The organism is Streptomyces sp. NPDC001513, from assembly GCF_042894695.1.
Classification (GTDB): Bacteria; Actinomycetota; Actinomycetes; order Streptomycetales; family Streptomycetaceae; genus Streptomyces.
In genome coordinates this window covers 306,610-390,111 of the sequence record NZ_JBIAVU010000010.1, presented here as the reverse complement: position 1 = coordinate 390,111, position 83,502 = coordinate 306,610, and the positions used below count along the sequence as shown (strand labels likewise).

65 protein-coding genes, 1 tRNA gene, 1 rRNA gene and 1 other RNA gene (1 of these 68 only partly in view) are annotated in these 83,502 nt (G+C 72.2%); 45 read left to right on the top strand and 23 right to left on the bottom strand.

The genetic code is table 11. The annotated features are described in order from the left end of the window. Positions 1-140 precede the first annotated feature (140 nt). Both rrf and ACFYZ4_RS24240 read left to right on the top strand, forming a co-directional pair. Positions 141-257 (top strand): 5S ribosomal RNA (gene rrf / locus ACFYZ4_RS24245). 140 nt (positions 258-397) lie between these two features. Continuing rightward, positions 398-523: a hypothetical protein gene (locus ACFYZ4_RS24240; RefSeq protein ID WP_390784796.1), complete on the top strand. Its 126-nt coding sequence runs from the start codon at positions 398-400 to the stop codon at positions 521-523. A gap of 276 nt (positions 524-799) precedes the next feature. Here ACFYZ4_RS24240 and ACFYZ4_RS24235 read toward each other — a convergent pair whose 3' ends face one another. The 6 genes from ACFYZ4_RS24235 to ACFYZ4_RS24210 all read right to left on the bottom strand — a co-directional run bounded on the left by ACFYZ4_RS24235 (position 800) and on the right by ACFYZ4_RS24210 (position 7,060). Next, positions 800-1,000, bottom strand: a complete 201-nt coding sequence (locus tag ACFYZ4_RS24235; RefSeq protein ID WP_390784795.1) for a hypothetical protein — start codon at positions 998-1,000, stop codon at positions 800-802. 298 nt (positions 1,001-1,298) lie between these two features. After that, complete coding sequence (locus ACFYZ4_RS24230; protein ID WP_390784794.1) at positions 1,299-2,609, bottom strand: DUF58 domain-containing protein; 1,311 nt, start codon at positions 2,607-2,609, stop codon at positions 1,299-1,301. Further along, positions 2,609-3,595: a MoxR family ATPase gene (locus tag ACFYZ4_RS24225; protein ID WP_351300640.1), complete on the bottom strand. Its 987-nt coding sequence runs from the start codon at positions 3,593-3,595 to the stop codon at positions 2,609-2,611. Before ACFYZ4_RS24225 ends, ACFYZ4_RS24230 begins: the two co-directional genes overlap by 1 nt. Then, positions 3,592-4,998: a DUF4350 domain-containing protein gene (locus tag ACFYZ4_RS24220; protein WP_390784793.1), complete on the bottom strand. Its 1,407-nt coding sequence runs from the start codon at positions 4,996-4,998 to the stop codon at positions 3,592-3,594. Before ACFYZ4_RS24220 ends, ACFYZ4_RS24225 begins: the two co-directional genes overlap by 4 nt. A 176-nt stretch (positions 4,999-5,174) precedes the next feature. Then, a complete protein-coding gene (locus tag ACFYZ4_RS24215; protein ID WP_390784792.1) occupies positions 5,175-5,810 on the bottom strand; it encodes a DUF4129 domain-containing protein in 636 nt (211 codons plus the stop codon). Further along, entirely contained in the window at positions 5,810-7,060 is a 1,251-nt protein-coding gene (locus tag ACFYZ4_RS24210; protein WP_351300649.1) for a glycerophosphoryl diester phosphodiesterase membrane domain-containing protein, read from the bottom strand. Before ACFYZ4_RS24210 ends, ACFYZ4_RS24215 begins: the two co-directional genes overlap by 1 nt. Before the next feature lie 256 nt (positions 7,061-7,316). Here ACFYZ4_RS24210 and mtrA point away from each other — a divergent pair, with 256 nt between their 5' ends. The 6 genes from mtrA to ACFYZ4_RS24180 all read left to right on the top strand — a co-directional run bounded on the left by mtrA (position 7,317) and on the right by ACFYZ4_RS24180 (position 14,658). Next, positions 7,317-8,006, top strand: coding sequence for a two-component system response regulator MtrA (gene mtrA, locus ACFYZ4_RS24205; RefSeq protein ID WP_327735705.1), 690 nt, complete (start codon positions 7,317-7,319; stop codon positions 8,004-8,006). A gap of 1 nt (position 8,007) precedes the next feature. Beyond that, on the top strand, positions 8,008-9,963 hold the full coding sequence (mtrB, locus tag ACFYZ4_RS24200) for an MtrAB system histidine kinase MtrB (protein ID WP_390784791.1): 1,956 nt from the start codon (positions 8,008-8,010) through the stop codon (positions 9,961-9,963). Then, positions 9,953-11,818 carry an LpqB family beta-propeller domain-containing protein gene (locus ACFYZ4_RS24195; protein WP_351300659.1) on the top strand — a complete coding sequence of 622 codons (1,866 nt, stop codon included), beginning with the start codon at positions 9,953-9,955 and terminating at the stop codon, positions 11,816-11,818. The genes mtrB and ACFYZ4_RS24195 overlap by 11 nt, the downstream gene beginning before the upstream one ends. Before the next feature lie 119 nt (positions 11,819-11,937). After that, the gene (locus tag ACFYZ4_RS24190; protein WP_351300662.1) at positions 11,938-12,723 is read left to right on the top strand and encodes a ComF family protein; all 786 of its coding nucleotides are present in this window, start codon (positions 11,938-11,940) and stop codon (positions 12,721-12,723) included. Between the two features lie 293 nt (positions 12,724-13,016). After that, entirely contained in the window at positions 13,017-13,712 is a 696-nt protein-coding gene (hpf, locus tag ACFYZ4_RS24185; RefSeq protein ID WP_351300677.1) for a ribosome hibernation-promoting factor, HPF/YfiA family, read from the top strand. 193 nt (positions 13,713-13,905) lie between these two features. Next, on the top strand, positions 13,906-14,658 hold the full coding sequence (locus ACFYZ4_RS24180) for a response regulator transcription factor (RefSeq protein WP_351300664.1): 753 nt from the start codon (positions 13,906-13,908) through the stop codon (positions 14,656-14,658). Between the two features lie 63 nt (positions 14,659-14,721). Here ACFYZ4_RS24180 and ACFYZ4_RS24175 read toward each other — a convergent pair whose 3' ends face one another. Both ACFYZ4_RS24175 and ACFYZ4_RS24170 read right to left on the bottom strand, forming a co-directional pair. Next, positions 14,722-15,882 (bottom strand): DNA glycosylase AlkZ-like family protein, encoded by a 1,161-nt coding sequence (locus ACFYZ4_RS24175; protein WP_351300668.1) that lies wholly within the window; start codon positions 15,880-15,882, stop codon positions 14,722-14,724. A 9-nt stretch (positions 15,883-15,891) separates the two neighbouring features. Then, complete coding sequence (locus ACFYZ4_RS24170; protein WP_351300671.1) at positions 15,892-16,473, bottom strand: GNAT family N-acetyltransferase; 582 nt, start codon at positions 16,471-16,473, stop codon at positions 15,892-15,894. 241 nt (positions 16,474-16,714) lie between these two features. Between ACFYZ4_RS24170 and secA the strand changes: the two genes are divergently transcribed. Continuing rightward, positions 16,715-19,522, top strand: coding sequence for a preprotein translocase subunit SecA (gene secA / locus ACFYZ4_RS24165; protein ID WP_351300674.1), 2,808 nt, complete (start codon positions 16,715-16,717; stop codon positions 19,520-19,522). Positions 19,523-19,660: 138 nt separating this feature from the next. Here secA and ACFYZ4_RS24160 read toward each other — a convergent pair whose 3' ends face one another. Continuing rightward, positions 19,661-20,107 carry an Rv3235 family protein gene (locus ACFYZ4_RS24160; protein ID WP_351598758.1) on the bottom strand — a complete coding sequence of 149 codons (447 nt, stop codon included), beginning with the start codon at positions 20,105-20,107 and terminating at the stop codon, positions 19,661-19,663. Positions 20,108-20,409: 302 nt separating this feature from the next. Here ACFYZ4_RS24160 and ACFYZ4_RS24155 point away from each other — a divergent pair, with 302 nt between their 5' ends. The 3 genes from ACFYZ4_RS24155 (at position 20,410) to ACFYZ4_RS24145 (ending at position 26,924) form a co-directional block, all read left to right on the top strand. Further along, a complete protein-coding gene (locus ACFYZ4_RS24155) occupies positions 20,410-20,910 on the top strand; it encodes a DUF6912 family protein (RefSeq protein ID WP_351304008.1) in 501 nt (166 codons plus the stop codon). Then, positions 20,907-21,572: an HAD family hydrolase gene (locus tag ACFYZ4_RS24150; RefSeq protein ID WP_351304010.1), complete on the top strand. Its 666-nt coding sequence runs from the start codon at positions 20,907-20,909 to the stop codon at positions 21,570-21,572. The genes ACFYZ4_RS24155 and ACFYZ4_RS24150 overlap by 4 nt, the downstream gene beginning before the upstream one ends. Before the next feature lie 372 nt (positions 21,573-21,944). Then, positions 21,945-26,924 (top strand): NAD-glutamate dehydrogenase, encoded by a 4,980-nt coding sequence (locus ACFYZ4_RS24145; protein WP_351304013.1) that lies wholly within the window; start codon positions 21,945-21,947, stop codon positions 26,922-26,924. A gap of 106 nt (positions 26,925-27,030) precedes the next feature. On the opposite strand, the gene ACFYZ4_RS24140 is transcribed toward ACFYZ4_RS24145, so the two are convergent. Both ACFYZ4_RS24140 and ACFYZ4_RS24135 read right to left on the bottom strand, forming a co-directional pair. Next, complete coding sequence (locus ACFYZ4_RS24140) at positions 27,031-27,807, bottom strand: ABC transporter ATP-binding protein (protein ID WP_351304886.1); 777 nt, start codon at positions 27,805-27,807, stop codon at positions 27,031-27,033. Next, entirely contained in the window at positions 27,800-28,708 is a 909-nt protein-coding gene (locus tag ACFYZ4_RS24135; RefSeq protein WP_351304883.1) for an ABC transporter permease, read from the bottom strand. Before ACFYZ4_RS24135 ends, ACFYZ4_RS24140 begins: the two co-directional genes overlap by 8 nt. 137 nt (positions 28,709-28,845) lie before the next feature. Here ACFYZ4_RS24135 and ACFYZ4_RS24130 point away from each other — a divergent pair, with 137 nt between their 5' ends. Continuing rightward, complete coding sequence (locus ACFYZ4_RS24130; protein ID WP_351304880.1) at positions 28,846-29,484, top strand: TetR/AcrR family transcriptional regulator; 639 nt, start codon at positions 28,846-28,848, stop codon at positions 29,482-29,484. 93 nt (positions 29,485-29,577) lie between these two features. Here ACFYZ4_RS24130 and ACFYZ4_RS24125 read toward each other — a convergent pair whose 3' ends face one another. The 5 genes from ACFYZ4_RS24125 to ACFYZ4_RS24105 form a co-directional block, all read right to left on the bottom strand. Next, entirely contained in the window at positions 29,578-31,842 is a 2,265-nt protein-coding gene (locus ACFYZ4_RS24125; RefSeq protein ID WP_351302825.1) for a bifunctional glycosyltransferase family 2 protein/CDP-glycerol:glycerophosphate glycerophosphotransferase, read from the bottom strand. 162 nt (positions 31,843-32,004) lie between these two features. After that, the gene (locus tag ACFYZ4_RS24120; RefSeq protein ID WP_384352606.1) at positions 32,005-32,898 is read right to left on the bottom strand and encodes a carbohydrate ABC transporter permease; all 894 of its coding nucleotides are present in this window, start codon (positions 32,896-32,898) and stop codon (positions 32,005-32,007) included. Continuing rightward, entirely contained in the window at positions 32,895-34,187 is a 1,293-nt protein-coding gene (locus ACFYZ4_RS24115) for a carbohydrate ABC transporter permease (RefSeq protein WP_390784802.1), read from the bottom strand. The genes ACFYZ4_RS24120 and ACFYZ4_RS24115 overlap by 4 nt, the downstream gene beginning before the upstream one ends. 34 nt (positions 34,188-34,221) lie before the next feature. Further along, positions 34,222-35,583, bottom strand: a complete 1,362-nt coding sequence (locus ACFYZ4_RS24110) for an ABC transporter substrate-binding protein (protein ID WP_351302817.1) — start codon at positions 35,581-35,583, stop codon at positions 34,222-34,224. 108 nt (positions 35,584-35,691) lie between these two features. Beyond that, complete coding sequence (locus ACFYZ4_RS24105; RefSeq protein ID WP_351302814.1) at positions 35,692-38,817, bottom strand: FHA domain-containing protein; 3,126 nt, start codon at positions 38,815-38,817, stop codon at positions 35,692-35,694. A gap of 470 nt (positions 38,818-39,287) precedes the next feature. Between ACFYZ4_RS24105 and ACFYZ4_RS24100 the strand changes: the two genes are divergently transcribed. Together ACFYZ4_RS24100 and ACFYZ4_RS24095 are read left to right on the top strand one after the other, a co-directional pair. Beyond that, positions 39,288-41,075, top strand: a complete 1,788-nt coding sequence (locus tag ACFYZ4_RS24100) for a protein kinase (protein WP_390784790.1) — start codon at positions 39,288-39,290, stop codon at positions 41,073-41,075. A gap of 172 nt (positions 41,076-41,247) precedes the next feature. Further along, positions 41,248-42,495, top strand: coding sequence for a serine/threonine-protein kinase (locus ACFYZ4_RS24095; protein ID WP_351302809.1), 1,248 nt, complete (start codon positions 41,248-41,250; stop codon positions 42,493-42,495). 140 nt (positions 42,496-42,635) lie between these two features. Here the strand turns inward: ACFYZ4_RS24095 and ACFYZ4_RS24090 are convergent, their stop codons facing one another. Further along, a complete protein-coding gene (locus tag ACFYZ4_RS24090) occupies positions 42,636-43,637 on the bottom strand; it encodes an isopenicillin N synthase family dioxygenase (RefSeq protein WP_384344780.1) in 1,002 nt (333 codons plus the stop codon). A gap of 315 nt (positions 43,638-43,952) precedes the next feature. Between ACFYZ4_RS24090 and prfB the strand changes: the two genes are divergently transcribed. After that, positions 43,953-45,062 carry a peptide chain release factor 2 gene (gene prfB, locus ACFYZ4_RS24085; RefSeq protein WP_384344777.1) on the top strand — a complete coding sequence of 370 codons (1,110 nt, stop codon included), beginning with the start codon at positions 43,953-43,955 and terminating at the stop codon, positions 45,060-45,062. Positions 45,063-45,202: 140 nt separating this feature from the next. On the opposite strand, the gene ACFYZ4_RS24080 is transcribed toward prfB, so the two are convergent. Beyond that, complete coding sequence (locus ACFYZ4_RS24080) at positions 45,203-45,394, bottom strand: hypothetical protein (protein ID WP_030662818.1); 192 nt, start codon at positions 45,392-45,394, stop codon at positions 45,203-45,205. A gap of 238 nt (positions 45,395-45,632) precedes the next feature. Between ACFYZ4_RS24080 and ftsE the strand changes: the two genes are divergently transcribed. From ftsE to ACFYZ4_RS24050, 6 genes are all read left to right on the top strand, one after another. After that, positions 45,633-46,322 carry a cell division ATP-binding protein FtsE gene (ftsE, locus tag ACFYZ4_RS24075; RefSeq protein ID WP_030011324.1) on the top strand — a complete coding sequence of 230 codons (690 nt, stop codon included), beginning with the start codon at positions 45,633-45,635 and terminating at the stop codon, positions 46,320-46,322. A 16-nt stretch (positions 46,323-46,338) separates the two neighbouring features. After that, positions 46,339-47,307, top strand: a complete 969-nt coding sequence (ftsX, locus tag ACFYZ4_RS24070) for a permease-like cell division protein FtsX (protein WP_351297535.1) — start codon at positions 46,339-46,341, stop codon at positions 47,305-47,307. A 67-nt stretch (positions 47,308-47,374) separates the two neighbouring features. Beyond that, positions 47,375-48,556, top strand: coding sequence for a S41 family peptidase (locus tag ACFYZ4_RS24065; RefSeq protein ID WP_390784789.1), 1,182 nt, complete (start codon positions 47,375-47,377; stop codon positions 48,554-48,556). 18 nt (positions 48,557-48,574) lie between these two features. Beyond that, the gene (gene smpB / locus ACFYZ4_RS24060; RefSeq protein WP_351297541.1) at positions 48,575-49,060 is read left to right on the top strand and encodes an SsrA-binding protein SmpB; all 486 of its coding nucleotides are present in this window, start codon (positions 48,575-48,577) and stop codon (positions 49,058-49,060) included. A gap of 84 nt (positions 49,061-49,144) precedes the next feature. Further along, positions 49,145-49,533: a transfer-messenger RNA gene (ssrA, locus tag ACFYZ4_RS24055) on the top strand. Between the two features lie 201 nt (positions 49,534-49,734). After that, positions 49,735-50,316, top strand: a complete 582-nt coding sequence (locus ACFYZ4_RS24050) for a Uma2 family endonuclease (RefSeq protein ID WP_351297544.1) — start codon at positions 49,735-49,737, stop codon at positions 50,314-50,316. A gap of 144 nt (positions 50,317-50,460) precedes the next feature. Here the strand turns inward: ACFYZ4_RS24050 and ACFYZ4_RS24045 are convergent, their stop codons facing one another. Both ACFYZ4_RS24045 and ACFYZ4_RS24040 read right to left on the bottom strand, forming a co-directional pair. Then, entirely contained in the window at positions 50,461-51,681 is a 1,221-nt protein-coding gene (locus tag ACFYZ4_RS24045; protein WP_390784788.1) for an SH3 domain-containing protein, read from the bottom strand. 48 nt (positions 51,682-51,729) lie between these two features. Further along, positions 51,730-53,031: an MFS transporter gene (locus ACFYZ4_RS24040; protein WP_351297580.1), complete on the bottom strand. Its 1,302-nt coding sequence runs from the start codon at positions 53,029-53,031 to the stop codon at positions 51,730-51,732. Between the two features lie 243 nt (positions 53,032-53,274). Between ACFYZ4_RS24040 and ACFYZ4_RS24035 the strand changes: the two genes are divergently transcribed. The 8 genes from ACFYZ4_RS24035 to ACFYZ4_RS24000 all read left to right on the top strand — a co-directional run bounded on the left by ACFYZ4_RS24035 (position 53,275) and on the right by ACFYZ4_RS24000 (position 63,450). Next, a complete protein-coding gene (locus ACFYZ4_RS24035; protein ID WP_390784787.1) occupies positions 53,275-54,240 on the top strand; it encodes a LysR family transcriptional regulator in 966 nt (321 codons plus the stop codon). Positions 54,241-54,337: 97 nt separating this feature from the next. Further along, the gene (locus ACFYZ4_RS24030; RefSeq protein ID WP_351297553.1) at positions 54,338-55,708 is read left to right on the top strand and encodes a nitrate/nitrite transporter; all 1,371 of its coding nucleotides are present in this window, start codon (positions 54,338-54,340) and stop codon (positions 55,706-55,708) included. 98 nt (positions 55,709-55,806) lie between these two features. Beyond that, positions 55,807-56,994: a uroporphyrinogen-III synthase gene (locus tag ACFYZ4_RS24025; RefSeq protein ID WP_351297556.1), complete on the top strand. Its 1,188-nt coding sequence runs from the start codon at positions 55,807-55,809 to the stop codon at positions 56,992-56,994. A gap of 9 nt (positions 56,995-57,003) precedes the next feature. Further along, positions 57,004-57,552, top strand: coding sequence for a GNAT family N-acetyltransferase (locus ACFYZ4_RS24020; protein ID WP_390784786.1), 549 nt, complete (start codon positions 57,004-57,006; stop codon positions 57,550-57,552). Positions 57,553-57,936: 384 nt separating this feature from the next. Continuing rightward, positions 57,937-58,497, top strand: a complete 561-nt coding sequence (locus ACFYZ4_RS24015) for an ABATE domain-containing protein (protein WP_351297562.1) — start codon at positions 57,937-57,939, stop codon at positions 58,495-58,497. A gap of 103 nt (positions 58,498-58,600) precedes the next feature. Then, positions 58,601-60,907 carry a HelD family protein gene (locus ACFYZ4_RS24010; RefSeq protein WP_390784785.1) on the top strand — a complete coding sequence of 769 codons (2,307 nt, stop codon included), beginning with the start codon at positions 58,601-58,603 and terminating at the stop codon, positions 60,905-60,907. A 495-nt stretch (positions 60,908-61,402) separates the two neighbouring features. After that, positions 61,403-62,806: an NAD-dependent malic enzyme gene (locus tag ACFYZ4_RS24005; protein ID WP_351297568.1), complete on the top strand. Its 1,404-nt coding sequence runs from the start codon at positions 61,403-61,405 to the stop codon at positions 62,804-62,806. A 362-nt stretch (positions 62,807-63,168) separates the two neighbouring features. Next, complete coding sequence (locus tag ACFYZ4_RS24000) at positions 63,169-63,450, top strand: HU family DNA-binding protein (RefSeq protein ID WP_007264399.1); 282 nt, start codon at positions 63,169-63,171, stop codon at positions 63,448-63,450. Positions 63,451-63,799: 349 nt separating this feature from the next. Here the strand turns inward: ACFYZ4_RS24000 and murA are convergent, their stop codons facing one another. Then, positions 63,800-65,140: a UDP-N-acetylglucosamine 1-carboxyvinyltransferase gene (murA, locus tag ACFYZ4_RS23995; protein WP_351297571.1), complete on the bottom strand. Its 1,341-nt coding sequence runs from the start codon at positions 65,138-65,140 to the stop codon at positions 63,800-63,802. Between the two features lie 265 nt (positions 65,141-65,405). Here murA and ACFYZ4_RS23990 point away from each other — a divergent pair, with 265 nt between their 5' ends. The 14 genes from ACFYZ4_RS23990 to ACFYZ4_RS23925 all read left to right on the top strand — a co-directional run bounded on the left by ACFYZ4_RS23990 (position 65,406) and on the right by ACFYZ4_RS23925 (position 81,694). Further along, positions 65,406-65,966 carry a YqgE/AlgH family protein gene (locus tag ACFYZ4_RS23990; RefSeq protein WP_351297574.1) on the top strand — a complete coding sequence of 187 codons (561 nt, stop codon included), beginning with the start codon at positions 65,406-65,408 and terminating at the stop codon, positions 65,964-65,966. Positions 65,967-65,995: 29 nt separating this feature from the next. Further along, positions 65,996-66,280 (top strand): DUF3039 domain-containing protein, encoded by a 285-nt coding sequence (locus ACFYZ4_RS23985; RefSeq protein ID WP_215018346.1) that lies wholly within the window; start codon positions 65,996-65,998, stop codon positions 66,278-66,280. Positions 66,281-66,446: 166 nt separating this feature from the next. After that, the gene (locus ACFYZ4_RS23980) at positions 66,447-68,135 is read left to right on the top strand and encodes a beta-N-acetylhexosaminidase (protein ID WP_390784784.1); all 1,689 of its coding nucleotides are present in this window, start codon (positions 66,447-66,449) and stop codon (positions 68,133-68,135) included. A gap of 360 nt (positions 68,136-68,495) precedes the next feature. Then, positions 68,496-69,413, top strand: a complete 918-nt coding sequence (locus ACFYZ4_RS23975) for an FAD binding domain-containing protein (protein ID WP_384344743.1) — start codon at positions 68,496-68,498, stop codon at positions 69,411-69,413. Continuing rightward, entirely contained in the window at positions 69,410-71,614 is a 2,205-nt protein-coding gene (locus tag ACFYZ4_RS23970) for a 2Fe-2S iron-sulfur cluster-binding protein (protein ID WP_390784783.1), read from the top strand. The genes ACFYZ4_RS23975 and ACFYZ4_RS23970 overlap by 4 nt, the downstream gene beginning before the upstream one ends. 44 nt (positions 71,615-71,658) lie before the next feature. Beyond that, a complete protein-coding gene (locus ACFYZ4_RS23965) occupies positions 71,659-73,956 on the top strand; it encodes a xanthine dehydrogenase family protein molybdopterin-binding subunit (RefSeq protein WP_390784801.1) in 2,298 nt (765 codons plus the stop codon). A gap of 158 nt (positions 73,957-74,114) precedes the next feature. After that, positions 74,115-74,636, top strand: coding sequence for a hypothetical protein (locus tag ACFYZ4_RS23960; RefSeq protein ID WP_390784782.1), 522 nt, complete (start codon positions 74,115-74,117; stop codon positions 74,634-74,636). Then, complete coding sequence (locus tag ACFYZ4_RS23955; protein WP_390784781.1) at positions 74,633-76,087, top strand: hypothetical protein; 1,455 nt, start codon at positions 74,633-74,635, stop codon at positions 76,085-76,087. Before ACFYZ4_RS23960 ends, ACFYZ4_RS23955 begins: the two co-directional genes overlap by 4 nt. A 21-nt stretch (positions 76,088-76,108) precedes the next feature. After that, positions 76,109-77,275 carry a type VII secretion-associated serine protease mycosin gene (gene mycP, locus ACFYZ4_RS23950; RefSeq protein ID WP_390784780.1) on the top strand — a complete coding sequence of 389 codons (1,167 nt, stop codon included), beginning with the start codon at positions 76,109-76,111 and terminating at the stop codon, positions 77,273-77,275. Between the two features lie 68 nt (positions 77,276-77,343). Beyond that, positions 77,344-77,766 carry a hypothetical protein gene (locus ACFYZ4_RS23945; protein WP_390784779.1) on the top strand — a complete coding sequence of 141 codons (423 nt, stop codon included), beginning with the start codon at positions 77,344-77,346 and terminating at the stop codon, positions 77,764-77,766. 37 nt (positions 77,767-77,803) lie between these two features. Then, positions 77,804-80,086 carry a hypothetical protein gene (locus ACFYZ4_RS23940; protein ID WP_390784778.1) on the top strand — a complete coding sequence of 761 codons (2,283 nt, stop codon included), beginning with the start codon at positions 77,804-77,806 and terminating at the stop codon, positions 80,084-80,086. Continuing rightward, complete coding sequence (locus tag ACFYZ4_RS23935) at positions 80,086-80,625, top strand: hypothetical protein (protein WP_390784777.1); 540 nt, start codon at positions 80,086-80,088, stop codon at positions 80,623-80,625. Before ACFYZ4_RS23940 ends, ACFYZ4_RS23935 begins: the two co-directional genes overlap by 1 nt. A 323-nt stretch (positions 80,626-80,948) precedes the next feature. Next, the gene (locus ACFYZ4_RS23930) at positions 80,949-81,140 is read left to right on the top strand and encodes a hypothetical protein (protein ID WP_390784776.1); all 192 of its coding nucleotides are present in this window, start codon (positions 80,949-80,951) and stop codon (positions 81,138-81,140) included. Further along, positions 81,137-81,694: a hypothetical protein gene (locus ACFYZ4_RS23925; protein ID WP_390784775.1), complete on the top strand. Its 558-nt coding sequence runs from the start codon at positions 81,137-81,139 to the stop codon at positions 81,692-81,694. The genes ACFYZ4_RS23930 and ACFYZ4_RS23925 overlap by 4 nt, the downstream gene beginning before the upstream one ends. A 37-nt stretch (positions 81,695-81,731) precedes the next feature. Here the strand turns inward: ACFYZ4_RS23925 and ACFYZ4_RS23920 are convergent, their stop codons facing one another. After that, positions 81,732-82,757: a hypothetical protein gene (locus tag ACFYZ4_RS23920; protein ID WP_351297343.1), complete on the bottom strand. Its 1,026-nt coding sequence runs from the start codon at positions 82,755-82,757 to the stop codon at positions 81,732-81,734. 340 nt (positions 82,758-83,097) lie between these two features. Further along, positions 83,098-83,169: transfer RNA gene (locus tag ACFYZ4_RS23915), tRNA-Cys, on the bottom strand. A gap of 181 nt (positions 83,170-83,350) precedes the next feature. Between ACFYZ4_RS23915 and ACFYZ4_RS23910 the strand changes: the two genes are divergently transcribed. Next, positions 83,351-83,502 carry the start of an MFS transporter gene (locus ACFYZ4_RS23910; RefSeq protein WP_390784774.1) on the top strand. 1,300 nt of this gene lie beyond the right edge of the window, so 152 of the gene's 1,452 nt are visible here — the first part of the coding sequence; its start codon is at positions 83,351-83,353; its stop codon lies beyond the right edge, outside the window.

Sequence of the window (83,502 nt, the reverse complement as noted above, 5' to 3'; positions counted from 1 at the left end):
CCAGATGTGGAAGCCCGGTAACGGGTGAAGCTGACTGGTACTAATAGGCCGAGGGCTTGTCCTCAGTTGCTCGCGTCCACTGTGTTAGTTCTGAAATAACGAACAGCTGTGTCCATGCCAGCGTTCAAATTTCATAGTGTTTCGGTGGTCATAGCGTTAGGGAAACGCCCGGTTACATTCCGAACCCGGAAGCTAAGCCTTTCAGCGCCGATGGTACTGCAGGGGGGACCCTGTGGGAGAGTAGGACGCCGCCGAACAATCATTGTGGGGAAGCCCCGCACCAAGCCTTCGGGCCCGGTGCGGGGCTTTTCTGCGTTCCGGAGACGGATCGTCCGTGGACGATCATGTTCGACTCCGGCATCCTGGCCGTCGTGGAATACGACGTGTGGGGCGATCTATGGGGCTCACCGACCTGTTGGACGCAGCCGAGGCCGAGTGGATCCCCGAGCACCTGCGGATCAGGCCCGATGACCGTGCCGCCTTCCGGGCCTGGGCGATGGAGATCGCGAACAGGGCCGCCTAGCGCCGATTCGGGCGAAAGCCTTCCGGGGCGGACATCTGTTCATATGATGTGCCTCCTTCGAACGCTTTGGGTGGGGGTACGGGTGCGCAGAGTCAGCGTCAGTGACGAGCGGGGCGGAAGACGCAGGAGAAGGCTCGTCCAGCGGGTGCTGGTCGGGTTGCTGGTGGCGGGTGTTTCCGTCGCGTGTGGTCCTGCGGAGGGTGACGGGCCGGCTGTGTCCCTGCCGCCGGTGGCCTCCTCGGCGGCGGCCGTTCCGTCGCCGTCGCCGACGTCCGCTCAGCCTTCCGAGTCGCTGCCGCCGTCACCGACACCCACGCCCTCCGCCTCCCCTTCGGCCCTGCCGAGCCGGTCGGTTCCGGTGGCGACCCGCTCGGCCGACCCGAAGCCGGCCGCGACGCAGGCGACGAAGCCGGTGGCTCCGCCCACGACGAAGGCGCCGAGCCGGCAGGCGACGGGCGAGTGCGAGATCGTCTCCAACGCCGGGAACTGCTACAACGCGGGCCAGTTCTGCCGGAAGACCGACCTGGGGCGGTCCACGCACGCGGGTAACGGGCGCCTGATCCATTGCCGGCTGGACGGCAGCCAGCCGCGCTGGCAGTACTAGGTCGTCTCTTTTGGATCTTGCCGGTTAAGCCCGCGTCGTCTGGTGCCGTGCATCGCAAGGCGGAGGGGCGCCCGAGTACTGGACGTACTTGGGTGCCCCGACAACGCGGCGAGGTGCGGTGCCAGGCGGCGCGGGTCAGGCAAGATCCGAAAGAGACGACCTAGGGCACGCCTACAGGCGGCCGGCGGCCTTGAGGGAGAGGTAGGCGTCGGCCAGGGCTGGGGCCAGGGTGTCCGGGGTGGCGTCGACGACGTGGACGCCGTGGCGGGAGAGCTGGTCGGCGGTGCGGTGGCGCTGGGACCGGGCCTGGGTGCCGGCCGCGGCTTCGTAGACCGCGTCCACGCTGCCGCGGGACTTCGTCATCTCCTCGACGTGCGGGTCGGCGACCGAGGCCAGCAGAACCGTGTGGCGCTGTGTGAGTTGGGGGAGCAGCGGGAGCAGGCCCTCTTCGATCGGGGCCGCGTCCAGGCTCGTCAGGAGGACCACCAGGGACCGGCGCGGGGCGCTGCGGAGGATGGTGGAGACCAGGGTGCGGGCGTCCGTCTCGACCAGTTCCGGTTCGAGGGAGGCCATCGCGTTGACGAAGGACGGGAGGATGTCGGCCGCCGCGCGTCCCTGGATCTGGGCGCGGGGGCGGCGGTCGTGGGCCAGCAGGTCGACGCGGTCGCCGGCGCGGGTGGCCAGGGCGGCGAGGAGCAGGGCCGCGTCCATCGCGGAGTCCAGGCGGGGGGCGTCGCCGACGCGGCCCGCCGAGGTACGGCCGGTGTCGAGGCAGATCAGGATGTGCCGGTCGCGTTCGGGGCGCCAGGTGCGGACGGCCACCTTCTGCTGGCGGGCGGTGGCGCGCCAGTCGATGGAGCGGGTGTCGTCGCCCGGGACGTAGTCGCGGAGGCTGTCGAACTCGGTGCCCTCACCGCGCGTCAGAACGCTGGTACGGCCGTCCAGTTCGCGCAGCCGGGCCAGCCGGGAGGGCAGGTGCTTGCGGCTGGTGAAGGGCGGCAGGACCCGGACCGTCCAGGGGGCGGGGTGGGAGCCCTGGCGGGCCCACAGGCCCAGGGGGCCGTACGAGCGGATCGTGACGCGGTCCGCCCGGCGGTCGCCGCGGCGGGTGGGGAGCAGACGGGTGGTCAGCCGGCGGCGCTCGCCCGCGGGGATGGTCACGGAGTGGCGGGAGGCCGCCTGCTCCGTGCCCGGGAGCCAGCTGCTCGGGGGCCAGGCGTCGCGGACGCGGGCCCGTAGGGTGCGGCCGCTGGGGTTGGTGACGGTGAGGTGCACGTCCGCCGGTTCGCCGAGGCGGACCGAAGTGTCGCCCGAGCGGGCCAGCTTGAGGCCGCGGACCGGCGCTGCCAGGGCGTAGTCGACCGCGCAGGCCAGGGCGATCGGACCGTTGACCGCGAGCATCCCCGTCCAGCTCGGTTCCAGGACGCCGACCGGAATGCTGCCGAGGGCCGCCAGCAGGGCGGCGCGTCCGGTGAGGGCCATCAGCGGGGGACGGGGACGTGGGAGAGGATCGCCGTGATGACGGCGTCGGCGGTGACTCCCTCCATCTCCGCTTCCGGGCGCAGCTGGACGCGGTGGCGCAGGGTCGGCAGGGAGAGGGCCTTGACGTCGTCGGGGGTGACGTAGTCGCGGCCGGTGAGCCAGGCCCAGGCGCGGGCGGTGGCCAGCAGGGCGGTCGCGCCGCGGGGGGAGACGCCGAGGGTGAGCGAGGGCGATTCGCGGGTGGCGCGGCAGATGTCGACGACGTAGCCGGCGATCTCGGGCGATACGGAGACCTTGGCGACGGCCTCGCGGGCCGCTTCGAGCTGGGCCGGGCCGGCGACCGGGCGGACGCCGGCGGCGTGCAGGTCACGGGGGTTGAAGCCGGCGGCGTGGCGGGTCAGGACGCCGATCTCGTCCTCGCGGGAGGGGAGGGGGACGGTGAGCTTGAGGAGGAAGCGGTCGAGCTGGGCTTCCGGGAGGGGGTACGTGCCCTCGTACTCGACCGGGTTCATGGTGGCGGCGACGAGGAAGGGCTCGGGGAGCTTGCGCGGGGTGCCGTCGACCGTGACCTGGCGTTCCTCCATTGCTTCGAGGAGGGAGGACTGGGTCTTGGGCGGGGTGCGGTTGATCTCGTCCGCGAGGAGGAGGTTGGTGAAGACCGGGCCGTTCTGGAAGGAGAACTCGGCGGTGCGGGCGTCGTAGACGAGGGAGCCGGTGACATCGCTCGGCATCAGGTCGGGGGTGAACTGGACGCGCTTGGTGTCGAGTTCGAGGGATGCGGCGAGGGCCCGTACGAGGAGGGTCTTCGCGACGCCGGGGACGCCTTCGAGGAGGACGTGGCCGCGGCACAGGAGCGCGACGACGAGACCGGTGACGGCCGAGTCCTGGCCGACCACGGCCTTGCCGATCTCGGTGCGGAGCGCTTCGAGGGAAGCGCGGGCGCTGTCCGCGGTCACAGCCGCGGACTCGGTGGCCGGGTACGTCATGACGTACGGACCTCTCTTTCGAGGGCGTCGAGGTGGTCGGCGAGCGCGACGAGTGCCGCGTCGTCGGGGGGAGTGGGGCCGAAGAGGAGGGTGGTGACGTCGCGGGTGCCGTGCTGTGTGGCGTTCCCCGTGCCGTTCTGCGTGCCGGACGTGCTGCCGTACGTGCCGTTCGTCAGCCGGGCGGAGACCGCCGGGACCAGGGCGGCGGGCTCGTGGGCGCGGGTGTGCGGTACGCCGGTGAGGGCGGCGAGGCGTTCGCGGGTGGCGGCGCGCAGCACGGTGGCGGCGCGGTCGCGGGCGCCGGCCTTGCGGTACAGGCGGGCGCGGCCCTCGGTGGCCTCGGAGGCGCGGATGGCGACGGGCAGCTTCTCGGTGACGAGGGGGCCGAGCCGGCGGGCGCGCCACAGGGCGGCGAGGACGGCGGCGAGGAAGAGCTGGAGCAGGGCCCAGGACCAGCCGGCCGGGACCAGTTCGAAGAGGGTCTTGTCCTCGCCGGCGCCGGGGTCCGGGTCGGAGTCCGCGAGGGACGGCATGTACCAGACGAGGTCCGGGCGGGAGCCGAGGAGTTGGAGCGCGAGGGAGGCGTTGCCCTCCTCGGCGAGGCTCTCGTTGAGGAGGATCGTCTCGGATCCGAGGAGGACGGTGTCGCCGCCGGTCCCTGCCGGGAGGGTGAGCAGGGTGGGGTGGCCGCCGCTGGGGTAGCAGGCGGTGGCTCCCGGGAGGCTGGTGGTGTAGCGCAGGCCGCCACCGGTTGCCGCGCGGCCGGCGGAGGTCGCGGCGGGCAGGGTGCAGTCGGGGCCGGGGGCCGGGGCGTCCGTGGCGGCGTCGCCCTGGGCGCGGACGCCGGGGGAGAGGTCGGGGAGGCTGTGGCTGCCGGGGGCGAGCAGGACGGTGCGGCCGCCGGAGAGGTCGATGGCCGAGCGGATCGTGCGGCGCTGGGTGGTGCCGAGGCGGTCCGGGTCGGCGACGAGGAGGGTGGTGTGGGGGCCGGTGGCCTCGGCGGCCTCGGCGGCGGTGGTGACGACGCGGGTCGTCACGCCGCGGGCCTTGAGGAGCTCGGCGACGGCGCGGCTGCCGAGGGGGTCGGCGGAGCGGGGGTCCAGGTAGCCGTGGCGGGTGCCGGAGTTGAGGGCGGCCAGGATGACCACGCCGGCCGTCAGGACGGCCAGTGCGGCGAGGATGCGGCGGGCTTGGCGGGTGCGGGTCGCTTTGGCGGGGGCGCCGCTGGGGCTGCCCGTGCCGGGGTTGCCTGAGCCGGCGCCCGTGCCGGGGCTGGGTGGGGGGGGGGGGGTTTCGGCGGGGCCGGGCGCGCGCCGGGGCGTCTCCTCGGACGCCGAACGTGACGAGGGGTCGGAGAGCGGAGCCTTGTTGTGTTCGGCGCCCTGCGGGGATCGCCCCGACACACTCCCGGCCCCGCCGAAACCGCCCGGGGGAGCCGAGGGCCCGGGCTCGTTGGGGTCGGGGGTCTGCGGGGATCGGCCTGGCGTGCTCTCGGCCTCGCCGTAGCCGTCCTGGGGGGTGGAGCCCTGGGGGGATTGCCACGGGGTGCCTCCCGTGGGCATGGGCCCGTTCGGGGGCGTCATGGGGTGGGTCCCGTCAGGAGGGGCTTGGTGGTGGTGAGGGTGAGGTCGAGGGTGCGGAGGCGGGCGTAGGTGTCGGCGTCGGCGGTGCGGCCGCCGTAGGTGACGTCGTCGAAGGTGCGGGCGGCGGCGCGGAGGTCCTCGGCGTGGGCGGGGAGGGAGACGGCGGCTTCGGCGGCCGCCTCGTCGGCGGTGCGGCCCGGGCGGGGGTCCAGGAGGGTGCGTTCCTCCAGGGAGCGGACGACGGCGCGCATGCGTTCCTGGACGGCTTCGGTCCACCGGCCGGCGGCGGCGTGGGCGTCGGCGGCCTTGCGGTGGTCGGCGGCGCTGCGGATGCCGTCGTCGAAGAGGGTGCCCGGGGTGGTGGTGGCGCGGCTCGGGGAGCCCAGGCGCCACCACAGGGCGGCTGCGGCCAGGATGACCAGGAGGAGGACGGCGAGCAGGCCGACGCCGCCTCCGGGGGTTGCCCCGGAGGCGGCGCCGAACAGGTCGTCGAGCCAGTCGAAGAACGCGCGGAGCGCGCGGTCCGGCATGCTCGGGTCGTTCTCGTGGTACATCGGCTTGGCCAGCTCGCGCTCGGCCGCCTCACGGGCGGCTTCGCGCGGTGTCGTCACCGGCGGGACCTCCGCGAGCATCACCCGTAGTTCTCGACGCCGGCCGCCCGGGCGAGCTCCAGGTCGAGGCCCTCGCGGCGGATGCGCTGGTCGACGTAGAGGAGGACGGTGACGCCGGACTGGAACGGCATGACGATCGTCTGCGCGATGATCAGGCCGATGGCGGAGAGGATCAGCGTGCCCCAGGCGGTCTGGGCGGAACCGTCCGCCAGGGCGTCCATTCCGCCGCCGAAGGCGATGAGGCCGGCCCACTGGAACGGCATGACGATCATCGCCGCGAGCAGGGTCGCGATGAGGCCGGTGAGGGCCGTGATGCCGAAGACGCGCCACCAGGCGCCCTTGACCAGCTTCGAGGAGCGGGCGAAGGCCTTGAGGACGGTGCTCTTCTCCAGCATCAGGGCGGGCGAGGCCAGGCTGAACTTGATCCCCAGCCAGAGCAGGAGGGGGAGCCAGACGACGAAGCCGAGGACGATCAGGCCGATGTTGTCGGCGAGGATGCCGGGCAGGACCAGTACGGCGCCCATCAGGAGGGCGCCGAGTGCCATCAGCAGGGTGAGCCCGATCAGGCGCAGCAGCTGGGGGCGGGCGTCGCGCCAGGCGGCGGAGACCGAGGAGTGCTGGCCGAGTACCGCCCGGCTGAAGATCATGGTGAGCATCGCGGTGACCACGATGGTGCCGAGGACCTGGATGAACTGGTTCACCGCCGACGCCCCGAGGGTGCTGCCGAGGCTGTCGAACATCTGCTCGGCCGTGACGTCGTCGCTCGGCGTGAGGATGAGGTCCTTCAGCATGAACCGCTGCACGAAGACGCCGATCACCTGGACGACCGTGGCCACGACCAGGGTGATGGGCAGCACCGAGCGCCAGTGCGTGCGCATGGTGGCGACCGCGCCGTCGAGGATCTCGCCCAGGCCCAGGGGGCGCAGGGGGATCACACCGGGCTTGGCGGCCGGGGGGCTGCCCCACTGGCCGGATCCGCCCGGGTGGCCGTACTGGGGGCCGTTCTGGGCTCCGTACGGGGTGTTCTGGGGCTGACCCCAGCCTCCCGTGGCCGGCTGCGGCGGGGGCGGCGGTGTCGGCGGGGTTTCGGGCGTGCCCGGGCTCGACCACTGGCCGGGCGGAGGCTGCTCGGCGGACCACTTGGGGTCGCCGGCGGGCCGGTCGGGCTGCTGCGCGCCGCCGTCGGTGTCCGGCTGGTCGGCGGGGGTTCCCGGCCGATCGCCGTCGGACGGAGAGGATCCGGGCGTAGCCCAGCCCGGAGAGTCGTTCATCGTCGCTCCTTCACGTGCACTGCGGCGGGGGCGCTGGTCGCTGCCATCGTGCCACGTGGGGGTCCCGAACGGAGTAGGGGTTTGCGGGCCCCGCTCCACCTGGCCGTCCCCCCGGATCTCCGGCAGCCCTTACCTTCAATTGTCGCCCGGATCCGGGGCAGACTGGTCGACCTGATCTCCACGCAGGTCGGAAGGGCGATTTCCAGCCCTTTTGGCTGTGGGACAGCTCACCGCCGGGTAACGATTAGCTAATGGGATGATGTCAACCATGAAGGGACGCGTCCTTGTCGTCGACGACGACACCGCGCTGGCCGAGATGCTCGGCATTGTGCTGCGTGGAGAAGGTTTTGAGCCGTCGTTCGTAGCGGACGGTGACAAGGCACTTGCTGCCTTCCGGGAGGCGAAGCCGGACCTGGTACTGCTCGACCTCATGCTGCCCGGACGGGACGGCATAGAGGTGTGCAGGCTGATCAGGGCCGAGTCCGGTGTGCCGATCGTCATGCTCACCGCCAAGAGCGACACGGTGGACGTCGTCGTGGGTCTGGAGTCCGGGGCCGACGACTACATGGTCAAGCCGTTCAAGCCGAAGGAGCTGGTGGCCCGCATCCGGGCCCGTCTGCGCCGGTCGGAGGAGCCCGCGCCCGAGCAGCTGGCCATCGGTGACCTGGTCATCGACGTGGCCGGACACTCGGTCAAGCGCGACGGTGCCTCCATCGCCCTGACCCCGCTCGAGTTCGACCTGCTGGTCGCCCTCGCGCGCAAGCCCTGGCAGGTGTTCACCCGAGAGGTGCTGCTGGAGCAGGTCTGGGGCTACCGGCACGCGGCGGACACCCGACTGGTGAACGTGCACGTGCAGCGCCTGCGCTCCAAGGTGGAGAAGGACCCGGAGCGCCCCGAGATCGTCGTGACGGTGCGCGGTGTCGGCTACAAGGCCGGACCCAGCTGAGGTGCAGTCCGGTACGTCCGCCGCGTCCGGCAGCGGCCGCGGCGGCTCCCGCTGGCGCGGCCTCTGGGCCGGCCGGCCGTTCCAGGACGGCGCGCCCGGCAGCCCTGTGCTGCGGCTGTGCGTACGCCTCGTACGCCGGCCGCTGGTTCCGGCCGTCCGGCTGTGGCGCCGCAACATCCAGCTCCGGGTGGTCGCCGCCACCCTGCTGATCTCGCTGGCGGTGGTCCTCGCCCTGGGCGTCGTCGTGATCGCCCAGGTCAGCAGGGGGCTGCTCGAGGCCAAGGAGCAGGCGGCGCAGAGCCAGGCGGCGGGCGGATTCGCGGTCGCGCAGGAGAAGGCCAACGCCCCCGCGACCGTGGACGGGCCCGACGCCACCGACAACAAGGTCGGCCGGGACGCCAGTACCTGGATGAACTCCCTGGTCAAGCAGCTGGCCAGTGGCGGCCAGACCGCCTTCGAGGTCGTCGCGCTCGGCGCCGGCACCGGGGAGCAGACCCTGCCCGGGACACAGGGCGTCAAGGGCGCCCGTGCCTCGGGCAACGTCGATCCGACCGCCAGCGTGCCCGTCAAGCTGCGCCAGGCCGTCAACCACGCCACCGGTGCCTTCAAGACCTTCTCCGAGATCCGCTACACCGCGGGGTCCGGGGACAAGGCCCCCGAGCCGGCGCTGGTCGTGGGCAAGCGGCTCACCGACATCAACGGGGACCCGTACGACCTGTACTACCTCTTCCCGCTCACGCAGGAGGAGGAGTCCCTCAACCTGATCAAGGTCACCATCGTGACCGCGGGCCTGTTCGTCGTCGTCCTGCTCTGCGGGATCGCCTGGCTCGTCGTACGCCAGGTGGTGACCCCTGTGCGGATGGCCGCCGGGATCGCCGAGCGGCTCTCGGCCGGCCGGCTCCAGGAACGGATGAAGGTCACCGGCGAGGACGACATCGCGCGGCTGGGCGAGGCCTTCAACAAGATGGCGCAGAACCTCCAGCTGAAGATCCAGCAGCTGGAGGAGCTGTCGCGGATGCAGCGCCGGTTCGTCTCGGACGTCTCGCACGAGCTGCGCACGCCGCTGACGACGGTACGGATGGCGGCCGACGTCATCCACGACGCCCGGGTCGACTTCGACCCGATCACCGCGCGCTCCGCCGAGCTGCTCGCCGGTCAGCTGGACCGCTTCGAGTCGCTCCTCGCCGACCTGCTGGAGATCAGCCGCTTCGACGCCGGGGCCGCGGCCCTGGAGGCCGAGCCGATCGACCTGCGGGACGTCGTACGCCGGGTCATCGACGGGGCCGAGCCGCTCGCCGAGCACAAGGGCACGCGGATCCGGGTCCTCGGCGACACCCAGCCCGTCATCGCCGAGGCCGACTCGCGGCGCGTGGAGCGGGTGCTGCGCAACCTCGTCGTCAACGCCGTGGAGCACGGCGAGGGCCGCGACGTGGTGGTCCGGCTGGCGTCCGCGGGCGGGGCCGTCGCCGTCGCCGTACGGGACTACGGCGTCGGGCTGAAGCCCGGCGAGGCCACCCGCGTCTTCAACCGCTTCTGGCGGGCCGACCCGGCGCGGGCGCGCACCACCGGCGGGACCGGCCTCGGCCTGTCCATCGCCGTCGAGGACGCCCGGCTGCACGGCGGCTGGCTCCAGGCCTGGGGCGAGCCGGGCGGCGGCTCGCAGTTCCGGCTGACCCTGCCGCGCACGGCCGACGAGCCGCTGCGGGGCTCCCCCATCCCGCTGGAGCCCGAGGATTCCCGGGCCAACCGGGCCAGGGCCGTCGCCGAGGCCGCGGGCCGCACGGCGGACCGCCCGGCCGCGGACCCCGGCGACCGCTCGCCGATACCGCCGCGGTCGCCGGTCACCGGAGCGCTGCCGGTGCCCGCCGACCCGACGGCCCTGCCGGGCAACGGGGCCCGGGTGGTGGCCCGCCCGGCCGAGCAGCCACAACAGGAGGATCGAGCCGATGGACGCTGAGCCCGAGAACGCGCGGCCCGGGGGCGGCGCGCGGGTACGGGGCCGGCGGCTGCGCACCCTGCGGGCGTACGCCTTCGGCGCGGCCGGGCTGCTGCTCGCCGGCTGCGCCTCCATGCCCGATCACGGCGAGATCCGCGAGGTGCAGGCCTCGCAGGGCGTCGATTCGCAGGTCCGCGTGTTCGGCGTACCGCCCGCCGACAAGGCGAGCGCGGCCGACATCGTCGACGGCTTCCTGGAGGCGATGACCAGCGACGACCCGCAGCTGGAGACCGCCCGGAAGTACCTCACGGAGGAGGCCGCGAAGAGCTGGAAGCCCGGCTCCGCCGTCACCGTGCTCTCGTCCGGCCTGGACCGGGTCTCGATCCGCGGCGAGAAGGACCCGGACGGGCCCCGCTGGAAGGTGACCGGCACGAAGCTCGCGACCGTGGACGAGCGCAACGCCTACCAGCCGCAGACCGGCGGCGAGAAGTACGAGGAGTACCTCCAGCTCGTCCAGGACGAGGACAAGCAGTGGCGGATCTCCTCGCCGCCCAACGGTCTCGTGCTCAGCGAGTCGGACTTCCAGCGCATCTACATGCCGGTCAACAAGTACTACTTCGCGGGCGGCACGCTCGTCGCGGACCCCGTCTACGTGCGCCAGCGCACCGATCCGGACTCGCGGATGGACCCCGCCACGCAGACGGTGCAGTCGCTGCTCGCCGGGCCGTCGAGGTGGCTCGGCCCCGTCGTCGAGTCCAGCTTCCCCACCGGCACGCAACTGCGCGAGGGCACCAAGTCCCTTTCGTACGACCGGCAGAACACGCTGCGGGTGCCGCTCAACGACAAGGCCGACAACGTTGCCCAGCCGCAGTGCAAGAAGATGGCCACCCAACTCCTGTACACGGTCAAGGACCTGACGGGCTCCCGGCTCGACCAGGTCGAGATCCTGCGCTCCGACGACAAGTCGTCCTCGCTGTGCTCGGTGACCGAGCTGAACGCGGCCGCGATCGCCAACCGGCCCCGGATTCCCGACTACCAGTACTTCGTCGACGACCAGAAGCGCCTGGTCCGGATGAAGCTGGACGTGACCAGCGAGGAACAGCAGCGGGCCGAGGCCGTGCCGGGGCCGCTGACCACCACGCCCGTCTTCAAGGTCGGCTCGGCGGCCGTGACGTACGACGAGCGGCGCGCGGCCGTGGTCTCCGAGGACGGGCACGGGCTGTACGTGGTGCCCCTGGTGGGCGGCGGGCCGATGCCGCAGCCGCTGCCCGTCGGCAAGGACAGCACGCTGACGGCGCCCAGCTGGGACGCGGCCGGCGACCTGTGGGTCGCGGACGCCGATCCGCAGCACCCGGGGCTGTGGCGGGTGCCCGGCGGGGCCGGGACCCCGGAGAAGGTGCAGGTGGCCGGGTTGGACGGCGGGCGGATCGCCTCGCTGAAGGCCTCTTCCGACGGGGTGCGGATCGCGCTCCTCGTGGAGAAGAGCGGCCGCAAGAACCTGTTCGTCGGGCGGATCGAACGGCCCGATGGCAAGGGTGACGCCTCGGCGGTGTCGGTGCGCGAGCTGCGCCCGGCCGCCCCGCAGATGGCGGAGGTGACGACGATGAGCTGGGCGCCGCACGGGCGGCTGCTCGTGGTGGGCCGGGAGAGCCGCGGGGTGCAGCAGGCCCGCTACATGCTGGCGGACGGTTCGATGGTCGCGGCGAGCCTGCCGGGGGCGGCCGGGCTGTCGGCGGTCGCGGCCGCGGCCTCGGAGGACGAGTCGAAGCCGAAGCCGGTGGTGGCGTACTCGGAGGACGGGATCGTGTACCTGCCTCCGGGCGCGCAGTGGCGCACGGTGGCGGTGGGCGGCCGGGCTCCGGTGTACCCGGGCTGACCTGGCGCTGACCTGCGGCTGACCTGTGGCTGAGGCGCGGCCGAGGCGCGGGTGCGGGCTCGCCCGCGGCTCCGTCCACAGGGGTGGCGGGCTCCGTCGGGGTCCGTCAGTGTGGAGGGGTGCGCGGGTGGTGGCAGGAGCTGGCCGGGCTGGTCCTGCCGGTCGACTGCGCCGGCTGCGGGGCGGTCCGGGTGCTGGTGTGCGCGGGCTGTCGGGAGACGCTGAGCGGGGCCGGCGCGGGGCCGGTGCGGCCTTCTCCGCGTCCTGCGGGCCTTCCGGTGGTGCGGGCCGCCGCCGTCTACGAGGGGGGCGTACGGGCCCTCCTGCTGGCCCACAAGGAGCGCGGGGCGCTGCCGTTGGCCGGGGTGCTCGGCGAGGCCCTGGCGGGGGCCGTCCTGGCGGGCGGTCCGGTGGGCGGTCCGGTCCGTGCGGGCCCGCCTGCCGCGGAAGTGGCCCTGGTGCCGGTGCCGTCGGCGCGGCGGCAGGTCCGGGCGCGCGGGCACGATCCGGCGCGCAGGATCGCCCTGGCGGCCGCGGGGCGGCTGCGGCGGGCCGGTGTTCCCGCGCGCGTGGCGCCCGTACTGCGGCTGCGGCGGGCGGTGGCGGACCAGGCGGGGCTCGGGGCCCGGCAGCGCCGGGAGAACCTCGCGGGGGCGCTGACGGTGTGCCGGGACGGGGCGCGGCTGACGGACGGGGCGGCGATCGTGCTCGTGGACGACCTCATCACCACCGGGGCGACGCTGGCGGAGGCGGCCCGGGCGGTGCGTGCGGCCGGGCTGGCCGCGGGCCCGGGGGACGCACTGCGGGCAGCGGTGGTCGCCGCGCCCGCGGACTCGTTCGGGCGGCTCCCCGGGGCGGTGCCCCGCCGGGCTGCCACGCGGACCGGTCGAAAATCTCGTGAATAGATTTGGAACTGGCGGGGAAGGCCCATCGTTGCAGGTAGTAAGAGGGAACAGCCACTTGACTGGAAGTACATTCCGGTAGCGGGTGCCGACAACCGTCATAGAGGGATATGTTCGGTTGTAAGGAACTCAGGAGGCTGTCTCTCGACTCCGAAGTCGGTGGGGTGTCGATCTTGCCGATGGGGGAGGAGGAGGTGAAAGTCGCCAAGTCCGAGGCTCCGGCCTTCACCGGAGTCTGGTGCGAAAGGGAGACGCTTCGCCCCGTCGGGCGGAGCTATCCGGGAACGGAGTTCTGCGTGGACATCGTCGTCAAGGGCCGCAAGACCGAAGTGCCCGAGCGGTTCCGCAAGCACGTGGCCGAGAAGCTGAATCCGGAGCGGATCCAGAAGCTCGACGCCAAGGTGATCAGCTTGGACGTCGAGGTGTCCAAGGAGCACAACCCGCGGCAGGCCGACCGTTCCGACCGCGTGGAGATCACCCTGCGTTCGCGGGGCCCGGTGATCCGGGCCGAGGCCGCCGCCGCCGACCCGTACGCGGCGCTCGACCTCGCTCAGGACAAGCTGGAGGCCCGGCTGCGCAAGCAGCACGACAAGCGTTACACCCGCCGTGGCAACGGCCGGCTCTCGGCGGCGGAGGTCGCCGACGTGGTGCCGGGCGTCGCGTCGCTCAACGGCAGTGGCCAGGTGGTCACCGAGGAGAAGGCGGACGGGGTTCCGATCACCCGGATCGGATCCATCGAAGTGCAGGGCGAAGGCCCGCTCGTCGTCCGCGAGAAGACCCACTCGGCCGCACCCATGTCGCTCGACCAGGCTCTGTACGAGATGGAGCTGGTCGGCCACGACTTCTATCTGTTCGTCGACTCCGAGACGAAGCTGCCCAGCGTGGTCTACCGACGTCACGCATACGACTACGGCGTCATCCACGTGAACCCCGACGGGGCCTCCAGCTCGGAGGAGCCGCGAGGCGGCGCCGGCGGCGCGCTCGGCGGCTGAACCGACCGTTCTTTGCCCCCGCGGGGACGCTCCGGCGTCTCCGCGGGGGCACCTGCATGACGGGTATTGCGCCAGGCGTCTCCTCGGCGGCCCCCCGCGCCGCGGCGCGGGCATGGAATCATGGCGGGCAGTCAACCGGCTGCGGTGTGTGTCCGGTTGGCCCAGCAGCTCAGCACATGCAGGGGGAGGAACGATGGCGGACAGCTTCGGGCCGGTGCGCGGGGACGACGGCGCGGGCTGCCGTGGCGCGGACCGGCCGACGGAGTCCGGCGCCGCGCCGGCCGGGGAACCGATCCGGGTGCTCGTGGTCGACGACCACGCGCTCTTCCGGCGGGGGCTGGAGATCGTCCTCGCACAGGAGGAGGACATCCAGGTCGTCGGCGAGGCCGGGGACGGCGCGGAGGCGGTGGACAAGGCGGCCGACCTGCTGCCGGACATCGTGCTGATGGACGTGCGGATGCCCCGGCGCGGCGGGATCGAGGCGTGCACCTCGATCAAGGAGGTGGCCCCCTCCGCGAAGATCATCATGCTGACGATCAGCGACGAGGAGGCGGACCTCTACGACGCGATCAAGGCGGGCGCCACCGGGTACCTCCTGAAGGAGATCTCGACGGACGAGGTGGCCACGGCGATCCGCGCGGTCGCCGACGGCCAGTCCCAGATCAGTCCGTCGATGGCGTCGAAGCTGCTCACCGAGTTCAAGTCGATGATCCAGCGCACCGACGAGCGCCGGCTGGTGCCGGCGCCCCGGCTGACGGACCGGGAGCTGGAGGTCCTCAAGCTGGTGGCCACCGGCATGAACAACCGCGACATCGCGAAGGAGTTGTTCATCTCCGAGAACACCGTGAAGAACCACGTCCGCAACATCCTGGAGAAGCTGCAGCTGCACTCCCGGATGGAGGCCGTGGTCTACGCGATGCGCGAGAAGATCCTCGAAATCCGCTGACCCGGACCGACCAGGCCCTGACCGACCCGGACCAGACCCGGGCCGACCAGGCCCGGACGGCGTCTAGAGCGCGGCGAGCTCCGCCGTGACGGCCGCCGCCTCCGCGGGCGAGCCCGCGCGCTCGATCCGTACGTCCTCGCAGCCGACCCACTCCGCCGCTTCCCGCAGGGCCAGCGCCATCGGGCCGGCCGCCTTCGGGGAGGTCAGCGAGAGCTGCCGGGCGACGAGCGTGCGGCCCTCGCGGGCCGGGTCCACGCGGCCCTGGAGCCGGCCGCCCGCCAGCAGCGGCATCGCGAAGTACCCGTGAATCCGCTTGGGCTTGGGGACGTACGCCTCCAGGCGGTGGGTGAAGCCGAAGATCCGCTCCGTGCGCGGGCGGTCCCAGACCAGGGAGTCGAAGGGCGACAGCAGCGTCGTGCGGTGGCGGCCCCGGGGAGCCGTCGCGAGGGCGGCGGGATCCGCCCAGGCGGGCTTGGACCAGCCCTCGACCTCGACCGGGACCAGCCCGGAGTCGGCGATCACCGCGTCGACCTGCGCCCCCTTGAGGCGGTGGTAGTCCGCGATGTCGGCGCGGGTGCCGACGCCCAGGGAGCAGCCGGCCAGGGCGACCAGGCGGCGCATGCACTCGCGGTCGTCCAGGTCGTCGTGGAGCAGCGCGTCCGGAACGGCCCGCTCGGGCAGGTCGTAGACCCGCTTCCAGCCGCGGCGTTCGCCGCACACGACCGCACCGGTGTCGAGGAGCCACTCCACCGCGATCTTGGTCTCGGACCACTCGAACCACTCGCCGCCGTTCTTCGCGCCGCCCAGTTCGGTGGCGGTCAGCGGGCCGTCGGCTTTCAGCCGGTCCAGGACCGCCTGCGTCGAGCGCTCCTTGTCCTGGAGGACGTGCCAGCGGTGGCCGCGCGCCCGGTTGGCCCGGCGCCGGAAGGCGAAATGCGGCCATTCCTCGATCGGCAGGATGCAGGCCGCGTGCGACCAGTACTCGAAGGCGTGACGGTCGGACCAGTACGCCCGCTCCACGGTGTCGCGGCCGACCGCGCCGAGGCGTGCGTACGGGATCAGCTCGTGCGAGCGGGCCAGCACCGAGATGGTGTCCAGCTGGACGGCGCCCAGGTGGCGCAGGACCCCGCGCACACCTCCGCGGCGGTCGGGCGCACCGAGGAAGCCCTGTGCGCGCAGGGCGATCCGGCGGGCGTCGTCGGCGGAGAGGGAGAGCGCAGTCATGCCCGCACCCTAGGCGGAGCCACTGACAGCGGGCAGGTACGGCAGTCGCGAGGGCAGGCCGAGGTCGGAGGGGAGCAGGGCGCCGACCCAGCAGTCGCGGGAGGTGCCCCGCTGTTCGATGCCGGCCCGCAGGATCCCCTCGACCCGGAAGCCGGCCTTCTCGGCCACGGCCTTCGAGGCCGCGTTGCCCACCTGGGCGCGCCATTCCAGCCGGGTGACGCCGAGCGCGGTGAAGGCCCAGCGGGCGACGGCCGTCACGGCCTCGGCCACGTAGCCCCGGCCGCGGTGTTCCTTCACCGCCCAGAAGCCGATCTCGTACGACTCGGCGCCGTGCACGTGCACGCCGACGGCCGCGACCAGCGGGCCGCCGGCGCCAAGGCGGACGGCGAAGGGGTAGCCCGTGTCCTCGCGCCAGCCGTTCGGCACGAGCTCGTTCACGAAGGCGTGCGCGTGCGCGCGCTCGTACGGGGAGGGGACCAGGGTCCAGCGCTGGATGTCCGGGTCCTGGGCCGCCGCGTGGACCTCGTCCTCGTCGGCGGGGACGAAAGGTCGCAGTTCCAGCCGGTCCGTGGTGAGGGTGATGGGCTCCATGCACGGATTCTGCTGCCGCCGGGGCGCCCGGAGCGAACACTTTTCGGGAATCCCTCCGGGGGATGCGGCACCTTCCGTGTGCCCCGTACGTTCTCAATCCGGGCACCCGTGCCCCCACGGGAACGGCGGACCTCCCGACGTGGCCACGTCCTCGCTTACGATGGCCGTTGCGGTGGGGCCCACCTGCCGTGCCCGCGGTACGTACAGTGCCCAGGCCCGACCGGCAAGGAGACAAACCTCGGTGTCCGTCTTCAACAAGCTCATGCGTGCAGGCGAAGGCAAGATCCTGCGCAAACTGCACCGCATCGCGGACCAGGTCAACTCCATCGAAGAGGACTTCGTCAACCTCTCCGACGCCGAGTTGCGAGCGCTCACGGACGAGTACAAGCAGCGCTTCCAGGACGGCGAGAGCCTGGACGACCTGCTGCCCGAGGCCTTCGCGACCGTACGCGAGGCGGCCAAGCGCGTCCTCGGCCAGCGGCACTACGACGTCCAGATCATGGGTGGCGCGGCGCTGCACCTCGGCTACGTGGCCGAGATGAAGACCGGTGAGGGCAAGACCCTCGTCGGCACGCTGCCCGCGTACCTGAACGCGCTGTCCGGCAAGGGCGTCCACCTGATCACGGTGAACGACTACCTCGCGGAGCGCGACTCGGAGCTGATGGGCCGGGTGCACAAGTTCCTCGGCCTGGAGGTCGGCTGCATCCTGGCGAACATGTCGCCGGCGCAGCGCCGCGAGCAGTACGGCTCCGACATCACCTACGGCACGAACAACGAGTTCGGCTTCGACTACCTGCGCGACAACATGGCGTGGTCCCAGGACGAGCTCGTCCAGCGCGGCCACAACTTCGCCGTGGTCGACGAGGTCGACTCGATCCTCGTCGACGAGGCCCGTACCCCGCTGATCATCTCCGGCCCGGCCGACCAGGCCACGAAGTGGTACGGCGACTTCGCGAAGCTGGTGACCCGCCTGACCAAGGGCGAGGCCGGCCAGCCGCTGAAGGGCATCGAGGAGACCGGCGACTACGAGGTCGACGAGAAGAAGCGCACCGTCGCCATCCACGAGACCGGCGTCGCCAAGGTCGAGGACTGGCTCGGCATCGAGAACCTCTACGAGTCGGTGAACACCCCGCTCGTCGGTTACCTGAACAACGCGATCAAGGCCAAGGAGCTCTTCAAGGTCGACAAGGACTACGTCGTCATCGACGGCGAAGTCATGATCGTCGACGAGCACACCGGCCGTATCCTCGCCGGCCGCCGCTACAACGAGGGCATGCACCAGGCGATCGAGGCGAAGGAAGGGGTGGACATCAAGGACGAGAACCAGACCCTCGCCACGATCACCCTGCAGAACTTCTTCCGCCTCTACTCGAAGCTGTCGGGCATGACCGGTACGGCCATGACCGAGGCCGCCGAGTTCCACCAGATCTACAAGCTCGGTGTCGTCCCGATCCCGACCAACCGCGACATGGTCCGCAAGGACCAGCCGGACCTGATCTACCGGACCGAGGTCGCGAAGTTCGCCGCCGTCGTCGACGACATCGCGGAGAAGCACGAGAAGGGCCAGCCGATCCTCGTCGGTACGACGTCGGTCGAGAAGTCCGAGTACCTCTCCCAGCAGCTCTCCAAGCGCGGCATCCCGCACGAGGTGCTCAACGCCAAGCAGCACGACCGTGAGGCGACGATCGTCGCCCAGGCCGGCCGCCGCGGCGCGGTCACCGTCGCCACGAACATGGCCGGCCGCGGTACGGACATCAAGCTCGGCGGCAACCCGGACGACCTCGCCGAGGCCGAGCTGCGCCAGCAGGGCCTGGACCCGGAGGAGCACATCGAGGAGTGGGCGCACGCCCTCCCCGCGGCGCTCACCCGGGCCGAGGCGGCCGTGAAGGCCGAGTTCGAGGAGGTCAAGGACCTCGGCGGGCTGTACGTGCTGGGCACCGAGCGCCACGAGTCGCGCCGCATCGACAACCAGCTGCGCGGCCGCTCCGGCCGACAGGGCGACCCCGGCGAGTCCCGCTTCTACCTGTCGCTGGGCGACGACCTGATGCGCCTGTTCAAGGCGCAGATGGTCGAGCGCGTCATGGCCATGGCCAACGTGCCGGACGACGTGCCGATCGAGAACAAGATGGTGACGCGCGCGATCGCGTCGGCCCAGTCGCAGGTCGAGACCCAGAACTTCGAGACGCGCAAGAACGTCCTGAAGTACGACGAGGTCCTCAACAGCCAGCGCGAGGTCATCTACGGCGAGCGCCGCCGCGTCCTGGAGGGCGAGGACCTCCAGGAGCAGGTCCGCTTCATGATGGACGACACCATCGACGCGTACATCGCGGCCGAGACGGTCGAGGGCTTCGCCGAGGAGTGGGACCTGGAGCGGCTGTGGAGCGCCTTCCGGCAGCTCTACCCGGTGAAGGTCACCATCGAGGAGCTGGAGGAGGCCGCGGGCGACCGTGCGGGCATCACCGCCGAGTTCATCGCGGAGTCCGTCAAGGACGACATCCACGAGCAGTACGAGACGCGCGAGAAGACGCTCGGCTCCGAGATCATGCGTGAGCTGGAGCGGCGCGTGGTCCTGTCGGTGCTCGACCGCAAGTGGCGTGAGCACCTGTACGAGATGGACTACCTGCAGGAGGGCATCGGCCTGCGGGCGATGGCCCAGAAGGACCCGCTGGTCGAGTACCAGCGCGAGGGCTTCGACATGTTCAACGCCATGCAGGAGGGCATCAAGGAGGAGTCCGTCGGCTACCTGTTCAACCTGGAGGTCCAGGTCGAGCAGCAGGTCGAGGAGCTTCCGGTGCAGGACGCGGCGCCGTCCCTGACGAAGGAGCCGGCGGCGGCCGGGGCCGGGCGTCCGGAGATCCGGGCGAAGGGGCTGGACGCTCCGCAGCGGCCGGACCGGCTGCACTTCTCGGCGCCGACTGTTGACGGCGAGGGCGGTGTCGTGGAGGGCGATTTTGACTCCGAGGGCGCGGGTGGCGACGGCGACGGTATGACGCGGGCGGAGCGGCGCAAGGCGGCGAAGGCCGCCGGTGGGCGTCGCCGCAAGAAGTGACCCCTGCGGGGTCGAACCGTCGGCCGGGGCCGGGCACCTACGGGTGTCCGGCCCCGGCCGCGTTTGTGGGCGGGTGCGGCTCTGCTGCCGGGGCTCCGCCCCAGACCCCGCGCCTCAAACGCCGGCGGGGCTGAAGTGTCAAGGGAGGGGGCCCTGGATTTCTACCGCGGCGCAGCGCCAGCGGAGGTCCGGGCCCTGTTCCAGGCGGAAGGCCATGGCGGTGAGGCGGTCGCCCGTGGCGATGCGGGCGAAGGCTTCGATGACGCCCGGGCCGGGGGTGAAGCGGCCGCACTGGCGGATGACCGGGCGGAGGCGGTCGCGGAGGGGGCCTGCGGGGGCCAGGGTGACCAGCTGCTGGTACGCGGGGCCGATGGTGTGGCCCAGGAGCGAGTGGACCGGGCGGAGGCCGCTGACGACCGCCAGGAGGTGTTCGGCGAACCAGTGGTGCGGGCCGAGCCGCAGCGTGCGCGGGGGGCCCGCCGGGCGCCGCGGGTCGCGGCGTCCGGCGGGCCGGGTGCGGGTGCGGCCGCCGCCCGGCCGGCGGCTCCCGTCGTTGCCGATCGTGCCGCGCGTCGTCGTGTCCATCGCGATCTGCCCCCGAACAGGCCGGGCCCGGAGCGGTACCGGGCGGTAACTTGATGGGGATCTTCTACGGTCGCCGAACACGCTCCGCAACCGCGCGCACCGCCGGGCGGGCAGTCGCCCCGGTTCACCTATCCGAGTGCGCGCCGGCCCCTCCGCGGGCCCTGAGGGCGCGCGTCCGGGGAGCGGGGTGGACGGCCGCGGGTCCGGGTCCGGCACCTCGAAGGGGTACCGACTCCGTCACCCTGGCGGACCCTCCGAGTCGTATCCTGGGGGAGTTTTCCGACTACCGAAAGCAGCCGGCCATGCGCGTGTACGTCCCCCTGACCCTCCCCGGGCTCGCCGAGGTGCACAAGGCGGGTGAGCTGGGCCCCGCCCCGCTGCGGGCGTACGCCGTCACCCCCGGGCTCCGCGAGTGGTACGTGTCGGACGACATCGAGGAGCTGGAGTACGCGGCCCTGAACCGGGCCGCGGCCGCCTCCCTGCGGCTGCTCGCCGCGGACGCGGGCGCCCCGCGCCGCCGCGTCGTCGTCGCCCTCGACGTCGACGACAAGGCCGCCACCGCCACTCCCGGGGTCGACGAGGCCACCCTCGGCCAGGTGACCCTGGCCGCCGCCGTACGGCTCTCCGTGGCCGCCGCCGTGCACGTGGACGCCGATGACGCCGACGAGGACGTGGCCGCCGCCGCGCAGGCCCTCCCCGCCGCAGACGGAGGGGACGGGGACGCGCAGTTCGTCGTCGACGGAGCCGAGGACCACGAGCTGCTGTGGTTCGGCGTACAGGAGATTCCGGGGTTGCTGAAGTGACCGAAAAGCACATCGTCTGGGACTGGAACGGCACCCTCCTCCACGACATCGACGCCGTCATGGCCGCGACCAACGCCTCCTTCGCCGAGCTCGGCTTCGCGCCGATCACCTTGGAGACCTACCGCGAGCTGTACGTCGTACCGGTGCCGAAGTTCTACGAGCGCCTCATGGGACGGCTGCCCACCGACGAGGAGTGGGTGGTCATGGACGAGGCCTTCCACCGGCACTATTGGGCCGCGGCCGAGGACGCCGGGCTCGCCGAGGGCGCCCGCGAGCTGCTCCGGGAATGGCAGCGGGACGGGCTCACCCAGTCCCTGCTGTCCCTCGCGCCCCACGAGAAGCTCGTACCACTGGTCCGGACCCACGGCATCGACCACCACTTCCTGCGCGTCGACGGGCGGATCGGCCCCTCGCACACGTCGAAGGCAGGACACCTCGTACGCCACCTGGCCGCCCTGGACGGGACGGGGGTGACGGCCGACCGTACGGTCCTCATCGGAGACGCCGTGGACGATGCGCTGGCCGCCGCCCACGTCGGCGCCCGGGCGGTGCTCTACACGGGTGGTTCGCACAGTCGCGGCAGTCTGGAATCAGCCGGTGTGCCGGTGGTGGACACCCTGGCCGAGGCCGTACTGACAGCTCGCGAGCTGGCCGAATACTGACTGGACAAGCCCGCTGCACGGACAGCCGTGCCGCGTCGCTGGCCAGACTGTCAAAGTTTCACCCCAAGATTTATACAGATGCAGCGAATGACGACCTGGGGGTAGGTCGGGATAGCCTTGTACCCGTGATCAGCGCGATAGTCATCGGGGGCACTGGAGCCTCCGGCCTGCGCCCGGCGCACGACCGTGCCCGGGCCTTCGCTGATCCCCGCCACCGGGACCTCCAGCCGATCTTGGCTCATTCCCTCCCGGTCGGCTCTCTCGACGGCATAGCGTCGATCCCGGACGGACACCCCGCCTCGCGGCGCTATGTCATTCCTACTTCCTTCTTCACCTACGTCACGCAATGGCGCGCGACAGGAGCCAGAGGACATGCAGACCAAGCTGGACGAAGCAAAGGCCGAGCTGCTCGCACGGGCGGCCCGGGTAGCTGAGCACAGCCCGGCCGGGGGGCTACTTCCGACTGGGTCCGAGCAGGGAGAGCGTCCAGACCAGGACGCGGTGCTCTCCTACCTCCAGCGCTACTACCTGCACACGGCACCCGAGGACCTCACGGACCGGGACCCGGTCGACGTGTTCGGAGCCGCGCTCTCCCACTACCGGCTCGCCGAGAACCGGCCGCAGGGCACCGCGAACGTACGCGTGCACACCCCCACGGTCGAGGAGAACGGCTGGACCTCCAGCCACTCCGTCGTCGAGGTGGTCACCGACGACATGCCGTTCCTCGTGGACTCCGTGACGAACGAGCTGTCCCGCCAGGGCCGCGGCATCCACGTCGTGATCCACCCGCAGGTCGTCGTCCGCCGTGACGTCACCGGCAAGCTGATCGAGATCCTCGGCCCCGACTGCGACGCGCACGGTCCCCGCACCTCGCGCCCCCACGACTCCCTCGTCGAGTCCTGGATCCACGTCGAGATCGACCGCGAGACCGACCGCGCCGACCTCAAGCAGATCAACGCCGACCTGCTGCGCGTCCTGTCCGACGTACGCGAGTCCGTCGAGGACTGGGAGAAGATGCGCGACGCCGCGCTGCGCATCGCCGACGGCCTGCCCGAGGAGCCCACCGCCCCGGACCTGCGCGAGTACGAGCTCGAAGAGGCCCGTGAGCTGCTGCGCTGGCTCGCCGACGACCACTTCACCTTCCTCGGCTACCGCGAGTACAACCTCGTCGACGGCGACTCCCTGGCCGCCGTGCCCGGCACCGGCCTCGGCATCCTGCGCTCCGACCCGCACCACAGTGGCAAGGACGACGGCCACCCGGTCTCGCCGTCCTTCAACCGGCTGCCGGCCGACGCCCGCGCCAAGGCCCGCGAGCACCGCCTGCTGGTGCTGACCAAGGCCAACAGCCGCTCCACCGTGCACCGCCCCTCGTACCTCGACTACGTGGGCGTCAAGAAGTTCGACGCCGACGGCAACGTCGTCGGCGAGCGCCGCTTCCTCGGCCTGTTCTCCTCCGCCGCGTACACCGAGTCCGTGCGCCGCGTCCCGGTCGTCCGCCGCAAGGTCGCCGAGGTCCTGGACCGGGCCGGCTTCTCGCCGTCCAGCCACGACGGCCGCGACCTGACGCAGATCCTGGAGACCTACCCGCGCGACGAGCTGTTCCAGACCCCGGTCGACCAGCTCCAGTCCATCGTCACCTCCGTCCTGTACCTCCAGGAGCGCCGCCGGCTGCGGCTGTACCTGCGCCAGGACGAGTACGGCCGCTACTACTCGGCCCTCGTCTACCTGCCGCGCGACCGGTTCACCACCGGCGTCCGGCTGCGCCTGATGGACATCCTGAAGGAGGAGCTCGGCGGCATCAGCGTCGACTTCACCGCCTGGAACACCGAGTCGATCCTCTCCCGCATCCACTTCGTCATCCGCGTCCCGCAGGGCACCGAGCTGCCCGCGCTGACCGACGGCGACGTCGAGCGCATCGAGGGCCGCCTCGTCGAGGCCGCCCGCTCCTGGGCCGACGGCTTCCAGGAGGCGCTGATCGCCGAGTGCGGCGAGGAGCGCGCCGCGGAGCTGCTGCGCCGCTACGGCACCTCCTTCGCCGAGGGCTACAAGGCCGACCACTCGCCGCGCGCCGCCGTCGCCGACCTGGTCCACCTGGAGCGGCTCGCCGCCAGCGACCGCAAGTTCGCGCTCTCGCTGTACGAGCCGGTGGGCGCCGCCCCCGGCGAGCGCCGGTTCAAGATCTTCCGCACCGGCGAGCAGGTCTCGCTCTCCGCGGTCCTGCCGGTCCTGCAGCGCCTCGGCGTCGAGGTCACCGACGAGCGCCCGTACGAGCTGCGCCGCTCGGACCGGGTCAGCGCGTGGATCTACGACTTCGGCCTGCGGATGCCCCTGCCCACCGGCAACGGTGACGCCGCGGCGGCCAACTACCTCGGCGACGACGCCCGCGAGCGCTTCCAGGACGCCTTCGCCGCGGTCTGGCAGGGCGACGCGGAGAACGACAACTTCAACAGCCTCGTGCTGAGCGCCGGGCTCACCTGGCGGCAGGCCGTCGTCCTGCGCGCGTACGCCAAGTACCTGCGCCAGGCCGGCTCCACCTTCAGCCAGGACTACATGGAGGACACCCTCCGCAACAACGTCCACACCACCCGGCTGCTGGTCTCGCTCTTCGAGGCCCGGATGTCGCCCGTCCGCCAGGCCGCCGGCAGCGAGCTCGTCGACGCCATGCTGGAGGAGCTGGACGGGGCCCTGGACCAGGTCGCCTCGCTCGACGAGGACCGCATCCTGCGCGCCTTCCTCACCCTGATCAAGGCGACGCTGCGGACCAACTTCTTCCAGACCACCGGCGAGGGCGAGCAGCACTCCTACGTGTCGATGAAGTTCGACCCGCAGGCCATCCCCGACCTCCCGGCGCCCCGCCCGGCCTTCGAGATCTGGGTGTACTCCCCGCGCGTCGAGGGCGTCCACCTGCGCTTCGGCAAGGTCGCCCGAGGCGGCCTGCGCTGGTCCGACCGCCGCGAGGACTTCCGTACGGAGATCCTCGGCCTGGTCAAGGCGCAGATGGTCAAGAACACCGTCATCGTGCCGGTCGGCGCCAAGGGCGGCTTCGTCGCCAAGAACCTCCCCGACCCGTCGGTGGACCGCGACGCCTGGCTCGCCGAGGGCATCGCCTCGTACAAGATCTTCATCTCGGCGCTGCTCGACATCACCGACAACATGGTCGCCGGCGAGGTCGTGCCCCCGAAGGGCGTGGTCCGCCACGACGAGGACGACACCTACCTCGTCGTCGCCGCCGACAAGGGCACCGCGACCTTCTCCGACATCGCCAACGGCGTGGCGGAGTCCTACGGCTTCTGGCTCGGCGACGCCTTCGCCTCCGGCGGCTCGGCCGGCTACGACCACAAGGGCATGGGCATCACCGCCCGCGGCGCGTGGGAGTCCGTCAAGCGGCACTTCCGCGAGCTCGGCCACGACACCCAGACCGAGGACTTCACCGTCGTCGGCGTCGGCGACATGTCCGGTGACGTCTTCGGCAACGGCATGCTGCTCTCCGAGCACATCCGCCTCGTCGCCGCCTTCGACCACCGGCACATCTTCATCGACCCGACCCCGGACGCGGCCACCTCGTACGCGGAGCGCCGGCGCCTGTTCGAGCTGCCGCGCTCCTCGTGGGCCGACTACGACAGCTCGCTGCTCTCCGCGGGCGGCGGCATCCACCCGCGCAGCGCGAAGTCCATCCCGGTCAACGCGCACGTCCGCGAGGCCCTCGGCATCGAGGCGGGCGTCACCAAGATGACCCCCGCCGACCTGATGCAGGCCATCCTGCAGTCCCCCGTGGACCTGCTGTGGAACGGCGGCATCGGTACGTACGTCAAGGCGACGGCCGAGACGCACGCCGACGTCGGCGACAAGGCCAACGACTCCATCCGCGTCAACGGCTCCCACGTCCGGGCCAAGGTCATCGGCGAGGGCGGCAACCTGGGTCTGACCCAGCTCGGCCGCATCGAGTTCGCCCGGACCGGCGCCGGCGGCGAGGGCGGCAAGATCAACACCGACGCCATCGACAACAGCGCGGGCGTGGACACCTCCGACCACGAGGTGAACATCAAGATCCTGCTCAACGCGGTCGTCGCGGACGGGGACATGACCGTCAAGCAGCGCAACAAGCTGCTCGCCCAGATGACCGACGAGGTGGGCCACCTCGTCCTGCGCAACAACTACGCGCAGAACACGGCGCTCTCCAACGGCGCCGCCCAGGCCCCGAGCCTGCTCCACGCCCAGCAGCGCTACATGCGCCGCCTGGAGAACGCCGGACGGCTGGACCGCGGGCTGGAATTCCTGCCCACGGAACGCCAGATCCGCGAGCTGCTCAGCAGCGGCAAGGGCCTGACCCAGCCGGAACTGGCCGTGCTGTTCGCCTACACCAAGATCACGGTGGCGGACGAGCTCATCGCCACCGGGCTGCCGGACGACCCGTACCTGCGCCGCCTGCTCTTCGCGTACTTCCCGGCCGCCCTGGGCGAGAAGTTCACCGAGCAGATCGACGCGCACGCGCTGCGCCGCGAGATCATCACCACCATCCTGGTCAACGACACCGTCAACACCGGCGGTTCGACCTTCCTGCACCGCCTGCGCGAGGAGACCGGGGCCTCCACGGAGGAGATCGTCCGGGCGCAGCTCGCGGCCCGCGAGATCTTCGGCCTGGCCGATGTGTGGGACGAGGTGGAGGCGCTCGACAACAAGGTCGCCGCCGACGTCCAGACCCGGGTGCGGCTGCACTCGCGGCGCCTGGTCGAGCGCGGTACCCGCTGGCTGCTGAACAACCGGCCGCAGCCGCTCCAGATCTCCGAGACCATCGCCTTCTTCGCGGAGCGGGTCGGGCAGGTCTGGGCGGAGCTGCCGAAGCTGGTGCGCGGCGCCGACCTGGAGTGGTACCAGTCGATCGTGGGCGAGCTGACGGGCGAGGGCGTCCCGGAGGAACTGGCCGCCAAGGTCGCCGGGTTCTCCTCCGCCTTCCCGACGCTCGACATCGTCGCGATCGGGGACCGCACGGGTGTCAGCTGCCTGGACGTCGCCGAGGTCTACTACGACCTCGCCGACCGCCTGGACATCACCCAGCTGATGGACCGGATCATCGAGCTGCCGCGGGCCGACCGCTGGCAGTCCATGGCCCGTGCGTCGATCCGCGAGGACCTGTTCGCGGCGCACGCGGCGCTGACGGCCGATGTGCTGTCGGTGGGCAACGGCAGTTCGACTCCCGAGGAGCGCTTCAAGGCGTGGGAGGAGAAGAACGCGGCGATCATCGGGCGGGCCCGGACGACGCTGGACGAGATCCGGGGGTCGGACGACTTCGACCTGGCGAACCTGTCGGTGGCGATGCGGACGATGAGGTCGCTGCTGCGCACGCACAGCTGATCGGGCTGGTTTGAGCCGAACGGGCCGGGCCCGGGACCTAGTGGTCCCGGGCCCGGCCCGTTCGTGGTTCGCGTTTCGGGTGCGGAGCCCAGGAAGGCCGGGGTGGTCAGCGGCCCGCGGTGAAGGCCTCGTAGGCGTCGCAGACTTCCTTCGAGGGGCCGTCCATGCGGAGCACTCCGGCCTCCAGCCAGATCGCGCGGTCGCAGGTCTCGCGGACCGTGTTGATGCCGTGGCTGACGAGGAAGACCGTGCCGGCCTGTTCGCGGAGCTGCTCGATGCGGGCCTGGCTGCGCCGCTGGAAGGCCGCGTCGCCGGTGGCCAGGGCCTCGTCGATCATGAGTACGTCGTGGTCCTTGGCGGCGGCGATGGAGAACCGCAGGCGGGCGCCCATGCCGGAGGAGTACGTCCGCATCGGCAGGGAGATGAAGTCGCCCTTCTCGTTGATGCCGGAGAAGTCGACGATGCCCTGGTAGCGCTCGTGGATCTGCTGCTTGGACATGCCCATCGCGAGGCCGCCGAGCACGACGTTGCGCTCGCCCGTCAGGTCGTTCATCAGGGCGGCGTTCACGCCCAGCAGGGACGGCTGGCCGTGCGAGAAGATCCGGCCGCGGGCCACCGGCTGGAGGCCGGCGATGGCGGCCAGCAGGGTGGACTTGCCCGAGCCGTTGGAGCCGATGAGGCCGATGGCCTCGCCCTTGTACGCGGTGAAGGTGACGCCCTTGACGGCGTGCACCTCGCGGACGCCGGGGGCCGGCTTGCGGGAGAAGATCCGGTTGAGGGCCGCGGTGGCGCCGCCCTTGCGGCTGCCGCTGCCGTGGACCTTGTAGATGACGTGGACCCCGTCGGCGATCACGGTGGGGATCCGTCCTCGAGTGTCAGCCACGGCCGTATTCCTCCTCTGCCTTCCAGAAGTAGACGAAGCCGCCGACGCCGGCGAGCAGGGCCCAGCCGATCGCGATCGGCCACACGTGGTGCGGGAGCGAGTGCGCCTCGAAGCTGTCGATCAGAGCGAAGCGCATCAGGTCGATGTAGACGGCCGCGGGGTTGAGCTTGAGCATCGTCAGCACCCAGTGCGGCAGGTCGCCCGCCTTGTGGATCTGGTCGATGGACCACATGACGCCCGAGGAGTACATCCAGGTGCGCAGGACGAAGGGCATCAGCTGGCTGACGTCCGGGCTCTTGCTGCCGATGCGGGCCATGATCATGGCGCAGCCGGCGGCGAAGACGGCCATCAGCAGGAGCGCCGGGACGGCCAGGAGCCAGGCCGGGCCGGGCGTCTGGCCGAAGGCGAGCAGCAGGATGACGAGGGCGCCCATGGTGACGAGCAGCTGCTGGAAGAGCTGGACGACGGTGGAGATGGGCAGGCTCGCGCGGGGGAAGTGCAGGGCGCGGACCAGGCCGAGGTTGCTGTGGACGGCGCGGGTGCCGGCGTTGATGGAGCTGCCGATGAAGTCCCAGACGAAGACGCCGGTGATCAGGAAGGGGAGGTAGTCCGGCACTCCGCTGCTGGCCTTCATCGCGAGGCCGAAGACGAAGTAGTAGACGGCCGCGTTGAGCAGCGGGGTCACCAGGTGCCAGACCTGGCCGAGCTTGGCCGTGCTGTACGTGGCCTGCATGCGGGCGGTGGCGTACGCGGCCACGAAGTGGCGGCGGTCCCAGAGCTCCGCGACGTAGCGCAGGAGGGAGGGGCGGGCGCCGCTGAGGGTGAGGCCGTGGGCGGCGGCCAGGTCGGCGAGTTCCGCGGAGTGCGCGGGCGCGGTCTTGGATGCGGTCGCGGTGGTCACAGGGTTCGCTTTCGACGGGGTCAGTACGTCGCTGTCGAGGTCGGGACGGGTCCGTATCGTCGCTACGGCGAGATTAGGGCGTGACGCGTCGGAACGCAACCGTATCGTCGTGACGTGGGCGCGGCTATGCTCTGTGCATGACCACGGACCCCTCCGCCGCCCCCGGGCCTGCCCCTGCCCCCGCGCCCGCCCGTAGAGCCCCTGCCGGTGCCGCCGTCCTGCGTGAGGACGTGACCGAGGCGATCCGCGACGCGGTGCTGGAGGAACTGGCCGCGGTCGGGTTCTCGCGGATGTCCATCGAGGGCATCGCGCGGCGGGCGGGCGTCGGCAAGACCGCGGTGTACCGGCGCTGGAAGTCCAAGCTGCACCTGGTGCTGGACCTGATCGGGGCCTTCGCGGCGGACGGCCTGCCGGTGCCGGCGACGGGGTCGCTGTACGGGGACGTACGGGCGCTGCTGGAGGTCATGTCCCACGTGCTGAGGCACCCGGTGGCGTCGGCGGTCATCCCCGACCTGCTGGTGGAGGCGGCGCGGAACCCGGAGATCGCGGATGCGGTGCGGGGGGCGTTGCTGGAGGGGCAGCGACGGGTTGCCGCGGGCATCGTCGGCGAGGCCGTGTCTCGGGGCGAGCTGGCGGAGGGGGTTGATCCGGATCGGGCGCTCGATCTGGCGATCGGGCCGCTGTACTGGCGGCAGGTGGTCGTGGGGGACTCCGTCCCCGGGGGGTACCTCGACGAGCTCGCGCGGTCGGTGGTGGCCGGGCTGCGCACCGCCTGACCCTGCGGCCCGCCTCCTGGGGCTCCGCCCCAGACCCCGCGCCTCAAACGCCGGCGAGGCTGAAATAACGGGGTTCGGGGGCGGAGGCCCCGGTTACGGCCAGAGGTGGTGGGCCAGGGTCGGGTCCTGGGTCGGGGTGGCGGCCGGGGCCGGCGGGGTGGGGTGGCGGTCCGGCAGGGGGGTGATCGCGGGGATCGGGGCGGTCTGGCCCAGGAAGACGCGCCGGACCACGCGTTCCGCCGCGTGGCCGTCGTCGTACGAGCAGAACCGCCCGCGGAACGCCGCCCGCAGCTGCGCGGAGCGCGAGCCCTGCCAGTGGCCCGTGGTGAAGATGTCCACCAGCTCGTCCTGGGTCCGGGCGATCGCACCCGGGGGGCACGACCGCAGGTCGAAGTAGGTGCCGCGGGCCGCCTCGTACGCCTCCCAGTCGTCCGCGTGGATCACGATCGGCCGGTCCAGCGCCGCGTAGTCGAACATCAGGGACGAGTAGTCCGTGACGAGCGCGTCCGAGGCGAGGCAGAGCTCCTCCACCGAGGGGTGGGCGGAGACGTCCAGCAGCCGCGGGTGCGGCTCCCACGCGCGGTCGGCGTCCGCGTACGTGAGGTGGGTGCGGGCGAGGATCGTGAACTGCGGGCCCAGATCGCGCAGGACCCGCTCGAAGTCCAGGTGTTCCGGCCGGCTGCGCCGGTAGTCGCGGTGGGTGGGCGCGTACAGGATCGCCGTCGAGCCCGCCGGGATGCCGAGCCGTTCGCGCAGGTCCAGTACGTCCGTACGGGTCGCCCGGTGGAAGACGTCGTTGCGCGGGTAGCCGTATTCGAGGGTCGTGTAGGAGGAGGGGACCGCCTTCTCCCAGACCAGGGTGGAGTGCCGGTTCGCGGACAGCAGGTAGTCCCACTGGTCGGCGCCGCGCAGCAGGCCCGCGAAGTCGGTCGTCGGGGTGGCCGCCGGGCGGTCCTGGAGGTCGAGGCCGACGCGCTTGAGCGGGGTGCCGTGCTGGGTCTGGACCAGGATCTGGCCGGGGCGCTTGACCAGGGCGCGGTCGAAGTTGACGTTCGTGACGAGGTACGTGGCCCGCGCCAGGGCGGTCCAGTACGCCGCCGAGCCCGGGCGCAGCGCCGTCGTCTCCCGGGGCAGGGTCGAGGCGTGCGCCGGGTCGCAGATCCACGCCGTCCGCATCCGGGGCGCGAGCTCCCGCAGCTTGGCCTCGATCGCCGCCGGGTTGCAGGCGTAGCCGCCGTGCCAGTACGCGGAGAAGACCGCGAGCTCCGGGCGCAGGGGGAGCAGGCGCTGGATCCGGTAGTGCAGGCGCCGGGCCGTCTCGCTCAGGCCCTGCCACAGGGCCGAGGCCGCGCGGCCCAGTGCCAGCCCGGCCGAGCGCAGCGCGGACAGCAGCCGGTAGGTGCGCCGGGTGCCCAGCCGCATCAGGGTGTGCCGGACCCGGTCGGTCCGCGACAGGGACAGCGGCAGCGCGGACCTGCCGCCCGGGGTCCGGTAGCGGCGCAGCAGGGCGGAGGCACGGCTGAAGAACTCGGCCCGGCCGGCGCGCGGGAGACGGCGCGGGTCGGCGTACAGGGCGCAGAAGTGCTCGGCCATGCGGCGGTGCACGGTGGGGCGCCAGCGCTCCAGCTCGGGGCGGCCGGCGAGGTAGCCGAAGACCCGGTCGTACTGGTCGAAGATGTCGAGGTGGCGGCGGCTGGTGGTGGTCAGGATCGAGCCGGTGCGGCGCTGGCGGTAGTGGACGCAGACCCGGTCCAGGACGGCGACGGACTCCGCGGCCAGCAGCGCCGGGTAGGTCCAGGGAGTGTCCTCGTAGAGGCCGGGCGGGAAGGCGAGGCCCTCGCGCTCCACGTACTCGCGGCGGTAGGCCTTGTTCCACACCACCATCAGCATGGCCAGCAGCGCCGGGCGGTCGGCGAGCCGGAAGCTGGCCGGGCCCTCCTCGGACAGCCGGTGCGCGAGGCGGTTGCGCACCAGCTCGCCCGACCAGAAGGTGCGCGCGTAGTCGTAGACGAGGACGTCGGGGGAGCCGGTGGCCTTCAGCCGGTCGGTGATGGCCTGCAGGGCGCCGGGGGCGAGGGTGTCGTCGCCGTCGAGGAAGATCAGGTAGTCGCCGGTGGCCCGGGCCAGGCCCGCGTTGCGGGCCGGGCCCAGACCCAGGTTGTGCGCCAGGTGCACGGCGGTGACCCGGGCGTCGCGGGCCGCGTACTCGTCGATGATCGAACCGCAGGCGTCGGGGGAGGCGTCGTCGACCGCGATCAGTTCCAGATCCGGGTACGACTGCGTCAGGACCGAGTCCAGACTCTCCTGGAGGTAGGCCTGGACCTTGTACGCGGGCACGATGACGCTGAACCGGGGCACGGCACATCCAGGGGTCGGCGCGGGCATGGCTCCCCCGGCTGCCGCCGGGTGGGGGTCCCCCCGGCCGGAGGCTGGGGGAGTGCCCCCAGGAACCCCCGGCGTGGCGTTCGGGTTACGCAGCGTGTGGCAATCGGGTTACGCAGCGTCAACACCGCACGTCAATCACTTGATCGCGCCGGCCATCACCCCCGTGACGAACTGCCGCTGGAAGGCGAAGAAGACGACGAGCGGGACCACCATCGACAGGAACGCGCCCGGCGCCAGCACGTCGATGTTGTTGCCGAACTGCCGTACCTGCTGCTGGAGCGCGACCGTCACCGGCGGGTGCGCCGAGTCCGCGAAGACCAGCGCCACGAGCATGTCGTTCCACACCCACAGGAACTGGAAGATGCCGAGCGAGGCGATCGCCGGCCCGCCGAGCGGCAGCACCACCCGGGCGAACAGCCGCAGTTCACCCGCCCCGTCGAGGCGGGCCGCCTCCAGCAGCTCGCGCGGGATCTGCGCGAAGAAGTTGCGCAGCAGGAACACGGCGAAGGGCAGTCCGAAGGCGGTGTGGAACAGGACCACTCCCGCCGTGGTCTCGAACAGCCCGATGGAGCCGAAGAGTTCGGAGACCGGGATCAGCGCCACCTGTACGGGGACCACGAGCAGCCCGACGACGACCAGGAAGAGCCAGTCCCGGCCGGGGAACTCCAGCCAGGCGAAGGCGTATCCGGCGAACGAGCCCAGGACCAGGACGAGGAGGGTGGTCGGCACGGCGATCGCGACGGTGTTCAGGAGCGAGCCGGTGATGGTGTCGTTGGCCAGCAGCCGCTCGTAGTTGCCGGCGGTCAGCCGCGAGGGCGCCGTCAGCACCTGCCACCAGCCGCCCTTGTTGAGGTCGGAGGGGGAGACGAACGAGGAGATGAGCAGCCCGAGGGTGGGCACCAGCCAGAACAGCGCGGCCAGGACCAGGAACACCCGCAGCGCCCCGCCCGCGGCCCGAGCGGCCAGCCGGCCCCCGGTCCGCTCGGCCCCTGTGGTGCTCCCGCTCCGTTCGGGCTTGGACGCACTCATCGGGATCTCTCCTTCCGGAGCCTGCGTATGTTCACGAGCATCACCGGGATCACCAGCACCAGCAGCAGCACGGCGATGGCACTGCCCAGGCCCGGATCGGCGTCGGTGCCGAAGGAGGTCCGGTACAGCTGCAGCGCGAGCACGTTCGCGTCGTCCTGGACCGCGCCCGGCGCGATCACGAAGACCAGGTCGAAGATCTTCATGACGTTGATGACGAGGGTGACGAGCACGACCGCCAGGACCGGCCCCAGCAGCGGCACGGTGATCCGGCGGAACACCTGCCACTCGTTGGCCCCGTCCACCCGCGCCGCCTCCAGCAGCTCGCGCGGTACGGCCGCCAGCCCGGCCCCGATCAGCACCATCGCGAAACCGGCCCACATCCATACGTACGCCCCGATGACCGCCGGGGTGACCAGCGCCGGGCCGAGCCACTGCACCCCGGCGTACGCCTCCCGGAAGTTGGCGGCGGGCAGCCGCAACTGCGCCCCGTCGGCCTTCGCGGACAGGGTGAAGGTGCCGTCGGCGCGGGCCGTGGCCGAATCGACCACCCGGCCGTCCTTGACCGCCTCGATCCGCATCCCGGCGAAGGCCGACTCGGTCGGGTCGACCGCGTTCGTACGGCCGCCCCCGCCGCGGGTGAAGTCCTGCCACGCCGTTCCGGTGACCTTGCCGGGCTCGGCCGCCGCCGCCTTCGCCGTACGGGTCCCCTCGGGCAGGGACTCCGGCGCCACGCCGACCAGCGGCAGCAGCACCGGGGTGCCCGCGCGGACCGGGTCGCGCGTCACGAAGGCGCCCCCGCCGGCGTCGGCGAGCGGCGAGTCCCGGCCCGGGCGGGCCTTGGGGAAGGCCGAGGACTCCGCGAAGGTGTCGTGGACCCCGACCCACACCGCGTTGGCGACGCCCCGGTCGGGATCGTGGTCGTAGACGAGCCGGAAGATGATGCCCGCAGCCAGCATCGAGATCGCCATCGGCATGAACACCAGCAGCTTGAACGCCGTTCCCCAGCGCACCCGTTCGGTGAGCACCGCGAAGATCAGACCGAGGGCGGTGGCCGTGGTCGGGGCGAGCACCACCCACACCGCCGTGTTCTTCAGGGCGGTGCGGATGGTGTCGTCGCTCAGGATCTCCCGGTAGTTGTCGCCGCCGACGAACGTGCCGCCCGAACGGTCGAAGAAGCTCCGGTAGAGGGAGTAGCCGATCGGGTGCACGACGAGTGCGCCCAGCAGGACGAGGGCCGGCAGGAGGAACGCCGCCGCGACCAGACGGCGGCGCCGGGCCTCCGCGGACAGCCCGCGGCCGGCCTTGACCGAGGCCTTCACGGGGCTAGTTCCCGTAGGCCTTGGCCGCGTCCGCCTCCAGTTTCGCCTGCGTGCCCGCCACGTCCGACGGGTTCGCCAGGAAGTCCTGGAGCGCCTTCCACTCGCCCGCGCCCGGGGTCCCGCCGAAGGCCGCCGGGGCCTGGTCCGACATGTCGAAGCGGAAGTCGTCGCCCGCCGCGATCAGAGCCTTCGCGATGTTCCGCTGGATGTCGTTCGGATAGGCGGCCGGGTCCACCGCCTTGTTCGGGGAGACGAAACCGCCCTCGCGGGCCTGGATCTGCGCCGCGTCCGCCGAGGCCAGGAAGGTCAGCAGGGCCTGCGCGCCCTTCGACGGCTTCAGCGCGACCGCCACGTCACCGCCCGAGACCACCGGGGCCTTCGCACCGACCGCCGGGAAGGGGAAGACCAGGGCGTCCTCGCCCACCTTCGCCTCGGTCTGCGCGATGTTCACCGCCACGAAGTCACCCTCGAAGACCATCGCGGCCGCCGGCCGGTCGCCGCCGGTGAACGTCTGCGTCACCGACTTCGGGAACTCCGTGGACAGCGCCCCGCTCGGCCCGCCCGCCAGGAAGTCCTTGCGCCCGAACAGCTCACCGAGCGTGGTCAGCGCCTGCTTGACGCTGTCGTCCGTCCACTTGATCTGGTGCTTGGCCAGCTGGTCGTACTTCTCCGGGCCCGCCTGCGACAGGTAGACGTTCTCGAACCAGTCGGTCAGGGTCCAGCCGTCCGCGCCCGCCACCGAGACGGCCGGCGTACCGGAGGCGGACAGCGTGTCGGCCGCCGTGATCAGCTCCTTCCAGGTCGTCGGGGGTTTGACCCCGGCCGCCTCGAAGGCCTTCGCGTTGTACCAGATCAGCGACTTGTTGGCGGCCTTGTAGTACACGCCGTACTGGGTGCCGCCGACCGCGCCGAGCGTCTTCCAGCCCGCCGAATAGTTCTTGTCCAGCTGCGCCTGGGCCTCCGGGCCCACCGGCTGCGCCCACTTGTTCTGCACGGCCGAGACCAGCGCGCCGACCTGCGGGAGCAGCGCGACGTCCGGCGGGGCGCCGCCCGCGATCTTCGTACCGAGGAAGGTGACGATGGGGTCCTGGGCCGGGACGAAGGTCACGGTGGCCCCCGTCCGCTTCTCGAACTCCTTCAGGACCTTGGTGAAGTTCGCCTGCTCGGGGCCCGTCCAGACCGCGGCGACCTCCAGCTTCTCCCCGTCCAGCTTCGGTAACTCCACCTGGGGCCCGGTCGGCCCCGCGGCATTCGGCGGGTCCGTCTTCTCGTCCGTGCCGCCGCCGCACGCGCTGAGCGCGAGCGCGCCCGCCGCGGCGAGCGCCGTCCAGGTGAGTGTCGTACGGCTCGTTCCGTGCCTGCGCATGGTTCTGCCCCCGATGCCCGTGGTGTGTCCCGGACCACAAGGTCTACGCCGACCCGCGCGCCCCCGCAATACCGCGTCGCGGGGGCGGTCTTGGGCCTCGGGCGCCCGTCAGGGAGCGGGCGGGAACAGCACGGGTATCGCCGAGACCAGGTGCGAGGCCCGGTCCAGGGCGCTGGCCAGCAGTGCGAGGTCGGTCGGTCCGTTGCCCAGTTCGCGCACCGGGCGGCGGGCCGGCGGATCACCCATTCGCTCCCACTCCACCGGGACCACGGTCGGCCTCAAGGTCGCCGTCCGCGGGATCCGGCCGGTGACCCGGCCGGCCTGGAACGGGACGGTGCGGCCGTCCGCGTGCCGGAGCAGGCCGCGGCCGGGGCCCGGCTGGTCGGGGGCGTCGAGCTCCACGCGCAGGGCGGTCAGCCGGGCCAGCCCGGTCTCGGCCGTGCGGTCCGGGCGGGCGGTGGTGGCCACCAGGTGTACGCCGAGGGGAGCGCCCTCGCGGGCCACCGCCTCCAGCGCCCGCACCACCGAGCCGGCGGCGGGCCGGCCCGTACTGCCGAGGCCCGGCGCGACCAGCGCGTCGAGGTCGTCCACCAGCACCACCAGGCGCGGCAGCGGGCTCGGCCCGGCCGGCGGATCCGTACGGATGGCCGAGGCGCGGAGCCGGAGCGTGCCCGTGCGCTGCGGATCGAGGTCGCCGCGCAGCTCGCCTGTGGTGGGCCGGCGGGGCGAGACCATCCGGTCGGAGACCTCGCGCCGGGCGTGCCACTCGGCGAACGGCAGCCCCTCCAGCAGCTCGGCGCGGCGCTTCAGCTCCGCGCCCAGCGCCTGCGCGAACTCCCGCATGCGCAGCGGGTCGGAGGCGACCAGGTGGGCGGAGGCGTGCGGGAGCTCGGTGCAGGGCAGCAACCCGTCGCCGCGCTCGCCGCCGGCCCCGTCGAGGAGGACCAGCCCGAGGCGGTCGGGCCGGGCGGCCGCGGACAGCGAGGCGGCCACCGCCCGCAGCAGTTCCGTCCGCCCGCTTCCGGCGGGCCCCTCGATGAGCAGGTGCGGCCCGTCGTGGACCAGCTCGGTGCCGACGGGGCCGCGCCGCCCGCTGCCCAGCACGATCTCGGCGAGGCCGCCCGTGCCCTGCCCCTGGTCGGTGGCGGCGGCCCAGCGGGCCATCAGGGAGGCCGGAGTGGCCCGGGCCAGCCCCAGCTCGTCCAGCAGCCGGGCGGTCGCGGGCAGGGTGGCGGCCGACGGCCGGTACGGCGCCGCGGAGCAGCCGTCGGAGGTGCGCAGGGGCGCCAGCGCCCGGGCGAAGCGCTCGGCCCAGGCGGCGGAGACGGCGTCGGCGGTGGCGGTGCCCCCGGACGGGACCGGCCGGCCGCCGCTGACCGCGAAGGTCCGTACGGCCGTGGCCACGTCCCCGCTGAGCAGGGCGACCGCGCCGCAGTCGCGGAAGGCCGGATTGACCGCGCAGGCGGCCTCGTACGTCTCGGCGACCGGCGAGGCGGCGGTGGCGGCCGGGGCCTCGGCGAGCGCGAGCACGTGGATCCCGGCGGCCGGGCCGTGCGAGGCGAGCCGCCCGGCGATGTCGCGCAGCGGGCCCGCGCCGGGATCGCCGTCGATCACGACGAGCGTGTACGGGCCGTCGTACACGGCGGCGGCCCGCCGGATCTGCCCGGCGTCGGCGGCGGCCCAGTGCACGCCGAGGGGACCGTCGTCCAGGCGCCGGGTCAGCTCACCGGTGCGGGCGACGGCCTGGTCGCGGTCGTACGCGAGGAGGAGCCGGCAGTCCTGGCCGTGCGCGGGCCGGACGTGGGGCAGCCAGCCGAGCCAGCCCCAGTCGCGCCGCCGCTCGGCGAGGCCGCGCGCCCGGTCGGTGGCGACGAGCACGATCTCCAGCTGCCCCGGCGCGTGCAGTCCCGCCAGCTGGGCGACCGCCCAGCGGGCGACCCCGGCCAGCCGGGCCCGCGGGCCCGCGATGCCGAGGGCGCCGACCTCCGGCAGCGACACCCGGCTGCCGGCGCCGAGCCCCACCTCCAGCGCCCGGGCGTGACCGGGCTGTCCGGGCGTACGGGACCACAGGCGCTCGGTGGGCCCCATCGCGGCCAGCAGCAGCGCGGCCGGGTCGTCGGGGTCCGGGGCGGCGGCCGCGGGCCCCGACTCCGGCACGGCCTCGGCGAGGTCCTCCCCGCGCACCCACTTGCGGGCCCAGGCCCCGAGTCCCTTGCGGCGGCCGGCGGACCCGGCGGCCGCGCCACCGGACGTGTGGCCGCCCTCCGGCCCGCCGGAGGCGTCCGGCGGTCCGGCGGGGGTTCCGGGGCGCGGCTGCGGGAGCGCGGCGGAGCCGGCCGCGCCGGCGCTGCGCCACCCGGCTCCGCCCGAGGGGTCCGGCCAGCCGACTCCGGCCCGCCCGGCCGCTGCTTCGGCCGGTCCGTGCGGCCCGGTGACGCGTCCGGCTCCGCCGGAGCCGTCCGGCGCCGGCCCGTCGGTGCCCGTCGGTCCCGGGCCGGGGGGTGCGGGGTGCGAGCCCGAGGGTGCGCCGGCGGCCGCGCCGGCCGGCGTACCGGCGGCGCCCGACCAGCCGGCGGCGCCCGCCGGGGGCGGCACGGAGAGGTGCCCCTCCTGGTCCGGGGTCACGGTCAGCGGGGGCGTCGCGCCCGCGGGCGCGAGCCGCAGGGTGGACTCGCCGACCCGCAGCAGCGCCCCCGGCGGCAGGGCGACCGGCTGGGGTCCCACGGGGACGCCGTCCAGCGTGGTGCCGTTCGTCGAGTCCAGGTCGGCCACCGCGACCCGCCCGTCGCGGATCACCGTGACCGCGCAGTGCAGCCGGGACACGTCGGGGTCGTCCAGCGGGACGTCGGCGTCAGCGGAGCGGCCCACCCGGATCTGGCCGCTGTGCAGAAGGTGCACCCCGCCCGCGTCGGGTCCCGCGACGACGTGCAGCTGGGGCGCGCCGAGGCCGTCCTCGGGCAGTACGTCCGGCACGGGCCCGTGCAGGGCCAGTACCGCGCCGTCCACGAGCGGCGGCTCGCCCAGCACCCGCCGCTGGAGGTCGAGGCGCTCGGAACCGGCGTAGAGCACGACCGTGCCCCCGGTGTCGGGTCCGCCGACGGTCGCCGCGAGCCCGGAGGCGACCGCGGCCAGCGCGGTGCCGGCCGGTGCCGTGACGAGCACGTCACAGCTCGCGGGGGCGGTCGCGGTCTGGTGGCCGCTGCGCGACCCAAGGACGGTCAGCCGGATCTGCATCGCCGTCAGCGGTCCCTTCTGCGCGGTGCGCGGTGAGTGCGCCCGGCAGGGGAATTTCGGGACATGGCTGCCCGATCGCCCCCCACCCGGCACGGACGCGTCGTCCGGTACAGGTCTGCCGGAAGGCGGGGCTCCCGTCCCGTGCCGTTCCGTACGGGTGCATCCTCGCACCTGTCACGGACAACACGCCCGGCACCCACCAAGAAATGATCTTGATCGGTCGCGGCCCGGTCCGGACCCCGACCGGATACGGACGACGAGCGGGGGAAAGACACGGAAAAACGCCACGGGCATACCCCGCAAACATCACCCTCCGTACATATGTGCGGCAACCAACCTCCGGCGACCGGCGTCTTCCCGGGGGACACCCCCTAGAGTGGGCCGGAAAACCAGTCGGCGGATCGACCACCACACGACCGCCGCTCGACCACGAACAGACGACAGCAGACGACAGCAGGGGAGCGCGAGACGTGCGGCCAGTCGGCAGCAAATACCTGCTCGAGGAGCCGCTCGGGCGCGGCGCCACGGGCACTGTCTGGCGTGCCCGCCAGAGGGAGGCCGCCGGCGCGGAGGCGGCCGTCGCCGGACAGCCCGGCGAGACCGTGGCCATCAAGGTCCTCAAGGAGGAGCTGGCCCAGGACCCCGACATCGTCATGCGCTTCCTGCGCGAGCGCTCGGTCCTGCTGCGCCTGACCCACCCCAACATCGTGCGCACCCGCGACCTCGTCGTCGAGGGCGATCTGCTCGCCCTGGTCATGGACCTGATCGACGGTCCGGACCTGCACAAGTACCTCCGCGAGAACGGCCCCTTCACGCCCGTCGCCGCGAGCCTGCTGACCGCCCAGATCGCGGACGCGCTCGCCGCCAGCCACGCCGACGGCGTGGTCCACCGCGACCTGAAGCCCGCCAACGTCCTGCTCGACGAGCGCGGCGGCCAGATGAAGCCGATGCTCACCGACTTCGGCATCGCCCGCCTCGCGGACTCCCCGGGCCTGACCCGCACCCACGAGTTCGTCGGCACCCCCGCCTACGTCGCGCCCGAGTCCGCCGAGGGCCGCCCGCAGACCTCCGCCGTCGACATCTACGGCGCCGGCATCCTCCTGTACGAGCTGCTCACCGGCCGCCCGCCGTTCGGCGGCGGCTCCGCCCTCGAAGTGCTCCACCGGCACCTCAGCGAGGAGCCGCAGCGCCCCTCGACCGTGCCCGAGCCGCTGTGGACGGTCGTCGAGCGCTGCCTGCGCAAGGAGCCGAGCGAGCGCCCCAGCGCGCTGAGCCTGGCCCGCGCCCTGCGCGTGGTCGCCGCCGGCATCGGCGTGCACTCCTCGGCCGTCGAGGTGGAAGCCGCGCTCGGCGTGGGCGCGCTGCTCGCGCCCGACCCCTCTCCGGCGCCGGTCCCCGAGAACCCGGGCGCCGCCGACCCGACCCAGGTGCTGCCCTCCGGCGCCGGCTCGCCCCTCGGGGCCTACGACCCGAACGCCATGACCAGCGTCATGCCGCCGGTCGGCGCGGCCGACGCCACCTCGGTGCTGCCGAGCACCGGGGCCCCCGGGGCCGACCCGACCTCGGTCATGCCCCCCGTACAGCAGCCGGACCAGCCGCACCCGTGGCAGTCGCAGATGCGGGCCGCCCGCGACCGCAACGAGCAGACGCAGGTCCAGTACCTCGACCCGAACGACGACCCCCTGCGGCGCCGCCCGCAGCGGCAGGCGCCTCCGCCGCCGCAGCACCGGCCCCAGCCGCCGCAGCAGCAGCAGCCGTACCGGCAGGGACCGCCGCCCCAGCAGCAGTACCAGCAGCAGCCTCAGCAGCAGTACCGCCAGCCGCAGCAGCCGCCCCAGCAGCAGTACGCGCCCCAGCCGCCGCCGCAGCACTACCAGCCGCAGCAGCACCAGCCCCAGCCGTACCAGCAGCAGCCTCAGCCTCAGCAGCCCCAGTACCGCCAGCCCCAGCCGCAGCAGCAGCCCCCGCAGGCTCCGCCGCAGCAGCGGCCGGCCCGGGAGCCGCGCGAGCCGCGCCGCCGCAGCGCCAACCCGGTGCGGATCCCCGGCCTCGGCTGCCTCAAGGGCTGCCTGGTCGTCATCCTGCTGTTCTTCGTGGCCGGCTGGCTGGTCTGGGAGCTCACCCCGCTCCAGGAGTGGGTCGGCACCGGCCGGGGCTGGTGGGACCAGCTGTGGACCTGGGGCAGCGACATCGTCGACTGGGTGAGCACCGTCGGCGATTCCGCGGGCTCCACGTCCTCGGGCACCACGAAGTCCTGAGACGGGGCCCCGAGACGGGGCCCGTAGAGCCGACTTCATGGATTTGTCGACTTCTGAGGGGTGATTTCGCCCGCAGAAGTGAAGGTCGCCGCGAATCCGGGCCCCTGCTGGCCTCCAACGCCCACCCGGCCGCGTAGCTTTGGTGCGTACGCCAGCCGCTGAGGGAGCAGTCGTGGCACGGAAGATCGGCAGCCGGTACACCGCGCACCAGATCCTGGGGCGCGGCAGCGCGGGCACGGTGTGGCTGGGCGAGGGGCCTGACGGGCCCGTCGCCGTTAAACTGCTGCGCGAGGACCTCGCTTCCGACCAGGAACTGGTCGGACGCTTCGTCCAGGAGCGCAGCGCGCTGCTCGGCCTGGACCATCCGCACGTGGTCTCCGTCCGTGACCTCGTCGTGGACGGCAACGACCTCGCCCTCGTCATGGACCTCGTCCGCGGTACGGACCTGCGCACGCGGCTCGACCGCGAGCGCAGGCTCGCCCCCGAGGCGGCCGTCGCGATCGTCGCGGACGTGGCCGACGCGCTGGCCGCGGCGCACGCGGCGGGGGTCGTCCACCGGGACGTCAAGCCCGAGAACGTGCTGCTGGACATGCAGGGCCCGCTCGGCCCGGGCGGCTCGCACCCGGCGCTGCTGACCGACTTCGGCGTGGCCAAGCTGATCGACACCCCGCGGCGGGCCTCCGCGGGCCGGGCCTCGGCCCCCACCACCCGGATCATCGGCACGCCGGACTACCTGGCGCCGGAGATCGTGGAGGGCCTGCCCCCGCGGGCGGCCGTGGACATCTACGCCCTGGCCACCGTCCTGTACGAGCTCCTGGCCGGCTTCACCCCCTTCGGCGGGGGCCACCCGGGCGCGGTGCTGCGGCGGCACGTGACGGAGACGGTCGTCCCGCTGCCGGGCATCCCCGACGAGCTGTGGCAGCTGATCGTGCAGTGCCTGGCGAAGGCCCCGGCCTCGCGGCTGCGGGCGTCGGAGCTCTCCGTACGGCTGCGGGACCTGCTCCCGATGCTGGCCGGGATGCCGCCGCTCGACGTGGACGAGCCGGACGACGCGGATCCGGACCCCGAGCCCTCGGAGGAACCGGCGGCCGACCCGGTCCGGCGGCGGGGCGTGGTCCCTCTGGTGCCGGGCTCGGCGACCGACTCCAACCGGGACACCCACACCTCGATGCGCGTGCCGGGGCCGGACGAGCTGGCGGGCGGGGCGCTGGGCACCGCCCGCGTGCCGCGTCCGGCCGGCGGCCACCGGCCGGGCTCCGCCCGGCACCGGGCGGAGGCGGCCCGCAAGCGGCGGCTGGTGCTGTCCGTGTCGGCCGTGGCGCTGGCCGCGGCGGTAGGTCTGGGCAGCTGGCTGGCCTTCTCGGGCGACGAGGCCCCGCCTCCCCAGGACAGCAAGCAGTCCGTCCCCCACAAGCCGTAGCTCGACATTTCAGCGCGCCTCAAACGCCGGCGAGGCTGGATTTTCAGCCCCTCCGGCGTTTGAGGAGCGGGGTCTGGGGCGGAGCCCCAGGAGCGGCGCGGAGCGCCGTGGGGCCCAGGCGGAGCCCGGTGGAGCTTCGGCTACGCCGGGACCAGTTCCGGGTGCCAGCGCCGCGCCACGGCCGGGTGGGCCCGGACCCACCCCTTCAGCTCGTTGCGCCCGTACTCGGCGTGCAGCGGGTTCGACGCGTCGTGGGCGACCCCGGGCGCCGACGCCAGGTAGTCGCCCGGGACGGTCTCCACGACCGCGTCCAGCCGCGGGTTGTAGAAGAACGGCACCGAGTACCGCTCCACCGCCCCCGGAGGACTCACCACCCGGTGGTCCGTCGCCGTCAGATAGCCCTCCGTCGCGATCTCCAGCAGCTCGCCCAGGTTGACCACGAAGGCCCCCGGGAGCGGCGGGACGTCGAGGTAGCCGCCGTCGCGCACGACCTGGAGGCCGCCCACGGAGTCCTGGAGGAGCAGGGTCAGGAAGCCGTAGTCCTTGTGCGCGCCGACCCCCTGGTCGGCGCCGGACGGGGCGGATCCGGGGTAGCGGATCAGCTTCGTGTGCAGGTGCGGCCGGTCCGCGAAGGCCGCGTCGAAGAAGTCGGCCGGGGCGCCGATCGACGTGAGGAGCTCCTGGAGCAGCCGGTGGGCCACCGCCGCGAGGCGGGACTGCCAGTCCAGGACCACCGTACGGAGCTCCGGGAGCGCGGCGGGCCACTGGTTCGGGCCCTCCAGCCACAGGAACGCCGGGTCGTCCGGCCCCACCACCGGAGCCGGGCGCTCCGCGCCCACGTCCAGCTGGTCCCGCCAGTCGGAGGCCCCGCCGGTCAGCTCGTGGCCGATCCGGGTGTAGCCGCGGAAGTGCGGGGAGTTCAGATTGCTCACGGCGAGCCGGTCGGCCTCCGGGAGGGCGAAGAAGGCCTTGGTCAGCTCCAGGATGCGGGCGCTCTCGGCGGCGGTGACGCCGTGCCCGGTCAGGTGCAGGAAACCGGTGTCCCTGGCCGCTGCGTGCAGCTGCTTCAGGAAGCCGGCCCGCTGGGCCGGGTCGTCGGCCTGGGAGAGGTCCAGGACGGGGAGAGTGTGCGCGGACGGCATGACGGCTCCGTTTCGGATGTCACGGGGTCCTGTTCCCCAGAGGTGGCGGGGGCCGCGGGTGGAGGGGGGCCGCCGGCAGGGATGGTGCCGGGACCGCGTGAGCCGCGTACAGGACCAAGTCGGATCGGGGTGGATCAGGCTTGGGTACGGTCCGGCGGCAGACAGCTCGTCGTCGTGACACGCATGTGGTCGACATGGCGGCGCTTGACGAGGAGAACGGTCATACCGTGAGCGTACGCCCGTGCGAGCCGTCACCAGAACGGGCGATCCGGCCTGCCCGGACGGCGTCGTCCGGGGACCGGCTACGCTGGACCCGTGGCAGTCGTCGATGTTTCCGAAGAGCTGAAGTCCCTCTCCTCGACCATGGGGTCGATCGAGGCCGTCCTGGACCTCGACAAGCTGAGGGCAGATATTGCCGTGCTCGAGGAGCAGGCCGCCGCGCCGTCCCTGTGGGACGACCCGGAGGCCGCTCAGAAGATCACGAGCAAGCTTTCGCACCTCCAGGCGGAGGTCCGCAAGACCGAGACCCTGCGCGGGCGCATCGACGACCTCGGGGTGCTCTTCGACCTCGCCCAGGAGATGGACGACGCGGACACCCTCGCCGAGGCCGAGGCCGAGCTGATCTCCGTGCGCAAGGCGCTGGACGAGATGGAGGTCCGGACCCTGCTCTCCGGCGAGTACGCCGAGCGCGAGGCCCTGGTCAACATCCGTGCCGAGGCCGGCGGCGTCGACGCCTCCGACTTCGCCGAGCGCCTCCAGCGCATGTACCTGCGCTGGGCCGAGCGGCACGGCTACTCCACCGAGATCTACGAGACCTCGTACGCGGAAGAGGCCGGCATCAAGTCGACCACCTTCGTCGTCAAGGCCCCGTACGCCTACGGCACCCTCTCCGTCGAGCAGGGCACCCACCGCCTCGTCCGGATCTCGCCCTTCGACAACCAGGGCCGCCGCCAGACCTCCTTCGCGGGCGTCGAGGTGCTGCCGGTCGTCGAGACCAGCGACCACGTGGAGATCGACGAGACCGAGCTGCGCGTCGACGTGTACCGCGCCTCCGGCCCCGGCGGCCAGGGCGTCAACACCACCGACTCGGCGGTGCGCATCACGCACATCCCGACCGGCATCGTGGTGTCCTGCCAGAACGAGCGCTCGCAGATCCAGAACAAGGCCAGCGCGATGAACGTCCTCCAGGCCAAGCTGCTCGAGCGGCGCCGCCAGGAGGAGAAGGACAAGATGGACGCCCTCAAGGACGGCGGAAGCTCCTGGGGCAACCAGATGCGCTCCTACGTCCTGCACCCGTACCAGATGGTCAAGGACCTGCGGACGGAGTTCGAGGTCGGCAACCCGCAGGCGGTGCTCGACGGCGAGATCGACGGCTTCCTGGAGGCCGGGATCCGCTGGCGCAAGCAGCAGGAGCAGACCGCGTAACGAGTGCCGCGACGCACCAGACGCACACAGGCGAGGGCCCGGACATCGATGATGTCCGGGCCCTCGTTCCATGTGGTGATCGGTACGCGGCGCGGAGGCCGCGGGCACCGCGGCCAGGCCGTCCGCAGACGGTCGGGCGTTCAGGCGGTCTGCTGGGCCACCAGCACCAGAGCTGCCACGAGGACCACCATGAGCACGATGAGAGCCACGGGATTGAGGCCGGAGAAGGGGCCCTCCTGCTGGAGGCGCTCCCGGTTCGCCCGGCACACCGGGCAGCGGCCCTGGCTGACGGGTGCGGCACAGTTCGCGCACACGAGCCGGTCATATGTCATGCGCTCCTCCTCTCGTCCCCTCGGTGTCGTCTGTTGCCTATAACGGCGTGGGGAACCAGACCGTTCCCCCTACCACTGTGCCAGCTTCGCCGACATTCGGCGCGGCCCGTCCGGGCAATCACGGTTTGGAGCGGCCCGCACCCCGGGATAAAACGGGCAAGTCCGGATGCCGGGTCCACACCTCGCGCCCGTTCGCGTATGGTCACGCACACCTACTCCCGGCGACCGTGGTGCACCCGTGATCCGATTCGACAGTGTCTCCAAGTCCTACCCGAAGCAGAGCCGTCCTGCACTCAGAGAAGTCTCCCTCGACATCGCGAAGGGCGAGTTCGTCTTCCTGGTCGGCTCCTCCGGCTCCGGCAAGTCCACCTTCCTGCGGCTGATCCTGCGCGAGGAGCGGGCGAGCCACGGCCAGGTGCACGTCCTCGGCAAGGACCTCGCCAAGCTCTCCAACTGGAAGGTCCCGCAGATGCGGCGCCAGTTGGGGACCGTCTTCCAGGACTTCCGCCTGCTGCCCAACAAGACGGTGGCCGAGAACGTGGCCTTCGCGCAGGAGGTCATCGGCAAGCCCAGGGGCGAGATCCGCAAGGCCGTCCCGCAGGTCCTCGAACTGGTCGGCCTGGGCGGCAAGGAGGAGCGGATGCCCGGCGAGCTCTCCGGCGGTGAGCAGCAGCGCGTGGCCATCGCCCGCGCCTTCGTCAACCGCCCCGCCCTGCTGATCGCGGACGAGCCCACCGGCAACCTCGACCCCCAGACCTCCGTCGGGATCATGAAGCTGCTGGACCGGATCAACCGGACCGGCACCACCGTGATCATGGCCACGCACGACCAGCAGATCGTGGACCAGATGCGCAAGCGCGTCATCGAACTCGAACAGGGCCGACTCGTACGCGACCAGTCGCGCGGCGTCTACGGCTACCAGCACTGAAAGGCCCTTGAGAGTCATGCGCGCCCAGTTCGTCATGTCCGAGATCGGCGTCGGTCTCCGCCGCAATCTCACCATGACCTTCGCGGTCATCATCTCCGTGGCCCTGTCACTGGCCCTGTTCGGCGGCTCCCTGCTCATGAGCGAGCAGGTCAGCAGGATGAAGGGCTTCTGGTACGACAAGGCCAACGTCTCGATCTACCTCTGCAACAAGCAGGACGCCCAGGAGGCCGGCGAGGCCGCCGCCAAGCCGGACGGCTCGGGAGGCGGCGCCGGCGGCGTCGCCACCTGCCGCAAGGGCGCCGTGACCGACGAGCAGAAGAAGCAGATCGAGTCCGAGCTCAAGCAGATGTCCCTGGTCAAGTCCGTGGCCTACGAGTCCGCGGACGAGGCGTACAAGCACTACCAGGAGCAGTACGGCCACACCGCGCTGGCCTCCTCCATCACGCCCGACCAGATGCAGGAGTCCTTCCGGGTCAAGCTCAAGAACCCGGAGAAGTACAAGGTGGTCACCTCCGCCTTCGCGGGCCGCGACGGCATCCACACCGTCGACGACCAGCGGCAGGCGATCGACGACCTCTTCCGCATCCTCAACTACCTCAACTACGCCGCCCTCGGCATCATGCTGATCATGCTGATCGTGGCGCTGCTGCTGATCGTCAACACCGTGCGCGTCTCGGCGTTCAGCCGCAGGCGGGAGACGGGCATCATGCGGCTCGTGGGCGCCTCCAGCTTCTACATCCAGGTGCCCTTCATCATGGAGGCCGCCTTCGCCGGGCTCATCGGCGCGCTCTTCGCCTGCGCCATGCTCGTCTCCGGGCAGTACTTCGTCATCGACCACGGTGTCGGACTGCGCGACAAGATCCAGCTGATCGACTTCATGGGCTGGGGATCGGTGCTGGCCAAGCTCCCGTACGTACTCTTCATCGGCCTCCTGATGCCCTCCATGGCCGCCTTCATCGCCCTGCGCAAGTACCTGAAGGTGTGACAAGCGCCCCGCGAGCGGTCCGGCCAACCATCCGTACCGGAGCGGGGCTTGTCCTAGACTCGGCGCCATGCCGGGACTGCCCGCCTTCTGTCTCCGGCCCCGCGACCTGCGTCGCGGGGCCGTTTTGACGTTGGCCTTCCTCGCCGCCGTCGCCACCGGTGCCTTAACCGGATGCTGGGACCAGGAGAACGGGGCCGCGGCCGCCGAGATCCGTACGGACCTCCCCGCCCCCGGTGCACCCCGCACGGCGGGCACCGCCGACCGCGACGCGGTGGCGCGCGCCGCCGCCGAGGCCGTCGCCGAGGGGAAGTCCGGCAAGAAGGCCGCCCAGGACGTGGTCAGCCGCAGCGGCGACCGCTGGGGCACCGTCTACGACCAGGGCGAGTACGCCGCCTTCGCCGAGGACCTCGACGGCCGCTGGACCGGCGTCGGGGTCTGGGCCGAACGCGCCCACGACGGCGTGATCAAGGTCGACAAGATCCAGCCTGGCAGCCCCGCCGCCCGGGCCGGACTGCGCGCCGGAGACCGGCTGCTGAGCGTCGACGGGCACGCCGTGACCGGCCTGGCCGTCGCCGACGTGGTCTCCCTGCTGCGCGGCACGGCCGGCACCCCCGTCGTGCTGAACCTCAGCCGGGACGGCGCCGACCTCACCGAGACCGTCCGCCGCGAGCAGCTGCGCACCGAACCCGTGACCGTACGGCAGCGCCCGGACGGCGTCACCGTCATCAAGGTCACCTCCTTCACCCGCGGTTCCGGCGACCGCGTCAAGGCCGCCGTCCGCGCGGCCCCGGCCGGCGCCGGGGTCATGCTCGACCTGCGCGGCAACCCGGGCGGGCTGGTCACCGAGGCGGTCACGGCCGCCTCCGCGTTCCTGGACGGCGGGCTCGTGGCGACGTACGACGTACGGGGGGACCAGCGGGTCCTGTACGCGGCCCCGGGCGGCGACACCACCCGCCCGTTGGTGGCCCTCGTGGACGGCGGCACGATGAGCGCGGCCGAGCTGGTGACGGGCGCCCTCCAGGACCGGGGCCGCGCGGTGGCGGTGGGCAGCCGGACCTTCGGCAAGGGCTCGGTGCAGATGCCGACCGAGCTCCCGGACGGCTCGGTGGCCGAGCTGACGGTGGGCACGTACCGCACTCCGGGGGGCCGCAGCCTGGACGGCGACGGCATCACCCCGGACGTGCCGGCGGGCGAGCGGGCCGAGGAACGGGCCGTCACGGTATTGGGTGGCCTCGGGGTGGGTCCGTAGTGCGAAAATGACCGCACTATGGCTAAGGAAAAAGGGCGCAAGCTGATCGCCCAGAACAAGAAGGCGCGGCACGACTACACGATCCTCGACACCTACGAGTGCGGACTCGTGCTGACGGGGACCGAGGTCAAGTCCATGCGCCAGGGCCGGGCCTCGCTGGTGGACGGCTTCGTGTCGGTGGAGAGCGGCGAGGCGTGGCTCTACAACGTGCACGTGCCGGAGTACAGCCAGGGCACCTGGACCAACCACAGCGCCCGGCGCAAGCGCAAGCTCCTCATGCACCGGGAGGAGATCGACAAGCTGGAGCGCAAGTCGGAGGAGACGGGTCACACGATCGTGCCCCTCTCGCTGTACTTCAAGGACGGCCGCGCGAAGGTCGAGATCGCGCTGGCGAAGGGCAAGAAGGAGTACGACAAGCGGCAGACCATGCGGGAGAAGCAGGACACCCGCGAGACGAACCGGACGATCTCGGCCATCCGCCGCAAGCAGCGGGGCACGGTTTAACCTCCTGGCACGCAGTGGTCCACTTCGCGTACGATGGCGTCAGCACCCGCCGCCAGCGGTGGGAGCACCTTGTTAAAAAAACATGGGGATGATCGGTTTCGACAGCGGATGTCGATGCAGGGGAAGCGAGCCGAGGAAGCGGCAATGATCTCGCTAACCATATGTCGCAAACAATAATCGCCAACTCCAAGAGCGATAACTCCCGCTTCACCCTCGCTGCCTAATAACAGTGAGCTGAAGCCTCTGTGAGGAGCGTCAGCCCGGAAGTGGTCCCGGTCCGGATCCTGGCGTCAATTAGGGATCTAAACCTCTAGCCCCGGTCACGGGGGTTGGAGGGAAACCAAACAGTGACTGAGCCCGTCGGAGACTTGTCCGTGTGATCTCCGGGGCTGAGAAAAGCGCAGCGGACTGCGCTCGGAGAAGCCCTGCTTCTGCACCGTTGGACGCGGGTTCGATTCCCGCCATCTCCACTCATCCCATGTGGGCAAAGGCCCCCTGACCTGTGAACTTCGACAGGGCAGGGGGTTTTTCTCATTTCGCGGCCATCGGCACCCGCGGCGGCGAACGTAACAACGTCGATGACCTCGTAGGAGCCAGGCGTTTCCGCAGGGTTCCCCCTGTCGCACCCGCCGGCCGGTAGCGTGGTCACACCACCCGCCACCGAGGAGACCGCCATGGCCACACCCGCGCTCCCCGACTGGATGTTCCCTCCGCGCCCGAGCGGCTGGGAGGCGGACGACCTCGACCACCTCACCGAGGCGCCCCGGCACACGGAATTGATCGACGGAGCGCTGATCTTCATGATGTCGCCGCAACGGTCGTGGCACTCCCGCGTCGTGGAGAACCTGACCTTCGCCCTGCGACACGCCGCCCCCGAGGGGTTCGAGGTCGAGCGGGAAATGAGCGTCCGCCTCGACAAGCGGTCCCGGCCCGAGCCGGACATCCTCGCGGTCACGGCGGCCTACGACCCGGACCGCACCTGGTACGCGCCCGATGACGTGGCCCTGGTGGTCGAGGTTGTCTCGGAGGAGTCGGCCGACCGCGACCGGAGCATCAAGCCGTTCAAGTACGCCCAGGCAGGCATCCGGCACTTCTGGCGGGTTGAGGACGAGAACGGCACCCCGGTCATCCACACCTATGAGCTCGACACCCTTACCCGCTCGTACGTGGCGACAGGCATCCACCGCAACCGGCTGAGCGTGCCCGTGCCGTTCCCTGGGGACATCGACCTCACCGCCCTCGCCCCCCGCCGGTAACGCACGCCCGCGGCTCGCTGCACGGCAACCGTTGCTTCTGGCTCGTGGTGGCCGTCCGCTCCCGGGAGGTGTCCCTGTCGTGGACAGCCCGAAGGCCCCGCAACCGAGGGCTGCGGGGCCTTTGTCATGCCGGGTGGGGTGTCGTCAGCAGAACGGGACCTTGTTGAGGTTCAGGGCGTAGCGGGCGGTGATCCAGCCGGAGCCGTCGGCGAGTTTGTACCAGATCGAATTGCCGTCGACGTTCTGGCCGTTGACCTTGCACTGGAGGGGGACCACCGTGCCGGTGTAGACCTTGCCCGTCTTCGCGTGGTGCGTGGCGGGGCCGGAGTGGACGCGGAGGCCCTTGCCGGGGGAGACGATCTTGGCCTTCGGGGTCTCGTGGTGGCCGCCGCACTTCTTGCAGGTGCCGGGCTTGCCGGGCTTGCCGGTGTCGCCCTTCGGGCCCTGAGGTCCCCGGGGGCCCTGGGGGCCGGTCTTGCCGGTGTCGCCCTTGGGTCCCTTGTGCCCCTTCGGGCCCTGCGGCCCCTGAGGGCCCGGCTTGCCCGGCTTGCCGGTGTCACCCTTGTGGCCCTTCGGGCCCTGCGGTCCCGGCTTGCCGTGGTCGCCCTTGTGACCCTTCGGGCCCTGCCGTCCGGGCTTGCCGTCGTCGCCCTTGTGGCCCTGCGGGCCGCGCGGGCCTGCCGGGCCGGTCTCGCCCTTGGGGCCGTTGGCGGGACCCTGCTCGCCCCGTTCGCCCCGTTCGCCTTGCGGGCCCTGCGGGCCGGTGTCGCCCTTGTCGCCCTTCTCGCCCTTCGGGCCGGGGCGGCCCGGCTTGCCGTGGTGGCCGGGCTTTCCGTCGTGGCCGTGGTGGCCGTCGTCGCCCTTGTCGCCCTTGGGGCCGGACACCGCGGTGGCGACGGCGAACAGCGCGGAGGCGGAGGTGTCCGTGGCCCATTCGCCGCCGGTCAGCGTCGTGCCTTGCGGGGCGTCCGCGTCGACCCGTACGGACACGCCGAGTTGGATCTGCGCGTTCGCCGGGAAGCGGAAGCCGGCGCGGGTCCCCGCGTCGCAGGTCAGCAGGCGGGCGTCCGCCGACCGCGTGCAGGCGCTGGCCGCGCGCCGGCCGTTCCAGTAGAAGCGGGCCTCCGGGAAGGTGGTGCGGTCCGGGGCGGCGATCCGGAAGGTGCCGCTCACGGCCGGGTCCGAGCCGTTGACGGCCGCGATGACCACCCGGCCGGTCCGGCCGGGGGCGATCGAGGGGACGTACGGCTGGGAGAACCGGATGTTCGACGAGTCGGCGAGGGCCGGTACGGCCGGAACCAGACAGGTGGCGGTCACGGCGGCGACGATGAGGGCTGCGGGCACGGAGCGGGAAGCAGACAGCAAGGGGTGTTCCTCCGCAAAGGAGAAGGGCGCTGGGGAAGGCACCCCCAGTTATTGCGGATCATGAGCGGTGGCCGTGCGTACCACGCGGGAACGATCACTCGCCCGCCGCATGAATCGCCCCGGTGTGATGGTCGCCAGCGCGATCAGGGCGGCCGCGGCCGGCACCGCGTAGGCGGCGGTCGGGCCCACGTGCTCCACCGCGAGACCGGCCCCGGCCGAGCCGGCCGCGATGCCCGCGAAGATCGCGGTGACCGCGAGCGTCATGCCCTCGTTGAGGCGCCCCTCGGGGGTCAGGGCGTGGACCCGGGACATCGCCGTGACCATCGTCGGCGCCGTGGCCATGCCGGCCAGGAGGAGGGCGCAGCCGAGCGCGGGCAGGGAGCCGGTGGCCGCCGCGGCCCAGGGGAGGGCCATGAGGACGGCCAGGGCGCCCACGCAGGCCCGCAGGGAGCGGGGGCGCAGGGTTCCGTAGAGCAGGCCCGCCGCGCAGGATCCCGCGGCCTGCAGGGCCAGGATCAGGCCGGAGGAGGCGCCGAGTCCCCGGGCGTCGAGGTGGGCGATCGAGGTGATCTCCATCGAGCCGAAGACCACGCCGGTGACGACGAAGAGCGGCAGCAGCGGACCGAGGGCGCGCAGCGGCGAGCCCTGCCGGGGCGCCGCCGACACCGGGGGCTGGGTGGCGCGGCAGGAGGTGAAGACGAGCATGCCGGTGAGCAGCAGGGCCGCGCCGGTCAGGGTGCCCGCCTCGGGGAAGACGGCGCCGCACAGGAAGGCGGCCAGGACGGGGCCGAGCATGAAGCACAGCTCGTCGGCGGCCTGTTCGAAGGACATCGCCGTGTGGTGCGCGGCGGGGGAGTCGCGCAGCAGGTGCGTCCAGCGGGCGCGGGACATGCCGCCGATGTTGGGGGTGGTGGCGGTCGCGGCGTACGAGGCGAAGAGGGTCCAGGCGGGGGCCCCGGTACGGACGCACACGATGAGGGAGAGCGAGCCGAGGACCGCGATCAGGGTGGCCGGTACGGCGATCCGGGCCTGCCCGTGGCGGTCGATCAGCCGGGCGGTCCAGGGCGCGACCAGCGCGGTGGCGGCCAGGCCGGTCGCCGTGACCGCGCCGGCGAGGGCGTACGAGCCGCGCTGCCCGGCGATCATCATGACCGCGCTGACCCCGAACATGCCCATGGGGAGCCGGGCGAGGAGGTTCCCGGCGGTGAACCCCCGGGTGCCGGGCCGGGCGAACAGGCGGCGGTAGGGGCCCTGGCGCGTGCGGGCCGGCCGGGCGGCGCCGGCGGGCGGACCGGCGGGCGATCCGGCGGGCAGTGCGGCGATCACGAGGGTGCTGCCGGTGACGGTCATGAGCGGGGCGCGCGCGGCCGTCGTGGCGGTGCCGGAGGAGCTCCTGCGGGAAGGGGCCGTGCGCGAAGGGGCCGTGCGGGAAGAGCTCGTGCGGGCGGCGGTCGTGCGGGCGGCGGCTGTGGTCGTCGCGGTCGTCGCGCTCGTGGTCGTGGCGGGCATGGGAAGAGCCTCGGGCCCGGCCCCCGTCCCGGTCCAACACCTGTTCGGAGCCCATTCACCGCCATCTGTTGTTAGTCTCCGGGGGTGATTCCCCGCGATGTCGACCCCCGGTTGCTGCGCGGGTTCGTCGCGGCCGCCGAGGAGCTGCACTTCACCCGCGCCGCCGCCCGCCTCTATGTCGCCCAGCAGGCACTCAGCCGCGATGTCCGGCGGCTCGAACAGACCCTGGGCGCCGCGCTGTTCCTGCGGACCACCCGACAGGTCGAGCTGACCGCCGACGGGCAGCGCCTGCTGCCGCTGGCCCGGCGCGTGCTCGCCGCGCACGAGGAACTCGCCGCCGCCTTCACCGCGCCCCGCCCGCTCCTCGTCGACCTCAACACCGACGGGCCGAGCACCCCGCGGACCGTGCTGGAACGCGCCCGCGAACTCGCCCCCGACTGCGAGCTGATGGCCCGCTTCGAGAGCGGCCTCACCCACGCCGCCGCCGAGATCGCCGCCGGCCGGCTCGACGTCTCCTTCGGGTACGCCGACGGGCTGGACCCGGCGCTGCGGGCGCCGCTCGCGCAGACGCCCGTACGGTACGAGCCGCTCGCCGTGCTGCTGCCCGAGGGGCACCCGCTGGCCGCGCGGGAGACCGTACCGCTGGACGCGCTCGCCGGGGAGACCGTGTACGCGGGCGCCGGGAACCCGCGGACGCTGGAGTGGACCGGGCTGGCGCGCGAGCTGTTCGCCGGGCGGGGGATCCTGATGGCGCCGCCCGCGCCGGTGGCGATGGGCAAGGAGGAGTTCCGCCGGGTGATGGTCAAGACCGGCAACCCGGTCCTCGCCACCGTGGACTTCCTCGACATGCCCGGCTGCGTGAAACGGCCGCTCACCGACCCGGTGCCGCTGTCCCCGCTGTCCATGGTGTGGCGCAAGGGCTTCGCGCACCCCGGCCTGGACGCCCTGCGCTCTGCGGCCGCCGGGCTGGCCGCCGAGCGGGGGTGGCTGCGGGAGCCGCCCGGGAGCCGCCTCCCGGCCCGGCTCACACACGCACCCGGCGGCGGGTGAGAGCAAGGTTTCCCGGCGGTCATCCGGCGGGGACCGGGGCCGAAACGCGCCCTTCCTACGGTCGTCACCACGGACGCGACAGCTGTGGAGGCGTGTGATGACCGGTACGACCGCACCGCGCAGGGGAGGCCGCTGGATCGAGCAGTGGGATCCCGAGGACGAGACCTTCTGGAAGGAGACGGGGGAGCGGACCGCCCGCCGCAACCTCCTCTACTCCGTGCTCTCCGAGCACATCGGGTTCTCCATCTGGTCGCTCTGGTCCGTGATGGTCCTCTTCATGGGCCCCGCCTACGGGATCGACCCGGCCGGGAAGTTCTTCCTCATCGCGACCGCGACCTGCGTGGGCGCGTTCGTCCGCGTGCCGTACACCTTCGCCGTCGCCCGCTTCGGCGGCCGGAACTGGACGGTCTTCAGCGCGCTGATGCTGCTCGCGCCGACGGTGGCCGCCCTGGTCGTGATGGAGCCCGGGACCTCGTACGGGACCTTCCTGCTCGTCGCGGCCCTCACCGGGGTGGGCGGCGGCAACTTCGCCTCCTCCATGACCAACATCAACGCCTTCTTCCCGCTGCGCAAGAAGGGCTGGGCGCTCGGCCTGAACGCCGGCGGCGGCAACATCGGCGTGCCCGTGGTGCAGCTGGCCGGACTGCTGGTCATCGCCACCGCCGGGGCCACCCACCCGCGGCTGCTGCTCGGCGCCTACATCCCGCTGATCGTCCTCGCCGCGGTCCTGGCGGCCGTACGGATGGACAACCTGGCGCCCGTGCGCAACGACACCGGCGCCGTCCGCGAGGCCCTGAAGGACGCGCACACCTGGATCATGTCCTTCCTCTACGTCGGGACGTTCGGGTCCTTCATCGGCTACAGCTTCGCCTTCGGCCTGGTGCTCCAGACCCAGTTCGGCCGCACCCCGCTGCAGGCCGCCTCGCTGACCTTCGTCGGACCGCTGCTCGGATCGCTGATCCGGCCGGTGGGCGGCGCACTGGCGGACCGGTTCGGCGGGGCACGGATCACCCTGGGGACGTTCGTGGCGATGGCGGCGGCGACCGGCGTGGTCGTGTTCGCCTCGAGCCGGTCCTCGCTGCCGGTCTTCCTCGTCGGCTTCGTGGCGCTGTTCGTCCTGAGCGGGCTCGGCAACGGGTCGACGTACAAGATGATCCCGGGCATCTTCCAGGCGAAGGCACTGGCCCGCGGGATGAGCGGCGAGGCCGCCGCGGCCTACGGGCGACGGCTCTCCGGGGCCTCCATGGGCCTCATCGGGGCGGTCGGCGCACTCGGCGGACTCGGCATCAACCTCGTCTTCCGGGAGGCCTTCCTCAGCTCCGGCTCCGGCACGGCGGCCTTCGTCACCTTCCTCGGCTTCTACGCCCTGTGCTGCGCGGTCACCTGGGCGGTATACCTTCGCCGGCCGGCGGCCCCGGCCGTCCCGGCCCTCGGCGTCGAAGCGAAACCGCAGCTCACGTCGGTGTAACCGGGGCGAAATACGGGTGAACCGAGTCCGACATGCCGGGTTGGCAGGCTCGGTCCACCCGTTCCGCCCCGCCCCCATGCGTCAGTAGGCAGGTCACGATGGACCACACGAACACCGACACGAACACCGGCCCGCTCGCGGGCTTCACGGTCGGGGTCACCGCTGCCCGGCGGGCGGACGAACTCATCGCGCTGCTGCGGCGGCGCGGAGCGGCGGTGCTGCACGCGCCGGCGCTGCGGATCGTTCCCCTCGCCGACGACAGCGAACTGCTCGCCGCCACCAAGGAACTCATCGGCTGCGCACCGGACGTGGTCGTGGCCACCACCGCCATCGGCTTCCGGGGGTGGATCGAGGCCGCCGACGGGTGGGGCATCGGCGAGGAACTGCTGGAGCGGCTGCGGGCCACCGAACTGCTGGCGCGCGGACCGAAGGTGAAGGGCGCCATCCGGGCCGCCGGGCTCGTCGAGACCTGGTCCCCGGAGTCGGAATCGCTCGCCGAGGTACTGGAACGGCTCCTCGACGCCGGGGTGGCGGGCCGCCGGATCGCCCTCCAGCTGCACGGGGAGCCGCTGCCCGGATTCGTCGAGGCGCTGCGGGCCGGCGGCGCCGACGTGGTCGTGGTGCCCGTGTACCGGTGGATGGCGCCGGAGGACCTCGGGCCGCTGGACCGGCTGCTCGACGCGATCGTCGGCGGCGGGGTGGACGCCGTCAGCTTCACCTCGGCCCCGGCGGCGGCCTCCCTGCTGTCCCGGGCCGAGGAGCGGGGCGTACGGGAGGCCGTGCTGGACGCGCTGCGCGGCCCGCTGCTGTCCGCGTGCGTCGGGCCGGTGACGGCGCTGCCGCTGCAGGCGCACGGGGTGGCCACGGTGCAGCCCGAACGCTTCCGGCTGGGCCCGCTCGTGCAGCTGCTCTGCCAGGAACTGCCGGGCCGGGCCCGGGTGCTTCCGGTGGCCGGGCACCGCATGGAGATCCGCGGGCACGCCGTCCTGCTGGACGCGGAGCTGCGGCCGGTGCCGCCGGCCGGGATGGCCCTGCTCCGGGCCCTGGCCCGGCGGCCCGGCTGGGTGGTGGCCCGCGCGGAACTGCTGCGGGTGCTGCCGGGCGCGGGCCGCGACGAGCACGCCGTGGAGACGGCCATGGCCCGGCTGCGGGCGGCGCTCGGGGCGCCGCACCTGATCCAGACCGTGGTCAAACGGGGGTACCGGCTGTCGCTGGACGCGGGCGGCGAGGCCAAGTACGGGGAGGTTCCGCTCGACGCGGTGACGGCCAGGGGGGTCCTCGGCTAGCGTGCCGGGATGATCATTGACGGCGTGGAGATGAGGGGCGTCGAGCTCGGCGACGCCGCGGGGCTGGCGGAGACGTTCGCGCGGAACCGGGCGTTCATGGCGCACGTGGAGCCGGTCCGCACGGACGCGTACTACACGGAGCAGGGGCAGCGGGAGCGCATCGAGGGGATGCTCGCCGAGCGGGCCGCCGGGCGGATCGTGCCGTACGTGTTCGTGGAGACGGCCACGGGGGCGCCCGTCGGCGCGATCAACCTCGGCTCCATCGCCCACGGGCCGCTGTGCAGCGGCGGCGTGGGCTACTGGGTCGACCCCGCCTGGCACGGCAAGGGGCTGGCGACGGCGGGGCTGGAGGAGGTCTGCCGGGTCGCCCGCGACGAGCTCGGCCTGCACCGGGTGGAAGCCGGCACCCTGGTCGACAACCTCGCCTCGCAGCGCGTCCTGGCGAAGGCGGGCTTCGACTTCTACGGCCTCGCCCCGCGCTACCTCCACATCAACGGCGCCTGGCGCGACCACCGCCTCTTCCAGCGCCTCCTCCACAACAACCCGCCGGCCCCTTAGGCGGGGCGCGCCGCCGTCTGAGGCTCAGCGACTCAGGCCTCGCCGCCGCATCCAGCCCACCTGCACGATCCAGCCCCTTCGGCAGCCCGGCCAACTCAGCCCCTCCGGCGCCTGGCCAATTCAGCCCCTCCGGCGTTTGAGGAGCGGGGGTCTGGGGGCAGAGCCCCCGGCAACGGCGCCGCACCCGGAACGAAGCGATTCGGCGCCCGCGCCGCTGCTGGGGCTCCGCCCCAGACCCCGCGCCTCAAACGCCGGCGGGGCTGGGTTGTGCCGGCGGGGCTGATTTGCGCGGCCCCGGCCACCGGAGGTACCGGTTCGGGGGGTTCCCCCGCAGGCGGCGGGCGGGCAATCTGGTACGGCACCCCACGACGGGAGGCTGACGGCATGCGGTTCGATTCCGGGCGCGTCTGTCTGGACCTGGTGGCCACCTTCACCCCGCACGAGGGGATCCCCGACGGTGACGAGCTGCGGATGTGGCTCGCCGGGGCCGGGCTGGTGCCCGACCGGACACCGCTGGCCCGCGTGGGCCCCGACTGGGCGGCCGCCTTCCGGGCCCTGCGCGGCGACGTGGAAACCCTCGTACGGGCGGAGCTCGCCGGCGCCGACCCGGACGAGCACGCCCTCGCCCGGGTCAACGCGCTGGCCGCCGGACCACCCCCGGGCCTGTGTGCCGTTCGGGACCAAGAGGGGCACCTCGTGCGGGAGTTGTGCGGCGGCGTGGAATGCGGCGCGCTGCTCGCGGCCGTCGCCCGGGACGCCGTCGAGCTGCTGACCGACCCCGGTGACCTGGCACTGCTGCGGGCCTGCGAGGGCGACGGCTGCACCCGCGTCTACCTGGACACCTCCCGCGGCCACCGGCGCCGCTGGTGTTCCAGCGAGCTGTGCGGCAACCGCGAGCGCGTCGCCCGGCACCGCCGCCGGGCCCTGGCGTCCGGTTCCCGGTGACGGGCGTATCACTCAGCGAGACCGGTTCCGGAACGGGCGTGCGGACAGGGGGCCGGTTCGCGTACGGTTGACGGTCGCCCATGCACGTCAGAAGGGGGCCTTGGTGGCCGCGCAGAATGCCGCTGTCGACAGCACGGCGGATTCCGTCCGCGATCGGGAGATCGCGGTCGAGCAGACGCATCTCGACCACGTGTACCGACGCCTCGAGGAGAAGATCCACGAGGCGGAGTTCCTCATGAACGACGCCGCCCAGCGCGGCCAAGTGGGGACGCCCGGCGCACTCGCCGAGCGCGACGCACAGGTCTTCCGGGCGGGCATCCACCTGAACCGGCTCAACAACGAGTTCGAGGACTTCCTCTTCGGCCGCATCGACCTGGTGCTCGGCAAGGACGGGGAGCGCGGCCCGGACGGCGCGTACACCTCCGTCGTGCCCGCCGACGACGCGATCCGCGGGGACCTCACGGCCGACGTCGCCGAGACCCTGCACATCGGCCGCATCGGAGTCCTGGACTCCGACTACTTGCCGCTGGTCATCGACTGGCGCGCACCGGCCGCCGCGCCGTTCTACCGCTCCACGCCCAAGGACCCCGGCCGCGTCGTGCGCCGCCGGGTCATCCGCTCCAAGGGCCGCAAGGTGCTGGGCGTCGAGGACGACCTGATGCGCCCCGAGGTCACCGCCTTCCTCGACGGCCGGGAGCTCCCGGCCATCGGCGACGGCGCGCTGATGGCCGCCCTCGGGCGGGCCCGTACGCACTCGATGCGGGACATCGTCTCCTCCATCCAGGCCGAGCAGGACCTGGTCATCCGGGCCCCCGCCGCCTCCGTCGCCGAGGTCGCCGGCGGACCGGGCACCGGCAAGACCGCCGTCGCCCTGCACCGCGCCGCCTACCTGCTCTACCAGGACCGGCGCCGCTACTCCGGCGGCATCCTGATCGTCTCGCCGACCCCGCTGCTCGTCGCGTACACCGAGGGCGTGCTGCCCTCCCTCGGCGAGGAGGGCCAGGTCGCCATCCGCGCGCTCGGCTCCCTCGTCGACGGCGCGGAGGCCACCACCTACGACACCCCGGCCGTGGCCCGCATCAAGGGCTCCTCCCGGATGCTGAAGGTGCTCCGCAAGGCCGTACGGGGCGCACTCGAACTCGGCGGCGCCCCCGACCGGCTGCGCGTGGTGGCCTTCAACCGCCGCCAGGAACTGGAGGCCGACGAGCTGAACCGGATCCGGCAGAACGTGCTCAGCGGCACCGCCCCGGTCAACCTGCTGCGCCCGCGCGCCCGCAAGCTGCTCCTCGACGCCCTCTACGCGAAGTCCGGCGGCGCCGGCCGGCACAGCGACCCGGAGCTGGCCGCCGAGCTGCGCTCCGCCTTCGACGAGGACATCTCCACCGAGGACGCCTTCATCGGCTTCCTGAACGCCTGGTGGCCCGAGCTGACCCCGCGCACGGTGCTCGCCGCGCTGGCCGACGAGCGCCACCTGGGCCGCTGGTCGCGACGGGACCTGAACCCGCGCGAGACCCGCCAGCTGGCCCGTTCGCTGCGCCGGGTGGGCCCGGACGGCAAGGGCCCCCTGTCGGTGCACGACGTGGCGCTCCTCGACGAGCTCCACCAGCTGCTCGGCGCGCCCGCGCGGCCCAAGCGGAGGCGGGAGATGGACCCCCTCGACCAGCTCAGCGGGCTGGAGGAGCTGATGCCGGTCCGCGAGGAGACCCAGTGGGAGCGGGCCGAGCGGCTCGCGGCGGAGCGCACCGAGTACGCGCACGTCATCGTGGACGAGGCCCAGGACCTGACGCCGATGCAGTGGCGGATGGTGGGCCGCCGGGGCCGGATGGGCACCTGGACGGTGGTCGGCGACCCGGCGCAGTCCTCCTGGACCGATCCGGAGGAGGCGGCCGCGGCGCGTGACGAGGCGCTGGGCAGCCGGCCGCGCCGCCGGTTCACGCTGACGGTCAACTACCGCAACCCGGCGGAGGTCGCCGAGGTGGCCTCCCGCGTGCTGCGGCTGGCGATGCCCGGCATGGAGCCGCCGTCGGCGGTGCGCTCCACGGGCCTCCAGCCCCGGTTCACGGCCGCGGAGGGCGATCTGGGGGCCACGGTCCGCGAGGAGACCCGGCGGCTGCTGGAGCAGGTGGACGGCACCGTCGGCGTGGTCGTGGCCATGGACCGGCGCGCGGAGGCCGCGGGCTGGCTGGCCGACCTGGGCGCGCGGGCGGTGGCGCTGGGCAGCCTGGAGGCCAAGGGCCTGGAGTACGACGCCACGGTGGTCGTCTCCCCGGCGGAGATCGCGGACGAGTCCCCGGCGGGCCTGCGCGTGCTGTACGTGGCGCTGACGCGTGCGACGCAGCAGCTGACGGTGGTCTCGGCCGACCGGGACAAGCCGGACGCGGACGGCGTGCCGGAGCTGCTGCTGCCCTAGCGGACCGCCCCGCGGGGGCGGTTCACGGTGTGGCTCCGGCCCTGCTCAGGGCCTCGTACATCCGTATGGTCCGCGGCCAGGAGCGTGGTGGCGCGAACCGACTTCGAGCAGGGGGATCGCATTCGGCGATCCTTTGTTAGCCTGGGTACGGCACCGACTCGATCCAAGCCCCCGGGCCCAACCTTCGTCGCTTAGAGCGACCACTTGCCGCGAGGCGAGCATGGCGGGTCGGTGTCATAGACGTACGAATCACCAGGTCCGCGCCCTCCACCAGTGGAGGGCGCGGACCTGTTTTGTATGGACCCACCATTCCGAACACCCCTGCTATCTCGTATGGTGGAAGAGTCTTTCCGAAGTTTGTAGCTGGTTACCTTGTACTGGCTGGTAGGTGGGACGATCGGACAACAGGTCCCCAGCCGCACCTGCCATGTTCTCGGCCGGTGCACCGCGGGGCCCTGTGTCAAGCGAACCAGGGACAGAAGAGGAAACACGGTCATGGCAACGGCGCCCAGCGTCTCGTATTCGATGACGGTCCGCCTGGAAGTGCCCGCGAGCGGAACCGCGGTCTCCCAGCTCACCACCGCCGTGGAGTCCTCCGGCGGTTCGGTCACCGGCCTCGACGTGACCGCCTCCGGCCACGAGAAGCTCCGGATCGACGTCACCATCGCCGCGACCTCCACCGCGCACGCGGACGAGATCGTCGAGAAGCTGCGCGGGATCGAGGGCGTCAGCCTCGGCAAGGTCTCCGACCGAACCTTCCTGATGCACCTCGGCGGCAAGATCGAGATGGCGTCCAAGCACCCCATCCGCAACCGCGACGACCTCTCCATGATCTACACCCCGGGCGTGGCCCGCGTGTGCATGGCGATCGCCGAGAACCCCGAGGACGCGCGCCGCCTCACCATCAAGCGCAACACCGTCGCAGTCGTGACGGACGGCTCCGCCGTGCTGGGCCTGGGCAACATCGGCCCGATGGCCGCCATGCCGGTCATGGAGGGCAAGGCGGCCCTCTTCAAGCGCTTCGCCGACATCGACGCCTGGCCGATCTGCCTCGACACCCAGGACCCCGACGAGATCGTGGCCGTCGTCAAGGCCATCGCCCCCGGCTTCGCGGGCATCAACCTGGAGGACATCTCCGCGCCGCGCTGCTTCGAGATCGAGGCCCGGCTGCGCGAGGCCCTCGACATCCCCGTCTTCCACGACGACCAGCACGGCACCGCCATCGTGGTGCTCGCCGCCCTCACCAACGCACTGCGCGTGGTGGGCAAGGCAGTTGGCGACGTCAAGGTCGTCATGTCCGGCGCCGGCGCGGCCGGCACGGCCATCCTCAAGCTGCTCCTCGCGGCGGGCGTCAAGAACGCGGTGAGCGCCGACATCCACGGCGTCGTGCACGCGGACCGCCCCGACCTCGTCGACGCGGCCCCCGACTCCCCGCTGCGCTGGATCGCCGACAACACCAACCCCGAGGGCTACACGGGCACTCTGAAGGAGGCCGTGGTCGGCGCCGACGTCTTCATCGGCGTCTCGGCCCCGAACGTGCTGTCCGGCGAGGACGTCGCCGCCATGGCGGAGGGCGCCATCGTGTTCGCGCTCGCGAACCCGGACCCCGAGGTGGACCCGGCCGTCGCCCGCCAGACCGCCGCCGTCGTCGCCACCGGCCGCTCCGACTTCCCGAACCAGATCAACAACGTGCTGGTCTTCCCGGGTGTCTTCCGCGGTCTGCTGGACGCCCAGTCCCGCACCGTGAACACGGAGATGATGCTGGCCGCGGCGAGCGCGCTCGCGGACGTCGTCGGCGAGGACGAGCTGAACGCGAACTACATCATCCCGTCGGTCTTCAACGACAAGGTGGCCGGCGCGGTCGCGGGCGCCGTCCGCAAGGCGGCGTCGGGCTCCTGAAGGGCTCCTGAGGCCCTCCTGAGGCCCGCTGTGAGAGCCCTCACGGCGGGCCGCTCCCGGCGCGTCGCGAGATGCGGGCCCGGCGGGGCGCCTCTAGGGTTGCGGGGATGCCCGCGGGGTCCGCGGTCCGCAGCGGCGTGCGAGCGAAGGCATGGACGGAGCGTCACCGCGGCGTGACTGTGGCGCTTTTCGTGTGACCCCGACGGGTGCCGGATTGGCTTTCCCGCCGCTGGTGGGGGCAGGATGCGTAACCGGGCGAGAGGGTCTGACGTTCAGACCCGGGTCCGGGGACTGTCCTAGGGCCCTGGCAGCATCGGCTTCGATCTCACGCCTCTAAGGCAAGTTGAACACGGGAGTACAACATGAACCGCAGTGAGCTGGTGGCCGCTCTGTCCGAGCGCGCCGAGGTGACCCGCAAGGACGCCGACGCCGTTCTGGCCGCGCTCGCCGAGACCGTTGGCGAGATTGTCGCCAAGGGCGACGAGAAGGTCACCATCCCCGGCTTCCTGACCTTCGAGCGCACCCACCGTGCCGCTCGCACCGCGCGCAACCCGCAGACCGGCGACCCCATCCAGATCCCGGCCGGCTACAGCGTGAAGGTCTCCGCGGGCTCCAAGCTCAAGGAAGCCGCCAAGGGCAAGTAAGTCCTGCCCCGGCGCCGAGGGCCGCACAGGCTTTTGGAACGGCAGTGGTACGCAGAACGACGATGGGCGGTCACCCCCGGGCGGGGTGGCCGCCCTTCGGCTTGTCCGGGGCCGGACGGACGTGGGCGGACGGGACGCGGGGCCCCCGGGGAGCCGCGCCGGGCCGCTCCGGCCCTGGTGGTCCGGAGCGGCCCGGCAGGCCCTGTGAGGGCCCGTCAGGGCCCTTGGCGGGGCCCCGGTATGCCCGTGGCATGCCCACTCACCCGCAGAAGGCCGTGAAAAAGCCCCCCGGGCCCTCGAACGGGGCCAGGGGGGCTTTCGCGTACGCGAGTACGGCTACGGCTACGGCTCAGACGAGGTCGCCGCCGGGCAGCTCGACCTTCGCGCCGAGCTCCACGAGCTTCTCCATGAAGTTCTCGTAGCCGCGGTTGATCAGGTCGATGCCGTGCACGCGCGAGGTGCCCTCGGCGGCCAGCGCCGCGATGAGGTACGAGAACCCGCCGCGCAGGTCGGGGATGACCAGGTCGGCGCCCTGCAGCTTGGTCGGGCCGGAGACGACCGCCGAGTGCAGGAAGTTGCGCTGGCCGAAGCGGCAGGCCGAGCCGCCCAGGCACTCGCGGTACAGCTGGATGTGAGCACCCATCTGGTTGAGCGCCGAGGTGAATCCGAGGCGGGACTCGTAGACCGTCTCGTGGACGATCGACAGGCCGGAGGCCTGGGTGAGGGCCACGACGAGCGGCTGCTGCCAGTCGGTCTGGAAGCCGGGGTGGACGTCGGTCTCCAGCGCGATGGCCTTGAGCGGGCCGCCCGGGTGCCAGAAGCGGATGCCGTCGTCGTCGATCTCGAACGCCCCGCCGACCCGGCGGAAGGTGTTCAGGAAGGTCATCATCGAACGCTGCTGGGCGCCGCGCACGTAGATGTTGCCGCCGGTGGCCAGGGCCGCGGAAGCCCAGGACGCGGCCTCCAGACGGTCCGGCAGGGCCTTGTGGTTGTAGCCGCCGAGCCGGTCGACACCCGTGATGCGGATGGTCCGGTCCGTGTCGACGGAGATGATCGCGCCCATCTTCTGCAGGACGCAGATGAGGTCCTCGATCTCCGGCTCGACCGCGGCGTTGCTGAGCTCGGTGACGCCCTCGGCCAGGACGGCCGTCAGCAGCACCTGCTCGGTCGAGCCGACGGACGGGTAGGGGAGGCGGATCTTGCAGCCGCGCAGGCGCTGCGGGGCTTCCAGGTACTGGCCGCCCTCGCGCTTCTCGATGGTCGCGCCGAACTGGCGGAGCACGTCGAAGTGGAAGTCGATCGGCCGGCCGCCGATGTCGCAGCCGCCGAGACCCGGGATGAAGGCGTGGCCGAGACGGTGCAGCAGGGGGCCGCAGAACAGGATCGGGATGCGCGACGAACCCGCGTGGGCATCGATGTCGGCGACGTTGGCGCTCTCGACGTGGGTGGGGTCGAGCACCAGCTCGCCCGGCTCCTCGCCGGGGCGGACCGTCACCCCGTGCAGCTGGAGCAGCCCGCGTACGACACGCACGTCACGGATGTCGGGAACGTTGCGCAGCCGGCTGGGTTCGCTGCCGAGCAGAGCGGCCACCATGGCCTTGGGCACGAGGTTCTTCGCGCCGCGGACACGGATCTCGCCCTCAAGCGGGGTGCCGCCGTGGACAAGCAGGACATCGTCGGTGACGGTCATGAATCTCGCGTTCCGAAGAGGGGGTGGGCAGGGGGGCCAGGGAAAAGGGTAAGGGCCACCACCCCCTTGTTCGTAAGGCCGACGTGGCCGTAGGACTGTCATGAATTCGGTACAACACCCTGCGTATCCACCACATGGCGGAGCGTTGCGTTCCGGCTACTCCGTCCGTGCGCGCTCCTCACTGCTGCGGTGCGCCCTGAGCTGCGTACGATCCGATCTCTCCGCCGGGGCTCCGCAAAGCGCGAATGTGCGGGATCATGGCGGCATGACCGAGGTGTCCTCCCTCACAGGGCGGCTGCTCGTGGCCACCCCCGCCCTCGCGGACCCGAATTTCGACCGCGCGGTGGTGCTGCTGCTCGACCACGACGAGCAGGGCTCGCTCGGCGTTGTCCTGAACCGGCCCACGCCCGTCGGCGTCGGCGACGTCCTGCTCGCCTGGGCGCCCCTGGCCGGCGCCCCCGGCGTGGTGTTCCAGGGCGGGCCCGTGGCGCTGGACTCGGCCCTCGGGCTGGCGGTCATCCCGGGCGAGGAGGGGCCGCTCGGCTGGCGCCGGGTGCACGGGGCGATCGGGCTCGTCGACCTGGAGGCGCCGCCGGAGCTGCTGGCCGCGGCCCTCGGCGGCCTGCGGATCTTCGCCGGCTACTCGGGCTGGGGCCCGGGCCAGCTGGAGGAGGAGCTCGGCGACGGCGCCTGGTACGTGGTGGAGTCGGAGCCCGGTGACGTGTCCTTCCCCGACCCCGAACAACTGTGGCGGGCGGTGCTGCGCCGCCAGCGCAGCGAACTCGCGATGGTCGCCACCTATCCGGACGACCCGTCGCTCAACTGACGGGCGCGGGGTTAAGTACCCTGGGTGGCATGAGCACTCTTGAGCCCGAGCGCGGGACTGGCACGGGGACCCTCGTAGAGCCGACGCCGCAGGTGTCGCACGGTGACGGCGACCACGAGCGCTTCGCCCACTACGTCCAGAAGGACAAGATCATGGCGAGCGCGCTCGACGGCACCCCCGTCGTCGCGCTCTGCGGCAAGGTCTGGGTACCGGGCCGGGACCCGAAGAAGTACCCGGTCTGCCCCATGTGCAAGGAGATCTACGAGTCCATGGGCCCCGGCGGGGACAAGGACAAGGGCGGCAAGGACAACTAGTCCGACCCCTCTTCCTCCCTCTTTCGCGGGACCGAGGCCTCCGGCGCACCACCGTGCGTCCGGGGGCCTTTGCCGTGCCCGCGGCGCGCGTTAGGGTCGGCGCCACGAGCACTCTGCGGAACGTGCGTTGCGCAGGGCGCAACACGCTGACGCGAAGGGCCGACGCATGGACCCGCTCCCCACGGACCCGCTCCGCACGGACCTGCCCCGCACGGACCTCATCCCCGCACCCCGGGTCGCCGACCTCCACCCGGACGGGCGCCGCTTCGCCTTCGGGCCCGAGCCGCTCCTCGACGCCGGACCGGGGGCCGGGACGGTCGCGCGGTGGCTGCGGCGCGAGCTCGGGGCGGCCACCGGCTGGGAGCTGCCCGCCGCCGGGGCCGGCCGCGGCGCCGAGCTGCGGCTGCGCGTCGACCCCGACGGCGCGGGGGGCGCCGGGCCGGAGGCGTACCGCATCGACATCGGCCCGGACGGCGCCGAGCTGACGGGCGCGACGGCCGCCGGGCTGTTCTGGGCCGCCCAGACGCTGCGTCAGCTCCTCGGGCCCGACGCCTACCGGAAGGCGCCGCCGATCGGGCCGGGGCGGGCGTGGAGCCTGCCGTACGGCACGGTCGTGGACGGCCCGCGGTTCGGGTGGCGCGGGATGATGCTCGACGTGGCCCGCCACTTCACGCCCAAGGACGGGGTGCTGCGGTACGTCGACCTGCTCGCCGCCCACAAGCTCAACGTGCTGCACCTGCACCTGACGGACGACCAGGGCTGGCGGGTCGAGATCAAGCGGTACCCGCGCCTCACCGAGGTCGGCGGATGGCGGGCGCGCAGCCGGTGGGGGCACCGGGCCTCGCCGCTGTGGAACGAGACCCCGCACGGCGGCTTCTACACGCAGGACGACATCCGCGAGATCGTCGCGTACGCCGCCGAGCGGCACGTGCGGGTGGTCCCGGAGATCGACGTGCCGGGGCATTCGCAGGCTGCGATCGCCGCGTACCCGGAGCTGGGCAACACCGACGTCGTCGACACGGCGGCGCTGCGCGTGTGGGACGACTGGGGGATCAGCGAGAACGTGCTCGCGCCGACCGAGGCCGTGCTGCGGTTCTACGAGGGGGTCTTCGAGGAGCTGTTGGAGCTGTTCCCGGCGGAGGTCTCGCCCTTCGTGCACGTGGGCGGCGACGAGTGCCCGAAGGCGCAGTGGAAGGCCTCCGGCGCCGCGCAGGAGCGGATCCGCGCGCTGGGGGTGGACGGGGAGGACGGCCTGCAGTCCTGGTTCGTCCGGCACTTCGACGGCTGGCTCGCGGAGCGCGGGCGGCGGCTGATCGGATGGGACGAGATCCTGGAGGGCGGGCTCGCGCCGGGGGCGGCCGTCTCCTCGTGGCGCGGCTACGCGGGCGGCATCGCCGCCGCCGAGGCCGGCCACGACGTGGTCATGTGTCCCGAGCAGCAGGTGTACCTGGACCACCGTCAGGCGGGCGGCGGGGACGAGCCGATGCCCATCGGGTACGTGCGCTCGCTGGAGGACGTGTACCGCTTCGAGCCGGTGCCGCCGAAGCTGTCGCCGGAGGCGGCCGCGCACGTGCTGGGCGCGCAGGCCAATGTGTGGACCGAGGTGACGGAGAACCAGGACCGCGTCGACTACCAGGCGTTCCCGCGGCTGGCCGCCTTCGCGGAGGCGGTGTGGTCGCGGCTGCCGGAGCCGGAGGAGCGGGACTACCCGGACTTCGAGGCGCGGATGGCGGGCCACTACGCGCGGCTGGACGTCCTCGGGGTCGGTTACCGGCCACCGGGCGGGCCGCTGCCGTGGCAGCGGCGGCCCGGGGTACCGGGACGTCCGATCGAGGGCGCGCCCCCGAACGTGTGACACGGGCGCGGAGCGGCGGACCTGAACGGAAAGGGAACGGGTCCGGAACTCTCGCTGGATTTCCCGCTATACGGGGAAAATCGGACGTTCGGGTAGGAGGTCCGGCGAAGGCGGCACGGCGGGCGTACGGGGCGTCGGGCACCGGCCGGGCCCGGGCCGGGCCGCCGCGGGGCGCAGGGCGTGCGGGAGCCGGGCGCGGGGGCGCACGGGGGGTCGCACGGGGGCGGGGGCACGGGGTGGACCCTCGCGCCGAGCGGCCCGGAAGATGTGCCAGAGTTGCCACGTCCCGGCGGTGAGCACGTACCGTACGGCGGACAGGCGTGAGCGCCGGGACCGGGACATCGGGAAGGGGCAGCTGGGTTGACCACGCACGCACCGCACGCACTGCACGCACCGGATTCACCTCAGGGCCCCCAGGGGCCCCAGGTGGCGCAGTCCGTGACACTGCCGGCCTCGCTCGACGAGGCCGTGGCGGCGCTCACCGCCATGCCCGCGGCCGTGCCCGTCGCGGGTGGCACCGACCTCATGGCCGCCGTCAACGCCGGGCTGCTGCGGCCCGCCGCTCTGGTGGGCCTGGGACGGATCAACGAGATCCGCGGCTGGCAGTACCAGGACGGCCACGCGCTGCTCGGCGCGGGCCTCACGCACGCGCGAATGGGACGGCCGGATTTCGCCGCTCTGATCCCGGCGCTGGCCGCGGCCGCACGCGCCGCCGGCCCCCCGCAGATCCGCAACGCGGGCACCCTCGGCGGGAACATCGCCACCGCCGCGCCCACGGGTGACGCACTGCCCGTGCTGGCCGCGCTGGAAGCCGTCCTCGTCATCGTCGGCCCGGGCGGGCAGCGGGAGATCCCGGTGTCGCACCTGCTGGCCGGCCGCGAGATGCTGCGGCCGGGCGAGCTGATCGGTTTCGTCCGGGTGCCGCTGCTGCACGCGCCGCAGGTGTTCCTGAAGGCCACGGGGCGTACCGGGCCGGGGCGTGCGGTGGCGTCCGTGGGTCTCGTACTGGATCCCGCGCGCCGTGGTGTGCGCTGTGCGATCGGTGCGGTGGCCCCGATGCCGCTGCGGCCGCTGGAGGCCGAGCAGTGGGTGGCCTCGCTGATCGACTGGGACGGCGAGCGGAGCCTGGCCCCCGAGGCCCTGGAGGCCTTCGGCGAGTACGTCGCGGCCGCCTGCGTGCCCGACCAGGGGGAGCCGGTGGCTCCCGGTGTACTGCATCTGCGGCGGACGGTGGCCGTCCTGGCACGCAGGGCCCTGGGGAGGGCACTGACCTCATGAGCGAGAACGAGAACGAGAACGCGAACGTGACCCAGGGGAACGGCACGGCGAGCTGGGGCTGGGAACCGGTCCCGCAGGGCGGCGAGTACGACTCGGACGCCACGGCCTTCGTGAAACTGCCGCAGGACATGCTGGACGCGCTCGGCACCGGGGAGCCCCTCGCGGCGCCCGGGCACGGCTACGTGCCGCCGCCGATGATCGTGCCGCTCGGCACGGCCACCACCGATCCGGCGGCCACGGGTACCTGGACGATCCCGGTGCAGTGGCCGGAGGCGGGAGGTTCGGCTCCGGCCGGGCCGGCGCCCGCGGCCGGGTCGGGCGCAGGGTCCGGGTCCGGGTCGGTGGGCGGGCCGATCCCCGCGTCGATCCCGATTCCGGCGTCGGTCGCCGCGGCGTTCGCCGAGACGGAGCCGGAGCAGCAGACGGATTCGGGCGCGACGGCGGAGTGGCGGTTCCCGGAGGCGGCGCAGGAGCCCGAGACCGCGGCTTCGGCGACCGGCCAGTGGGCCGTTCCCGAGTTCTCCGAATTCCCCGGACAGCAGGGTGACTTCCGCCAGGGCGGGCTGGACGCCGACTGGAGCCAGGCCCCGGCGACGCTGCCGGGCGGCGCTCCGGCGCCGTGGGCGTACCTGACGCAGCAGCCGGCCGGGGACCCGGACGGACACCTGGGCGGGACCCTGGGCGCGGGCGTCCTGCCGGGCACGGACGAGGCCGCCGCGGCTTCGGCCGCCGCCGCGACGGCGCACGCCGCCGGGCGGCTGCTCGGCGGGCCCGGAGTGGGCGCCGCCGGGCGCGGCCCGCGCGTGCTGGGCGGCCCGGGCGTGGGCACCCCGCTCCCGGAGGGCGAGCCGGCGCACCCGGCCCCGCACGACATCGACGCCGCCCACGGCCCGGCGGCGGAGCAGGCCGAGGGCGCCCGGACCGGCGAGCACGCGGACCGCGCGGAGCCGGCCGGGTACGCGGGCCAGGCCGGGCACGGCGAACACGCGGAACACCTCGGGTACGCGGGGCACACCGGGCACGGCGCTTACGCCGGGCACGTCGGGCCGGCCCCGCACGCGGGCACCGACGGGCGCGGTTTCACCGCCTTCGGCGAAGCACCGGAGCCGGCCGCGGCCACCGAGCCCGCGGCCGCGCAGCCGGTGGCTTCCGGCGGCCTGGACCTCTTCGGCGGAGTACGGGCCGAGGCGCCGGCCGGCGCCGAGCCCGGGCAGCCCGTCGAGCCGGCGCAGCCCGGGGGCACCGACGGGCAGGGCTTCGCGGCCTTCGGCCATGCGGCGCCCGAGCCGGCGCCGGTGCCGGAGGCAGAGGCTGGGGCCGAGACCGTCGCGCACGACGTCGTGCCCGGGGCGGAGCCGGCCCGGCCGGAGCCCGGCCCCGCGGCTGCCGACGCCGGATCCCGGGAGGAGCCGGCCGCGGCGGAGACCCCGGCCGACCACACGCCGGGTGCGGACACCGCCGACAGCGCCGTGACACTCCCGGACGCGGAGACCGGCCGGGGGATCCCGGCCGAGGTGCCGACGTACGAAGAAGGAACGGCCGACGAGGCCGCCGCCCATCACGAACACCCGCAGGCCTCGTACGTACTGCGCGTCAACGGCGCCGACCGGCCCGTCACCGGCGCCTGGATCGGCGAGTCCCTGCTCTACGTGCTGCGCGAGCGCCTCGGCCTCGCCGGTGCCAAGGACGGCTGCTCGCAGGGCGAGTGCGGCGCCTGCGCCGTGCAGGTCGACGGCCGGCTGGTCGCCTCGTGCCTGGTTCCGGCCGCGACGGCCGCCGGCAGCGAGGTGCGCACCGTCGAGGGGCTCGCGACGAACGGGGAACTCTCGGACGTGCAGCAGGCGTTGTGCAGGTCGGGTGCGGTGCAGTGCGGGTTCTGCGTACCCGGCATGGCCATGACCATCCACGACCTGCTGGAGGGCAACCACGCCCCCAGCGAGCTGGAGACCCGTCAGGCGTTGTGCGGCAACCTCTGCCGCTGCTCCGGCTACGCGGGCGTCGTCGACGCCGTGCGCGAGGTCGTGGCCGAGCGCGAGGCGGCCGCCGCCGAGCCCACGGCCCAGGGCCACGCTCCGGACCACGGCCAGGGCCACGGCCACGGGCAGGGCCACGGCCAGGCTTCGGGCCAGGGGCCGGAAGCGCGCATCCCGCACCAGGCAGCGCCCGGCGAGGGCGGCATCCACCACGGAGGCACGGCGTGAGCGGGCAGGACGCGGCGACCGCGACGACAACGGTGAACACCACGGTGACGGCCCTGGCCGCCCCGTCGGCGGAGGCCTCGGAGCAGCAGGTGCCGCGCGGCATCGGCGCGTCCGTGCCCGCCACCGACGCCCGCGCCAAGACCGAGGGCACCTTCCCCTACGCCGCCGACCTGTGGGCCGAGGGCCTCCTGTGGGCCGCCGTGCTGCGCTCCCCGCACGCCCACGCCCGGATCCTGTCCATCGACACCACGGCCGCCGCCGAGATGCCCGGCGTGCGCGCCGTCGTCACCCACGCCGACGTCCCCGGCGCCACCACGCACGGCCGGCGCATCGCCGACCGGCCGGTGTTCGCGCACGACGTCGTACGCCACCACGGCGAGCCCATCGCCGCCGTCGCCGCCGACCACCCCGACACCGCGCGGCTCGCCGCGGCCGCGATCGCCGTCGAGTACGAACTCCTCGACCCGGTGACCGACCCCGAGCAGTCGTTCGGCGCGCCCGCCCTGCACCCCGACGGCAACCTGATCCGGCACATCCCGCTGCGCTACGGCGACCCGGAGGTGACCGGCGACGTGGTCGTCGAGGGCCTGTACCGGATCGGCCGCCAGGACCCCGCCCCGATCGGCGCCGAGGCCGGACTGGCCGTGCCGCGGCCCGACGGCGGCGTGGAGCTGTACACCGCCTCCACCGACCCGCACAGCGACCGCGAGCTGGCCGCCGCCTGCTTCGGACTGGAACCGGACCGCGTACGCGTCGTCGTCACCGGCGTGCCGGGCGCCACGGCGGACCGCGAGGACGCCGCCTTCCAGCTCCCGCTCGGCCTGCTCGCCCTGCGCACCGGCTGCCCGGTCAAACTGGCCGCCACCCGCGAGGAGTCCTTCCTCGGCCACACCCACCGGCACCCGACCCTGCTGCGCTACCGCCACCACGCGGACGCGGAGGGCCGCCTGGTCAAGGTCGAGGCGCAGATCCTGATGGACGCCGGCGCGTACGCCGACGCCTCCTCCGAGTCCCTGGCGGCGGCGGTGGCCTTCGCCTGCGGCCCGTACGTGGTCCCGCACGCCTTCGTGGAGGGCTGGGCGGTCCGCACCAACAACCCGCCGTCGGGCCACGTCCGCGGCGAGGGCGCCATGCAGGTGTGCGCCGCGTACGAGGGCCAGATGGACAAGCTCGCGGCCGCGCTCGGCATGGACGGCGCGGAACTGCGCATGCGCAACGTCCTGGCGACGGGAGACCTCCTCCCCACCGGCCAGACGGTGACCTGCCCGGCCCCGGTGGCGGAACTGCTGCGCGCGGTGCGCGACTTCGAACTGCCCGGCCTCCCGAAGGACACCCCGGAGGACGAGTGGCTGCTGCCGGGCGGCCCCGAGGGTGCGGGCGAGCCGGGCGCGGTGCGCCGCGGCGTCGGCTACGGCGTCGGCATGGTGCACATGCTCGGCGCGGAGGGCACGGACGAGGTCTCGACGGCCACCGTCAAGGTCGTCAACGGCGTGGCCACGGTCATCTGCGCGGCGGTCGACACCGGCCAGGGTTTCGGCACGCTGGCCCGCCAGATCGTCCAGGAGGTGCTGGGCGTCGACGAGGTGGCGGTCGCCCCGGTGGACACCGACCAGCCGCCGGCCGGCCCGTCGGCGCACGGCCGCCACACGTGGGTGTCGGGCGGCGCGGTGGAGCGCGCGGCCAAGATGGTCCGCACCCAACTCCTGCAGCCCATGGCCCACAAGCTGGGCATGTCGACGGAGCTCCTGCAGATCGCGGACGGCCGGATCACGTCGTACGACGGCGCCTTCTCGATGAGCGTCACGGAGGCGATGGAGGGCAAGGAACTCTGGGCGACGGCCCAGTGCCGCCCCCACCCGACGGAACCCCTGGACGCGGACGGGCAGGGCGACGCGTTCGTGGGCCTCGCCTTCTGCGCGATCCGCGCGGTGGTGGACGTGGACATCGAACTCGGCTCGGTACGTGTCGTGGAGCTCGCGGTCGCCCAGGACGTCGGCCGCATCCTCAACCCCCGCCAGCTGGAAGCCCGTATCGAAGCGGGCGTCACGCAGGGCGTCGGCGCGGCCCTGACGGAGAACCTCCGCACGGTCGCCGGCCTCGTCCGCCACCCCGACCTGACGGGCTACGCACTGCCGACGTCGCTGGACGCCCCGGCCGTGCGCATTGTCAAACTGGTCGAGGAACGCGACGTGGTGGCCCCGTTCGGCGCGAAGGCGGCGAGCGCGATCCCGGTGGTCACGACCCCGGCGGCGATCGCCTCGGCGGTACGGGCGGCCACGGGCCGTCCGGTCAACAGGCTCCCGATCAGGCCATCGGCGGCGGTGGCCGCGCCCAACTCGTGACCGTGTGACCCACATTGCACGTGCAACCCGGACTTGGGGCTGTCGTTGCCTGTCGCTAGAGTGATCGGTACACGTATGCACGTGCGCGTGCACACGGGTGCGAACGGGGACGGGGAGCGGCGCTGGCGCCGCGCCCACGGGGAGACGGGGAGGCCAACGTGGCAGACGACAACGGGGTAGCTGCGGTCCAAGCGGGCCTTTCGCTGGGGATGGCGGGTCCGCTCGGCGTGTTCGCGGGAGTGGCGTACGCAGCGACGGCTGCGGCGTTGCAGGTTCAGTACGACGAGTTGAAGGACTACCAGAAGCTGGTGGACGACCTTCTGAAGACGCTGAAGGAGTCCCCGGCCCATCACGGGAAGCTGGAGGACGGCACCCTGCCGGTGGGAGCCCTGGGGAAAGACTTCGCTCAGGCCGACAAGCTCTACAAGGCGTACACCACGGTCCACACGGAGCTGAAGAACCTGTCGAAGGGGCTGGCGGTGCAGATCGAGGCTCTCGGCATCGCCGTCCAGACCGCGGGCAAGGGCTACGCCGACGTCGACGAGGAGACGAAGCGGCGCATGGCGCTCCTTGCCAAGCAGGCCCATGACCAGTACGTCGTGAAGCGCGACCCGTACGCGGACAAGATGGCCGAAGGCGGACAGGCCGCGCCGACGAAGAAGGGCGTTGTTCTCGGATGAGCGAGTTTGAGGGCTACACGCACGCACAGCTGTACGCCATGGTCGCGGCGATGGACCCGGACAAGGCTCTTGTCTGCGCAACGCAGCTCACCACTGCCGCCGCGACGATCAGGGAAATCGGGGATCTACTCAAGAAGCACCAGGTCAAGGGCTGGGAGGGTGAGGCGGCCGTCAAATTCCAGAACTGGGTGAACCAGACGGGCAGCGCCACACTGGTGCTGGCCGACTACAGCGCCGCCGGCGGCACGTACATGGCGGAGTCTGTCCAGATCATGCGCGAGGTCAAGCCGACCGACTACGGCGCGGGCAACATGCCCAAGTACAGCGCGTCCGCGGAGGCGACCCTCAAGGAGAACCTCGCGACGTCCCGCGAGTACCACAACGACCCGGACGCGGTGAAGCTGGGCCAAGAGGCCTGGTCGAAGCTGAACGGGGACCACGCGCGGGCCGTAGACGCGATGACCAAGCTGGCCGGGTCGTACGAGAAGACGGCCCAGAGCATGGACAACGAGAAGATCCCGACGTTCCCGCCGCCGCCGGATGTCTTTGTGCCGCCGGCTCGCGATGGCGAATACGACGTGGCGCGGTCTAGTGGAGGAACAGGCGGAGGAGTCGGCTCGACGGGCTCCTCGTCCACGACGACGGGCTCGTCGCACAGCACGTCATCGGACGATCCCGGATCGGTCACCAGCCGTCCGCAGCAGCCGGACAGCACGGTTCCGTCGGTGCCCGTGCCGTTGACTCCGGACCACGAGGTGGACGTCGACCTCGACAACGTCGCAACGCTTCCGGACCGGACGGTGCCTCCGGTGACGACCACGCCCGGCCCGCTGCCGACAGGTCCCGTCAGCCCCACCCCCGGTCCTGTACTCCCGCCCATGGGATTCCCGCCGGTCGGCGGTACGAAGCTGCCCAGCCTCACCGGCCCGGGAATCGGCCCGTACCCGACACTGGGCGGTCCCGGCACTCCTCCCCCTGGGGGCAAGGCTGTTGGAATGCCCCCGCGTGACAGCGGCATCACGGGCGGGCGGCCTGTGACGTCCACCGGCCCCAGCTCGGGCATCCCGCGTGGCAACGTCATCGGCGAAGGCAGTCACGCCGGCCGTGGCATGGGCGGCGGGATGGGTCCCGGCGGCGGCCACGGAGGCGGACAGAACGGTTTTGCGGCAGGTCGTCGACTTGCCTCGGAGCCGGGAGGCATCGTCGGAGGGAAGCCCGGTACGGGCGCTCGCCCGATCGCGAGCGGCCAGCCGTTCACCCAGGGCGGTTCGGGTCTCGTGCGTAATGGCGCGGGTGGCGCGGGCACGGGTGCCATGGGGCACGCGGGTGCTCGTGCGCAGACCCCGGGTAAGCGGCGGGACGACCAGAAGGGCGAGCGTCCCGACTATCTGGCCGAGGACGAAGAGACCTGGCAGGCCAACCGTCGTGTTGTCCCGCCTGTGGTCGACTGAGCGGAACGGACGTTGCACGGGATGCGCATGCGTAAGGCGACCTCGGCCCTGGTGGGTCTGCTGCTGGCCGGGGTCGCCGCGACCCCGGCCTACGCGGCCACTGTTCGATCGCAGCAATGGCATCTCGACGCCATGAAGGCGGACGAGATCTGGAAGACCAGTACAGGGAAGGGCGTCACCGTCGCGGTAATCGACGATGGGGTCAGGGAGATTCCCGAACTGGAAGGCCAGCTCGTCCCTGGCAAGCGATTCACTCCGGACGGCGGCGACGGACCCACTGACCAGGGCGGCCATGGCACAACCATGGCCGCTTTGATCGCCGGAACGGGGAAGCACCCGAGCGGCGACGGCGGCTACGGCCTTGCCCCCGGCGCCAAGATTCTCCCCATCCTCGTTGCGGACACTGAAATGGCGACGCCGACCTGGGTTGCGGCGATTCGGTACGCGGCAGACTCGGACGCCAAGATCATCAATATGTCCCTGGGGATCGGCGGCACACCGGAAGATGATCTGGCGCGGGCCGAGGCGGTGAAGTATGCCCTTGCGAAGGGAAAGCTGATCTTCGCCGCTGTCGGCAACACTGGCGATTCGACGAACCGGATTGAGTACCCGGGTGCGACCCCTGGGGTGGTCGGCGTAGGCGCGGTAGACGCCAGCGGTGAGCCGACCAAGGAATCACAGCACGGTCCCCAAGTAGAGCTGGTCGCACCTGGCATGGACATCTTCACGGCATGCTCGGGTAAGACGGGGGTCTGCAAGAACCACGGCACCAGTGACGCGACCGCCCTCGCCTCCGCCTCAGCCGCGCTGCTCTGGTCCGCGCACCCCGACTGGACCAACAACCAGGTCCTCCGCGTACTGCTGAACAACGCCGGCAAGCCCGTTGACGGCTCCGGGCGCAACGACTACGTCGGCTACGGCGTGGTCCGGCCCAGCGTCGCGCTGAAGAATCCCGGCGACCCCGGTCCCGCGGACGTGTACCCGCTGCCCGACCTGGCGGCTGCGGCGGCCGCGGGCAAGTCCCCCTCCGCTTCCGCGCCCGCAGATGCCAAGGCTCCCGACGCCTCCGCGCCGAAGGCCGAGGAGAAGAAGAGCGGCAGCTCGCTGACCTGGATCGCGCTCGGCCTGGGAGCCTGCGTGCTCATCGGTGGCGCCGTGACCGTGGTCGTCGTACGCCGCAACCGCTGAGCTTTGTTCCGCCCCGGCTTTCCCTGACCTGACCCTGACCTACCGGCTCTGACTCGGGAGTTCGCGCGATGTCGTTCGACAAGGAATGGTCGGCGGCTCGCGCCACGGCCACCGCCAACGTGTCCATGCGGCTCAACCAGGTGCCCGCCGATCCAGGCGGCGGCGGTGGCGGTGACCTCGAGCTCAATCAGGATCACATCGGTGCCGTCGGCTCCGACGCGTACAAGTTGCACACCCGCCTCCAGACGGACGGCAAGCACGCCGCCACCGCCACCTCCGAGACCGCCGGGGCCCTCACCAAGGAGGGCTTCGCGAGCGGGGCGGCGCTGCTCAAGGCCCACGGCGTCTGGGAGAGCCAGGTCAAGACCCTCGTGGCGGCCTGCGCCAACATCTCCAACGGCCTGAACTACTCGCTCGCCTCCCACGCCAAGGACGAGCAGCAGCTGCACGCAGACTTCACCGCGTCCGCGATCGACAAGTACCTGAAGTAGAAGCCGAAGTGGAAGTCGAAGTGGACGGGGCGCCTGCATGCTGACGTACGAGAACGTGATGAACGCGCCGCTGGACAAGCTCCAGACGGCCGTCACCGACTGGACGGCGATGGCCGGCAAGCTGGACGAGATGGCCGAGGCCGCTCGTACGGGCATGAAGGCGAAGGCCGACAAGGCCGACTGGAGCGGGGTCACCGCCGGGGTGGCGCGCGGGTTCGTCGACAAGACGGCCAAGGAGTTCGAGGACGCGGCCAAGGCCGCCAAGGGCATGCACCGGGTCCTCGCCGACGCGCACGCGACGTTCAAGGCCGCCCAGGACGAGCTGAAGAAGCTCGCCGCCGAGGCCCCGGCGGCCGGTTTCCGGATCGATGCCACCGGGCGGGTCTCCGCGATCCCCCTGCCCACCGAGGCGGACCGGAACGCGGCCCGGCACGACCCCGACTACCAGCAGACCCTGAACGCGAACCGCAATGCCTGGCAGACCCGGGTGAACCGGGCGGTGGAGGACGTCCAGGACGCCGACGACTCCCTGGTCCGCGCCCTCCAGGCGAACGTAGCCGACGAACACGACTTCAGCGGGCCGAAGTTCGAGACGCTCGACGCCGAACAGGCGGCCCGCGCGGCCGACCTGATGAAGAAGGTCACCGGCGCAGGCGGCACGGCGCGCAACGTCGAGGCCCTGCGCGAGCTGGAGGAGCTGCTCGACGACAACCGCGAGGACCCCGAGTTCTCGACGGGCTTCTACCGGACGATCGGCGCCGAGGGCACCCTCGACATGTACTCCAAGCTGTCTCTCGACGCGACGAGCCTCGGGCCGGCGGGCAAGGACCGCGCGCTGATGGTCGCGAACATCCAGAGCGACATGGGTGCCATGCTCGGCCTCGCCACGCACAAGGACGTGCCCCACCACCTCGACGCCGCCTGGACGACCCAGCTGATGAAGGCGGGCCGCAAGGAGATGGACGTGTTCGGCGGCGTCCGGCAGATCTACGGCTACCAGGCACTCGGCGCGCTGCTCCGCGAGGGCAAGTACGACACGGAGTTCCTGACCTCGGTCGGCCGCGACATGGTCGCCATGGACCGGAAGGATCCGCAGGCCTGGGAGTTCCACACCCCGTACGGCATGGAGTCGGTCCTCAGCCAGGGCGGGGACGGGCGCGGCTTCTACCCGCTGACCGGGCTGATGGAGGCGCTGGGCAACAACCCGGACGCGGCGACGGCCTTCTTCAACGAGCCGGTACGCGAGGACAGCAACAAGGACGGCATCGTCACGAAGGACGACAAGCCGGTCGGCGGCCAGCACGGCAAGGACCGCGGCATGGTCGACTACATGCTCGACAAGAAGCCGTACATGGACAGCTTCGACATCACGAGGACCGGCGAACTCCACCCGGCCCAGCAGGCGCTCGGCGACGCCCTCATGGCGGCGGTCTCCCACCGGAGCCCGGGCGACGAGGACTCCCCGCCCGTCGCGCACACCAAGGAGATGGCGGCCGTCATGGAACGCGTCGTCGAGAAGATCGGCGACAAGCCGGAACTGGTCGACGCGGAGCCGGGCGAGCCGGAGGGGCCCCTGAACGGGCTGTCCGGGCACTTCGGCCAGATGGCGGCGGAGTACATGCCGGACATCCAGGCGTCGGCGGAAAACAGCAGCCGGATGATCAAGGCCAATGGTGAGATGGCCGTGTTCAACAAGGCCGACATGGCGGCGTTCATCGGAGCAGTGGGCCAGGACCCGGACGCGTACGGCGCCATCACCAATGCCCAGCGGGCGTTCACGACGACGCTCATCAACGATGTCATCGCGCACCGGAACGAGTACGAGGAGATCGACGCGGCGATCACGGTCGCCGTGCACCCCGGTGGTCAGATTGCGGGCATCCTCTCCGAGGCCAGGGCCGAGGGCACCTTCACAGAGAACGGCCACAAGGCGGAGGAGTACGTCAAAGGCGTCGAGGACAACGCCAAGTGGGTCAACCGTGTCATCACGGCGGCAGGTGGCAAGTACCTGGAAATGGTGCCGCTTGCCGGTGACGTCGTGGAGTGGCTTCAGGAAGACATCACGGAGGGCGTGGTCGAACGGGCGACGAAGGACCAGGCCGACAAGAAAGGCGAGGCCGATCACAAGGCCGTGCTTGACTACACGCAAGCCCAGTTGGAGGCTGGCCTGTCCGCAGAGCAATCGGTTCGCAAGGCCGCGGAGGGGACGGGCATGAACCAGCGGAGCATCGACGCCCTCGCCGGTTTGGCTTCGACGCAGACGGCGAACGCCCACGCGGTCGGCCGTGGCCAGGTCGTCACGTCGAACGGCGGCTCCTGATGCGCAGCGCCCGTACGTCCCTCGTGCTCGCAGTCTCCCTGGTCGCGGCGGCAGCGCTGACCGGGTGCGCGCAGGAGAAGAAGGAGGCCGCCCCGCAGTTGCCGGAGCGCACCTGCTTCGGCGTCTTCACCCGGTCTGACCTGGAGCCCCTCATGGGCTACGGGGACACGGTGGAGGTCTCCGGGCCTGTCGATGCCCGTCTGACCGTGCAGCGCCCCGGGGCCACGTGCAACGTCTACGTAGACGGCCAGGGGCGGGTCCTCGTCTCGGCCACACGCCGGCCCCTGGGGCAGGAGGTCCACTGGCCCCCCACCGACCCCGCACCGGATCCGCTTCCCCTCGGCGACAAGGGCAACGTGTGGCAGACGGGTGCCCGCGTCGCCCTCACCTGCAAGGGACCCCAGGACTCGTTCGAGCTCGAGCTCGGGCTCAGCGGCTCTGTGGAGCACATGAAGCCCGGCACATCGCGAGCCTTGTTCACCGAGCTCATGACGAAGTACCTGGAGTCCGCGAAGGAGCAGACCGGGTGCGGCGTCTGAGGCGGCGCGGCCGGGGAAGGCGAAAGCCGCTCGGGGGTGCGCCTGTCCTCGAGTGGCCCGCCGCGAAGCCGTGACCGGAATCGAACCGGCGTAACCCGCTGTGCGGGCGAGTCCCTGACAGGGCTGTCGCGGACGGACATCGACGTGCTGGCCGGAGCCGCCTCCCGGGAGACCACCAACGGCCATTCGGCCGGACGCGACCAGGTGGCATCGGCGGCCGGCACGCCGTGAACGGCGCACAGCCCGAAGGACCGGTGCGGAGAAGGGGCGAGGAATGGCTTGTACGAGGACACGGACGGCGCGGCTCTCGGGGCTCGTGGCGGGTGCGCTCCTGCTCGCGGGATGCGGGTCCGGCACCGAGCCAGTGGGAGCAGGGCTCCTGGAAGGCCGAGCTCGGGAACGACTACCTGGTCATCGCGCACTCCGCCGCCCGCGCCCTGGCCAAGGAACTGGGCTGCCGGGATGGCGGCGAGCTGCCCGAGCAGCCCGCGGGACTGCCGGCCGCAGCGCCGTGACCGGCATCGGCACTGCTGCCCGTACGCCGGTGGTCTCGGCTGCCCTCGCCGTGGCCCTCGCCCTCCTCTCCGGCTGCGCCGAGGAGCAGAAACCCTTGGCCGCCTCGAAGGTGCGGCCCGAGACGTGCTTCGGCGCCTTCACGCCGGACGAGCTGGCGCCCCTGCTGGGCAGGGGCGACGAGGTCATGGTCGACTCCCCCTACGACCTCCGACTGAACGCGCAACGGCCCGGCGTGACCTGCAACGTCTACGTCGACGGCAAGAGTGGACTGCTTGCCACGGCAGAGCGCCAGCCCCTCGGGCAGGGGGTGCACTGGCCGCTGGAGAAGGTGAACGCCGAGCCGATCCCGGCGGTGGAGAACGGCAAGGTGTGGAACACCGGAGCCGCCGCCCTGCTGTCCTGCAAGGGGGCCACGGACTCCTTCGAGCTGGAGCTGTGGCTGAGTGGATCCGTCGACGGGAAGAAGCCCGGCGACTCGCGCCCGGTGCTCGCCGCGCTCATGAAGAAGTACGCCGACTACGCGAAACAGCAGACCCGGTGCGGCAGCTCATGAGCCGGCGGCCGGACGGGGAAGGTGCCGGGTGCCCGGCTCATGACCTACGTCTGGCCTGAGCTGTCTTCGCTCGCCGGTTCCTGCTCACCGGCGCTGGTTCGCTCTGCTGCTGAGGGATTCCTCGCTTCGGCCAGATCACTCCCTCATTCGCTCGGCGGTGCGCGAGGGAAACACCCGTCAACGACATGATGAACCATGCCATGACGGCTACTCCCCACCGGCCGAATTCATTCCAGGCGAGCGCAAGGCTGGGGGTCAGCAGGCAGATGTATGCGAACCGTAGTCGCCATTTGTGGAGGGGGAGCGCCGGAACATTCATCCTGACGCTGTACTCGCTGATGATGATCCAGTCGTCGATGAAGAACGCGAAGGCATAGGACAGCACGGCCATCCATACGCCATGTATTCCGCGGCCTTGGAGTAGCCACATGAGCGTGAGCGCGGAAAGGAAGACGCCCCCTTGGGCGTTGGTCAGGTTCAGCTGCCGCATCTCTCTCCAGAGGGTTGCGGCCGGCCCTTTGTTCTTGAACAGGGCACGCACTTGAGCGGAATAGCGAATCGTTGCCGTCAGTGCGACAAGCAGGGTGGTGATGCGCAGGATCAGCGATCCGTTGGACACTTGCTCTGTCAAACTGTCCAGCGCGCGCCCTCGGTCGCTGAGGGCCATCGGGAGCCACTCGTCGATGCTGTCAAGCGGATCGCTGAGCGCCATCACGCAGCAGGCGACGGCCAGCCCGAAATTGATGGAGCCCTGGATCGTGCTGAATCCGAGACGTAGTTTTGTGTTCAGTGCCGTACGGGAGAGGTTCTCGGTTCTCCACTGCTTCATCTGTTGCATGTGGTCGCGGAGGAATTCGCGCGACGCATCCGGGGACGATATCTTAGAAGAGCGGCGAAGCATGTCGAGGAGCCCTAACGGAGGCGCGGGCTCAATTCCATCGAAAACTTCTCGTCTCACGGTGCGTCTCGTGCCGATATCGGAGATTACGGCCGCCAGAAAGAATGTGGCGAACCCCGCGATGGCGGCGGATTTGATGATGGGATCAGTGAGCAGCTGCGTCATAGCTCCTCCTATGCGCGATGCCTGACCGGCATGGCAGCTGGGATCAAGAGGCGCCATCATTCCAGGCCGACGTGCAGGGCGGAGGCGTTTTGCCGCTGGTTCGCCCCGTCGAGGTTCGGTGCAGCTTCTTGAACACGAAACGGGACGCGCAGGCCGCCGGACGACCGCAGCGCAGGTGCTCTGGATGGCCCACCGGCTGCTCCGCTGCCGGGACGCCGTGGTTGCCGGCCACACCCGGGACGACACGGAGTGCGCGCAGGTTCGGCGTGACCTCGGGAACACGAGCCGGACAAGGCGAAAGCCGCTCGGGGGTGCGCCTGCCCCCGAGCGGCTCGCCGCGAAGCCGTGACCGGAATCGAACCGGCGTAACCCGCTTTGCAGGCGAGTCCCTCAACCACTCGGGCACACGGCTGTGAGGTGGTGATGTGCACGACCGTACGGGGGCCGCGGGGGAGCGGGAAGGGTTCCGCGGCGGGTGTAACACGACTGCCATGCCGCGTTCACAGTGACCCGACGACCTAGGTCTCCAGGAGGAGGCGGGATCCGTCGAATAGACAGGGTCGATCCGCGGCTACGCACCTTACGCTGGGGCGATGAGTGCCCTTGAGCCCCGCGTGCCCCAGCGAACCGAGCCGATCCCGCCCCTGCAGCAGGGCGGCGTGCTCGGGCCCGCGTACCGGACGCTCAGCATCGGGATCATCTCCGTCGTCTTCCTCATCGCCTTCGAGGCCACCGCCGTGGGCAC

Excerpts from the sequence above, each read along its gene's own strand:
- ACFYZ4_RS23985 (WP_215018346.1), top strand. The coding sequence starts at position 65,996 with ATGAGCACTCTTGAGCCCGAGCGCGGGACTGGCACGGGGACCCTCGTA.
- ACFYZ4_RS24225 (WP_351300640.1), bottom strand. The coding sequence starts at position 3,595 with ATGACGTACCCGGCCACCGAGTCCGCGGCTGTGACCGCGGACAGCGCC.
- ACFYZ4_RS24065 (WP_390784789.1), top strand. The coding sequence starts at position 47,375 with ATGCCGGGACTGCCCGCCTTCTGTCTCCGGCCCCGCGACCTGCGTCGC.
- ACFYZ4_RS24020 (WP_390784786.1), top strand. The coding sequence starts at position 57,004 with ATGATCATTGACGGCGTGGAGATGAGGGGCGTCGAGCTCGGCGACGCC.
- ACFYZ4_RS24005 (WP_351297568.1), top strand. The coding sequence starts at position 61,403 with ATGGCAACGGCGCCCAGCGTCTCGTATTCGATGACGGTCCGCCTGGAA.
- ACFYZ4_RS24215 (WP_390784792.1), bottom strand. The coding sequence starts at position 5,810 with ATGCTCGCGGAGGTCCCGCCGGTGACGACACCGCGCGAAGCCGCCCGT.
- ACFYZ4_RS24025 (WP_351297556.1), top strand. The coding sequence starts at position 55,807 with ATGGACCACACGAACACCGACACGAACACCGGCCCGCTCGCGGGCTTC.
- ACFYZ4_RS24040 (WP_351297580.1), bottom strand. The coding sequence starts at position 53,031 with ATGACCGTCACCGGCAGCACCCTCGTGATCGCCGCACTGCCCGCCGGA.
- murA (WP_351297571.1), bottom strand. The coding sequence starts at position 65,140 with ATGACCGTCACCGACGATGTCCTGCTTGTCCACGGCGGCACCCCGCTT.
- ACFYZ4_RS24050 (WP_351297544.1), top strand. The coding sequence starts at position 49,735 with ATGGCCACACCCGCGCTCCCCGACTGGATGTTCCCTCCGCGCCCGAGC.
- ACFYZ4_RS24080 (WP_030662818.1), bottom strand. The coding sequence starts at position 45,394 with ATGACATATGACCGGCTCGTGTGCGCGAACTGTGCCGCACCCGTCAGC.
- mtrA (WP_327735705.1), top strand. The coding sequence starts at position 7,317 with ATGATGTCAACCATGAAGGGACGCGTCCTTGTCGTCGACGACGACACC.
- ACFYZ4_RS23940 (WP_390784778.1), top strand. The coding sequence starts at position 77,804 with ATGCTGACGTACGAGAACGTGATGAACGCGCCGCTGGACAAGCTCCAG.
- ACFYZ4_RS24160 (WP_351598758.1), bottom strand. The coding sequence starts at position 20,107 with ATGGACACGACGACGCGCGGCACGATCGGCAACGACGGGAGCCGCCGG.
- ACFYZ4_RS24180 (WP_351300664.1), top strand. The coding sequence starts at position 13,906 with ATGGCGGACAGCTTCGGGCCGGTGCGCGGGGACGACGGCGCGGGCTGC.
- mycP (WP_390784780.1), top strand. The coding sequence starts at position 76,109 with ATGCGCATGCGTAAGGCGACCTCGGCCCTGGTGGGTCTGCTGCTGGCC.
- ACFYZ4_RS24030 (WP_351297553.1), top strand. The coding sequence starts at position 54,338 with ATGACCGGTACGACCGCACCGCGCAGGGGAGGCCGCTGGATCGAGCAG.
- ACFYZ4_RS24090 (WP_384344780.1), bottom strand. The coding sequence starts at position 43,637 with ATGCCGTCCGCGCACACTCTCCCCGTCCTGGACCTCTCCCAGGCCGAC.
- ACFYZ4_RS24130 (WP_351304880.1), top strand. The coding sequence starts at position 28,846 with ATGACCACGGACCCCTCCGCCGCCCCCGGGCCTGCCCCTGCCCCCGCG.
- ACFYZ4_RS23990 (WP_351297574.1), top strand. The coding sequence starts at position 65,406 with ATGACCGAGGTGTCCTCCCTCACAGGGCGGCTGCTCGTGGCCACCCCC.
- ACFYZ4_RS24230 (WP_390784794.1), bottom strand. The coding sequence starts at position 2,609 with ATGGCCCTCACCGGACGCGCCGCCCTGCTGGCGGCCCTCGGCAGCATT.
- ftsX (WP_351297535.1), top strand. The coding sequence starts at position 46,339 with ATGCGCGCCCAGTTCGTCATGTCCGAGATCGGCGTCGGTCTCCGCCGC.
- ACFYZ4_RS24105 (WP_351302814.1), bottom strand. The coding sequence starts at position 38,817 with ATGCAGATCCGGCTGACCGTCCTTGGGTCGCGCAGCGGCCACCAGACC.
- ACFYZ4_RS24015 (WP_351297562.1), top strand. The coding sequence starts at position 57,937 with ATGCGGTTCGATTCCGGGCGCGTCTGTCTGGACCTGGTGGCCACCTTC.
- ACFYZ4_RS23980 (WP_390784784.1), top strand. The coding sequence starts at position 66,447 with ATGGACCCGCTCCCCACGGACCCGCTCCGCACGGACCTGCCCCGCACG.
- ACFYZ4_RS24170 (WP_351300671.1), bottom strand. The coding sequence starts at position 16,473 with ATGGAGCCCATCACCCTCACCACGGACCGGCTGGAACTGCGACCTTTC.
- ACFYZ4_RS23935 (WP_390784777.1), top strand. The coding sequence starts at position 80,086 with ATGCGCAGCGCCCGTACGTCCCTCGTGCTCGCAGTCTCCCTGGTCGCG.
- ACFYZ4_RS24000 (WP_007264399.1), top strand. The coding sequence starts at position 63,169 with ATGAACCGCAGTGAGCTGGTGGCCGCTCTGTCCGAGCGCGCCGAGGTG.
- ACFYZ4_RS23955 (WP_390784781.1), top strand. The coding sequence starts at position 74,633 with ATGAGCGAGTTTGAGGGCTACACGCACGCACAGCTGTACGCCATGGTC.
- ACFYZ4_RS24175 (WP_351300668.1), bottom strand. The coding sequence starts at position 15,882 with ATGACTGCGCTCTCCCTCTCCGCCGACGACGCCCGCCGGATCGCCCTG.
- ACFYZ4_RS24240 (WP_390784796.1), top strand. The coding sequence starts at position 398 with ATGGGGCTCACCGACCTGTTGGACGCAGCCGAGGCCGAGTGGATCCCC.
- ACFYZ4_RS23970 (WP_390784783.1), top strand. The coding sequence starts at position 69,410 with ATGAGCGAGAACGAGAACGAGAACGCGAACGTGACCCAGGGGAACGGC.
- ACFYZ4_RS23920 (WP_351297343.1), bottom strand. The coding sequence starts at position 82,757 with ATGACGCAGCTGCTCACTGATCCCATCATCAAATCCGCCGCCATCGCG.
- ACFYZ4_RS24120 (WP_384352606.1), bottom strand. The coding sequence starts at position 32,898 with ATGAGTGCGTCCAAGCCCGAACGGAGCGGGAGCACCACAGGGGCCGAG.
- ACFYZ4_RS24155 (WP_351304008.1), top strand. The coding sequence starts at position 20,410 with ATGCGCGTGTACGTCCCCCTGACCCTCCCCGGGCTCGCCGAGGTGCAC.
- ACFYZ4_RS23945 (WP_390784779.1), top strand. The coding sequence starts at position 77,344 with ATGTCGTTCGACAAGGAATGGTCGGCGGCTCGCGCCACGGCCACCGCC.
- ACFYZ4_RS24195 (WP_351300659.1), top strand. The coding sequence starts at position 9,953 with ATGGACGCTGAGCCCGAGAACGCGCGGCCCGGGGGCGGCGCGCGGGTA.
- ACFYZ4_RS24110 (WP_351302817.1), bottom strand. The coding sequence starts at position 35,583 with ATGCGCAGGCACGGAACGAGCCGTACGACACTCACCTGGACGGCGCTC.
- ACFYZ4_RS24145 (WP_351304013.1), top strand. The coding sequence starts at position 21,945 with ATGCAGACCAAGCTGGACGAAGCAAAGGCCGAGCTGCTCGCACGGGCG.
- smpB (WP_351297541.1), top strand. The coding sequence starts at position 48,575 with ATGGCTAAGGAAAAAGGGCGCAAGCTGATCGCCCAGAACAAGAAGGCG.
- ACFYZ4_RS24210 (WP_351300649.1), bottom strand. The coding sequence starts at position 7,060 with ATGAACGACTCTCCGGGCTGGGCTACGCCCGGATCCTCTCCGTCCGAC.